Origin of the sequence: Rhodococcus sp. NPDC079359 (genome assembly GCF_040702585.1) — a bacterium.
In the GTDB taxonomy this organism is placed as follows: Bacteria; Actinomycetota; Actinomycetes; order Mycobacteriales; family Mycobacteriaceae; genus Rhodococcoides.
This window is the reverse complement of sequence record NZ_JBFBLH010000004.1, coordinates 230,686-344,832: the sequence shown is the minus strand read 5'-3', so window position 1 is coordinate 344,832 and position 114,147 is coordinate 230,686. Positions and strand designations below refer to the sequence as shown.

The 114,147-nt window shown below is 65.1% G+C and carries 118 protein-coding genes, 1 pseudogene and 1 riboswitch (1 of these 120 only partly in view); of the genes and pseudogenes, 42 read left to right on the top strand and 77 right to left on the bottom strand.

Going from position 1 to position 114,147, the window contains the following annotated elements:
* The first annotated feature begins 17 nt into the window (after nt 1–17).
* Nucleotides 18–140: riboswitch (SAM riboswitch) on the top strand.
* Nucleotides 141–312: 172 nt separating this feature from the next.
* Nucleotides 313–1,662 (top strand): bifunctional o-acetylhomoserine/o-acetylserine sulfhydrylase, encoded by a 1,350-nt coding sequence (locus AB0362_RS12680; RefSeq protein ID WP_082323496.1) that lies wholly within the window; start codon nt 313–315, stop codon nt 1,660–1,662.
* Nucleotides 1,659–2,804, top strand: coding sequence for a homoserine O-acetyltransferase (locus AB0362_RS12675; protein WP_317532273.1), 1,146 nt, complete (start codon nt 1,659–1,661; stop codon nt 2,802–2,804). Before AB0362_RS12680 ends, AB0362_RS12675 begins: the two co-directional genes overlap by 4 nt.
* 36 nt (nt 2,805–2,840) lie before the next feature.
* Here AB0362_RS12675 and AB0362_RS12670 read toward each other — a convergent pair whose 3' ends face one another.
* From AB0362_RS12670 to AB0362_RS12660, 3 genes are read right to left on the bottom strand one after another with little or no spacing between them, the layout of a single operon-like run.
* The gene (locus AB0362_RS12670; protein WP_068051743.1) at nt 2,841–3,158 is read right to left on the bottom strand and encodes a DUF3017 domain-containing protein; all 318 of its coding nucleotides are present in this window, start codon (nt 3,156–3,158) and stop codon (nt 2,841–2,843) included.
* Between the two features lie 11 nt (nt 3,159–3,169).
* Entirely contained in the window at nt 3,170–4,027 is an 858-nt protein-coding gene (locus AB0362_RS12665) for a bifunctional methylenetetrahydrofolate dehydrogenase/methenyltetrahydrofolate cyclohydrolase (protein WP_317532272.1), read from the bottom strand.
* 56 nt (nt 4,028–4,083) lie between these two features.
* Nucleotides 4,084–4,692, bottom strand: a complete 609-nt coding sequence (locus tag AB0362_RS12660; RefSeq protein WP_317532271.1) for a pentapeptide repeat-containing protein — start codon at nt 4,690–4,692, stop codon at nt 4,084–4,086.
* 33 nt (nt 4,693–4,725) lie between these two features.
* Between AB0362_RS12660 and AB0362_RS12655 the strand changes: the two genes are divergently transcribed.
* Nucleotides 4,726–5,190, top strand: a complete 465-nt coding sequence (locus tag AB0362_RS12655) for a tRNA (cytidine(34)-2'-O)-methyltransferase (protein WP_317532270.1) — start codon at nt 4,726–4,728, stop codon at nt 5,188–5,190.
* 103 nt (nt 5,191–5,293) lie between these two features.
* Here the strand turns inward: AB0362_RS12655 and AB0362_RS12650 are convergent, their stop codons facing one another.
* Nucleotides 5,294–5,578: a DUF4349 domain-containing protein gene (locus AB0362_RS12650; protein ID WP_317808744.1), complete on the bottom strand. Its 285-nt coding sequence runs from the start codon at nt 5,576–5,578 to the stop codon at nt 5,294–5,296.
* A gap of 275 nt (nt 5,579–5,853) precedes the next feature.
* Here AB0362_RS12650 and AB0362_RS12645 point away from each other — a divergent pair, with 275 nt between their 5' ends.
* The 3 genes from AB0362_RS12645 (at nt 5,854) to AB0362_RS12635 (ending at nt 10,231) form a co-directional block, all read left to right on the top strand.
* Nucleotides 5,854–6,408 carry a DUF6764 family protein gene (locus AB0362_RS12645; protein ID WP_317532268.1) on the top strand — a complete coding sequence of 185 codons (555 nt, stop codon included), beginning with the start codon at nt 5,854–5,856 and terminating at the stop codon, nt 6,406–6,408.
* 396 nt (nt 6,409–6,804) lie between these two features.
* Nucleotides 6,805–9,099 (top strand): DUF222 domain-containing protein, encoded by a 2,295-nt coding sequence (locus AB0362_RS12640; RefSeq protein WP_317532267.1) that lies wholly within the window; start codon nt 6,805–6,807, stop codon nt 9,097–9,099.
* A 178-nt stretch (nt 9,100–9,277) separates the two neighbouring features.
* Entirely contained in the window at nt 9,278–10,231 is a 954-nt protein-coding gene (locus tag AB0362_RS12635; RefSeq protein WP_149405376.1) for a HAMP domain-containing protein, read from the top strand.
* A 13-nt stretch (nt 10,232–10,244) separates the two neighbouring features.
* Here AB0362_RS12635 and AB0362_RS12630 read toward each other — a convergent pair whose 3' ends face one another.
* Together AB0362_RS12630 and AB0362_RS12625 are read right to left on the bottom strand one after the other, a co-directional pair.
* Nucleotides 10,245–11,174 carry an SDR family oxidoreductase gene (locus AB0362_RS12630; RefSeq protein ID WP_317532266.1) on the bottom strand — a complete coding sequence of 310 codons (930 nt, stop codon included), beginning with the start codon at nt 11,172–11,174 and terminating at the stop codon, nt 10,245–10,247.
* Between the two features lie 120 nt (nt 11,175–11,294).
* Complete coding sequence (locus AB0362_RS12625) at nt 11,295–12,134, bottom strand: helix-turn-helix transcriptional regulator (RefSeq protein WP_317784064.1); 840 nt, start codon at nt 12,132–12,134, stop codon at nt 11,295–11,297.
* Between the two features lie 78 nt (nt 12,135–12,212).
* On the opposite strand from AB0362_RS12625, the gene AB0362_RS12620 reads away from it, so the two are divergent.
* Complete coding sequence (locus AB0362_RS12620) at nt 12,213–12,938, top strand: SDR family oxidoreductase (RefSeq protein ID WP_317784063.1); 726 nt, start codon at nt 12,213–12,215, stop codon at nt 12,936–12,938.
* A gap of 14 nt (nt 12,939–12,952) precedes the next feature.
* Here the strand turns inward: AB0362_RS12620 and AB0362_RS12615 are convergent, their stop codons facing one another.
* Nucleotides 12,953–13,453 carry a metallophosphoesterase gene (locus AB0362_RS12615; protein ID WP_317784062.1) on the bottom strand — a complete coding sequence of 167 codons (501 nt, stop codon included), beginning with the start codon at nt 13,451–13,453 and terminating at the stop codon, nt 12,953–12,955.
* A gap of 23 nt (nt 13,454–13,476) precedes the next feature.
* Nucleotides 13,477–16,752 (bottom strand): error-prone DNA polymerase, encoded by a 3,276-nt coding sequence (locus AB0362_RS12610; RefSeq protein ID WP_317808743.1) that lies wholly within the window; start codon nt 16,750–16,752, stop codon nt 13,477–13,479.
* Nucleotides 16,753–16,876: 124 nt separating this feature from the next.
* On the opposite strand from AB0362_RS12610, the gene AB0362_RS12605 reads away from it, so the two are divergent.
* Both AB0362_RS12605 and AB0362_RS12600 read left to right on the top strand, forming a co-directional pair.
* Complete coding sequence (locus AB0362_RS12605) at nt 16,877–19,006, top strand: MMPL family transporter (protein ID WP_317808742.1); 2,130 nt, start codon at nt 16,877–16,879, stop codon at nt 19,004–19,006.
* 34 nt (nt 19,007–19,040) lie between these two features.
* A complete protein-coding gene (locus AB0362_RS12600; RefSeq protein ID WP_317808741.1) occupies nt 19,041–21,041 on the top strand; it encodes an SDR family oxidoreductase in 2,001 nt (666 codons plus the stop codon).
* Nucleotides 21,042–21,051: 10 nt separating this feature from the next.
* On the opposite strand, the gene AB0362_RS12595 is transcribed toward AB0362_RS12600, so the two are convergent.
* The 4 genes from AB0362_RS12595 to AB0362_RS12580 are packed head-to-tail and all read right to left on the bottom strand — an operon-like array spanning nt 21,052 to nt 24,758.
* Nucleotides 21,052–21,561, bottom strand: coding sequence for a hypothetical protein (locus tag AB0362_RS12595; RefSeq protein WP_317808740.1), 510 nt, complete (start codon nt 21,559–21,561; stop codon nt 21,052–21,054).
* Nucleotides 21,562–21,572: 11 nt separating this feature from the next.
* Nucleotides 21,573–22,331 carry an alpha/beta hydrolase gene (locus AB0362_RS12590; protein WP_317808812.1) on the bottom strand — a complete coding sequence of 253 codons (759 nt, stop codon included), beginning with the start codon at nt 22,329–22,331 and terminating at the stop codon, nt 21,573–21,575.
* A 28-nt stretch (nt 22,332–22,359) separates the two neighbouring features.
* Nucleotides 22,360–23,949 (bottom strand): DNA polymerase Y family protein, encoded by a 1,590-nt coding sequence (locus AB0362_RS12585; RefSeq protein WP_317808739.1) that lies wholly within the window; start codon nt 23,947–23,949, stop codon nt 22,360–22,362.
* Entirely contained in the window at nt 23,946–24,758 is an 813-nt protein-coding gene (locus tag AB0362_RS12580; protein WP_176460342.1) for a hypothetical protein, read from the bottom strand. The genes AB0362_RS12585 and AB0362_RS12580 overlap by 4 nt, the downstream gene beginning before the upstream one ends.
* A gap of 206 nt (nt 24,759–24,964) precedes the next feature.
* Between AB0362_RS12580 and AB0362_RS12575 the strand changes: the two genes are divergently transcribed.
* On the top strand, nt 24,965–26,188 hold the full coding sequence (locus AB0362_RS12575) for a serine/threonine-protein kinase (RefSeq protein ID WP_269594429.1): 1,224 nt from the start codon (nt 24,965–24,967) through the stop codon (nt 26,186–26,188).
* Nucleotides 26,189–26,323: 135 nt separating this feature from the next.
* Here the strand turns inward: AB0362_RS12575 and AB0362_RS12570 are convergent, their stop codons facing one another.
* Genes AB0362_RS12570 through AB0362_RS12560 form a run of 3 tightly spaced genes read right to left on the bottom strand, consistent with a single transcriptional unit; the run spans nt 26,324 to nt 29,380 of the window.
* The gene (locus AB0362_RS12570) at nt 26,324–27,331 is read right to left on the bottom strand and encodes a MerR family transcriptional regulator (protein WP_317808738.1); all 1,008 of its coding nucleotides are present in this window, start codon (nt 27,329–27,331) and stop codon (nt 26,324–26,326) included.
* Nucleotides 27,332–27,383: 52 nt separating this feature from the next.
* Nucleotides 27,384–28,031 carry a response regulator transcription factor gene (locus AB0362_RS12565; protein ID WP_068051262.1) on the bottom strand — a complete coding sequence of 216 codons (648 nt, stop codon included), beginning with the start codon at nt 28,029–28,031 and terminating at the stop codon, nt 27,384–27,386.
* The gene (locus tag AB0362_RS12560; protein WP_317808737.1) at nt 28,028–29,380 is read right to left on the bottom strand and encodes a PspC domain-containing protein; all 1,353 of its coding nucleotides are present in this window, start codon (nt 29,378–29,380) and stop codon (nt 28,028–28,030) included. The genes AB0362_RS12565 and AB0362_RS12560 overlap by 4 nt, the downstream gene beginning before the upstream one ends.
* 147 nt (nt 29,381–29,527) lie before the next feature.
* On the opposite strand from AB0362_RS12560, the gene AB0362_RS12555 reads away from it, so the two are divergent.
* Together AB0362_RS12555 and AB0362_RS12550 are read left to right on the top strand one after the other, a co-directional pair.
* Nucleotides 29,528–30,904: a PspC domain-containing protein gene (locus AB0362_RS12555; RefSeq protein WP_317808736.1), complete on the top strand. Its 1,377-nt coding sequence runs from the start codon at nt 29,528–29,530 to the stop codon at nt 30,902–30,904.
* Nucleotides 30,901–31,161, top strand: a complete 261-nt coding sequence (locus tag AB0362_RS12550) for a hypothetical protein (protein WP_317547365.1) — start codon at nt 30,901–30,903, stop codon at nt 31,159–31,161. The genes AB0362_RS12555 and AB0362_RS12550 overlap by 4 nt, the downstream gene beginning before the upstream one ends.
* A 5-nt stretch (nt 31,162–31,166) precedes the next feature.
* Here the strand turns inward: AB0362_RS12550 and guaA are convergent, their stop codons facing one another.
* The 4 genes from guaA to guaB all read right to left on the bottom strand — a co-directional run bounded on the left by guaA (nt 31,167) and on the right by guaB (nt 37,448).
* The gene (gene guaA, locus AB0362_RS12545; RefSeq protein WP_032397497.1) at nt 31,167–32,756 is read right to left on the bottom strand and encodes a glutamine-hydrolyzing GMP synthase; all 1,590 of its coding nucleotides are present in this window, start codon (nt 32,754–32,756) and stop codon (nt 31,167–31,169) included.
* 30 nt (nt 32,757–32,786) lie between these two features.
* Nucleotides 32,787–34,541, bottom strand: a complete 1,755-nt coding sequence (locus tag AB0362_RS12540; RefSeq protein WP_317808735.1) for a GMC family oxidoreductase — start codon at nt 34,539–34,541, stop codon at nt 32,787–32,789.
* Nucleotides 34,542–34,727: 186 nt separating this feature from the next.
* On the bottom strand, nt 34,728–35,867 hold the full coding sequence (locus AB0362_RS12535; protein ID WP_037188243.1) for a GuaB3 family IMP dehydrogenase-related protein: 1,140 nt from the start codon (nt 35,865–35,867) through the stop codon (nt 34,728–34,730).
* Nucleotides 35,868–35,924: 57 nt separating this feature from the next.
* Nucleotides 35,925–37,448 (bottom strand): IMP dehydrogenase, encoded by a 1,524-nt coding sequence (guaB, locus tag AB0362_RS12530; RefSeq protein WP_188078559.1) that lies wholly within the window; start codon nt 37,446–37,448, stop codon nt 35,925–35,927.
* Between the two features lie 299 nt (nt 37,449–37,747).
* Between guaB and AB0362_RS12525 the strand changes: the two genes are divergently transcribed.
* Nucleotides 37,748–38,152 carry a DUF5319 domain-containing protein gene (locus AB0362_RS12525; RefSeq protein WP_032378069.1) on the top strand — a complete coding sequence of 135 codons (405 nt, stop codon included), beginning with the start codon at nt 37,748–37,750 and terminating at the stop codon, nt 38,150–38,152.
* A gap of 80 nt (nt 38,153–38,232) precedes the next feature.
* On the opposite strand, the gene AB0362_RS12520 is transcribed toward AB0362_RS12525, so the two are convergent.
* From AB0362_RS12520 to AB0362_RS12510, 3 genes are all read right to left on the bottom strand, one after another.
* Nucleotides 38,233–39,249, bottom strand: coding sequence for an anti-sigma-D factor RsdA (locus AB0362_RS12520; protein WP_317808733.1), 1,017 nt, complete (start codon nt 39,247–39,249; stop codon nt 38,233–38,235).
* Complete coding sequence (locus tag AB0362_RS12515) at nt 39,242–39,820, bottom strand: sigma-70 family RNA polymerase sigma factor (protein WP_032397500.1); 579 nt, start codon at nt 39,818–39,820, stop codon at nt 39,242–39,244. Before AB0362_RS12515 ends, AB0362_RS12520 begins: the two co-directional genes overlap by 8 nt.
* A gap of 136 nt (nt 39,821–39,956) precedes the next feature.
* Complete coding sequence (locus tag AB0362_RS12510) at nt 39,957–40,784, bottom strand: hypothetical protein (RefSeq protein ID WP_317784053.1); 828 nt, start codon at nt 40,782–40,784, stop codon at nt 39,957–39,959.
* A gap of 719 nt (nt 40,785–41,503) precedes the next feature.
* Between AB0362_RS12510 and AB0362_RS12505 the strand changes: the two genes are divergently transcribed.
* A complete protein-coding gene (locus tag AB0362_RS12505) occupies nt 41,504–41,797 on the top strand; it encodes a WhiB family transcriptional regulator (RefSeq protein WP_027496361.1) in 294 nt (97 codons plus the stop codon).
* Nucleotides 41,798–41,862: 65 nt separating this feature from the next.
* Here the strand turns inward: AB0362_RS12505 and groL are convergent, their stop codons facing one another.
* Nucleotides 41,863–43,476: a chaperonin GroEL gene (gene groL / locus AB0362_RS12500; RefSeq protein WP_149405362.1), complete on the bottom strand. Its 1,614-nt coding sequence runs from the start codon at nt 43,474–43,476 to the stop codon at nt 41,863–41,865.
* A gap of 98 nt (nt 43,477–43,574) precedes the next feature.
* Nucleotides 43,575–43,874, bottom strand: coding sequence for a co-chaperone GroES (groES, locus tag AB0362_RS12495; RefSeq protein WP_008718149.1), 300 nt, complete (start codon nt 43,872–43,874; stop codon nt 43,575–43,577).
* A 521-nt stretch (nt 43,875–44,395) separates the two neighbouring features.
* On the opposite strand from groES, the gene AB0362_RS12490 reads away from it, so the two are divergent.
* Entirely contained in the window at nt 44,396–46,060 is a 1,665-nt protein-coding gene (locus AB0362_RS12490; protein WP_188078558.1) for an Hsp70 family protein, read from the top strand.
* Here AB0362_RS12490 and tsaD read toward each other — a convergent pair.
* From tsaD to glmS, 8 genes are all read right to left on the bottom strand, one after another.
* A complete protein-coding gene (gene tsaD / locus AB0362_RS12485) occupies nt 46,045–47,082 on the bottom strand; it encodes a tRNA (adenosine(37)-N6)-threonylcarbamoyltransferase complex transferase subunit TsaD (RefSeq protein WP_094669792.1) in 1,038 nt (345 codons plus the stop codon). The genes AB0362_RS12490 and tsaD overlap by 16 nt on opposite strands.
* Entirely contained in the window at nt 47,079–47,570 is a 492-nt protein-coding gene (rimI, locus tag AB0362_RS12480) for a ribosomal protein S18-alanine N-acetyltransferase (protein WP_068051289.1), read from the bottom strand. Before rimI ends, tsaD begins: the two co-directional genes overlap by 4 nt.
* The gene (tsaB, locus tag AB0362_RS12475) at nt 47,567–48,238 is read right to left on the bottom strand and encodes a tRNA (adenosine(37)-N6)-threonylcarbamoyltransferase complex dimerization subunit type 1 TsaB (RefSeq protein WP_317808727.1); all 672 of its coding nucleotides are present in this window, start codon (nt 48,236–48,238) and stop codon (nt 47,567–47,569) included. The genes rimI and tsaB overlap by 4 nt, the downstream gene beginning before the upstream one ends.
* 64 nt (nt 48,239–48,302) lie before the next feature.
* Complete coding sequence (gene tsaE / locus AB0362_RS12470; RefSeq protein ID WP_068051294.1) at nt 48,303–48,806, bottom strand: tRNA (adenosine(37)-N6)-threonylcarbamoyltransferase complex ATPase subunit type 1 TsaE; 504 nt, start codon at nt 48,804–48,806, stop codon at nt 48,303–48,305.
* Nucleotides 48,799–49,818, bottom strand: coding sequence for an alpha/beta hydrolase (locus AB0362_RS12465; RefSeq protein WP_068051296.1), 1,020 nt, complete (start codon nt 49,816–49,818; stop codon nt 48,799–48,801). Before AB0362_RS12465 ends, tsaE begins: the two co-directional genes overlap by 8 nt.
* A gap of 3 nt (nt 49,819–49,821) precedes the next feature.
* Complete coding sequence (alr, locus tag AB0362_RS12460) at nt 49,822–51,000, bottom strand: alanine racemase (protein ID WP_317808811.1); 1,179 nt, start codon at nt 50,998–51,000, stop codon at nt 49,822–49,824.
* Between the two features lie 104 nt (nt 51,001–51,104).
* Entirely contained in the window at nt 51,105–52,538 is a 1,434-nt protein-coding gene (locus AB0362_RS12455) for an NAD(P)H-hydrate dehydratase (RefSeq protein ID WP_317808725.1), read from the bottom strand.
* 8 nt (nt 52,539–52,546) lie between these two features.
* The gene (gene glmS, locus AB0362_RS12450; RefSeq protein ID WP_068051303.1) at nt 52,547–54,409 is read right to left on the bottom strand and encodes a glutamine--fructose-6-phosphate transaminase (isomerizing); all 1,863 of its coding nucleotides are present in this window, start codon (nt 54,407–54,409) and stop codon (nt 52,547–52,549) included.
* Between the two features lie 100 nt (nt 54,410–54,509).
* On the opposite strand from glmS, the gene AB0362_RS12445 reads away from it, so the two are divergent.
* The gene (locus AB0362_RS12445; RefSeq protein ID WP_317808723.1) at nt 54,510–55,370 is read left to right on the top strand and encodes a hypothetical protein; all 861 of its coding nucleotides are present in this window, start codon (nt 54,510–54,512) and stop codon (nt 55,368–55,370) included.
* A gap of 12 nt (nt 55,371–55,382) precedes the next feature.
* Here AB0362_RS12445 and AB0362_RS12440 read toward each other — a convergent pair whose 3' ends face one another.
* From AB0362_RS12440 to AB0362_RS12430, 3 genes are read right to left on the bottom strand one after another with little or no spacing between them, the layout of a single operon-like run.
* The gene (locus AB0362_RS12440) at nt 55,383–55,652 is read right to left on the bottom strand and encodes a hypothetical protein (protein WP_317547373.1); all 270 of its coding nucleotides are present in this window, start codon (nt 55,650–55,652) and stop codon (nt 55,383–55,385) included.
* Complete coding sequence (locus AB0362_RS12435) at nt 55,649–57,427, bottom strand: hypothetical protein (protein WP_317808721.1); 1,779 nt, start codon at nt 57,425–57,427, stop codon at nt 55,649–55,651. Before AB0362_RS12435 ends, AB0362_RS12440 begins: the two co-directional genes overlap by 4 nt.
* Entirely contained in the window at nt 57,424–57,729 is a 306-nt protein-coding gene (locus AB0362_RS12430; protein WP_094639145.1) for a type VII secretion target, read from the bottom strand. Before AB0362_RS12430 ends, AB0362_RS12435 begins: the two co-directional genes overlap by 4 nt.
* Before the next feature lie 151 nt (nt 57,730–57,880).
* Here AB0362_RS12430 and AB0362_RS12425 point away from each other — a divergent pair, with 151 nt between their 5' ends.
* Nucleotides 57,881–58,921, top strand: a complete 1,041-nt coding sequence (locus AB0362_RS12425; protein WP_037188278.1) for an LLM class F420-dependent oxidoreductase — start codon at nt 57,881–57,883, stop codon at nt 58,919–58,921.
* A gap of 6 nt (nt 58,922–58,927) precedes the next feature.
* Here AB0362_RS12425 and glmM read toward each other — a convergent pair whose 3' ends face one another.
* The 8 genes from glmM to eccCa form a co-directional block, all read right to left on the bottom strand.
* The gene (glmM, locus tag AB0362_RS12420; RefSeq protein WP_317808720.1) at nt 58,928–60,283 is read right to left on the bottom strand and encodes a phosphoglucosamine mutase; all 1,356 of its coding nucleotides are present in this window, start codon (nt 60,281–60,283) and stop codon (nt 58,928–58,930) included.
* A 106-nt stretch (nt 60,284–60,389) separates the two neighbouring features.
* The gene (gene rpsI / locus AB0362_RS12415) at nt 60,390–60,914 is read right to left on the bottom strand and encodes a 30S ribosomal protein S9 (RefSeq protein ID WP_032397516.1); all 525 of its coding nucleotides are present in this window, start codon (nt 60,912–60,914) and stop codon (nt 60,390–60,392) included.
* Nucleotides 60,911–61,354 (bottom strand): 50S ribosomal protein L13, encoded by a 444-nt coding sequence (gene rplM, locus AB0362_RS12410; protein ID WP_037188282.1) that lies wholly within the window; start codon nt 61,352–61,354, stop codon nt 60,911–60,913. The genes rpsI and rplM overlap by 4 nt, the downstream gene beginning before the upstream one ends.
* Before the next feature lie 174 nt (nt 61,355–61,528).
* Complete coding sequence (locus AB0362_RS12405; RefSeq protein WP_317532240.1) at nt 61,529–61,870, bottom strand: TraR/DksA C4-type zinc finger protein; 342 nt, start codon at nt 61,868–61,870, stop codon at nt 61,529–61,531.
* A 97-nt stretch (nt 61,871–61,967) separates the two neighbouring features.
* A complete protein-coding gene (locus AB0362_RS12400; RefSeq protein ID WP_068051312.1) occupies nt 61,968–62,249 on the bottom strand; it encodes a WXG100 family type VII secretion target in 282 nt (93 codons plus the stop codon).
* A 64-nt stretch (nt 62,250–62,313) separates the two neighbouring features.
* Nucleotides 62,314–62,679, bottom strand: a complete 366-nt coding sequence (locus AB0362_RS12395) for a WXG100 family type VII secretion target (RefSeq protein ID WP_269594400.1) — start codon at nt 62,677–62,679, stop codon at nt 62,314–62,316.
* Nucleotides 62,680–62,837: 158 nt separating this feature from the next.
* Complete coding sequence (locus tag AB0362_RS12390; protein WP_317808718.1) at nt 62,838–64,292, bottom strand: type VII secretion-associated protein; 1,455 nt, start codon at nt 64,290–64,292, stop codon at nt 62,838–62,840.
* Complete coding sequence (gene eccCa / locus AB0362_RS12385; RefSeq protein ID WP_317808717.1) at nt 64,289–68,287, bottom strand: type VII secretion protein EccCa; 3,999 nt, start codon at nt 68,285–68,287, stop codon at nt 64,289–64,291. Before eccCa ends, AB0362_RS12390 begins: the two co-directional genes overlap by 4 nt.
* A 232-nt stretch (nt 68,288–68,519) precedes the next feature.
* Between eccCa and AB0362_RS12380 the strand changes: the two genes are divergently transcribed.
* The 3 genes from AB0362_RS12380 (at nt 68,520) to mycP (ending at nt 72,589) form a co-directional block, all read left to right on the top strand.
* A complete protein-coding gene (locus tag AB0362_RS12380) occupies nt 68,520–69,509 on the top strand; it encodes an LLM class flavin-dependent oxidoreductase (protein ID WP_068283870.1) in 990 nt (329 codons plus the stop codon).
* Nucleotides 69,510–69,638: 129 nt separating this feature from the next.
* Nucleotides 69,639–71,201, top strand: coding sequence for a type VII secretion integral membrane protein EccD (gene eccD / locus AB0362_RS12375; protein ID WP_317808715.1), 1,563 nt, complete (start codon nt 69,639–69,641; stop codon nt 71,199–71,201).
* 50 nt (nt 71,202–71,251) lie between these two features.
* On the top strand, nt 71,252–72,589 hold the full coding sequence (gene mycP, locus AB0362_RS12370; protein ID WP_317808810.1) for a type VII secretion-associated serine protease mycosin: 1,338 nt from the start codon (nt 71,252–71,254) through the stop codon (nt 72,587–72,589).
* A gap of 8 nt (nt 72,590–72,597) precedes the next feature.
* On the opposite strand, the gene eccB is transcribed toward mycP, so the two are convergent.
* Nucleotides 72,598–74,052 carry a type VII secretion protein EccB gene (gene eccB / locus AB0362_RS12365; RefSeq protein ID WP_317808714.1) on the bottom strand — a complete coding sequence of 485 codons (1,455 nt, stop codon included), beginning with the start codon at nt 74,050–74,052 and terminating at the stop codon, nt 72,598–72,600.
* 132 nt (nt 74,053–74,184) lie between these two features.
* On the opposite strand from eccB, the gene eccE reads away from it, so the two are divergent.
* Nucleotides 74,185–75,873 carry a type VII secretion protein EccE gene (gene eccE / locus AB0362_RS12360; protein WP_317808713.1) on the top strand — a complete coding sequence of 563 codons (1,689 nt, stop codon included), beginning with the start codon at nt 74,185–74,187 and terminating at the stop codon, nt 75,871–75,873.
* 7 nt (nt 75,874–75,880) lie between these two features.
* On the opposite strand, the gene AB0362_RS12355 is transcribed toward eccE, so the two are convergent.
* The 9 genes from AB0362_RS12355 to infA all read right to left on the bottom strand — a co-directional run bounded on the left by AB0362_RS12355 (nt 75,881) and on the right by infA (nt 81,194).
* On the bottom strand, nt 75,881–76,438 hold the full coding sequence (locus tag AB0362_RS12355) for an NAD(P)H-dependent oxidoreductase (RefSeq protein ID WP_317808712.1): 558 nt from the start codon (nt 76,436–76,438) through the stop codon (nt 75,881–75,883).
* Between the two features lie 30 nt (nt 76,439–76,468).
* Nucleotides 76,469–77,359, bottom strand: a complete 891-nt coding sequence (gene truA / locus AB0362_RS12350) for a tRNA pseudouridine(38-40) synthase TruA (protein WP_317808711.1) — start codon at nt 77,357–77,359, stop codon at nt 76,469–76,471.
* Between the two features lie 5 nt (nt 77,360–77,364).
* Nucleotides 77,365–77,952: a 50S ribosomal protein L17 gene (rplQ, locus tag AB0362_RS12345; protein WP_068051325.1), complete on the bottom strand. Its 588-nt coding sequence runs from the start codon at nt 77,950–77,952 to the stop codon at nt 77,365–77,367.
* 34 nt (nt 77,953–77,986) lie between these two features.
* Nucleotides 77,987–79,051 carry a DNA-directed RNA polymerase subunit alpha gene (locus AB0362_RS12340; protein ID WP_008718222.1) on the bottom strand — a complete coding sequence of 355 codons (1,065 nt, stop codon included), beginning with the start codon at nt 79,049–79,051 and terminating at the stop codon, nt 77,987–77,989.
* Between the two features lie 99 nt (nt 79,052–79,150).
* Nucleotides 79,151–79,756: a 30S ribosomal protein S4 gene (gene rpsD, locus AB0362_RS12335; RefSeq protein ID WP_032397528.1), complete on the bottom strand. Its 606-nt coding sequence runs from the start codon at nt 79,754–79,756 to the stop codon at nt 79,151–79,153.
* A gap of 21 nt (nt 79,757–79,777) precedes the next feature.
* Nucleotides 79,778–80,191, bottom strand: a complete 414-nt coding sequence (rpsK, locus tag AB0362_RS12330; RefSeq protein ID WP_027496331.1) for a 30S ribosomal protein S11 — start codon at nt 80,189–80,191, stop codon at nt 79,778–79,780.
* On the bottom strand, nt 80,191–80,565 hold the full coding sequence (rpsM, locus tag AB0362_RS12325; protein ID WP_008718227.1) for a 30S ribosomal protein S13: 375 nt from the start codon (nt 80,563–80,565) through the stop codon (nt 80,191–80,193). Before rpsM ends, rpsK begins: the two co-directional genes overlap by 1 nt.
* Before the next feature lie 204 nt (nt 80,566–80,769).
* A complete protein-coding gene (gene rpmJ, locus AB0362_RS12320; protein ID WP_025347279.1) occupies nt 80,770–80,883 on the bottom strand; it encodes a 50S ribosomal protein L36 in 114 nt (37 codons plus the stop codon).
* An 89-nt stretch (nt 80,884–80,972) separates the two neighbouring features.
* Entirely contained in the window at nt 80,973–81,194 is a 222-nt protein-coding gene (infA, locus tag AB0362_RS12315) for a translation initiation factor IF-1 (RefSeq protein WP_005140011.1), read from the bottom strand.
* Nucleotides 81,195–81,542: 348 nt separating this feature from the next.
* On the opposite strand from infA, the pseudogene AB0362_RS12310 reads away from it, so the two are divergent.
* Both AB0362_RS12310 and AB0362_RS12305 read left to right on the top strand, forming a co-directional pair.
* A pseudogene (locus tag AB0362_RS12310) lies at nt 81,543–81,716 on the top strand (glycosyltransferase family A protein); the annotation flags it as partial.
* A gap of 35 nt (nt 81,717–81,751) precedes the next feature.
* The gene (locus AB0362_RS12305; RefSeq protein ID WP_366235704.1) at nt 81,752–82,435 is read left to right on the top strand and encodes a glycosyltransferase family A protein; all 684 of its coding nucleotides are present in this window, start codon (nt 81,752–81,754) and stop codon (nt 82,433–82,435) included.
* A gap of 18 nt (nt 82,436–82,453) precedes the next feature.
* Here AB0362_RS12305 and map read toward each other — a convergent pair whose 3' ends face one another.
* From map to rpsH, 9 genes are all read right to left on the bottom strand, one after another.
* The gene (map, locus tag AB0362_RS12300; RefSeq protein ID WP_269594390.1) at nt 82,454–83,251 is read right to left on the bottom strand and encodes a type I methionyl aminopeptidase; all 798 of its coding nucleotides are present in this window, start codon (nt 83,249–83,251) and stop codon (nt 82,454–82,456) included.
* Nucleotides 83,251–83,805, bottom strand: coding sequence for an adenylate kinase (locus AB0362_RS12295; RefSeq protein ID WP_094639134.1), 555 nt, complete (start codon nt 83,803–83,805; stop codon nt 83,251–83,253). The genes map and AB0362_RS12295 overlap by 1 nt, the downstream gene beginning before the upstream one ends.
* On the bottom strand, nt 83,802–85,124 hold the full coding sequence (gene secY / locus AB0362_RS12290) for a preprotein translocase subunit SecY (RefSeq protein WP_032397531.1): 1,323 nt from the start codon (nt 85,122–85,124) through the stop codon (nt 83,802–83,804). The genes AB0362_RS12295 and secY overlap by 4 nt, the downstream gene beginning before the upstream one ends.
* Before the next feature lie 316 nt (nt 85,125–85,440).
* Nucleotides 85,441–85,884, bottom strand: a complete 444-nt coding sequence (rplO, locus tag AB0362_RS12285) for a 50S ribosomal protein L15 (protein ID WP_317532230.1) — start codon at nt 85,882–85,884, stop codon at nt 85,441–85,443.
* A 2-nt stretch (nt 85,885–85,886) separates the two neighbouring features.
* Entirely contained in the window at nt 85,887–86,066 is a 180-nt protein-coding gene (gene rpmD / locus AB0362_RS12280; RefSeq protein ID WP_008718256.1) for a 50S ribosomal protein L30, read from the bottom strand.
* The gene (gene rpsE, locus AB0362_RS12275; protein ID WP_032397534.1) at nt 86,066–86,737 is read right to left on the bottom strand and encodes a 30S ribosomal protein S5; all 672 of its coding nucleotides are present in this window, start codon (nt 86,735–86,737) and stop codon (nt 86,066–86,068) included. The genes rpmD and rpsE overlap by 1 nt, the downstream gene beginning before the upstream one ends.
* Nucleotides 86,738–86,771: 34 nt before the next feature.
* Nucleotides 86,772–87,188, bottom strand: coding sequence for a 50S ribosomal protein L18 (gene rplR, locus AB0362_RS12270; RefSeq protein ID WP_032365631.1), 417 nt, complete (start codon nt 87,186–87,188; stop codon nt 86,772–86,774).
* A gap of 1 nt (nt 87,189) precedes the next feature.
* Nucleotides 87,190–87,729: a 50S ribosomal protein L6 gene (rplF, locus tag AB0362_RS12265; RefSeq protein WP_032397535.1), complete on the bottom strand. Its 540-nt coding sequence runs from the start codon at nt 87,727–87,729 to the stop codon at nt 87,190–87,192.
* A 14-nt stretch (nt 87,730–87,743) separates the two neighbouring features.
* Nucleotides 87,744–88,142: a 30S ribosomal protein S8 gene (rpsH, locus tag AB0362_RS12260; RefSeq protein ID WP_008718266.1), complete on the bottom strand. Its 399-nt coding sequence runs from the start codon at nt 88,140–88,142 to the stop codon at nt 87,744–87,746.
* A 481-nt stretch (nt 88,143–88,623) separates the two neighbouring features.
* Here rpsH and AB0362_RS12255 point away from each other — a divergent pair, with 481 nt between their 5' ends.
* The 7 genes from AB0362_RS12255 to AB0362_RS12225 all read left to right on the top strand — a co-directional run bounded on the left by AB0362_RS12255 (nt 88,624) and on the right by AB0362_RS12225 (nt 93,658).
* A complete protein-coding gene (locus AB0362_RS12255; protein ID WP_317532229.1) occupies nt 88,624–88,956 on the top strand; it encodes a WXG100 family type VII secretion target in 333 nt (110 codons plus the stop codon).
* On the top strand, nt 88,953–89,243 hold the full coding sequence (locus AB0362_RS12250; RefSeq protein WP_317532228.1) for a WXG100 family type VII secretion target: 291 nt from the start codon (nt 88,953–88,955) through the stop codon (nt 89,241–89,243). The genes AB0362_RS12255 and AB0362_RS12250 overlap by 4 nt, the downstream gene beginning before the upstream one ends.
* Nucleotides 89,243–90,448: a colicin E3/pyocin S6 family cytotoxin gene (locus tag AB0362_RS12245; RefSeq protein WP_317532227.1), complete on the top strand. Its 1,206-nt coding sequence runs from the start codon at nt 89,243–89,245 to the stop codon at nt 90,446–90,448. The genes AB0362_RS12250 and AB0362_RS12245 overlap by 1 nt, the downstream gene beginning before the upstream one ends.
* Before the next feature lie 2 nt (nt 90,449–90,450).
* Complete coding sequence (locus AB0362_RS12240) at nt 90,451–90,690, top strand: hypothetical protein (protein WP_300525308.1); 240 nt, start codon at nt 90,451–90,453, stop codon at nt 90,688–90,690.
* A gap of 15 nt (nt 90,691–90,705) precedes the next feature.
* Entirely contained in the window at nt 90,706–90,957 is a 252-nt protein-coding gene (locus tag AB0362_RS12235; RefSeq protein WP_317532226.1) for a hypothetical protein, read from the top strand.
* A 633-nt stretch (nt 90,958–91,590) separates the two neighbouring features.
* Nucleotides 91,591–92,958 carry a glutamine synthetase family protein gene (locus AB0362_RS12230; RefSeq protein WP_317532225.1) on the top strand — a complete coding sequence of 456 codons (1,368 nt, stop codon included), beginning with the start codon at nt 91,591–91,593 and terminating at the stop codon, nt 92,956–92,958.
* Between the two features lies 1 nt (nt 92,959).
* Nucleotides 92,960–93,658, top strand: coding sequence for a hypothetical protein (locus tag AB0362_RS12225; RefSeq protein ID WP_317532224.1), 699 nt, complete (start codon nt 92,960–92,962; stop codon nt 93,656–93,658).
* Between the two features lie 93 nt (nt 93,659–93,751).
* Here AB0362_RS12225 and AB0362_RS12220 read toward each other — a convergent pair whose 3' ends face one another.
* The 4 genes from AB0362_RS12220 to rplN are packed head-to-tail and all read right to left on the bottom strand — an operon-like array spanning nt 93,752 to nt 95,202.
* On the bottom strand, nt 93,752–93,937 hold the full coding sequence (locus AB0362_RS12220) for a type Z 30S ribosomal protein S14 (protein WP_008718273.1): 186 nt from the start codon (nt 93,935–93,937) through the stop codon (nt 93,752–93,754).
* A gap of 4 nt (nt 93,938–93,941) precedes the next feature.
* Entirely contained in the window at nt 93,942–94,514 is a 573-nt protein-coding gene (rplE, locus tag AB0362_RS12215) for a 50S ribosomal protein L5 (protein ID WP_300518520.1), read from the bottom strand.
* A gap of 1 nt (nt 94,515) precedes the next feature.
* Nucleotides 94,516–94,833, bottom strand: coding sequence for a 50S ribosomal protein L24 (gene rplX, locus AB0362_RS12210; RefSeq protein ID WP_317532223.1), 318 nt, complete (start codon nt 94,831–94,833; stop codon nt 94,516–94,518).
* The gene (gene rplN / locus AB0362_RS12205) at nt 94,834–95,202 is read right to left on the bottom strand and encodes a 50S ribosomal protein L14 (RefSeq protein WP_032397538.1); all 369 of its coding nucleotides are present in this window, start codon (nt 95,200–95,202) and stop codon (nt 94,834–94,836) included.
* A gap of 238 nt (nt 95,203–95,440) precedes the next feature.
* On the opposite strand from rplN, the gene AB0362_RS12200 reads away from it, so the two are divergent.
* From AB0362_RS12200 to AB0362_RS12185, 4 genes are read left to right on the top strand one after another with little or no spacing between them, the layout of a single operon-like run.
* Nucleotides 95,441–96,478, top strand: a complete 1,038-nt coding sequence (locus AB0362_RS12200) for a DUF559 domain-containing protein (protein ID WP_317532222.1) — start codon at nt 95,441–95,443, stop codon at nt 96,476–96,478.
* A complete protein-coding gene (locus AB0362_RS12195) occupies nt 96,475–97,140 on the top strand; it encodes a hypothetical protein (RefSeq protein ID WP_317532221.1) in 666 nt (221 codons plus the stop codon). The genes AB0362_RS12200 and AB0362_RS12195 overlap by 4 nt, the downstream gene beginning before the upstream one ends.
* Before the next feature lie 17 nt (nt 97,141–97,157).
* On the top strand, nt 97,158–100,283 hold the full coding sequence (locus AB0362_RS12190) for an ATP-binding protein (protein ID WP_317808809.1): 3,126 nt from the start codon (nt 97,158–97,160) through the stop codon (nt 100,281–100,283).
* Between the two features lie 28 nt (nt 100,284–100,311).
* Nucleotides 100,312–101,634, top strand: coding sequence for an AIM24 family protein (locus AB0362_RS12185; protein WP_317808708.1), 1,323 nt, complete (start codon nt 100,312–100,314; stop codon nt 101,632–101,634).
* A 64-nt stretch (nt 101,635–101,698) separates the two neighbouring features.
* On the opposite strand, the gene rpsQ is transcribed toward AB0362_RS12185, so the two are convergent.
* The 11 genes from rpsQ to rpsJ are packed head-to-tail and all read right to left on the bottom strand — an operon-like array spanning nt 101,699 to nt 106,999.
* Nucleotides 101,699–101,977: a 30S ribosomal protein S17 gene (gene rpsQ / locus AB0362_RS12180; protein ID WP_032376635.1), complete on the bottom strand. Its 279-nt coding sequence runs from the start codon at nt 101,975–101,977 to the stop codon at nt 101,699–101,701.
* A complete protein-coding gene (rpmC, locus tag AB0362_RS12175) occupies nt 101,974–102,219 on the bottom strand; it encodes a 50S ribosomal protein L29 (RefSeq protein ID WP_032376634.1) in 246 nt (81 codons plus the stop codon). The genes rpsQ and rpmC overlap by 4 nt, the downstream gene beginning before the upstream one ends.
* Entirely contained in the window at nt 102,219–102,635 is a 417-nt protein-coding gene (gene rplP, locus AB0362_RS12170; RefSeq protein ID WP_027496313.1) for a 50S ribosomal protein L16, read from the bottom strand. Before rplP ends, rpmC begins: the two co-directional genes overlap by 1 nt.
* A gap of 3 nt (nt 102,636–102,638) precedes the next feature.
* Nucleotides 102,639–103,448 (bottom strand): 30S ribosomal protein S3, encoded by an 810-nt coding sequence (gene rpsC, locus AB0362_RS12165; RefSeq protein WP_027496312.1) that lies wholly within the window; start codon nt 103,446–103,448, stop codon nt 102,639–102,641.
* Entirely contained in the window at nt 103,448–103,870 is a 423-nt protein-coding gene (gene rplV / locus AB0362_RS12160) for a 50S ribosomal protein L22 (protein WP_037188319.1), read from the bottom strand. Before rplV ends, rpsC begins: the two co-directional genes overlap by 1 nt.
* Entirely contained in the window at nt 103,867–104,148 is a 282-nt protein-coding gene (gene rpsS, locus AB0362_RS12155) for a 30S ribosomal protein S19 (RefSeq protein WP_008718309.1), read from the bottom strand. The genes rplV and rpsS overlap by 4 nt, the downstream gene beginning before the upstream one ends.
* A gap of 13 nt (nt 104,149–104,161) precedes the next feature.
* On the bottom strand, nt 104,162–104,998 hold the full coding sequence (gene rplB / locus AB0362_RS12150; RefSeq protein ID WP_008718311.1) for a 50S ribosomal protein L2: 837 nt from the start codon (nt 104,996–104,998) through the stop codon (nt 104,162–104,164).
* Between the two features lie 39 nt (nt 104,999–105,037).
* A complete protein-coding gene (gene rplW / locus AB0362_RS12145; RefSeq protein ID WP_027496310.1) occupies nt 105,038–105,343 on the bottom strand; it encodes a 50S ribosomal protein L23 in 306 nt (101 codons plus the stop codon).
* Entirely contained in the window at nt 105,340–106,017 is a 678-nt protein-coding gene (rplD, locus tag AB0362_RS12140) for a 50S ribosomal protein L4 (protein ID WP_008718317.1), read from the bottom strand. The genes rplW and rplD overlap by 4 nt, the downstream gene beginning before the upstream one ends.
* Nucleotides 106,014–106,679: a 50S ribosomal protein L3 gene (gene rplC, locus AB0362_RS12135; RefSeq protein ID WP_027496309.1), complete on the bottom strand. Its 666-nt coding sequence runs from the start codon at nt 106,677–106,679 to the stop codon at nt 106,014–106,016. The genes rplD and rplC overlap by 4 nt, the downstream gene beginning before the upstream one ends.
* A 14-nt stretch (nt 106,680–106,693) precedes the next feature.
* Nucleotides 106,694–106,999: a 30S ribosomal protein S10 gene (gene rpsJ, locus AB0362_RS12130; protein WP_003938093.1), complete on the bottom strand. Its 306-nt coding sequence runs from the start codon at nt 106,997–106,999 to the stop codon at nt 106,694–106,696.
* A gap of 489 nt (nt 107,000–107,488) precedes the next feature.
* On the opposite strand from rpsJ, the gene AB0362_RS12125 reads away from it, so the two are divergent.
* The 8 genes from AB0362_RS12125 to AB0362_RS12090 all read left to right on the top strand — a co-directional run.
* Nucleotides 107,489–107,983, top strand: a complete 495-nt coding sequence (locus AB0362_RS12125; RefSeq protein ID WP_317532219.1) for a hotdog fold domain-containing protein — start codon at nt 107,489–107,491, stop codon at nt 107,981–107,983.
* Between the two features lie 12 nt (nt 107,984–107,995).
* The gene (locus AB0362_RS12120; RefSeq protein ID WP_317532218.1) at nt 107,996–108,898 is read left to right on the top strand and encodes a prephenate dehydrogenase dimerization domain-containing protein; all 903 of its coding nucleotides are present in this window, start codon (nt 107,996–107,998) and stop codon (nt 108,896–108,898) included.
* A gap of 34 nt (nt 108,899–108,932) precedes the next feature.
* Entirely contained in the window at nt 108,933–109,886 is a 954-nt protein-coding gene (locus AB0362_RS12115; protein WP_317532217.1) for a diiron oxygenase, read from the top strand.
* A 122-nt stretch (nt 109,887–110,008) separates the two neighbouring features.
* Complete coding sequence (locus tag AB0362_RS12110; protein ID WP_068051396.1) at nt 110,009–110,980, top strand: daunorubicin/doxorubicin resistance ABC transporter ATP-binding protein DrrA; 972 nt, start codon at nt 110,009–110,011, stop codon at nt 110,978–110,980.
* A complete protein-coding gene (locus AB0362_RS12105; protein WP_317532216.1) occupies nt 110,977–111,834 on the top strand; it encodes an ABC transporter permease in 858 nt (285 codons plus the stop codon). Before AB0362_RS12110 ends, AB0362_RS12105 begins: the two co-directional genes overlap by 4 nt.
* A 10-nt stretch (nt 111,835–111,844) precedes the next feature.
* On the top strand, nt 111,845–112,699 hold the full coding sequence (locus tag AB0362_RS12100) for an ABC transporter permease (RefSeq protein WP_317532215.1): 855 nt from the start codon (nt 111,845–111,847) through the stop codon (nt 112,697–112,699).
* A gap of 339 nt (nt 112,700–113,038) precedes the next feature.
* Nucleotides 113,039–113,962: an alpha/beta fold hydrolase gene (locus tag AB0362_RS12095; protein WP_317532214.1), complete on the top strand. Its 924-nt coding sequence runs from the start codon at nt 113,039–113,041 to the stop codon at nt 113,960–113,962.
* Between the two features lie 39 nt (nt 113,963–114,001).
* Nucleotides 114,002–114,147 carry the beginning of a glycosyltransferase family 2 protein gene (locus tag AB0362_RS12090; RefSeq protein WP_317532213.1) on the top strand. Its footprint extends 709 nt past the window's final position, so only the first 146 of its 855 coding nucleotides appear in the window; its start codon is at nt 114,002–114,004; its stop codon lies off the right edge, out of view.

Below are 114,147 nucleotides of genomic sequence, written 5' to 3'. Positions count from 1 at the left end.
CGCTACGATGTTCGCCAGGTCATGAGTGCCAGCATCGAGCCCCGGCTTGCTGGCCGGCAACCCTCCAACCGCGGTGGGGTGCCCCGGGTGAACGACCAGGCCGATACGGCACGCGAGTGCCGTTTCGACAAGCGCGGGTCCGCAGGAAGCGGACCCACTGAACCTTCGGTCCCCAGGGGCCGAAGCCTGTCAGGAGGTTCTTCCATGTGTTGCTGTACCGATACGCCCCGTAGCGCTCGACTTCTCGAGCTTGATTCGACATTCGATTCGTCTCAGACACACTCGTCTCAATAAAACGGAGTATCACCAGCCATGACCGATTCCACCCCCGACGTCGTCGACGCCACCGGAGCACCCACCGAGGATCCGTTCACCGATCCCGCAGCCGACTGGAGCTTCGAGACCAAGCAGATCCATTCGGGTCAGACACCGGATGGCACCACCAGGGCTCGTGCGTTGCCCATCTACCAGACCACCTCGTACACGTTCGACAACACCGATCACGCCGCCGCCTTGTTCGGTCTGGCCGAGCCCGGCAACATCTACACCCGGATCATCAACCCGACACAGGATGTCGTCGAGCAGCGCATCGCGGCCCTCGAAGGTGGCGTCGCGGCATTGCTCCTCGCGTCGGGGCAGGCCGCCGAGACGTTCGCGATTCTCAACCTCGCCGAGGCGGGCGACCACATCGTGTCGAGTCCGCGGCTCTACGGCGGCACGTACAACCTGTTCCACTACACGCTCCCCAAGCTGGGTATCACCGTCTCGTTCGTCGACGATCCCGACGACCTCGAGCAATGGCGTGCCGCGATCACTCCGTCGACCAAGGCGTTCTACGGCGAGTCGATCTCGAACCCCAAGAACGACATCCTCGATATCCCGGGGATCTCGGCAGTGGCCCACGAGAACGGCATCCCGCTGATCGTGGACAACACCGTGGCGACGCCGTACCTGCTGCAGCCGTTGAAGCACGGTGCCGACATCGTGGTTCACTCGGCGACGAAGTACCTCGGCGGACACGGAACAGCAATCGCGGGCGTCATCGTCGACGGTGGCACGTTCGATTGGACGCAGGGCCGTCATCCCAACTTCACCACCGCGGATCCGAGCTACCACGGCGTCGTGTTCGCCGATCTGGGCGCGCCCGCGTTCGCATTGAAGGCACGCGTCCAGCTGCTGCGTGACATCGGTGCTGCAGTCTCGCCGTTCAACGCCTTCCTCATCAGTCAGGGTCTGGAGACGTTGAGCCTTCGGATCGAGCGGCATGTGGCGAATGCGCAGAAGGTCGCTGCCTTCCTCGCCGGTCGCGACGACGTCGTCTCGATCAACTACGCCGGACTCGAATCGTCGCCGTGGTACCAGCGTGGGCAGGAATTGTTGCCGAAGGGGCAGGGCGCGATCATCGCGTTCGAGCTGAAGGGCGGTGTGGACGCGGGCAAGAAGTTCGTCAACGCTCTCACTCTGCACAGCCACGTCGCTAACATCGGAGACGTGCGCTCACTCGTCATCCACCCCGCATCCACCACGCATTCCCAGCTGACTCCGGAGGAGCAGCTGGCATCGGGCGTCACTCCCGGCCTGGTCCGTCTCGCCGTGGGCATCGAGGGGATCGACGACATCATCGCCGATCTCGAGGTCGGATTCAGCGCGGCGGCATCTTGAGCAACAGCTGCGACACAGGCGTTCGTCCGGAGGCGGTTCTTCCGTCTCCGGACGGGCGGTTGGGCACCATCGACATCGGTGGTCTCGATCTCGAGAACGGCGAGCGAATCCCCCAGGTGACCGTCGCGGTGCAGCGGTGGGGTGAACTCGCCACCGACCGCAGCAACGTCGTACTCGTCGAACACGCCCTCACCGGGGACTCGCACGTGTCCGGTGCGCCGGACGCCGATCACGCTCTGCCCGGGTGGTGGAACGGAATGGTCGGTCCCGGCTGCCCCATCGACACCGACGAGTGGTGCGTCGTGGCGACGAACGTGCTCGGCGGGTGCGGCGGGACCACGGGCCCGAGCAGCGTCTCGCCCGACGGCACTCCCTACGGCTCTCGTTTCCCGGACATCTCCATCCGCGACCAGGTCGCTGCGGAAGCGGCCGTGGCCGACGTCCTCGGAATCGAGCGGTTCGCTGCTGTCGTCGGCGGCTCGATGGGCGGTATGCGCACCCTGGAATGGATCGTGGGACATCCCGACCGAGTGGCGGCGGCGTTGGTCCTCGCGGTCGGTGCCAGGGCGACTGCCGACCAGATCGGCACCCAGACAACACAGATCGCCGCGATCAAAGCCGATCCGGGATGGCTCGGCGGCAACTATCACGACACCGGCACCTCACCGTCGGCCGGACTCGGCATCGCGCGGCGCATCGCGCATCTGACGTACCGGACCGAGAGCGAACTCGACATCAGGTTCGGAAACTCACCGCAGAACGACGAAGACCCGTGGGCCGGTGGCAGGTACTCCGCGCAGAGCTACCTCGAGCATCAGGCTGCCAAGCTCGTCAACCGGTTCGACGCGGCGACGTACGTTCTGCTCAGCGAAGCGATGAACCGACACGACGTAGGCCGTGGCCGCGGCGGAGTGGCCGACGCTCTTGCGTCCACATCTGTCCCGACCATCGTCGGCGGAGTCGACTCCGATCGCCTGTATCCGCTTCGACTGCAGAAGGAGATCGCTCGCGAACTCCCCCAGTGCCGCGGACTCGAAGTGATCCAGTCGCGTGACGGACACGACGGCTTCCTCACCGAGGCCGATTCGGTGGCCAAACTGCTCGCCGAGACGATGGAGCTGGCCCGCCTCGGTCGGCGCTGACACCACACTCGTTCACCGGGCGCTCCAGATCCGAGGTCAGTCGGTTCCCAGCGGATCGATCGATAGCGACAGAAAGACAATGGCTCCGCCGACGCCACCCAGCGCCAACACATCGAACACGCGACTGCGCACTTGCAGTGTGCCGACACGTGTTTCGGGCAGACACAGCCGCAGGACGGCCGCCAGCAGCGCTGCGCATCCGAAGATGAACGCGCCGCGCCGCCAGCGATCGGCCAGCACCAGGATCAGCGCGGCGAGGACGACGACCGAGACTGCGACGATCGGTAGGTTGCGCGCGACTGCCGCGCGAAATCCCGGGTCGGGCTCGCTTCGCTCGTCCTCTGCATCGTTCACGTCGGGTCCGCTCAGCTCTCGGCGGCGACGCGTTCGGCGCGCTCGACGACATTGGTGAGCAGAAAGGCCCGCGTCAGCGGACCGACACCGCCGGGGTTGGGCGAGAGGAAACCTGCCACCTCCGCGACACCGTCGGCGACATCTCCGCGCAATCCGTCCTCGGTGCGGGTCACCCCGACATCGAGCACAGCAGCACCAGGCTTGACCATGTCCGCAGTGATCAATCCGGGTACTCCGGCAGCGGCGATGACGATGTCCGCACGTGAGACCTCGGCGGCCAGATCACGAGTTCCGGTGTGGCACAAAGTAACTGTCGAGTTCTCCGAACGCCTCGTGAGCAGCAGTCCGATGGGTCGCCCGACCGTCACACCGCGGCCGATGACCACCGCGTGCGCGCCGTCGAGAGCAACGTCGTAGCGGCGCAGCAGGTGCACGATCCCGCGAGGTGTGCACGGCAGTGCGGCGTCCTTGCCCAGCACCAGACGGCCGAGGTTGATCGGGTGCAGACCGTCGGCGTCCTTGTCCGGATCGATTCGCTCGAGCGCAGCGTTCTCGTCGAGATGCTTCGGCAACGGCAGTTGGACGATGTAGCCGGTGCATTCGGGGTTGGCATTGAGTTCGTCGATCACGGCCTCGAGATCTGCCTGGGTGATGTCCGCGGGTAGGTCGCGACGAATCGACGTGATGCCTACCTTGGCGCAGTCGTTGTGCTTGCCCCGGACGTACGCAGCCGAACCCGGATCGTCGCCCACCAATACGGTCGCCAGACCTGGGGTGATGCCCTTCTCACGCAGCGCTGCCACGCGGGCGGTGAGATCGACGAATATCTCGTCACGGGTCGCTTTGCCATCGAGAATCGTTGCAGTCACCCGGTCATTGTTCCAGGTTCTGCGTCAGCAGCGGCGCACCGGTCCGATCACCGCCGTCAGCCCTCGACCACGAGCCCGTGCGCTCCTGCATATGCGACGGCCTGCATCAGCTCGATCTTCGCGTTGCGCACGCTCGCGCTGACCCACAGCGATGCGTCGGCGACGGCTCCGCGCAGATCTGCCTCGTCGAACTTCGCGTCGACGGTGCGGGCACCGGTGAAATCGACCGATCGCACCGTGGCCTTGCGGAAGTCTGCGGATACCAGGTTGGCCTCCCGCATTCGGCACCCCGTCAGATCGAGACCACGAAGGTCGGCCCTACCCAAAGACGCGAGGGTGAAGTCGACCTCGTCGTACGTCGCGGGACGCATGCGACTGTCGACGAACATCGATCCCATCAGAGTCGAATGACGAAAAGTACTGTGCTGCAGATTGGTACGAGTGAAAGTGCACGATCGAAATGCGGAGTTCGTGTGAATCGATTCGGTGAGGTCCGTGCCGGTGAAGTCGCATTCGGTGAACACCACCGAGTCGGTTCGGACGCCGCTCATGTCCGCATCGCGAAAGGTGCACCGAACGAACTGCCTACCGGTCCACTCCTGCCCGTCCAGTCGCGTGTCGGAAAAGTCTTCACCGATCGTCTGTTCGTCGTCCACCTGCCCCATACTTCCCGGGCTCGAGATGGCAGAGTGAACCGGGTGTTTCGACTCATGTTCTTCGAGCCCCGCATCCCACAGAACACCGGCAACGCGATTCGCCTGGTCGCCGGGACCGGCTGCGAACTGCACCTGGTGGGTCCGCTCGGCTTCGACATGTCCGAGCCGAAGCTCAAGCGGGCAGGCTTGGACTACCACGACCTGGCGTCGGTGACGGTGCACGATGACCTACCCTCGGCGTGGGCCGCGCTGGCGCCGACTCGCGTGTTCGCCTACACCGCCCACGCGGACCGGTCCTACGCCGACGTCGCATACGAACCCGGCGACGTCCTCCTGTTCGGACCGGAACCCACTGGATTGCCCGACGACGTTCTGGACGACCCGCACGTGACCGATCGACTGCGAATCCCGATGATTCCCGGCCGCCGATCGTTGAACCTGGCGAACGCGGCAGCAGTGACGATGTACGAGGCATGGCGCCAGCACGGATACGAAGGCAGCGTCTGAAGGGTTGGCGTTCGAGCTCGCTCGAAGCCCTGGCTGTCGGAGCGCGCGCTGACCGAAGGTGCGTTGGCGGCAAGCGAAACTGTGGTCGCGTCGGATCGTGAGTTCAGGTCTTCGACCATCGACGCAGACGGCCAGCATCTTCGGTCTCGGAGGTGAAACTGATTGTGAGCGTCGACAAATCGATCCGGTACGCGAGGTAGTTCTTCTGTGACACCGACCTGTCGAGTTCGCCCTGTCGGCTCGACCGTGTCGATTCCACCTCGACGAGATCGGCAGTATTCGACGCGGCCGCGGTCGGATCGTCGGCGATCAGCGAGAGCCGTCCGGTAACGATTTCCTTGCATTCGATCGGCGCCGGGGCCCGCTGCCGGGCGGAGTCGACTGCCATCTCGTGCGCGAGCGCCGGCCCTGCCAGAGAAGTCGAACAGTCAAGTGGTGGAGGCACATTCGATGGATCGGGAGCGGAGCACAACAGCAACACGAACGCGCATCCGGGTACCGCGACCGCTGCAGTCAGGGTGCGGGGAACCGGACTTCTACGACGATTCATCCCCGGACGCCAGCGGCACCGTTACACAAACCTCACCGGCTTGCTGCCATGGACTCGCGGGGCGGGGTACCGTGTGCCGCACCGGCCCGTTTCGCTCGTGAAGGAGCTTTCTTTTGTTCTCTGTTTCCCTCCCCCGTCTCTCGTCCTCCAACTCCTCCTCCGCGCGCACGTCCAGTCGGTTCGGTAGTCGAATTGCCCGCACCGCAGCAATATTCGCCATGGGCTCGGGATTGACGGTTGCAGCCCTGTCGGGCACGGCCACTGCGTCGGCAGCCCCCGTCAACTGTGTGTCTCCGCCCTCGGCCAACGACATCCAGGTCGACGACACCGCGAGCTGCGAAGCAACCTCGAACGGAACCGGACGGGCCACCGCAGGTGCTGCCGACAGCGGCACCGCAGTCAGCGTCAACGACGGCCCGGGCTCGACGACCACCTATGCCAACGGATACGGCGTCGCCCTCGGAGCGAGCAAGAATGCAGGGACGGCGTACGCACTGGCACTCGGCGGCGGAATCGCTCACTCGTGGGCAGACGCCGGACAGACGACACTCGCTGTCGCCGGGTGGGGATCGGGCGCTACCTCCGAGGCTCAGGGCGTCGACTGCGTCGGCCCCCTGTCACTGGCACTGAACCTCACGAGCGGCCAGTTCTGCGTCCTCGGTAGCTGATCGTCCGGTTGCAGACACAAATCCGGTCTACGGAGCCGATTACCCCGACACGAACTCGTCGAGGTAATCGGCTCCTCCTACTTAGACGGTGTGACCGGACCTCCTGAACCGCTCGGCACATCCTTCGGGGAGCCGCGGAGCGGTCCGTTCGGTTTGCTCGAGGACTCCGACGAGCACCTATTGCCTCCCCGAGACTTGGCAATGATTTGGGGCCGGCCACTCGAACCAGTCTGGCGATGGGCGCAACGATGGAACGAGGGTGCCGGCCCCGATCACCAGCTCTGACCAGCAAGTTAGCCGCCCCGACCCGCCTTTCCGTTCTTGTCGGTGGGTCGAGATAGTCTTCTTTCAGTTCGAACGCACGTTCTGAAATGTTGCTCACCAGGGGGTGAAAAAATGGGTGCAATCCCGACCGTGTCACTGGAGGCGTTGACCGCTGCCGCGCATGAGGAAAATCGGCAGGCGGCCCGCAAGATCACCGCCTGCTATCGCGTGCACTGCGACTGGATCACCCGCGACATCAAGCACAAGCACTACAGCCGATACGGACGCACCGAAATGGCAGTGGCATTGGGCTGCTCCGCGACCGTCGCCGAAGCGTATGTCTCCGTCGGCGTCGCCCTGCACACGCGGATGCCGCTGCTGCGGGCAGCCTTCGAGACCGGCGATATCGACCTTCCCCGCGTGCGGACGGTGTGCCGGATCCTCGACAATCTTTCCGACGACATCGTCACCCGCGTCGAAGCCGAGGTGGTCGAGGCGGCGAGGAGGTCGTCCCCTGGTCCGCTCGAACAGGCGATCTGGGACATCCTGCTGCGCGTGGCACCCGAGGAAGCCGCGGCGTTGCGGGAGTTCGCGAAGAAGTTCCGGACCGTCACCTACAGTCCCGCCGGCGAACTCGCCCGCATCCGAGCCGAGCTGACCGCACCCGAGGCCGCCGCCGCATGGCAACTCCTCGAGGAGATGGCCGATACTCTCTGCCCGAAAGACCCGCGCGGGAAGAAAGAACGCCTGTGCGATGCGTTCATGGCCCGCATGCACGGCGAACCCCGACTGGCTTGCCTGTGCCAACGCGAGGATTGCCCGAAGAAAGACACAGCGTTGCCGGATCGGCGGGTGCCGCTCACGATGATCACCGTCGACATCGCCACCCTCATCGGACTACTCGCCAACCCCGCCTACCTCGCCGGGCACGGTTCCATCGACCCCGACCTCGCGCGAGAGTTGGCACGCAGCAGTCACTGGCAGATCCTGCTCACCGAAGCAGTGACGCTGGCGGAGAAACTCGGGCTCGCTGTGCAGAACCCGGACACCGGGGAATGGGAACGAACACCGAAAAACCCCACGCCGGAAACAGAAGAAGATACGGATCCGCCGACGAACACCGACCCGGCAGCATCAACGGCATCGGCAGCAAGCAGGACCGAGACTCGCACAGACACAGCATCGGCAACGGACTCCGAGACCGGATGCGGCACTTCCACCGATACCGATGCGACCACTGCACCGGAAACGGAACCGGCGAACGAATCCGCCGCAAGCAATGACCCCGCCACCGAATCAACCACCGCACCATCACCCACCCCAGCTTCTTCGCCGACAAGCGTGACGGCAACGACCACCTCGCCCTCGCCGACAAGCGTGACGGCAACGGCCACTGCGCCAGCACCGGCGACAGCAGCGGACTCGGCCTCCGGCCCGGGGACAAATCCCGGCCGTGGCTCCGATGCAGCACAAGCACCTGCGCCGATTGCGGAGACGGCACCCAACGTTGCGTCCGATACACGTTCAGCTGCAACACAACACGAACGGTCCGACACCACAACGGCGGCACCGACGGATGAAACTTCACCAGCAATGGAGGACGGACCATCGAGTCCGAGCGCTGACACATCCCCACACACAGCTGACAGCCGCGACAACCAGCGTCGCCCGCAATCGCTGACCTCCGCCGCAGCCCTGTTCTGCACCCACACACCCCTCGGCCGGGGCACACGGCACAGCTCTGCCCTCGACCTGGACGACATCAGACATCCCGCCCGCAACATGAGAGCACTCGACCTCCGCTCGGCAATCCGGCTGGACAACCCGACGATCCCCACTGCAGGCCACACACCCGCAAACCGCACGCCCTCAGGCATCTACCTCGGCAACGCATCGCTGGCCGCGGCTCTCGAAGCCGCCATCGCCGCCGACCCCACCCTCGGAAAATCCGTCCCCCGCGACCCACTCACCGACCGCGCCCTGATCTACCGACCCGACACCCTCACCACCGCAGCCGTCCGACTACGCGACAAACACTGCCGCTTCCCCGGCTGCCACCGACCCGCCACACGCTGCCAACTCGACCACATAGTGCCCTTCGACCACGCCAACCCTCGCGGCGGCGGCTGGACCACCCTCAACAACCTCCAATGCCTCTGCGACTACCACCACACCGTCAAAACCGCCGGCTACTGGACAGCCGTCATGCTCCCCGGCGGAGCCATCCTCTGGACCTCCACCTCGAAAACCACCCGAATCACCCTGCCCACCAATGGCACAGCCGTACCCATCCTCGGCAACGACCTCAGACCACACATCCCCACCACACCGAAACGATCCGGCCACATCGCCTACCCCAACCCACCCGACAACCAACAGCCCGAAACAGAACCCCCAGCCGAAGACACCGACACCCCGCCCTTCTGAAGATCGGAGTTTCACGGAAGTACGGCGAACCCATGCCGCGCGTGCACCAGGGTCGGGGAGCCGAACCCCGCTACACGAACCCGCTCGGCCCCGACCGTCGCCGACCGTCGCCGAACGTCGACGTCGGCCCACGCGGCCTGCAGAGTGGCCCTCGCTGATCGACCGGCATACTCGAGAAATGAGCAATCCACGTGCAACCGCTCGCCCCCGAGCACTGACGTTGCACGGCCGCATCAGAGTGTTGACGATGAGCGTGGCGGCCCTGGCAGTCGCCGTCAGTGCTCTCGCGATCTATCTCGTCGCGGAGCAGGCCCTCCGCTCACAGATCGCGGACCGCGTGGAACGCAACAGCGACGCCATTATTGCCAGCGCGGCAACGGGGGTTCCGGCCAATCTGCTCGGCTTCGCCATCGGAGACACCGAGGGCACCGCGGTGAAGGTCGCCTTCGCGACGACTGACGGCGCATTGGTGACGTCGACGAACGGCTCCGAGCCGTTCACCAATTCCGATGGCGTTCTGGACGCCGCGGAAAGATCGGTCATCGACGGCGACACCGATCAGTCCCTGCGCGAGGCGCGGGGCTATTACATTTCGGCCAAGCGCACCGACTCAGGCGAAACGATCCTGGTGGCCGAATCGCTCAGCGCGGCGTCACCGCTACTCGGCAAACTCACGCTCGCCCTGGTCCTGGTCGGTGCGTTTCTCGTCGCACTGGCAGGTGTCGCGGGTGCCGCCGTGGCACGCACCGGACTCCGCCCGGTCAGGCGACTGCGGGCCGGTACCGAACGTGTTGCCCGCACGGGAGACTTCGAGCCCATCGACGTCAACGGAGACGACGAACTGGCATCTCTGGCCAACAGCTTCAACGAGATGTTGGCTTCCCTGTCTCGTTCACGAGCACGGCAGGGTCAGCTGATCATCGATGCCGGCGCGGAACTGATGGAGCCGCTGACAGCGTTACGCACCAACATCGATCTACTGATGTCACTCGACCGGCCGGACACTCCGGACATGCCGGAGGACCAGCAGGACCGATTGCGCGTCGAAGTCATCGCTCAGATGGACGTCATCATCGGGCTGGTGCACGACCTGGTCGACCATGCCCGGGAGCCCTCGCCGACCCCTCGGTGACGGCCGAGAACTTTCAGGACGAGAGCCGCACGCCGGTCAGGTGTTCCGAGGCGTCCCAGAGGCGACGCGCATCGTCCATCCTGCGCATCGGCTTCCACATGCCGACCTCGGTCGGTGGCCCGCCGATGACTCGCTTGGGGCCGAAGAACTGATCCCCACCTGCGTCGCTACCAGCGGCCGCAACCAATCCCGGCTGAGCTGCGCTGTCCACAGTGCCGGCAATGCCGAGGCGGGCAAGAACGCCGATCAATCGTCGGCCGGCAGAATCCTTCGGTCGCCCCAATCCCGGTTGTGCCGCAAGCAGATTGGTCGGCGAAATCCCCGGGTGAGCGATATTGCTGGTGATTCCCCAGCCGCCTGCCCTACTACGAGCCTCGAGTTCACGTGCGAACAGAGCCACCGCGAGCTTGGATTGGCTGTAGGCCTTCATGACGTCGTAGGAACGCTCCCAATCGAGGTCGTCCCAATTGATGGTCGCCGATCGCGCCGCGATGCTCGTCTGATGGGTGACCCGCGCACTACCCTTCCGCAGCAGCGGCAGCAGACCGAGGGTGAGCGCGAAATGGCCGAGGTGATTGGTACCGAACTGCAGCTCGAACCCATCCCGGGTGACCTGACGCTCGGGCGGCTGCATGACGCCGGCGTTGTTGACGAGAATGTCGATCGACCGGCCTTCCGAGACGAGTTCGCTCGCCAACGCTGCCACCGAGTTCAGTGACGACAGATCCAACGTGCGGGTGCTGATCTGTGCGCCGGGTACTGCGGTCCGGATCGACTCGGCAGCACGCTCCCCCTTGGCGGCCGAGCGGACCGGCATGACGACCTCGGCACCGGAGCGGGCGAGTTGCGTGGCGATGACCGTTCCGATCCCGTCGCTTGCTCCCGTGACGACGGCAATCTTCCCCGTCAGATCGGGAAGTGAGGTGTGTGCTTCGCGGCCCATGACAATCTCCTGTGCTGGTGTCGATCTGCGGATTCGATCTGCAGAACCCATGTTCGACGATCACCACGAGCTCATCCAGGACTTCCCGATCCACTGATACGACCGAGACCGTGGATCACGTCAGGACAGAACCTGAGTTCCCACCACCGCGAGCAGCTCCAACTTGGCGTAGCTTTCGCTGCCGGGGACTGCCGTGTACACCAGCAGACGATGCGCTTGCTCGGGGTCCAGAAGGGTCTGACAGTTCAGCTCCAGCAGACCGACCGTCGGGTGCAGAAATCGCTTGAAATCGGGCGGGCGTACCCCCACTTCGCGTTTCGCCCACAGGGTTCGAAATTCCTCGCTGACCTCGAGTAGCTCTGCGGACAGGTGCGCAGCTGTCGAGTTGGGTCCGCGAAGAGTGACGATTTCGCGCAGACCCGACGCGTACACCCGAGACAGCGCTGCCCGCTCCTCGGGCGGATACGACTGCCGGGCCTCGGGGTCTGTGAACCAGCGATACCCCAGACTTCGCTCGGGGCCGGTGCGCTGCGAGGCACCGCCGGTCAGTGCCGCGCCCAGCGGCGTCTGACGGAGCGTTTCTCCGAGTTCGGACACGATCTCGGCGGGCGTGTCGTTCAGCCGATCCAGAATGCGTAGTAGTCCTGGGCTGATGTGGTCGCTCGACGACCCGCGCACGGGAGGATTGTGCCCGGCGAGCCGGAACACGTGATCACGCTCGCCGAGCGACAGATGCAATCCCTGCGCGATGGAGGCGATCATCTGAGTCGACGGGGCAGGTCCGCTGGCCCGTTCGAGTCGTGCGTAATAGTCGGTCGACATGTGGCTCAGCTCTGCGACCTCCTCACGGCGGAGGCCTTGCGTGCGTCTGCGCTGCCCCCGTGGCAGACCGACGTCCTCCGGCTGCAACGACTGCCGTCGCTGCCGGAGAAACGCTGCCAATTCCGGTCGATCGATCACGTCGGTTCCTTCTTTCCCGTGCGTGCGCATCGCGTCTGCAGTGCATTGTGCCTGCTGCGCGATGGTTATTGTCGAGAGATGAATGCTCCCTTGACCGTCGTCACCGGCGGTAGTCGCGGAATCGGCGCGGCGGTGTCCAGGCGGCTGGTGGCCGACGGGCACGATGTGGTGATCGGCTATCGCTCCGACGCCACTGCCGCGGAAGCGTTGGCCGCCGAATTGTCGACCGACGGCCGAACGGTGATTGCCGTGCAAGCCGATACCACCGACGAGCAGGCGGTGATCGATCTGTTCACCGCAGCCGCCGAGATCGGCGCAGTCACCGGTCTGGTGAACAACGCCGGTTCGGCGCGCGCCGTGGGCGCGCTGGTGGACAACGACATCGAGACCATCAGAGCGGATCTCGACGTCAACCTCGTCGGGGTTCTCACCTGCTGCAAGTACGCGATCGCGGCGATGGCCGAATCGGGTGGCTCTATCGTCAACATCTCCTCCGCCGCCGCGACCCTGGGCAGTCCGGGCATGTACGTCCACTACGCGGCAGCCAAGGCCGCGGTCGATACACTGACGGTCGGACTGTCGAAAGAAGTTGCCGCGCAGAACATCCGCGTCAACGCAGTGGCACCCGGGATCATCGAGACCGACTTCCACCGAGATCGAGATCGGCCACAGAAGATGGCGTCGAGCATTCCCCTCGGTCGCCCCGGTGTGCCGGACGAGATCGGCGGTGCGGTGTCGTGGTTGTTGTCCGAGGATGCGCGATACGCGACCGGAACCGTCATCAGGGTGGCCGGCGGAATGTGAGTACGTCGACTCCTCTATCGAGGGGCGATGCGGTGCAGCGCCACATCCGTCAGCGCACCACCTTCGGCCGTGGCCGTCATGTACGTACAGAACGGTTGCCGACGCCGATCCGTCGGTGATCCCGGGTTGAGCAGCCGTAGGCCGTTGTCCGCGACCGTGTCCCACGGTATGTGACTGTGGCCGAACACGAGCACGTCCGTCTCCGGGTACGCCGCTGCCATTCGTCGTTCACGTCCCGTCGCGGCACCGGTCTCGTGCACCACGCTGAATCGGACTCCGCCGAGCACGACGTCGGCGCGTTCGGGCATCAGAGCCCGCAACTCTTCGCCGTCGTTGTTGCCCCAGCATGCAACCAGTCGACGCGACCGCTGCGAGAGTTGCTCGAACGCAGCCAGGTTCACCCAGTCGCCTGCATGGATCACCACATCGGCGTCGTCCACAGCCGACCACACCTCGGCGGGGAGATCACGAGCGCGCTTCGGGAGATGAGTGTCGGCAATCAGCAGTAGCTTCACCCCTCGATTGTGCACGTCGCCGATCAACGGAAGTCCCTGGATCTGGATGCGACTCGAAGATCCATCAGTTGCAGATGATCGGCCACCACGGTCACCGCACCCTCGGCGTTCTGCACCTTTCCCCGAATCAGCAACGCCGGAGCCGTGATCGCCAGCTTGCGGTACTTGGCCCACAATCCGACCGAGCACACCACGTTGACCATCCCGGTCTCGTCCTCGAGGTTGATGAACGTGACGCCTCCGGCAGTTGCCGGCCGCTGGCGATGCGTCACCGCTCCGCCGACCAGCACTCGGTCTCCGTCCGGAATCTGCAGCAGCCGGTTCGCGGGAATCACGCCGAGCGAATCGAGCCGATCTCGAAAGAACTGCGTGGGATAGGAATTCGGTGACACACCTGTTGCCCAGACGTCGGCCGAGGCCAGATCGAGATCCGACATTCCCGGTAGCGCAGGCGCTTTCGTCGACGCTCCGATGCCGGGGAGCAGTCCCGGACGCTCCCCCGCCGCTGCACCCGCAGCCCACAGTGCCTCTCGGCGAGTGATGCCGAAGCACCCGAGTGCACCTGCCGTCGCCAGCGATTCCGCCTGCGCCACCGACAGTTCGACGCGTCCCGTCAGGTCCAGGAACGAGGTGTAGAGCCCGTGTGCGTCTCGTGCGTCGACGATCTTCTGGGCCACTGCGGTCCCGATGAACTTCACATCGGCCAACCCCATGCGAATCTCGAGGCCGTTCGCCTCGAGATTCGCATGGCCGAGACTGGCGTTCACGTCTGCACCGTGGACGAGCACACCGTGCCGCCTGGCGTCGGCGACCAGGGATTGCGGCGAGTAGAAACCCATCGGTTGAGCGCGCAGCAGGCCGGCACAGAATGCCGCCGGGTGGTGCAGCTTGAACCACGAGGAGTAGAACACCAGTGAGGCGAAACTCTGCGAATGGCTTTCGGGGAAGCCGAAATTGGCGAATGCGGACAGCTTTTCGTAGATTCGGTCTGCCGCCGCGCCGGTGATGCCGTGAAGATCGCGCATCCCGTCGTAGAACCGCCCACGCAGCAGTTCCATCTTCTCCGGTGATCGCTTCGACCCCATCGCACGGCGCAGTTGATCGGCGTCGGCGGCACTGAAGCCGGCGACGTCGATGGCCATCTGCATCAGCTGTTCCTGGAACAGCGGCACTCCGAGTGTTCGATCGAGTGCCTTCTTGAGCGACGGATGCTCGAAGATCACCGGCTCGAGTCCGTTGCGGCGCTTGATGTACGGGTGCACCGAACCACCCTGGATCGGACCGGGACGGATCAGCGCGACCTCGACCACCAGATCGTAGAAGTTGCGCGGCTTGAGCCGCGGCAGAGTGGCCATCTGCGCGCGGGACTCGACCTGGAACACCCCGACCGAATCGGCTCGCTGGAGCATCTCGTACACCGCGGGCTCGGACAGGTCGATCGAGGCGAGTTCGATATCGATGCCCTTGTGCTCGGCGATCAGGTCCATCATGTAGTGCAGCGCCGAGAGCATGCCGAGCCCGAGCATGTCGAACTTCACCAAACCCACTGCGGCACAGTCGTCCTTGTCCCACTGGAGCACACTGCGATTCTCCATCGTCGCCCATTCCACCGGGCAGACGTCCGCGATCGGCCGATCGCAGATCACCATGCCACCGGAGTGAATGCCGAGGTGCCGCGGGAAGCCCTCGATCTGCCGCGCGAGTTCGAGAACCGATTCGGGAATACCGTCGCCCTCCTGATCACCGATTCCGGACCAGCGGGTGATCTGCTTGCTCCATGCGTCCTGCTGCCCCTGCGAGAAGCCGAGCGCACGGGCCATGTCTCGCACGGACGACTTGCCGCGGTAGGTGATGACGTTGGCCACCTGAGCGGCATGAGTGCGGCCGTACTTGGCGTAGACGTGTTGGATCGCCTCTTCTCGACGATCGGATTCGATGTCGATGTCGATGTCCGGCGGCCCGTCGCGCTCGGGTGCGAGGAACCGCTCGAACAGCAGCTTGTTCGCCACCGGGTCGACGTTGGTGATGCCGATCGCGAAGCAGACAGCCGAGTTGGCCGCCGAACCTCTTCCCTGACAGAGGATGTCGTGTGTCTTGCAGAAGTGGACGATGTCGTGGACCACCAGGAAATAGCCGGGGAATTCGAGCCTCTCGATGATGTCGAGCTCGTACTCCAGCTGCGAATAGGCCGCCGGGTTCGCCGACTGCGAGCCGTACCGACGGGCGGCCCCCTCGAACGTGAGTCGACGCAGATAGCTGATCTCGGTGTACCCGTCGGGCACCTCGAAGGGCGGGAGGCGTGGCGCGATCAGCTTCAGATCGAACGAACACTCACGACCGAGCTCGACGGCACCGCGCACCGCGCCCGGATAGTGCTCGAACAGTTCCGCCATCTCCGCTCCGGACCGTAGATGTCCGCCGCCGGTCGGTGCCAACCAACCGGCAGCCTCGTCCAAACTGCTCCGAGCGCGCACAGCGGCCATCGCCATGGCCAATCTCCTGCTGCGCGGACCGGCGTAGTGCGCGGCCGTGGTGGCGATCGTCGGAAGACCGTACTTTCGAGCCAGCATCGCCAGCGCATCGTTGCGCTCGTCGTCGTCGGCAATTCCGTGCCGGGTGAGTTCGACGGTGACGCGATCGGCCCCGAAGCGATCGACGAGAGTGCGCAGCGCGGACTCGGCCGCCTCCGGGCCACCGCGCGAGAGTGCCTGCCGAACATGGCCCTTTCGGCAACCGGTGAGAATCTGCCAGTGCCCGCCCGCCGCTTCGGTGAGTTCGTCGATGTCGTACTGAGGCTTGCCTTTGACCCCGCCGGCCAGGTGTGCGGCCGCGATCCGACGCGAGAGCCGGCGATACCCCTCCTGGCCGCGAGCGAGCACCAGTAGATGAGTGCCGTCGGGATCGGTCTCCCCGGCTCGGGATCGATGTGTGTCCAGTGAGAGTTCGGCACCGAACACGGTTCCGATGCCGAGAGCTCTGGCCGCCTCGGCGAAGCGCACGACCCCGTAGAAACCGTCGTGATCGGTGATGGCGATGGACTCGAGGCCCAGGCTTACCGCCTCCTCGACCATCTCCTCGGGCTGCGAGGCACCGTCGAGAAAGCTGAACGCCGAGTGCGCATGCAATTCTGCATACGGCGTCGTGGACAGCGCGGGCTTGTCGATGGTGCGGTCGTAGACGTCCCGCTTTCGCGACCAAGCCGGGCTGTCGCCGCCGTCGCCCTCGGCCGCCGGCTTGGGACGTCCGGACAGGACGCGCTCCATCTCCGACCACGTGGGTGGTCCGTCGTTCCATCCCATCGAGCCCTCCCCTCACCACATCGCCGTTGCATCGAACACTTGTTCTAATGAGAGCACGAGGGTCCGACACGATCAACTACAGTCGAGTCGCCACTGACCCCTTCCACAGAGCCGGAGCACCGTCGTGACCCGTTGGGCCTCGTTCGTCGTATCGCACAAACGATGGGTACTGGCTGTCGTCGTCGCCGTCGTCACCGTCGGCGGGGTGTTGGGACTGAGCGTCTTCTCGAAACTGAGTGAGGGCGGCTACGCAGACGCCGGCAGCGAATCGTCCGAGGTGGCACGGCTCGTACAGGGCATCGGCCAACCGACTCCCGACATCGTGGCGATCTACACCGCACCCGAGGGCGAGACGATCGACGACATCGGCCCCCGAGTGCAAGCGACGATCGACGAGTTCACGGGTCGATACACCCTCGGCAACGTCAACTCGTACTGGACCGCAGACCCGGTCAGCAGAGAATTTCTGATCTCGAAAGACCGAACCAAGGCATTGGCGACGGTGTCCCTCGGGGCGAACTCGGGCGTCACGTTCAACACCTTCGGCGACCTGCCGCCCCAGCTCGAAGTACCCGGCATCGAATCGCAGTTCGCCGGCGCATCGGTGGTCGGGGTATCGCTCAGCGAAACCCTCGAACGCGACCTCGTCCGCTCCGAGATCATCGCTGTTCCCATCACATTGCTGCTGCTGATATTCATCTTCGGCGGCGTCGTCGCCGCAGCGGTCCCGGTGTTCGTCGGCATCCTCAGCGTGCTCAGTTCACTGGCCATCCTGCGGGTGCTCACCGAGTTCACCGAAGTCAGCTCGTTCTCCATCAATGTCGCGTCGCTACTGGGGCTCGGCCTTGCCATCGACTACGGACTGTTCATCGTCAGCAGATTCCGCGAGGAACTACGCGGCGGGTCGACGCCGTTCGACGCGACCGTCCGCACGGTGTCCACCGCAGGCAAGACCGTCGTCTTCTCCGGACTGCTGTTGATCTGCGCATTCGCGGGCATGCTCGTCTTCCCGCAGGCGGTGATCCGATCCCTCGGGTTCGGGGCCATGGCGGCGGTGGCGAGCGCGGCCGTCCTGTCCCTGACGGTGATTCCGGCACTGCTCGCGATTCTCGGCCCCCGCATCAACTCCTGGACGTGGTCGCGTACCGCGTCCGATCGCAGCGATGCACGGGCACACAAGTTCTGGGGCGGCGTCGTCACCCGCGTGATGAAGCATCCGGGAATCGTCGCGGCCGTCATCGTCGCCGGGTTGCTGATCATCGCCACCCCGATTCTCAAGGTCTCACTCGGCGAGGTCGACTACACGGCGCTGCCGAAAGACAATCCTGCGCGCATGGCGTTCGAGACGCTCGGCACCGACTTCGAATCCACCGGCGAGGGTGCCACCGTGGTTCTTCGCGGCCTGGACGGCGTCAAGCCTCAGGGCGCACCCATCGCAGCCCTCACCTCGGCTGTGGAATCCACACCGGGTATCGCTCGCGCCGAATTCCTGGGCTCCAAGAACGATTTCGTGACACTTCAGGCGTCCTACAGCGAGCCGACCGGCGGCCTGACCGAGGCCGAATCTCAATCCGAGGCAGTGTCTGCACTGCGCTCGATCGCCCCTCCCGACGGCACCGAGATCCTCGTCGGCGGCGGACGAGCCAACGTCGACGACGGCAATGCTGCCATCGCGAAGTGGCTACCGGTGATGATCGCCATCATGGTCGTCTCGACGCTGGTGTTGCTGTTCCTCGCGTTCGGCTCGATCGTGCTGCCCGTCAAGGCCGTACTGATGGCCGGACTGAGCCTGGGCGCAACCTTCGGCGCACTCACGTGGGTGTTCCAGGAAGGCCACGGAGCCTCCCTGCTCGGCGTCACCCCAGGACCGCTCGAATCGACGTTCGTCGTTCTCATCCTCGCGGTCATCTTCGGCTTGTCGACCGACTACGAGGTGTTCCTGATGTCGCGCATGGTCGAGGCTCGCGCGGCGGGAGCGACTACCGAGGAAGCGGTGATCTTCGGAGCCCAACGCACCGGACGCATCGTCACTGCGGCGGCGTTGATTCTGATCGTCGTCACCGGAGCCTTCACCATCTCGGGTCTGTCGATCATGAAGTTCCTCGGCGTCGGAGTCATTCTGGCCCTGATCATCGACGCGACGATCATCCGTATGTTGCTGGTTCCGTCCTTGGTCAAACTCATGGGCGAGGCCAATTGGTGGGCACCCGCCTGGATGAAGAAAGTGCACGAAAAAGCCGGTATCGGGCACTAGCACCGGAACTTACTTCGGAGTAGGGTCGGCTCGCATGGCGAACTTCATCGTAACCGGCGGTACCGGGTTTCTCGGGAAGAACGTGCTGCCCCGATTGCTCGACCGCGATGCACTCGCGGCAATCCACGTGCTGGTGCGTCCGAGTTCGGTGGCGCGGCTCGAGCGACTGGCACAGCACCTCGACGGCGGCGACCGAATTCACCCGCTGGTCGGCGACCTCACCGAGCCGGAGCTCGGACTCCGAGACGTGCCTTCCGACATCGACCACATCCTCCATCTCGGAGCCGTCTACGATCTGACCGCGGGCGACGAGCAGACCCCGACCAACGTCGCCGGAACGGCCTCGGTGATCCGTCTCGCCGAGAAGACGGGGGCTCGCCTGCACCACATCTCGTCGATCGCCGTCGCGGGCGACCACCGAGGAACGTTCTCGGAGAACGACTTCGACCTCGGTCAAGCCTTTCCGACGGCATATCACCGCACCAAATTCGAGTCCGAGAAGCTGGTGCGAGACAGCGCTGCGGACTGGCGGGTCTACCGGCCCGCCGCGATCATCGGCCACTCGGAGACCGGTGCGATCGACAAAGTGGACGGGCCGTACTACTTCTTCCCATTCTTCGCCGAACTTGCCAAGCTGCCTTCTGCCATACCGATCACGGTGCCGAAGATGGGCTCCACCAACCTCGTTCCGGTCGATTACGTCGCCGACGCCATCGTCGAGCTCGTACATCGAGACACCTCTTCCGGCAGCGTGTTCCATCTGGTGAACACGAGTCCGCAATCCATGGCCGAGGTGTATTCAGCATTCTCGTCGGCAGCCGGATCGCGAGCGAAGATCGTCGACGTGCCGGGTGCACTGGTCGCTCCGGTCGTCTCCCCCAAATACCGAGCCGTACGCAAGCAACGCGACGCCGCCCTCCGTGATCTCGGCGTACCTCCGGTGATGCTCGAGCACTTGACCCTGCCCACGGTGTTCGAGTCGGCAGCGACACAGAAAGCATTGCAGGGCAGCTCGATTGCACCGCCTCCACTGCGCACGTACGCCGATCGCGTGTGGACCTACTGGCGGGAGAACTTCGACCCCAAGCGCAATCGCCGAAACGATCCGCGCGGGCCACTGTTCGGTCGTCACATCATCATCACCGGCGGCTCCTCCGGCATCGGCCGGGCCAGTGCCGAGGCGGCCGCACGCAAGGGCGCAGTGGTCATTCTTCTCGCACGCGGGCAGGATCAACTCGACGACGTGGTCGAGAGAATTCGCGAATCAGGTGGCACCGCATACGGTTACCCGTGCGACGTGACCGACAGCGAGTCGGTCGAGCACACCGTGAAAACCGTTCTGAGCGAACACGGTCATGTCGACATGCTGGTCAACAATGCCGGGCGATCCATCCGCCGCTCGCTCTATCGGTCCACCGATCGGTTGCACGATTACGAGCGCACCATGGCTGTCAACTACTTCGGGGCAATTCGGTTGGTGCTGGCGCTGCTGCCACACATGCGCGAACGTCAGTTCGGGCACGTGGTCAACATCTCCAGCGCTGCAGTCCTGGCACACCCCCCTCGGTTCTCGGCCTATGTGGCCAGCAAGGCAGCACTCGACGGGTTCACCGATGTTGCTGCGGCAGAAACACTCTCGGACGGAATCACGTACACCACGATCCACATGCCGCTGGTGGACACTCCGATGATCACCCCGACGGGCGACAAGAACGTCGGCCCGGTGTTCTCACCGGAGAAGGCCGCGGCCATGGTGATCCGCGCATTGAGCGACAAGCCCAAACGCATCGATACGCCACTGGGAACGCTCGGACAGTTCGGAGCCATCTTCGCCCCCAAGGGCAAGGACCGCACGATGCACCAGCACTACCGCACGTTCGCCGAATCCGCGGCTGCCAAAGGAGAAGCGCAGGTACCCCTCGAGGACGGAAAGGTGCCCTACCGAGTCCGGCCCTACGATCCGAAAGCTCCGAGCGCACGCATCGGCAAAGTGATCCGTCGCGCCGGCAGATTGGTTCCCGGCACCAGCTGGTGACCGGCGACAGTCACCGCAGCAGTGCCTTGCCCCAGACACGCAGGAATCCCTGACTCAAGTACGCCAGTGAGCCGATAGCCAGCACCCATTTGACGGTGCTGACCACGGTGGTGGCGCGGACGACGGTGTCGGTGATCTGTTCACGGTTGTCGACCAGTATCAATCCGACGATGTTCTCGATGTAGTCGCCGGCAGCGGAGGCCACGGGCGCGACGGCCAATGCCGTCGTCGCCGCAGGGCTCAGCGGCGTCTTGTCCGCCAGGCTCCTCGCGCCGGCACGCAATGCAACGGCGTAGATCGCCGGATGGACGAAATCGGGCAGATAGTGGCTGCGGAACCGGGCGATCTCGGTCTCGTCCATGCTCGCCAGGATCTGCCGATAACGCTCGGCGGACCACGCCGTCTGCACGGCAAGCACTTTCGGAGCTGCTGGGCCGAGCAGTCGGGCGATGTTGGCCTGGGATACGACGAACAGTGCCGACCAGCCCAGCATCCTGCGATCGAGCGCACTCGGTGTCATGTCCGAAGACACTAGTGCGTCAGAAACGGGAGGACGGTGGCCTCGAACGCCGAGTAGCCGTCACGATGAATGCTGTGTCCGGTGCGAAACGCCTCGACGCGGCAGGTCGAGATCTCGGAGACCATCGCGTCCAGTCGTTCCGGATCGACCATGCCGCCGGGACCGCCGCGAAGCACCAACGTCGGAGCAGCGATGTCGACCAACGACTCCCACCACTGCGGATTAGGCCGACGGAACTGCTCGAGAGCAGTGGCGGTCATCGAGCGATCGAAGGCGAGTACCGCGCGGGGATGCAGAACGACGCTGCTCGCTGCGTGCCAGAGTTCGGTGATCGACGGCATCTTGCCGGTCAGGGTCGGCGGAGCGTCCCCCGGCCTGATCGGTATCGGGAGCTCTTCGAGTACCAGACGCCGAACGAGCTCCGGGCGACGTTGCGCGACGAGCGAGACCGCATATCCACCGAGGGAATGGCCGACGAGATCGACTTGGTTCAGCCCGAGGTGGTCGATCAGGGCCAGCAGGTCTGCCCCGAAGGAATCGAACTCGTACGTGGACGTGTGCGCACTCTTGCCGTGTCCGCGCAGATCGACGGTGATCACCCGGCGGCCCTGCGCGGTGAGCGCCCGGGTGAACCGATCCCAGGTTGTGCTGTCACCGCCCATACCGTGCACCAGCATCACCGGTGCCGAATCCGAGTTCGCATGCCCCAGCGGGGTGAACGACCGATACGCGATATCGACGCCATCGAGGTCGACCGTCTCCGACATCATCTGCATTCCCTCGACGGTAGCGGTGCCGCTATTCGTAGATTCCTTCCACCCGCCACCGACCCTCGTCGAACACCAGCAGCAGGGCCCTCTCGTCGTCGAGCACCACCTGGGCTCGCGCCGTCGGACCCGTCGCCGCGTGGCCACTGTCCCACCACCGCTCGTCCACCGGCCACGGTCCCGCCAGCCCCGTCAACTCCCATTCCTTGGTGCCCCAGCGCAACCGCGACGGGGGCGCATCGAACACACCACGATCGGTGACGCCGATTCCGGTTCCCGCTCGATTCATCAACGTCACTCTCGGACGTGTCTCGATCACTGCCGCCGGAGCAGGCTCGGGTAGCCGTCCCGGCCAAGGAGCCGACGGATCGGATATCGGCACCAATTCGTCGCCGAGCGGACGCAACGTGATCCGCTCGGCCGGCCCACGACCCCCACTGAGCACACCACCGAGAACCGATTCGCCACCGAGCAGACCCTGCACGCGCACCAACGCCCGACGCGCCCTCTCGTCCTCGTCGCCGACACTGCCCCACAACCCCAGTTGCAGCTCACCTGCGGCCACCACTTCGATCGGTTCGAGCCGCAGCACGGTGATCGCGGACGTCGGCTTGTTCTCGCTGCGCCCGGTGATCCAGCCGTCCAGTTGCCACCGCACACGATCGGCTGTCCCTTCCGGCGTCAACGGCTCCGCGCAGCGCCAGATCCGCGACAGGTTCTCACCGTTACCGGTACTGGCATGCACCAGCAGCCGAGTACACGCAACGGCAGCGGCGGCAAGCTTGGTGTGCAGCTGCTCGGCCAGGCCGCGCCCGGCGAACGCAGCGGCGTCGACTCGATCGATCGGCGGGTCGCACAGGTACTCCACATCCAGGTCGGGTGGAAGAGCCCTGGCCGACGGCGGACGCTCGGGCTCGCCTCGTGCACTGCGATGCGCCAGCACCGCGTCGGTACCGAACCGGGACGCCACATCCCCCGGAGACAGTGCAGCGAAGTCGCCGATGGTTCGTAGACCCAAGCGCCGCAACAGATCCACCAGCTCGCCGCGATCGGCAGCAGACATGCTCGGTTCCGCCGAGAGTTCCGCCACCGGCAACGGCGCGAGGAAGCCTGCACCCCCGCCGCGCGGCACCACCTGCGCATACCGCGCGGCGACGACCGCGGTGGACAGCTCGTCGGCGATACCGATCTGACATTCCACTCCGGCAGCCGACGCTTCGTCGATCAGCCGTTCCGCGGCCCGATGCTCGGTACCGAAATACCGTCCGACGCCGCGGGCAGAAAGAACAAGCAGGCCCGGTCGCAGTACTTCCACTCCCGGTGCGATGGCGGCGATCGCCGAGACCACGGGCTCGAACAGTCGCGCATCACGATCGGTATCGGCCAGAGCGACATGCACTTCCGGGCACCGCGCCTGCGCTTCCCGACGGCGTAGGCCGCGCTTGATGCCCGATGCCCGTGCCGTCGCCGAGCAGGCGACGACCCGATTGGCCGAGGTGACGACCACCGGATGCGTCGCAGGGAGATCGGCCTGGGCAGCTGCTGCAACGGCAGGCCAATCGGGGCACCACAGTGCCAGAACACGGTTGGCATGAACACGGCTGGAGCGGTCGATGCTCATGTCGAGACCGCGATCGACAACGGATTCTGTTCGCGCCCCTCGGCATGCCACTCGATGCGGCCGTTCTCCGAACGCAGGTCGAGTCGAACGGTGCGGGGCCGCATAGCCTTGCCGCGAGCGCACACCGACAAACGGACGCCGCGCAGTCGGCCGCGACCCAGCTCCCGGCCCGTGCCGAGGCCGTCGTATCCGTGGACCGATGCGTCCAGTCGTAACTCTGCCCCGTCCCAGTGCCCATCGGTCACCAGCAGCGTCGAGCCCTTGCTACGCGCTCTGGCCACCACGGCCCTGGCCCGAGTGGGCGATACCGACAGACCACCGAGACCGAGCACGACGAGGTCGACACCGTCGAGCAGAATTGCCGCCACTTCCACCGGATCGGGACCGGGATCGGGAATCAGGGCAAGCTTGCTCAACTGTGCACCCATCTCGACCGCGGCCAGAATCCCGAAACGGGGCTGCCCAATGACGGCGACATGCCCACCGGCACCGGTCACCGCAGCCACCAACCCGATCAGGAGCGAGCCTGCACCGGATACCGAGGCCACCGTTCCACGCACCAGGCCGCCGTGCGGTAGTACCTCGATCAGCGCGGACGGCACCGGTAGAACGGGCCGCTGACGGGTTGGACGCTGCGTCGACGGTTCCTGAATCACGGGCTCGACAGGGTCCGAATTCTCGATGCGCACCGATGCCGTTTCGCCCCGAGAAGGCACGGCAGCCATCCGGCTACGCAGCAACGCCACGCGCTCCGGCAGCGACAACCCGTCGAGCGCATCCGGCGTGACAGAAGCTCCCGATACAGTCATGTCACTCCCCTTCGCGGCGTAAGAAAATCGAGCCGAAACTTCGGTGTTCGACGGACGCGGGAAGTGGCGCATTCGAACACAATTTCGATCTGCACTCAGTAAAGCCGCTCGGACGGCAACTCGTCAAGGTGATGCCGAAGCCCCTGGTAGATGCCTCCGTTCCGTGGCTGCAGGCACGTCCCGCCATCGTCAACTAACCTGTGGACGTGACGGATCAGCAGCGTGTTCGACGGGGCGTCGGGCCCGACTACCTCCTGGCAGGCAGATACCGCCTGGCCGGCAAACTCGGCGGTGGAGGCATGGGCGCGGTATGGCTCGCCACCGACACACTTCTGCACCGTCAGGTGGCCGTCAAGCAGGTCACGTCCACCACTCGACTGACCCCTCAGCAGGCCGAGGAAGTACGCAACCGGGCCATGCGCGAGGGACGCATCGCTGCCCGACTCTCCAGCCCGCACGCCATCGCGATGCACGACGTCGCTCTCGTCGACGGTGAGCCGTGGTTGGTCATGGAATACCTGTCCTCGCGCAGTCTCGCGCAGGCCCTCGGCACCACCGATTCGCTACCACCGTTCGAGGTCGCTCAGATCGGCGCACAGATCGCCGATGCACTGACCGAGGCGCACGAGGCCGGAATCGTGCACCGCGACATCAAACCGGGCAACATTCTGATCGCCGATCGCGGCAAGGATCTGGGCATCGTCAAGATCAGCGACTTCGGTATCTCCCGCGCCAAGGGAGACGTCGAAGAAGCCGACGACAGCGTGATCACCGGCACCCCGGCGTATTTCGCACCCGAGGTCGCGCGCGGACAGGACCCCACCGCGGCCAGCGACGTGTTCTCCCTCGGCGCAACGCTGTACACGGCCATCGAAGGCAAACCGCCTTTCGACATCGATCACGATTCGATCGCACTGCTGCACCGAGTTGCCAAGGGGCAGATCATCGCTCCCACCCGCAGCGGCGATCTCACGGGACCGTTGCTGCACATGCTCGAGCCCGATCCTGCCCGACGCCCCACCATGGCGCAGGCGCGCGACGAGATCATCGTCGCCGCGATCAGCAAGCGCGGCACCATAGCTCAACTGCGCGGGGCACCGCTGACATCTGCGGACGGTGTGGTCCCGGCATGGGCCAGGCGCTCGACACCGGTCTCAGAATCTCGCCGCCCGTCGCGGGAGTTCGGAAGAACCATCGCGGGCCTACCGGCCGTGCAACCCGGTGAGAGCCAAGCCAATCCGGTCCCGTCCACGTATTCGCCACCACCGTTCGACCTGCCGAAAAAGAAGAAGAACCCGATCGACGACGTCCTGATGCGCATCGAGGACGTCATCGGTGATCGAACGTCGATTCCATCGACCGCAATCCTCGCAGCACTCGTGCTCGCCGTCGTGGTCGTTCTCGTTCTCGTGATCATGCTCGTGATCTGACCCTCGACACCGATCTCCGCATCGGATTTCCCCGCCCCGACAGCACCCGCAACCACGCGCCGACGATGGGGATCGGCAGGTACCCGCCATCGAAAGTCGATGTAGCCGACAACTTTCGGGCACGTCGCCCATCGATCAGCCGAGAACCGGCATCACCAGCGTCGTCAGAGCGCCGTCGACTGCCGACCGCACCAGCATCGGCTGATCCGGCGCGGCGATATCGAGCATCAGGTCCGGCCCGACGGCCAATGCGACGGCAGCCTGCAGGACGGCCGCGTCGAAGAACACCGTCATCTCGGAACCGGTGACCCGTGCGGGGACGGCAACTCCCTCGACCGTCAGGCCGTCCGGGCCTGCGTCGATCCGCAGCGTGCCGCTGTCGAGGGGAACGAAATCTCGTTGCACCACAACCCGCGTCGCAGTCGGAGCCAGACCGTCGACGATCGTCCGCCAGTCGGGGAAGTCGCCGTCGACGAGATCCACGGTGTGCTGGACGCCTTCGGACTCGAGCATCATCGCGTCGTCGGTTGCCGTCAACGCACAGTTCCCCGACGCGGGTAGAGACCCGAGGGAGCCGACCGCTGCGATACGCGACCAGGATGCACCGGGTGAGCTCTGCGCGACGAGGCTTCGAGTGGAGAGTCGGTACCGATCCGTCGCGGTGAGCGTGACAGTGCCACCGTCCACCTCGACCAACACGCCCCGCAGCACCGGAAACTCCTCGCTCGTTCCGGCCGCCGACGCGACCTGTTCAACCGCCGACGCGAAGTCGGCAGCAGATACCGTTGCTGTGCAGTACTTTTCGTCGAACAACCGGCGAATGGAGACCGCAGCCTCGGCTGCTGCCCGGGCGCGCGCGGCAAGCTCGTCGACGTGCCGATCCACCATCTCCACCGCTGCAGCTCCGTCGCCGTCGAGGGCGGAGGCCACGGTGTCGAGCGGCATCCCGATTTCGCGGAGTTGGCGGATGATGTTCGCTCGCTTCGCTTGTGCTCGGGTGTAGTAGCGATAGCCGGACTTGGCGTCGATGGATGCCGGCACGAGCAACCCACAGTCGTCGTAGAAGCGAAGGGCACTGGGGGTCAGCCCGCTCGCGCGAGCGAACACGCCGATGGTCAGGAATTCTTCGTCCGAATCAGTCATGGTGAAATCCTGAGGCTTCGGGTAGGTCGAAGGTCAAGCGAGATCCGGTCACCTAGTCGATTCGACGCTTGTGCGCCCATCTGGTGAGCGCATTCCTGTTGGACTGCTGAGTCTTTCGGAGAACGTTCGAGGCATGCGTCTCGACGGTCTTGACCGAGATGAACAGATCCTCGGCGATCTCACGATAGGTGTACCCGCGCGCCAACAACCGCAGCACCTCCAGTTCGCGGGGCGTCAGCGAATCCAGTTCCGGATCCAGCGGGGGCTCCGGGGCGGCACTGCGACCGGTGAACGAGTCGAGGACGAACCCGGCAAGGCGGGGGCTGAACACGGCATCTCCCCCGGCGACGCGTCGAACACCGTCGGCGAGCTCCGAGCCGGAGATCGTCTTGGTGACGTATCCCCTCGCCCCGGCACGGATGACGGCGATGACGTCCTCGGCGGCGTCGGACACACTCAGAGCGAGACACACCGGCCCCTCGGAGATGCGGTTCAACACGGCCACGCCACCGCCGTCGGGCATGTGCACGTCGAGCAACACCACGTCCGGCTTGGTCGATTCGATTCCCGAGACCGCCTCGGCGACGCCTCCCGCTTCCCCGACTACCTCGATGTCCGCCTCGCGGCCGAGTTCGGCTCGCACACCGGAACGGAACACCGCATGGTCGTCGACCAGGAAAACGCGGAAAGGTTCGGTCACGTCGGCTGCTCCTGCTGAGTGGATTCGGATGATTCGGTGGTCACGGAGGCACCGTTGCGGGGCATGAATATTCGCACTTCGGTTCCCTTGCCGACGGTCGACCGTACCTGCACGGTGCCGCCGCGGCGCTCGATCCGTCCCCGAATGGACTTCGCCAGGCCCTGTCGATCCTCGGGTACCGCCGACTCGTCGAATCCGGTACCGCGGTCGCGAACGAAAACACTGACCTGGTCCGGTTCGGTTTCGGCGTACAGGTCGATATTGGTCTCACCGGAGTGCTTGGCCGCGTTGACCAGTGCTTCTCGGGTTGCACCCAGCAGAGCGGTGAAACTTTCTCTGGACAAGCCGGATTCGACGTCGTCGGGCAGTAGTTGCACGTCACCGACCGTGATCGGTCTGACGGTGACACCGTGCTGATCCTCGACCTCACCGGAGATGGTCTCGAGCGCATCGGACAAGTTCGAGTTGTCGGTGTCGCCGCCGTCGAACAGCCATTTGCGTAGTTCACGCTCCTGGCCCCGCGCCAACCGCATCACCTCCTGTGGATGATCGGACTGCTTCTGGATCAGGGCCAGTGTCTGCAGCACCGAATCATGCAGGTGCGACGCTATTTCCTCGCGTTCGTCGTTGCGGATGCGCGCAGCCCGCTCGGCACCGAGCGCACGCCAGGTGCGCAACCAGATGGGAACCGTCAACAGGCCGACACCGACGAGAGTGACCACCACCGCCAGCAAGGACGAGCGCAGCGCCGCCAGGTCGACGCGGGCGAGCACCACCACGGCCAGACCGAGCACGATCAACGTCGCTCCGCCGACGACCCTCGCCCAACTCAACACGGTCGGATGCTTGGGGAGCCCCAGAGCGGTTCGCGGGCCCTCGGAGTCGAACTCGCGCCATACCAGGGCAGCACCGATCACCACGACGATGACCGGCACGATGACCGAAGCAGCGGTGCCGCTGAGCAGCCAGGCGAGCCCGACGGCGAGGCCGAGACCGATGGCAGCCAACCCGAGCGCACGCTGACGTTCGGCGGCACTCGGGTGCGCAGTGTCCTCGCCCGCGGGCGTGAACATCCAGATCAGTCCGTAGGCGGCAATTCCGGCACCGGCCGACGCCGCGAGCAGTGCGAAAGCGACCCGAACCTTGAACACATCGACGCCGAGATGGTCGGCGAGACCGCCTGCGACCCCGCCGACGATGCGTCCGCCGCCGCGTCGTTGATAGGGGGCAGGAGCAGAACGGGCTGGAGCGGCAGGAAAAAGAGGAACGGCATGGGTGACCGGCACGTCGCCGGCTTCGGAAGATGTGTTGCGGGCGGCGTCAACGGGTGGATTGTCGACAGGGTGCACGCCTCGATCCTGGCACGGACCGGGTCGGTGTCGCATCAGGGTTCGCCCTGATGTTTTCGCGCGTTCACCGACGTCCGATCACGCTCGGGGTGGATATCAGGGGTATCCCTGATGTGTTTCTCGACCGGCACCGCCACGATGATTGGCATGAGCAACGTGACCGTCTCGGATCAACTTCAGCAGATGTGGCGCACCCGTCCGCACCGCTTGCCGCAACGCGGGCATGTGGCGGGTGTTGCGGCCGGTATCGGCTACCGCTACGACGTCGACCCCGTTCTGATTCGGATCGCGTTCGTCGTCTCCACCTTGTTCGGCGGTACCGGCATCGTGCTGTATCTGGCGGGGTGGCTGGTGCTCAACCGCGCCGGTGATACGGCGTCGGGTGCGGAGTCGCTGGTCGGGCGTGGGAACAGCTCCGATTCGACGACCAAGATGGTGGTCGTGGCAGTGGCCTTGGTCATCGCGGTGTCGACCATCGGCCCGGTAGGTGTCGGACTCGGCGGTTCGGGGCTGATCTCACTGGTGGCGATGCTCGGTGGACTGTGGCTGCTGCACCAACGGTGCCCGGAGCCGCCGCCGTACATGCGGACGGCGGAGTTCTCCCGTAATCGCTACGCTCCGATGCCTTTCGGCTCGACCAGCACATCGGCCGAGCAGTGGACGGCCGCGCAGTATCGTCCGCCACAGTTCCAGCACGAGCGCTACACCCCGTACACGACCCTGCCGAAAAGCTACGTTCCGACGCCGAAGCCCATCGAGCACACCGGCATCGACGCCGACGCGCACACCGTGAACCTGAGCAAGTCGACCGCATCCGCCGAGAAGCCGGCCGACCTGCCCACCGACATGCCGACCGTGACTCCCCCGTCGTGGGATCCGCTCGGTGTGGCCCCGTTCGCCTGGGATCTTCCCGAACCGGCAGGCACCTTTCCGCCTGCGGCGATCGAACGCAAGCGCCGATCACGTTGGACGGCAAGCTTTCTCGGCCTGGCTCTGCTCGCTGCCGCAGTGACCGCGGCAGTCGGTTCGGCTACCGGCGGAGACTGGGCATCACCGGGCCGTGTCGGTGCCGTCGCTCTGGCAATCATCTCCGTGGGACTCGTATCGGGCGCGTTCCTACGCAAGGGCTACGGACTGCTGGTGGTCGCAGCACCATTGGCCGGCTTCGTCGTTCTGGCGTCGGCGGTCGGTCCGGTGGACCTGAACAACAGAGTGCCGGGGAATCAGACGATCGCCCCACTCACCGCCGCCGAGCTCGACCCCTCCTACGACGTCGGGGCCGGCGAGCTGAACCTCGACCTCACCGGCCTCGAACTCGCCGAAGACCACACCGTCGAGATCGATGTGGCGCTGGGCAGCGCGTCGGTCACCGTGCCCGCTTCGATGAACGTGATCGTGGAGTGCGAGGCGGCGATCGGTCAGTGCCCCACCGAGACACGCTTCGGTCCTGGCACCACCGATACTCCGGTTCTGACGATCGTGGGCGATCTGGCACTCGGCGAACTGAAGGTGGAGAACCCGTGAAGAAGAACAAGACCGACCGGATCGGACTCGACCACGGCAGCGCCGATTCCGACACCGAGGATCACACCTCCAGCCGACGCGGCCCCTCGGCACTGTTGCTCCTCGCCGGCCTCGCTGCCATGGTCGTCTCGGTCGCAGCACTCATCGGCCGAGATGCGATCGCGGCACTGGGCGACGTCCAGTTCCGCTGGGTGTTCGTCGTCGCCGCGGTGGTCGTGGGCTTCGCGCTTCTACTGGGCCCCAGCAGAAAGAACTGACGCCGTCACTCCCACTCGATGGTGCCCGGCGGCTTGCTGGTGACGTCGAGAACGACTCGGTTGACCTCCGGAACCTCGTTGGTCACCCGAGTCGAGATCGTTTCCAACACGTCGTACGGCAGCCTGGTCCAGTCCGCCGTCATCGCGTCCTCGCTCGACACCGGACGCAACACGATCGGGTGTCCATAGGTACGACCGTCGCCCTGCACTCCCACGCTACGCACATCGGCCAACAGCACCACCGGGCACTGCCAGATCTGCTGATCCAATCCCGCGACCGTAAGTTCTTCTCGGACAATCGAATCGGCATGACGGAGCGTGTTCAGACGGTCGCGGGTGATCTCACCGACGATGCGGATCGCCAGGCCGGGTCCAGGGAACGGCTGCCTGCCGACGATGTCCTCGGGCAATCCCAGTTCGCGTCCGACTGCACGCACCTCGTCCTTGAACAGCGCACGCAGCGGCTCGACCAGGGCGAACTGCAGATCGTCCGGCAGTCCGCCGACGTTGTGGTGACTCTTGATGTTCGCGGTACCGGACCCGCCGCCGGACTCGACGACATCCGGGTACAACGTGCCCTGCACCAGGAACTCGACGGCGTCGCCGTGCTCGGCGTTCTCGCCCAGCACCTCGGCCACAGCACCTTCGAAGCTCCGGATGAACTCGCGGCCGATGATCTTGCGCTTCTCCTCCGGGTCGGAGACGCCCTCGAGCGCGCCGAGGAAGGTGTCGACCGCATCGACCGTGACGAGTTTGGCTCCGGTCGCGGCCACGAAGTCCTGCTGCACCTGCTCACGCTCGCCGGCGCGCAGCAGTCCGTGGTCGACGAAGACACAGGTCAAACGGTCACCGATGGCCCGCTGCACCAGTGCCGCCGCCACCGCGGAGTCGACGCCGCCCGAGAGGCCACAGATGGCCTTGCCCGTGGGGCCCACCTGCTCCTGCACTGCGTCCACCAGAGCGTCGGCGATATTGGCCGCAGTCCAGTCCGGGGCGATGCCCGCCGTTTCGTGCAGGAATCGGCTGAGCACCTGCTGCCCGTGCGGGGAGTGCAGAACCTCGGGGTGATACTGCACGCCCGCCATGCGCTTGCCCTCGTTCTCGAAGGCAGCCACCGGCGCGCCTGCGCTGGTGGCCGTGACCGTGAAGCCTTCCGGGGCCGCGGTGACCGCGTCACCGTGACTCATCCAGACCGGCTGCGTTGCGGGCAGACCGTCGTGCAGACGACCGCCGTCCACGCTGAGTTGAGTGCGTCCGTACTCCCGCGTTCCCGTGTGTTCGACGGTTCCGCCGAGGGCCTGGGCCATGGCCTGGAATCCGTAGCAGATGCCGAACACGGGGATGCCGAGGTCGAGGAGAGCGGAGTCGAGCTCGGGCGCGCCCTCGGCGTAGACGCTGGAGGGTCCACCGGAAAGCACAAGCGCGACAGGGTCCTTCGCCGCGATCTCCTCGGCCGTCGCGGTATGCGAGATCACCTCGGAGTACACGTTGGCCTCGCGCACACGGCGGGCGATCAATTGCGCGTACTGGGCGCCGAAATCGACGACGAGAACCGGGCGTGCGTGTGCGGGATCGTGTGCAGAGGAGTCGGTCACCGGGTCAGTCTAGTGGGACTGTTTCAGCACTCATGCAACACCCGAATGCTCGACGGGCATCGCCGAGGAACCCGACCGAATCTCCACGATCGGCAGTCGCAGACCGCCCGGAGCATCCACCGGGACGACCGGAGAGTTCGGGGCAATCGGATCGAGACGCTGGTACGGCAGCCCCTGTGCCGGACGGAGATCCAGCTCGCCCTTGTTCGGCCACAGTGCCGCGGAACGCTCGGCCTGCGCGCTGATGGTCAGCGACGGGTTCACTCCGAGGTTGGCCGATACGGCGGCCCCGTCGACCACGCTGAGCGTCGGGTAGCCGTGGACGCGGTGGTACGGATCGATGACGCCGTGCTCGGAGTCCGTGGCGATGGCGCAGCCGCCGAGGAAGTGGGCCGTGAGTGGGATGTTGAACAGTTCACCCCAGGTACCGCCCGCGACGCCGCCGATCTTCTTTGCGATGCGGCGGGTGGCGTCGTTGCCCTCGGGGATCCAGGTCGGGTTGGGCTCACCGTGACCCTGTTTGCTCGAGATCTTGCGGCCGAACGGCCCGCGCTTGGTGAACGTGGTGATCGAGTTGTCGAGGTTCTGCATCACCAGCGCGATGATGGTGCGCTCGCTCCAGTGCCGGACGTTGACGACGCGGACGAACTGGATCGGATGCGCGATCAGCGCGAACACGAACTTGAGCCACCGTGGGATTTTTCCGCCGCCGTCGGTCATCAGCGTCTGCAGCATGCCCATAGCGTTCGAGCCCTTGCCGTAGCGGCACGGTTCGATGTGGGTGTTGGGGCTGGGATGGAACGAGGACGTGATCGCGACTCCGCGGGTGAGGTCCATGTTCGGATCGACCGCCAGCTTGGCCGCTCCGACGATCGACTCGGAGTTGGTACGCGTCAGCTCTCCGAGCGTGTCCGACAGACGGGGCAGCGCACCCGTGTCCTTCATCTTGTGCAGTAGGTTCTGCGTGCCCCAGGTGCCTGCGGCGAGAACGACATTGGCTGCGCTGTAGGTCTTGCGCCCCTTGCGCAGCCGAGCGCCGGTGCGTTCGGTGTCGACGTCCCAGGTGCCGTCGGATCGCGGAGCGAGACCGGTGACGGTCGTCATCGGCACGATCTCGGCTCCTGCGCGCTCGGCCAGGCCGAGGTAGTTCTTCAGCAGGGTGTTCTTGGCTCCGTGGCGGCAACCGGTCATGCACTCGCCGCACTCGATACATCCGGTGCGTTCGGGACCTGCGCCGCCGAAGTACGGGTCCGGGACGGTCTTGCCGGGCTCGTCTCCGAAGAACACGCCCACCGGGGTCTGAATGAAGGTGTCGGCCACGCCCATGTCCTCGGCAACCGACTTCATCACCTCGTCGGCGGGGGTCATGTGCGGGTTGCGCACGACGCCGAGCATGCGGGTGGCCTGGTCGTAGAACGGGGAGAGTTCACTGCTCCAGTCGGTGATGTGCGCCCACTGCTTGTCCTCGAAGAACGGCGCCTGAGGCTTGTAGAGGGTGTTCGCGTAGTTCAGCGAGCCGCCGCCGACTCCGGCCCCGGCGAGGATGAGGCAGTCGCGCAGCAGGTGCACGCGCTGGATGCCGTAGAGGCCGAGCTTCGGAGCCCACAGGAAACGCTTGAGGTCCCAGCTGTTCTTTGCGAAGTCCTTGTCCTCGAAGCGCTGCCCGGCTTCCAGGATGCCGACGCGGTATCCCTTCTCCACCAGGCGCAGCGCGGTGACACTTCCGCCGAAGCCCGAACCGACGATCAAGACGTCGTAATCCGTGGCGCGAACAGCTGAACCCATGGTGACCTCCGCTACATCCGATGCTGTCGAACAGTATGCACACCCCCATGTGACTACCGCCACAAGCGATTCTAGCTGTTACGAGAGGTATCACCAACCCAGGGTCGACTTACGTGGACGCCATGCAGCAGAAAGGGCGCGCACTCCCGTGTGAAAGGAGTACGCGCCCTGCTGGAACAGACGTCGTCAAGCCCTGACGTTCAGGCCCACCTTCTGGAATTCCTTGAGATCGGAGTATCCGGACTTCGCCATCGACCGACGCAGTCCGCCGACGAGGTTGATCGAGCCGTACGACTCACGCGACGGTCCGTTGAGCACCTGATCCAGGCTCGGACGGTCCCCCGCCGACATCGGCAGCAGCGCACCGCGCGGCATGGACGGGTGCGCCGCGGCGGACGGCCAGTACCAGCCTCCGCCGGGAGCCTCGGCAGCGACGGCCAGCGGAGCACCGAGAACCGCAGCATCGGCCCCGCAGGCGATGGCCTTGGCGAGTGCACCGGAGGTGGTGATGTCGCCGTCGGCGATGACGTGCACGTAGCGCCCGCCGGTTTCGTCGAGATAGTCCCGACGCGCCGCGGCCGCATCGGCGATGGCGGTGGCCATCGGGACGCCGATGCCGAGCACCTCACCGGTGGTCGTGCCACCTTCGACCGAGCCGTAACCGACGATGACGCCTGCCGCACCGGTACGCATCAGGTGCAGTGCGGTGCGGTGATCGCTCACGCCGCCGGCGATCACGGGAACGTCGAGCTCCGCGATGAAGGTCTTGAGGTTGAGCGGCTCGTCCTCGCCGTGAGCAACGTGCTCGGCGGAGATGATCGTGCCCTGGATGACCAGCAGATCCAGGCCCGATGCAACGAGGGCGGGGGTGAGCGAGCGAGCGTTCTGGGGGCTCACCCGAACGGCGACGGTCACCCCGGAGTCACGGACCTGACCGACCGCTGCGGCCAGCAGATCCGGCCGAAGCGGCGCGGCATGCAGTTCCTGCAGGAAGGCGATCGGCGCGTCGGGATCGAGATCGGTCTCGGCGATGTGGATCAGCTGATCGATCTTGGCCTGCACGTCCGAGTGGCGCGCCCACAGCCCTTCACCGTTGATGACCCCCAGCCCACCCTGTCGACCCAGCTCGATCGCGAACTCGGGCGAGACCAGAGCATCGGTCGGATGCGCGAGAAGGGGAATGTCGAAGCGGTACGCGTCGAGCTGCCATGCCGTCGACACCTCCTTCGACGACCTGGTACGACGGGACGGCACGATGTCGATGTCGTCCAGCTGGTAGGTGCGGCGAGCTTCTCTGCCCATGCCGATTTCAACGAGGTCGCGCACGCGCGCACCTTTCTACTTCGGGAGCGAATCGAATCGGCCCAGGACAGGCCGAAGCGACTATCGGGTGGTGTAGTTCGGGGCCTCTGCGGTCATCGTGATGTCGTGGGGGTGGCTCTCCTTGAGCCCGGCCGCCGTGATCTGCACGAACTGAGCCTTCTGCAGGTCCTCGATCGAGGTGGACCCGGTGTACCCCATCGCAGCGCGCAGACCACCGGTGAGCTGGTGGATGACCTGATTCAACGGTCCGCGGTACGGGACGCGACCTTCGATGCCCTCGGGCACCAACTTGTCCTCGGCCAACACGTCGTCCTGGAAGTAGCGGTCCTTGGAGAACGACTTCGCTCCCCCGCGTCCCTGCATTGCGCCGAGCGAACCCATTCCGCGGTAGCTCTTGAACTGCTTGCCGCCCACCAGGATCAGCTCACCCGGGGACTCGGCGGTTCCGGCCAGCAACGATCCGAGCATGGCGGTCGAGGCACCGGCAGCGAGAGCCTTGGCGATGTCACCGGAGAACTGCATACCGCCGTCGGCGATGACCGGCACACCGTGCGGCTTGCACGCGGCCACGGCTTCGAGGATGGCAGTGATCTGCGGAGCGCCGACACCTGCGACCACACGGGTGGTGCAGATCGATCCCGGTCCGACGCCCACCTTGACCGCATCCGCGCCTGCCTCGACGAGAGCGAGTGCGCCCGCGCGGGTGGCAACGTTGCCGCCGACGACCTGAACGCGGTCGCCCACCTCCGCCTTGAGCTTGCTGACCATCTCGAGCACCTGCGAATTGTGGCCGTGTGCGGTGTCGACGATGATGACGTCCACCCCGGCGTCGGTCAGCGCCATCGACCGAGCCCAGGCATCCTGCCCGACGCCCACAGCGGCACCGACCAGCAGTCGACCGTCACGGTCCTTGGTGGCGTCGGGGTGCTGCTCGGTCTTGACGAAGTCCTTCACGGTGATCAGGCCGGTCAACGCACCTTTGCCGTCCACGATCGGCAGCTTCTCGATCTTGTGACGGCGCAGCAGGCCGAGCGCCGCTTCCGCAGTCACGCCCTCCTGTGCGGTGATCAACGGGGCCTTGGTCATAACGTCGGCGACGCGGCGATTCTGATCGACCTCGAATCGCATGTCGCGGTTGGTGATGATGCCGACCAGTGCGCCGGTCTCGTCGGTGACGGGAAGACCGGAGATACGGAACCGCGCACACATGGCGTCGACCTCGGCCAACGAGTCGGTGGGCTTGCAGGTGACGGGGTCGGTGACCATCCCGGCCTCCGAACGCTTGACCGTCTCGACCTGGGACGCCTGATCCTGCAGCGACAGGTTGCGGTGCAGCACGCCCATACCGCCTGCGCGGGCCATGGCTATGGCCATCCGGGCCTCGGTGACGGTGTCCATGGCCGAGCTGACCAGCGGCACTCGCAAGCGGATCTCGCGGGTGATCTGGCTGGACGTATCGACCGAGCTGGGAATCAGATCCGAAGCGGCCGGCAGCAGCAGGACGTCGTCGAACGTGAGGCCGAGCATCGCGACCTTGTTGGGATCGTCGCCGCCTGTGCGGACGTGGGCTCCGGGACTACTCATGCGAATCTGGCCCTCCCTAGAGCCTGGTTGCACTTCGGCGCGGCGTGCGGCCGGTGAGAGCTCGCAGGCGCACCGCAGTGCGGGATTGGAGAACGGATGGAGTTTCGGCACTTGCACTCATCTGTTCAGCGCCGTGAACCATGGTATCGGCTAGGGCACAACCAGTGCGAACGCGTCTCGCTGTCAGTGGCGTGCGAGCCCCGAAACGACGGTCCTCGGCGTTGTCGGTGGCGGGTACGTCCGGCATGTCGCGTTCGAACGGCTGGCGCAGACCCACCAGTCCTGCGTACCGTGGAGGCGTGCGCGATCAACTGCCTCCCGGTCTACCCCCGGATCCGTTCGCCGGAGACCCAGCCGACCCGTCGGCCGCCCTCGACGCCATCGAGCCAGGCCAGCCCCTCGATCCTCAGGAGCGCCTGGCCGTCGAAGAGGACCTGGCGGACCTGGCTGTCTACGAGGCTCTCCTGGGCCACCGCGGCATCCGGGGACTCGTCGTGTGCTGTGAGGACTGCCAGCAGGACCACTACCACGACTGGGACATGCTGCGAGCCAACCTGCTGCAGCTCCTCGTCGACGGCACCGTGCGTCCGCACGAGCCGGCCTACGACCCTGTACCCGACGCCTACGTGACCTGGGACTACTGCCGAGGTTTCGCCGACGCTTCGATGAACGACGCGTTGCACGGCGACGGATTCGACAGCTGAACCCTGACTTTCGACACGAAGAAGCCCGACACGATGATCGTGTCGGGCTTCTTCGTTGCCGGTGAAGGATCGAGAACCTGTCAGCTGCCGCCGGATGGAACCGACATGCGGTCGCGGTTCTCCGAGGAGCTGCTGCCTCCGGCGGTTGCCGTCGGCTGACCGGGCTCTTGCAGCACCGTCGGCACGACGTCGGTGGTCGTTGTCGGGCTCGGCGTCGTCGTCGTGGGCGGGACCTCGGGCGTCGTCGTTGCCGGAGCCGGAGTGCTCGGCACGCCCGTGGTGTCGGGCGTGACCTGCTCCACCGGTGCCGGTGGCACGAAGACATCCGGACTGGGGACCGGAGCCGGGACGACCGGAACCGGGGGCGGAACAGGCGCAGGCAGCGTCAGAGCCTGCAACTCCTGCAGCAGACGTTCCAGCCACTGGTCCAGCTCGGCGCGCTGACCGTCGTCGAGAACAGCGGAACTGCTGTTCGACGCACCGTCGAGGAGTGCGCGAGCGGCAGTGGTGTCCCCCGAGGACAGGAGATTCTCCGCCTCTTGCAACTTCGACGTCGTATCGATCTGAGCGACAGTCGAATCCGCCTGCTCGGAGAAGACGACCGACTTGACGCTCCAGAGCGGATCGTCCGGTGTCGAGTTGTACGAGATGACCACCAGGCCACCCATCACGACGGCGATCGCGGCTGCGGCACCGGCGATGGGACGCAGCAGACGCATGCGTCCACCGCGGTTGGCCGAGCTCGAGCGCGCCATGTCGGCGGCGAGCTTCTCGCGTTCGACGGAGGCGACGACCACGTCGAGGGAGGGTCCGGCCGGCATCGCCGGCGTGATCACGTCTGCTCGCCAATTGGCCAACAGAAGGGCGAGTTGGTACTCGTCTGCGTCATCGGTGGCAATCGGTCCGTCGCCACTGATCGCGTCGATGAACGCATCGTCACGACGTACGGCGACGAGGTCCACAGGACCACCGTCTGCGCCGATGTCGGCATAGGGATCGTTCTGCTTCGGTCCAGTGGAGTTCACGTGCTCACCGATACGCGAGATTCCGCGACGCGGCGTCTCACCGGGGCCACCGTGACCATTGTCCCTAGCCATACATTTCACCTGCTCTCACAACTTCGTTCTTCAGTTTTGCGATAGCTCGGTGCTGAGCCACGCGGATAGCGCCTGCAGTGCTGCCGACGGCGGCTGCTGTTTCCTCGGCCGACAATCCGACGATGAGTCGGAGCACCAGAATTTCGCGGTGCTTGGCGGGCAAGGTGTCCAGCAGTGCAGTCATCTGTCGACTCGACTCGGATTCGAGAGCGCGTTGCTCCGGTCCGTGCTCCATCGACACGACATCTGGTACTTCGGCGGCCGGGTCCGATTTGTTACGCGAGGCGCTGCGATGGGCGTCGGCGACCTTGTGAGCCGCGATGCCGTACACGAATGCCATGAACGGACGACCTTGATCCTGGTATCGCGGCAAGGCGGTCATGACTGCCAAACAGACCTCCTGCGCCACGTCGTCGGCCGAAAGCTGACCGCGCTCAGCCGAACCGACCCGTGCCCGGCAGTACCGAACGACGAGTGGTCGGATGAATTCCAAGACCCGGGACAGAGCCAGTCGATCGCCTTGCGCTGCGGCAACGACGAAAGAGTCCAACTCCTCACCCGCACTGTTCATCGTCGACAAATTTCCCCGCGTTACAGGTACGCACCCGCATGGGAGCGCTTCCACGTGGTGGTGGAACGAGACCAAGGATAGCGACACCACCCGGCCACAACCGAACCAATCGGTCCGCCTTCGACCCAGGTCCTGGTCAACCGACCGTCGAACCACCCAGGCGATCGATGGCGGCGGCCAGGTCCGCGGACGAGGCCATCCCGGCGTCGACCCCGCCGGTTCCTTCGCAGAGCATCGTGGCGGCCCAGCGCAGGGGCAGCAGCCCGGCCATCTCCGCAGCGCAGGCCACCTGAACGGCCGACTCACGAGCAGGTCCGGTCTCACCGATACAGCTCAGCGCCGCCGCAGACACCAGGTCGGTCTTGACGATGTGGCGTAACGAATCGGCATCGTTGGCGAGAGCCCGAGCGTTCTCGGCGTGTCGGACCGCCCCTGGGCCGTCGCCGCGCATCATCGCCAGCTCGGCCGCTACCCAAGACGCCCGTAGTGCCGGACGCCACAGCCCTCGACCGGCGGGGTCCTGCCGCTGCTCCGCACTGCGGGCCAACAGGGTGTCCGCGAGGCCGAAACGTCCGATTCCCAACGCGTCTGCGGCCAGGCCGGTCAGCGCATCGCTCCGGGCCTCCACCGAGTCCGTCGATCTCGGCGGTCCCCCGAGTCCGACGAGAAGGACCGCGATGCCGTCCCAGTGGCGGGCTCGCTCGTGTTCGCCCACCTGACGCAACCACGACGCTGTGGTCGACGCGTGCAGCGACCGAAGCTCCGCGCTGCGGGGTCGATACCGCCGAAGCTCGACTCCGGCGGCGCTGTACCGGCCCTGCCCTGCCAACGCGACACTGCGAAACCAGCTCTCTCGCGGATCGGTGGCTGCGGGCAGCGGGAATCGGCCGGGGTTGCCGCCGAATGCGGCGTCGAAGAGTTCGGACTGCGTCGCGGTGAACAGCGAGCTCTGCTCTGAAGGCACGGAGGCAAGGGTAGGGCCATCGCCGATGACGAACGGCGTCCGAGTCCTACCGATACGACGCGACGCAATTGCGTGAGGCGAATTCACTGTCGGTCCGAAAAGGGACAACAGCGCGTCGTTTCGCGCGCACAGAATGCAGTTTTCAAGGAATTAACAATGTGAACGCAGCCGACTCGAAGACGAGAATCTGAACGCTGTGTGGCGAATAGGTTAATCGGCGCAGTCGGTCACACGATCGGCAACCGATGCGTCGCACGCCGTCCGTGCGCCCCTTCGGTCACCGGACGGCGATCCGCACAATCGCGTCGGACACCTCGCGCGGCCTCGACCGAATGGATCGACGCCTCACCCGACGCGAGCAACGGAGCTACCCGAAGCACCAACGAAACGCCTGTGATCAGGCGAAACACCAACTTGTGCCTGTCGGTCGCATCGAGCGATCACCCTGACGACCGATGCCGGACAACTGAACTCCGCGACTTCGCTTCGACAGCCGGAATGCCGATGCCCTTCCCATCGTCTCCCGTGTCGACGGATTCTTCAACAGGAAGGACACGCACGCGGGTGAGTCGAAGTAAATATCGCCCGTGTTAATTCTTTGCCCCATAACTATGCATTTGCACACGACAGAGAACTATTGACTCGATTTCGTCGATCCACATAACGTTGTCGGCATTCGGATCACGAATCCGAGAAGCCACACCACCCTAGGAGTTTCCATGCCGCAGCCGAATCACCTCCCTGGGCCGAACGCCGACATTTGGGATTGGCAGATGCACGGCCTGTGCCGTGGCGTCGATTCGTCCATGTTCTTCCACCCGGACGGCGAGCGGGGCCGGGCACGAGCACAGCGCGAGATGCGGGCGAAGGAAATGTGCCGTAGTTGCCCCGTCCTCGCCCAGTGCCGTACACACGCTCTCAACGTCAGCGAGCCCTACGGGATCTGGGGCGGAATGTCGGAGACCGAGCGAGAACTGCACGCTCGTCACAACCGCCGCCGCATTGCGGTGTAGTCACCCGACCACACGAGAAAGCCCCCAACCCGAAAGGGGTTGGGGGCTTTCTCGTGTCATGAACTTCAGTGAGCGTGTCCGTGCCCGGAAGAAGGCTCGGAGGCCTCTTCCGGCTTCTCCACGATCGCGCTCTCGGTCGTCAGGATCATGCGTGCAACCGACGCGGCATTGACCACAGCGGAGCGCGTCACCTTGACCGGATCGACGACGCCATCGGCCAGCAGGTCGCCGTACGTCAGGGTCGCGGCATTGAATCCGTGTCCCTTCGGCAGTTCTGCCACCTTGCTGACGACGACGGAACCGTCGATGCCCGCGTTGGAGGCGATCCAGAACAGCGGTGCGTTGAGTGCGTTGCGCACCACGGCCACACCGGTGGCTTCGTCGCCGGTCAGGCCGAGGTCGTCGGCCAGAGCCAACGCTGCCTGAGTCAGAGCCGAACCGCCGCCGGGGACGATTCCCTCTTCGACGGCGGCCTTGGCCGCAGCCACAGCGTCGTCGACGCGGAACTTGCGCTCCTTGAGCTCGGTCTCGGTGGCAGCGCCGACCTTGATGACCGCGATGCCGCCCGAGAGCTTCGCCAGACGCTCTTCGAGCTTCTCGCGATCCCACTCGGAGTCGGTGTTCTCGATTTCACGGCGGAGCTGACCGACGCGCGCGTCGATGTCGTCCTGCGTGCCCGCACCGTCGACGATGGTCGTGTCGTCCTTGGTGACGACGACGCGACGAGCGCGACCGAGCAGCTCGAGCCCGGCTTCCTTCAGGCTCAGACCCACATCTGCGGTGATGACCTGGCCGGCCGTCACGACCGCGAGATCGTCGAGGAACGCCTTGCGACGATCACCGAAGAACGGCGCCTTGACCGCCACGGCCTTGATCGTCTTGCGGATGGAGTTGACTACCAGCGTCGAGAGAACTTCACCTTCGGTGTCCTCGGCGATGATGAGCAACGGCTTGCCGCTCTCGGCAACCTTCTCCAGCAGAGGCAGAAAGTCCGGAAGCGAGGTGATCTTCTCGCGGTACAGCAGGACGTACGCGTCCTCGAGAACTGCTTCTTGCGCGTCGACGTCGGTGACGAAGTACGGCGAGAGGTAGCCCTTGTCGAACTGCACGCCTTCGGTGACCGAGAGCTCGGTGAGCAGCGTCGAGGACTCCTCGACGGTGACGACGCCGTCCGCGCCGACGCGGGTGAGCGCCTCGCCGACGAGTTCACCGATCTCGGGGTCACGCGAGGACACGGTGGCAACCTGAGCGATCGCCTGCTTGCCCTCGACCGGGGTTGCGGCGGCGAGCAGAGCCTCGGCAACCTTGTCGGCCGCCTTGGAGATGCCGGTGCCGAGCGCGATCGGGTTGGCACCTGCGGCGATGTTCTTCAGACCGCCACGCACGAGCGCCTGCGCGAGGACCGTCGCGGTGGTGGTTCCGTCGCCTGCGACGTCGTTGGTCTTGGTGGCGACGCTCTTGACCAGCTGCGCGCCGAGGTTCTCGAACGGATCTTCCAGGTCGATCTCACGAGCGATCGATACACCGTCGTTCGTGACGGTCGGACCGCCGAATGCCTTGGACAGGACGACGTGGCGTCCCCGCGGCCCGAGCGTCACCTTGACGGCGTCGGCCAGCTTGTCGACGCCGCGTTCGAGTGCGCGGCGCGCTTCCTCGTTGAATTGGATTTGCTTTGCCATGTTTCGGTGTTACTCCTTCGAGTAAAGAAACTCGATCGAACGCACACCGCCCCGGGACCGACACGAAAATCGGATACCGGGGCGGGATGCGTTGTGGCCTACTTGGCGATGACAGCCAGCACGTCGCGTGCCGACAGAATCAGGTACTCCTCGCCGGCGTACTTGATCTCGGTGCCGCCGTACTTGCTGTAGATGACGGTGTCACCTTCTTTGACGTCGACCGGGATGCGGTTGCCCTTCTCGGTGACACGGCCTTCGCCTACGGCGACGACGGTGCCCTCCTGGGGCTTCTCCTTGGCTGTGTCGGGGATGACCAGACCGGAGGCGGTCGTCGTCTCGGCCTCGTTGGCCTGGACGAGGATCTTGTCCTCGAGCGGCTTGATTTTCACGCTCGCCACGTTGAGCCCTCCAAAGTTATGGGGTACGCGTCCGGGGTCGGATCCCCGGACAGCTGTGTGTAAGTACTTCTCCTGCGGTTCTGACAATCACGGCCTGAACTCGTTCCCGTCGTCGCGGGTGCCGGGACTTCGCTCGGTGCCAACTAGCACTCTATACACGAGAGTGCCAGCACTCAAGGGCTGGGTTCGCCAGGTTCGTGACGCGTGGGTCGCGCGGGTACACACGCGCCCTCCCGCACCACCACAAAGATCCGAAAACGGGCGAATCAGGACCCGAAACGCCGAACACCGGAGTCGTTTCCCGCTGTTTTACCGGCGTCCGCGAAGCCATCGAACGACCAGGTAGGAGGCTATGAACTCTCACCGAAGAACCTACCGAGCGGCATATTACGCTCGCGATGAGGCACGAAGTAACGTTACGATAACGGAGCTGTCCGAGCGATAACGGTCGACAGCCGTGCCGCGACATGGCACACAGAGCAGTCGATTCCGGACAGGTACACAGGGGCGGGAGGTGCAGCATGCGAGTAGGCGTGGGTATATCCACCGGATCCGAGGTCGTGTGCGCAGCCCTCGTCACCGTCGACACCGACGGTAGTCGCACGGTCGAGTACCGCACCGTATCCACCGATCGCCAAGCGAACACCGACATCGGCGATCTGGTCACCTCGGCCATCGAACTGATGGCCTCTCTGATTCCCGGTCACCGGTCGCCCGACGCGATCGCCGTCACCTACCGCACCGAGGAGCACGCTGCGGGTATTCGCGCCGCGCTGGCCCACACCACCCGCGATGTTCGCCTGGTACCCGAGTCCGCTGCCGCGTCCGCGCATCTGGCGACCACCGGCCTGATCGATCGATACGACACGATCGCGCTGGTCGATCTCGGTGCCTCGGGCATGTCGGTCACCGTCACCGATCGGACCACCGACAAGGTACTGGCGCACGGCCGATCGGACGCCGTCGGCGGCGACGCACTCAACGTGCTCGTCAGGAACCTCGTGCAGGACATGACCCGTGACAACCTTCGGGACGACATCCGCGACGACCGCGGAATCGGGTCCGCGCGGTACCGATCGGTCAAGGAACAGCTGTCCCACTCGGACGAAGTCAGCATCGCGCGTTACAGCGGAATCCCGCTGACGGTCACCCGGGACGCATTCGACACCGCCGCGACCCCGATCTTCGGCACCGCCGCCGAGTTCGTACGAGGAGTGTTCGACGAGAGCACTCACGAACCCGAGGTCATCGTGCTGATCGGTGGAGGGGCGCACATCCCCCTGCTCGCCGCCACGCTCACCGACATGTTCCACGCCCCGGTCGTTCGAATGTCCGAGCCCGACGCCGTTCTTGCCGTCGGCGCTGCCTCCGTCGCCGCGTCTGCCGACGGCGGCGGCTACCAACTCGTCTCGGCCACGCGCAACACCGCGACCCGGATGAGCCGATACTCCGGTGCGATCGCGGCCGCCGTCGTCGCAGGTGGTCTCGTTCTCGCCTACGGCGTGCAGACGATGACGCCTGCCGACGATGCCAGCGTCTCTCCGGCCGGAAGTACCGCGCGATCCGCGACCGAATCCAGCGATACCGGTACGCCGGCCACCGGGGGGTACTCCCCCGACGAGGATCAGACGACAGCCGGACGCACCCCCGGGGATCGATCCGACCCCACGGCGACCTCGGTCGACGCCACCGGATCGTCGGCGCGGTTCACCACGACCGCTCCGCCGACCAGTACCCCGACACTGCGTCCCGCACCGGACCTCCCGCGGATCGACTGGCCGATCGACCCCACCACGAACCCGGCGTCCCCCGACGCCACCACCGGGATCCCGATCGAGCCGCCGACCTCGGTCACCACGACTCCGGTTCGACCCTCCGAACCGATCGAGTCCTCGGACCCGAGCGATACGACCGAGATCGTTCCCGGCCCGACGCCCGAGCCCACTACCGAGGTCACACCCGAGTTCACTCCGGTGCCGACCGAGTCGATCACCGTGCCGACCACCGATGTCAGCGGTTCGGAACCCACCCCGGAACTGACGGCACCACCGACGGTATGGTCGCCGCCGGTCGCAGCTCCCGCGGCGTCCGGATCCCCGACCGATCCACTGTCGGCAGCCGAGCCGTCGGCTCCACAATCGTCCGAGACCACCGTCGCAACGCAGGACGCTCAGCCGGGCACCTGACTGGTCGCGACCGAGAGGCCGGGGTCGGTCACAGCGGTCAACGCCGAAGGCTCGGCTCCGCCCGCAACGAGGTGGGCACCCAGTGCTGCGATCATCACGCCGTTGTCGGTGCACAGTCGGGGCTTCGGAATTCTCAGCGTCAAACCCTGCTCTGCACAACGACTTTCGATCAGCGAACGAATGCGAGAGTTGGCGGTGGCACCCCCACCCAGCACGATCGTGTCGACATCGACGTCGGTTGCCGCGCGAACGGCCTTCATCGTCAGGACATCGGCGACGGATTCCTGGAAGGACGCCGCGATGTCTGCGACAGGAATCGGATCTCCCGCACGTTGCCTGGCCTCGACGAATCGAGCGACGGCCGTCTTGACCCCGGAGAAGGAGAAATCGTAACGGGCATCGCGTGGGCCGGTCATGCCTCGGGGAAACGCGATCGCAGCCGGATCACCCTCGCGCGCAGCATCATCGAGTGCCGGACCGCCCGGGTACCCCAATCCGAGGAGCCGTGCAACCTTGTCGAAGGCCTCCCCCGCTGCGTCGTCGACCGTGGTCCCGAGCTCGGCGATCGGCCGGGACAGATCGTCGACGTGCAGCAGATGAGTGTGACCTCCGGAGACCAACAGCGCCACGCACGACGGCATCGGGCCGTGCTCGAGCGTATCGACCGCGACGTGGCCACCGAGATGGTTGACCGCATAGAAGGGCACGCCCCAGGCCGCGGCGTACGCCTTCGCAGCGGCAACCCCGACCAGCAACGCCCCGGCCAGCCCCGGCCCGATCGTCACCGCGACGGCGTCGGGACGCTCGATGTCCGCGGCCGCCAGAGCCCGCCGCATGGTCGGCACGATCGCTTCGAGATGTGCGCGCGACGCCACCTCGGGCACCACTCCGCCGTACCGCGCGTGTTCGTCGACGCTGGAGGCGACCTCGTCGGCCATCAGCTCGCACGTCCCCGCTCCGCCCCAGCGGACGATCCCGACTCCTGTTTCGTCGCAGGAACTTTCGATACCCATGACGATCATCGGGCTGATCCTTTCGTCTTCTGGGGCCGACGCATGGTGAAGGCGTCGGCACCGCTCGGCTGGTAGTACCCGGCCCTGGTGCCCACGATCTCGAACCCTTCGCGTCGGTACAGCTCGATGGCGGGCTCGTTGTCGGTGCGGACCTCGAGAAAGACCGGCCCACCGTGCTCGTCGGCCACGCGCAGCAGTTCGTCCAGCAAACGCCCGCCGATTCCTTTGCGGTGATGCGACGGATCGACTCCGATGGTGTGCACCTCGGACTCACCGACGACGAACGCTCCGCGGCTCGGCTGCCCCAGCAACGAGATGCCTGCGTAGCCGACGACCTCACCGTCTTCCCGCGCGGTGACGTAATGATTGTGTGGCGCGGCCAATTCCGCGATGAATGCATCCTCGGCCCACGGGTCGTCACCCGGGAACAGCACGGTCTCGAGGTACGCGCACCGAGCAGCATCCGCCGCCGTCATCGACTCGATCGACACGGTCACTTCAGAGCCTTCGCTGCGGCACGCTCGTCGAGCGTCTTGGCGTCGGGGCGGCGCAGATACAACGGGACGAGCGGGCCGGGGACGATCCCGCTGCCGATATCGGCGGCGGCCACCGCGACCAGTCCAGCCGGAGACGGTGCCTGCACATCATGAACCGGAAGCTCGAATGCCGCTGCATGCGGTGCCGATCCGGCGACCGCGTCGACTCCCACACGGTCCAGTTCGGCCGGGGCCACGACGTCGGGTCCCGCGACTCGCACTCCTGCTTCGTAACGTGCCCAATAGATTTCGCGTCGACGCGCATCGGTCACCACCAACAGCGACCCGGGTTCGGAGACATCCGAGGCAATGGCGTCGAGACTGCAGACGCCGAACACCGGAAGGCCGAGTGCGTCACCGAAGGCCGCTGCCGTCGCCATTCCCACCCGTAAGCCGGTGTAGGGCCCGGGACCGACGCCGACGACGACGGCACCGAGATCGGCGGCGGTGATCTGCGCCTCGGACAGGCACTCGAGGATGTTGGGGGTGAGAATTTCTGCATGCGATCGCGCGTCCACCCGAACCCGCGTGGCGAGCGTCGTGGCCACTGCACCGACGGCGGACTCGGTCAGACTCACCACACCTGCGGTGACGGCGGGGGTCGAGGTGTCGACGGCAAGTACAAGCACGATGTTTCAGATTACCCGCACGCTCGCATGCCGACTCACTGCCGTCGTGCACAGCCGACCGGGCTCAGTGCTGCGGCGTGACCACCGATTCCACGCGGCGTGCCGTCGCGCGTCGAACGTCGGAGTCCGGGTCACGCGTCAGACGGACCGACACATGGCCGTCCGACAGCTTCTCGACCAATCCCTCACCCCACTCGACCACGACCACGGCGTCCGTGAGGTCGGTATCGAGGTCGAGGGCGTCGAGTTCGTCGAGCGCCGACTGCCCCGTCATCCCCAGCCGATACGCATCGACGTGGACGAGCGCAACCGGCGGCAGACCATGGGGCCGCGAACCGGCCCGGTGCTCACGGGCGATCACGAACGTCGGCGAGGTGACGCGGCCCTGCACACCGAGTCCGGCCGCAATCCCCTTCGTCATGGCTGTCTTTCCGGCCCCGAGCGGGCCGTCGAGAATCACCAGATCGCCGGCGACCAGAACGTCCGCAAGCCGTGCACCGAACTCGGCAGTGTCTGCGGCAGTGGCCAATTCGACGTCCACCGGCAAGATCAGCGGCTCGTCAGACAACGCCCCACCGCCGCTTCTTGCCCGCGGCCTCCGTTGCCCGTGCCACGAGGCGCGCGATCGCACCGTTGACCTGTTCCGGAAATTCGAGTTGAACCAGGTGCCCGCCCTGGCGCACACGCACCATCTCCGAACGCGGCAGGGCCTGAGCCAGAGCCTCCGAGCTCGCGAACGGAATGATCCAATCCTCGTCGCCACACACGACCGATACCGGAATGTTCTCGAATTCCAGCAAGGCCTCGGACTCGTCGTGCAACTCGAGCGTCTCGAGGAAATTGACGATCGTGACGACGGACGTGTCGTCGATCATCGACTGGGAGAACGCCACCAGTCGTGGGGACACCCTGGTGCCGTAGGACGCCGCGCGCAGTACCGGTGAGATGAGTGCGCGCACAGCTCCGCGACCGAACTGCACGAAGCCGGGCGACGTCCGCACCGCGAGCCGGAACGCGTCGACCGCCGGATTCTGCAGACTACGACCTACCCCGGATTGCGCGAGACCGGCAGCTGTCGTCGAGATCAGGACTGCGCCGATCACTCGCTGACGCAGCACGTCCGCTCGTTGCCGCGCCATGGACAGGATCGACATTCCGCCCATCGAGTGCCCCACGAGAACGATGCGGCCCTTGGGTACGACAGAGCGAATCACCGCATCGAGATCGAGGCCGAGTTGACCGATGGTGCAACTCTCCGGGCTCGGTACTCCCGACCGCCCGTGACCGCGCTGGTCGTAGAAGACCATCCGGACCGTCGAACCCCATTGCTGTTCGAGCGCACGCCGTTGGAAATGCCACGACGACGTGCGAAGGCAGTAACCGTGTACGAATACGACGGTCAGTTCGGCATCCGACGGACCGACTTCGCGAACCGCAAGCGGCACGCCGTCGTCCGCGGTGACGATACTGCCTCGGTCGGCATCCATCAGGTCGAGATTCTCGGTGGCCAGCGGATCCTTGTTGGACCGGAACGCCGTCTCGCGCACCACAATTGCAATACTCTGCAGCAATCCGAGCATGATCTATTTCGTCGCCTCCCCTGAGTGCGCGGCGACGAACCGTCGTCGAACACGTCCACGAATGCCGGTGACGACCTCGTAGCTGATTGTGTCGAGCGCATCCGCCCAATCCTGAGCGTGCGCTTCTCCCCTGTCCCCTGGCCCGAACAGTAGCGCCTCGTCGCCGACCGCGACACCCGAGCCGCCGCCACCGAGGTCGACGACGAATTGATCCATGCACACGCGCCCCACCGAGGGGTAGCGGCGACCTCCGATGGTCACCTCGAACCGCCCGCTGAGGCGGCGAACGATACCGTCGGCGTAGCCGAGAGCGACGAGTGCGACCACGGTGTCTGCGGGAGCGGTCCAGGTGTAGCCGTAGGACACCGATTCACCTTCGCTCACCTTCTTGATGTTCGCCACCTGCGCCGAGAGCGTCAGGACCGGGCGTAGCCCGTACGTCCCCAGCTCGGGTACCGGCGACAAGCCGTACAGAGCAATACCCGGGCGGACCATGTCGAAACCGAGATCGGGTCTGGTCAACGTGGCAGCCGAGTTGGACAGATGCACGACGGCGGGAGGTGTTCCGCGGCGGGTGGAGCGCCGCACCGCGTCTCGAAGCCGCTCCGCCTGGGCATCGTTGGCCGGATGACCCGGCTCGTCGGCGCATGCCAAGTGCGAGAACATTCCGGTCAACCGAACGGTGCCCTCCGCGACGGCAACCGCCGTCGTGTCGAGGACGTCGTCGAGATCGGCTTCCGCGACCCCGTTGCGGTTGAGCCCGGTATCGATCTTGAGCGAGAGATCTGCGGTTCGGCCGACTCGACGCGCGGCGTCGACCACGGCATCGAGCTGGGCGGCCGTGGACACCGCGATCCCCACCTGCTGGGCGATTGCCGCAGCGAAGTCCGAATCCGTTCGATGCAACCACGCCAGCACCGGGACCGTGATCCCCGCTGCCCGGAGTTCGAGGGCCTCGCCGATGGTGGTGACGCCGAGCTCCTGCGCCCCCGCTGCCACTGCGGCGCGTGCGACCTCGACGGCACCGTGGTTGTATCCGTCGGCCTTGACGACCGCCATCACAGCGGCGTCCCCGGCGAACTGCTGCAACACGTGGACGTTGTGAGCCACTGCGTCGAGGTCGACGGACGCCACAGCGCCCGAACCCGTCCGAGGATCGGTCCTCTCGTCGTCGCAGCCGATAGTCACAACATTCGATAGTGCCATCCGGGCCGCCGATACGACGGATCAGGGTGCCACAACTCGTGACACACCTGGTGTCGGACGTGGGCCACGCACGACCACGGTCACAGAGTGAGTGAGCGCATTGTTCGGATCGCGTCGGGAATGGCCTCACACAGGGGGCTCGCAGAAATGGGTGCTGCGAACTCTCCGCCCGAACCGTGAGCCGCACGTGCCGCGGCCAGGGCGTGGACCTTCGCTCCGCAGGCAGCCGCGGTGGACGGTGCCATTCCCGACGCGAGCAGGGCCCCGAGAATGCCCGACAGTACGTCGCCCGAGCCGGCCGTCGACGCGGCCGATCCTCCGGCATCGCTGACGAACGTGGTGCCGTCCGCATCGGCGATGATCGTCGCCCGTCCCTTGAGCAGAACGGTGACGCCCCAACGCGCGGCGAGATCTCGAACCGATCCCACTCGGTCGGGTGCGGGGTCGGATCCGGTCAGGCGGGCGAATTCTCCGGCATGCGGGGTCAGCAGAGTCGGTGCGGCGCGTCCGGCAACCCAGCGTTCGTTCTGTGCGAGGACAGTGAGCGCATCCGCGTCGACGACCACCGGCAGGTCCGTGTCCAGAACTCGACGCACGATCTCCGCGGATTCCTCGTCGGTGCCGAAACCGGGACCGACCACCCACGCCTGCACCCTCCCAGCCGTGTCGAGATCCGGGGCGGCAACGACCTCCGGATAGTGCGACACGACCTCTGCGCCTGCGCTTCCCACGTAGCGGACCATCCCGGAGGTGGCCGCGACAGCCGCGCCCACGCAGAGCAGTGCGGCACCGGGGAACGTGGCGCTGCCGGCCAGGACACCCACCACGCCCTGCGAATACTTGTCGTCCGCGGCCGTGGGAATCGGCCACACCCGTCCTACGTCGGCCGGCTCGAGCGACGCCATCGCCGGCGCGGGCAGCTCGAGGCCGATGTCCACGAGTTCGATTCGGCCACAACGAGGTACGGCCAGTACATGCACAGGCTTGCGGGCTCCGAACGTCACCGTCACGTCGGCGGTCACGGCCGGCCCCAGTGCGGCACCGGTCTCCGCGTCCACTCCGCTGGGAATGTCCACGGCCACGATCGGTGAGGTGATCTGCTCGACCACCGCAGCCGCATCGGGCCGCAACGGACCCTTGCCGGAAATTCCCACAATGGCGTCGACCACGATGTCGGCAGGTCCGCGCCGAGTCACCACTCGTCCGCCCGACGCTCGCAGGGCTGCAAGACCTTCGGCGTGCACCCGCGTCGGGTCGAGCAGAAGAGCCGACACCGAGACACCGCGGCGACGCAGATATGTCCCCGCCCACAGACCGTCGCCGCCGTTGTCGCCCGTGCCCACCAGAATCGTCACGCGCCGCCCGGCGACGCCGCCCGTGCGCGCGGCCAGTTCGCCCGCCACGACGGTCGCCAAGCCGTACGCGGCGCGCCGCATGAGAACACCGTTGGGCAACGAGTTCAGCAGCGGCGCTTCCGCATTCCGAATCTGTTCGGGTGTGTAGTAACCGCGCATGCCGAGCGCTACTCGACGGTGACGGACTTGGCCAGGTTGCGCGGCTTGTCCACGTCGTAGCCGCGCGCCTGCGCGACCTCGGCGGCGAACACCTGCAGCGGAATCGTCGACAGAAGGGGCTGCAACAGCGTCGAGGCTGCCGGGATCTCGATGAGATCGTCGGCGAAAGGCCGTACGGCCTCGTCGCCTTCTTCGGCGATGACGACCGTTCGCGCACCACGAGCCTGAATCTCGCGAATGTTGCTCAGCATCTTCGAGTGCAACACCGCACGACCCTTCGGCGACGGCATCACGATGATCACCGGCACGCCGTCCTCGATCAGCGCGATCGGACCGTGCTTGAGCTCGCCCGCTGCGAATCCCTCCGCGTGCATGTACGCGAGTTCCTTGAGCTTGAGCGCGCCTTCGAGCGCAACCGGGTACCCGACGTGTCGGCCGAGGAACAGAATGGTCGTGGCCGTCGAGAGCTCTCGTGCGAGCGCCCGAACAGGTTCGACAGTCTCGAGCACCCGCTGCACCAACTCGGGCATCGCTTCGAGTTCGGCGAATTCACGCGCGACCTCGTCGGGATACTTGGTGCCGCGAGCCTGCGCCAACGCCAACCCGACCAGATAGTTCGCGGTCACCTGCGCGAGAAAGGCCTTGGTCGACGCGACGCCGATCTCCGGACCGGCACGCGTGTAGAGGACGGCGTCGGCCTCACGCGGAATCTGCGAGCCGTTGGTGTTGCACACCGCGAGAACCCGGGCCTTCTGATCCTTGGCGTGCCGAACCGCTTCGAGAGTGTCCGCAGTCTCGCCGGACTGCGAGATGGCGACGACCAGGGTCGATCGATCGAGTACCGGGTCGCGATAGCGGAATTCGCTGGCCAGTTCCACCTCGACCGGAAGCCGGGTCCAGTGCTCGATCGCGTACTTGGCGAGCAGGCCCGAGTGGTACGCGCTACCGCAGGCAACGACGAACACCTTGTCGACGTCGCGCAGTTCCTGATCGGACAGTCGCTGCTCGTCGAGCACGATTCGACCGTTGTCGAAGTGGCCGAGCAACGTGTCCGCCACTGCGGCGGGCTGCTCCTGGATCTCCTTGAGCATGAAGTAGTCGTGGCCGCCCTTCTCGGCGGCTGCCAGATCCCAATCGATTCGGAACGGACGCCCCTGCGCCTCGTTGCCCTCGAAATCGCTGATGTCGTAGCCGTCGGCGGTGATGACGACAACCTGGTCCTGGCCGAGTTCGACAGCGTTGCGAGTGTGCTCGATGAAGGCAGCGACGTCGGACCCGAGGAACATCTCGCCCTCGCCGACGCCGAGAACCAATGGCGTGGAGCGGCGCGCCGCGACGATCGTGTCCGCATGATCGGAATGGGTGAACACCAGGGTGAACGCACCTTCGAGACGACGCAGAACTGCTTTCGCGCTGGCCACGAAATCGCCCGCGGTCGGGCCATCGGCGTAAGCACGCGAGACCAGGTGCACCGCGACCTCGGTGTCGGTATCGGAGAGGAACTCGATCCCGACCGCTTCCAGTTCGGCACGCAGCGGTCCGAAGTTCTCGATGATGCCGTTGTGCACCACCGCGACCGTTCCGGACGCGTCCCGATGCGGATGGGCGTTGCGGTCGGTGGGACGGCCGTGTGTCGCCCACCGGGTATGACCCATTCCGGTGGTGCCGACGAACGTATCGGTACCGATGTCGTCCAGTTCGGCTTCGAGATTCGCCAGTCGACCCGCCTTGCGCTCGACGGCTGTCGCTCCCGCACCGTCGAGAATGGCGATGCCCGCGGAGTCGTAACCCCGATATTCCATACGCCGAAGCGCCTCGACCACCACACCCAGAGCTGGGCGGTGGCCGACGTAACCCACGATTCCGCACATGGACAATCAGGGTACTCGGCGGGGCGCGCACGACCCATTCGCTCAGGTTGACGTGTCCGGTGTCCCCCTGACGCGCCGCGGTTCGGTAGCGTCATCTCTCGTGGCGAAACCGAAGAAGCTGGCATCTGCTCTCTCCAAGCGCGGCCCGCACAAGGTGCTGCGAGGCGACCTGGCCCTCGCCGGGCAACCCGGTGTCGTCTACACCCCAGCCGAGGGTTACGGCCTGCCCGGCGTCGCCTTCGCACACGGCTGGATGCTGCGTCCCAGTCATTACACCGACACCCTGAAGCATCTCGCGTCCTGGGGCATCGTGGTTGCGGCACCGGACACCGCGCACGGTCTCGTACCGTCTCATCGCGGCCTCGCCACCGATCTGGGCACTGTGCTCGACATCATGACGGGCGTTCGACTGGGCCCAGGCAACATCAGCGTGCATCCGGACAAACTCGCCACGGCGGGCCACGCGATGGGTGCAGGCACCGCAGTGCTCGCCGCTTCCCGACGATCGGACATCAAGGCCGTCGCCGCGCTGTTCCCCGCACCGACTGCGCCCTCGTCCGAGGACGCCGCAGCCGGCCTTTCCGTGCCGGGACTCGTCGTCGGAGACAACTCGAACGCCGATTCGCTCACCGACAACTCGCTCGCGCTCGCCCAGGCCTGGAACGGGCCGTCCATCCTGCGACGAGTCGACGGCTCGACCGCGGACGGTTTCGTCGAGGGTCGCCGGATTCTCGGCGCACTCGGTATCAACAAGCCCGACCGCAAGACTCAGCAGCGCACCCGCGCCGTCCTGACGGCCTTCCTGCTGTTCCATCTGACCGGTGACTCCGACTACGAGGAACTGGCCGGATCGACCGGCGAGATCGACGGCACCAGAGCTGTCGATCCACACGCGCCTCTCGACGCGCAGCCCAAGCCCAAGGCGTCTGCGTCGATCAAGGCGCTGCTCGGACGGGGCTAGTCCCGGCTGTTGTCAGACCAGCCAGGACCTCGGCCGTTCGTCGGGTTCGGTCTCGACGTGCGGTGGGGGCTCTCGCTGGTCGAGATGAGCCGGTTGCAGCACCGAGCCCGACCCTGGCTCGACGTCGGAGTCCGCTCCGCTCACCTCTGCTGAAATCCGTCCGCCTCGGTCGACTGCCGGAGCCTGTGCCCGACTCAACGTCTCCGCCGCCCGCCCCATCGCGATGCGGTGCTCATCGCGTATTCGATGCAACTCCCGACGCCACCCACTGTCGGTGCTCACAGCTCCCCTGCTTCACTGAGGCCCGCGCCGCTACCGGTGTCTGCGGGTTGCGGATCGGTGACCGGTCGATCCGCAACCACCGGATGCTGCACAGCAGGCTGCTCGATGTCGGGTGACTCCGGCGTGCACTGCACCGATGCATCCGAGTCGAATTCGGACGTGGGTGCCGGTTCGGCAGCCGGCACCGGTTCCGCAGACGGCACCGGTTCCGCCGCCGCGACGGATTCTGCCGTGGGTTCCGGTTCGGACGGGGGTTCCGGTTCGGACGGGGGTTCCGGTTCGGACGGCACCGCTGCAGCCGGGGCCGGCGCGTCCACCGCGTCGACGACACCGGGGACCTCGACGATCTGGGGTAGGCCGAGCGGTCCGATTCCGAGCTCGAACGAGCGAGTTCCGAGTCCGGGAGTCTCGAGTTCGAGAGACACCGTGCCGTCGTGTTCGAGTGCGATGCGGGCGCGATGCCCGTCGAGTTCGGCCTCGAGATGGCCGCGTTCGTCGCCGGCCTCGGACCACGACTGCCCGGGCTGCGGCAACGGAACCGACTCGGGTGGCCGATCGCCGCTCACGTCCGGAGAAGTCTCCTCGGTGTTCTCGTCACCTGTCCGGCTGTCGACTGCGGTATCGCCTGAGCCCTGGAGATCTCCACTGTCGATCGTCTCGGTCAGCGCGTCGTCGACACGGTCGGCGATCTCGGCGACGACTCGATCCACGAGTCCGTCCAGAGAATCCCCCAATTGATCGACGACACGACCGTCGGCGATCAGGGATTCGGCCGGATCCACGCTGTCCGATCCGGCGAGTGCGTTGCCGCCGGGTGGCGAGACGGCCGGGCCGACAGCGGCGGGTCCGACAGCTGGTCCGGGTCCGGAACCGGCAGGCGTGGAACCGATCCCGGCAGGAGTCGGGTCTACCGAAGAGCTGTCGGGCCCCGTCCACGGCACTGCTGTACCGGGCTCGAGTGCCCAACTGCGCTCGTCGAGTCCGCCGAACGAAGGCTCGTGGACACTGCCCAGAATGTCCACCACCAACTTCAGACAGTCTCTGACGGCGGTGTCCGTGGCGGTACATGCTGCGAGGACGGCCTCGCACGTGCCCTGCACGCGCGGAACGAACTCGGTGTCGATCCAGCGCCCGCAGCGTTCGGTCACCTCGGCAGCGAACTCGTCGGAGAGATCGCCGCTGCGCACACCGTGGTTCAGATCCTCGAACGCAGACGCCAATCGTGGGAACACCGACTCTCGATCGACCGGCAGGCACTCGATTCCCGACGCAAGCAGAATCGCATCGATCTGGTCGACGTCTTTGCCGTCCACCAGGTCGATGTCGAGGCCGCCGACGAGTTCGGCCTTGTCGGTCACTGCGTCACGGAGAACGTCGACGGCCGCACACATCGTCTGGTGAGAATCCTCGATCGACGCGAGGAACTGGGAAGCCTTTTCCTGTTCGGCCGAAAGGTAGGTCTGCACGGCATCCCCCGCCTCACCGTGCCAACGCAACTGCAGGACCCGGCGAAGCTGAATCTGCTCCTCGAGCTGATCCGCGAGTACTGCGGACACCGTCCCCACGGCGTCTGCATCGTGTCCGAGCGCACCGAGGTTCAGCCCACGCTGCTCGTCGTACCTGGCGCACAGGTCCTGGTACTGCGGAACCTCGACGCCCGGCACACGGCCGACCAGTGGCAGAAAGCGCTCGAAGAACAGCAATCCTTCTGCGTTCGCATCGAGAATCTCGTCGATCGACGCCCTGTCACCGGACGAGGCCGAAGGAGGTGTCACCGGGGTGACTCGATCGCGTACGCGGTGGCGTCGTCCTGTTGCTCGTACTCGTTCATCGCGGTGGTGAGGGCATCGGCAATGTCGTCGACCGCGGACCGCCATGCCCCGACAGCACGCCCGAGCCCGAGGTACGCCTGGGAGTACGCAGCGCCCAGGTCACCGTAGTTCCGTCCGGCCCCGGCTGCGCCGAAGCCTGCGTCGGCGACGGAATCGGCGGCGTCACCGAGCACTTCCGCCGACGACACCAATGCATCTGCCACCCCGCGAACCCGGTCCGCGTCCACCCGAACTCCGTCGCTCATACGTTCCCGTTCCCCCTCCGAGTACCCCTTTCTCACTATGACGTGCGCCGACTCACATCGGTTCCCCAGGGAGCGGTAACGTCCCGATGTGAAATGTCCGTAACAGGTACCTGAAGTGGCTGCACCAGCTACTCACCGAACGAGGAGTCCCATGCACATCGGAACGATGCTGAACTACAGCGGTGGTTTCAACGAGACCGTTGCCGAGGTCGCCGAGCTCGAGAAGGCAGGTCTCGACATCATTTTCGTGCCCGAGGCCTACTCGTTCGACGCCGTCAGCCAACTCGGATTCCTCGCGGCCAAGACGAGCACGATCAAGATCGCGTCCGGCATCTTCCAGATCTACACCAGGACACCATCACTGACCGCCATGACCGCCGCCGGTCTCGACTACGTCTCCGAGGGCCGATTCGTGCTCGGGCTCGGCGCATCGGGACCGCAGGTCGTCGAGGGCTTCCACGGCGTCAAGTACGACGCACCGATCGCCAGAACCCGCGAGGTCATCGAGATCTGCCGCCAGGTCTGGCGTCGCGAGAAGGTGCAGTATCAGGGCAAGCACTATCAGATCCCGCTGCCGGCCGACCAGGGAACCGGTCTGGGCAAGCCGCTCAAGCTGATCAATCACCCTGTGCGCGATCGCATTCCGGTCGTCATTGCCGCACTGGGCCCCAAGAACGTCGAACTCACCGCCGAGATCGCCGAAGGCTGGCAGCCCATCTTCTACTTCCCGGAGAAGGCCGCCGACGTGTGGGGCGATTCCCTCGCAGCAGGCAAGGCCAAGCGTGACCCGTCACTCGGCGAACTCCAGGTCTTCGCAAGTCCGACGCTGGCCATCGGCGAGGACGCGGAGAAGTACCTCCCCTGGGTCAAGCCACATCTGGCGCTGTACATCGGCGGTATGGGAGCCAAGGGCAAGAACTTCTACAACTCCCTGGCCCAGCGATACGGATACGAGGCCGAGGCCGAGAAGATCCAAGACCTCTACCTGGCCGGCAAGAAGGAGGAGGCCGCCGCGGCAGTTCCCGACGAGCTCGCGCGCGCGGTCAACCTCATCGGCCCGGAAAGCTTCGTCAAGGAGCGGGTCGCAGCCTTCGCCGAAGCGGGTGTCACCACTCTCAATGTCGCGCCGCTCGCCGAGAACACCGCAGGCCGCGTCGCGCAGCTGACCGCACTGCGCGAACTGACCGCCTGAGAAACGTCAGACAGACGCGACCCGGCCCGCCAGCTCTTCGGCGAGCCGGGTCGCGACGTCGAGTTCGGACGCTTCCACCATCACGCGCACCAACTGTTCGGTACCGCTGGGGCGCAATAGAACTCGACCCGATTCCCCGAGTTCGCGCTCGGCCGACGCGACGGCGTCCGATACCGACGGTGCCGACGCCACCGCTGCTTTGTCCGACACGCGGACGTTGATCAGCACCTGCGGCAGTGTCCGCATCGCCGACGCCAGGTCCGCGAGGGACCGCCCGGTCTGCGCCATCCGCTCCATCAGTCGCAGGGCAGTGGCAATTCCGTCTCCGGTTGTTCCGACTGCGGGCAGCACGACGTGTCCACTCTGCTCACCCCCGAGCGCGAACCCGCCGCGGCGTAGCTCCTCGAGCACGTATCGATCTCCGACCGCGGTGGTACGCAACGTGATTCCGGCCTCACGCATCGCAATGTGCAGACCGAGGTTGCTCATCACCGTTGCGACCAACGTGTCGTCGGTCAGGTGGCCGGCGTCGTGCATCGCGATCGCCAACACCGTCATGATCGCGTCGCCGTCCACCACGGAACCCGACGCATCGACGGCGAGACAACGGTCTGCGTCTCCGTCGTGCGCGATACCGAGGTCGGCACCGTGCTCCACGACGGCCTTCTGCAATCCCTCCAGGTGCGTCGACCCGCACCCGTCGTTGATGTTGATGCCGTCGGGTTCTGCGTTGATCGCCACGACCGTCGCACCGGCCCGTCGGTAGATCTCGGGCCCGACGACAGAGGCGGCACCGTGCGAGCAATCCACCACGACGGTCACGCCGTCGAGTCGATGCGACACCGACGAAGCGAGATGCTCGGTGTAGCGGGCTGCCGCGTCGTGCGCGACGTCGATGCGGCCGATCGCGGCACCGGTGGCGTCGTAGGGCTGTGCGTCGTTCCGGGAGCGCCCCTCGGGATCGAGGGCAGCTTCTATCCGGTCTTCGACGTCGTCGTCGAGCTTGTGCCCACCCGCGGCGAAGATCTTGATTCCGTTGTCGGGCATCGCATTGTGCGACGCCGAGATCATCACGCCGAGCGCCGCGTCGTATTCGGCGGTGAGGTAGGCAACCGCAGGCGTGGGGAGAACTCCGACGTCGATCACATCGACCCCCGATGCGGTCAGTCCCGCGGACACGGCTGCGCTCAGCATCGCCCCACTGATACGCGGATCACGACCGACCACTGCCACACGTCTGACCCCGTCGACGTTCGGTGCCAACACGGCGGCTGCGGCTCGCGCGATTCTCAACGCCAGTTCTGCGGTCAGAACCCCGCCTGCCAGTCCGCGAACTCCGTCGGTGCCGAACAATCGCGCCATGAACCAAGAACCCTTCGAGCGGAGAGAATGTGGTGGGAAACGCCTCGAGGGCAGGCGTCCGATACTGCTGGATGCCTGCCCTCGAGGATGAAACGGGTAAGACGCGTCAGCGCTTGGAGTACTGCGACGCCTTACGGGCCTTCTTCAGGCCGTACTTCTTGCGCTCGACTGCACGCGCGTCACGCGTGAGGTAGCCCGCGGCCTTGAGCGGCGGGCGATCGTCGGGTGCGAGTTCGATCAGTGCGCGCGAGATGGCCAGACGCAGTGCGCCTGCCTGTCCCGACGGTCCGCCACCGTGCAGCAGTGCAACGATGTCGAAGGACTCCGCGCGGTCCACCAGAACGAGAGGAGCCTTGATCAGCTGCTGGTGCACCTTGTTCGGGAAGTAATCCTCGAGGGTGCGGCCGTTGAGCTTGAATCCGCCGGTGCCCGAGGACAACCGAACACGAGCGACGGCTTCCTTACGGCGACCGACGGTCTGGATCGGGCGATCGAACACGATCGGGGCCGGAGCGGCTGCGGCTTCGATGTCCGAAACGACCTCGGGATCTTCGACTGCCACGAACTCGTCGGCGGCGATCTCTTCGATGTTCTCCTGCGACGTCACGTCATTTCCCTCCGGCGCCGTCACTGGGACACCTGCTTGATCTCGAACGGAACGGGCTGCTGAGCGGCGTGCGGGTGGTTCGGTCCCGCGTAGACCTTCAGCTTGCTCGCGATGGCACTACCGAGCTTGTTCTTGGGGATCATGCCGACGACGGCCTTCTCCACGAGACGATCGGGGTTGCTCTCGAGGACCTGACGGGTCGAGCGCGACTTCAGACCGCCCGGATGGCCGGAGTGGTGGTGGTGGAACTTGCCGTCGAGCTTGTTGCCGCTGATGGCAACCTTCTCGGCGTTGATGATGACGACGAAGTCGCCGCCATCGACGTTGGGTGCGTAGGTGGGCTTGTGCTTACCGCGGAGCAGTGTCGCGGCCTGGACGGCGAGGCGTCCGAGCACGACGTCCGTGGCGTCGATCACATGCCACGTCCGGGTGGTGTCCCCGGCCTTCGGGGCGTAAGTAGACACAGAAAATTCCTGTCTTCATGATGTCGCTGCTGGCCAAGACGTGTGGATGCCCTCGGCGGCCAGTTGAGACCCGAGGACAAGAGCTCGATACGCACGTGAATACGCGGCGAGCCCATACACGCCAACGGGAAACAATACCGGGAGCGGACGCCCAGGTCAAAACGCCTCCGCTCGTCAGCGCAGGCGCACACACTGCACGCACCGACGGGCAGCGGGTAGCGCCTCGAGCCGGATCGCCGGAATCTCACCACCGCACCGCTCGCAGAAGCCGTACGTGCCGGCCGAGAGCCGTGAAACCGCCGCGTCGATCTCGCGTATCTCGGATTCGGTGTCGGTGATCAGCGCCGCAATCTTCGCCCGCTCGAACGCGATCGTCGATCCCTCGGGATCGTGCTCGTCGTCGTCGGTGGTGAGCCGCGATCCCTCGATCACCGACGCGAGTTCGCCACGAAGCGACTCGAGACGATGCAGGGAGCGCGACCGCTCCGTCCCGAGTGCTGCTGCGAAGTCCGTCACCACTCCAGTAGACACCGCGATGGACCGGCGTGCGACGAAACGACGTCTGCCCCGACCGATGTTCTCGGTCGGGGCAGATGCGTGGTGTCGAGACCGGTCAGCGAGCCATCCGCGCCTTGTTGGCCATCTCGACTCCGTGCATCGTCTCGCCACCGGTACGGGCGGCTGCGACGAGGCTCGACAGAATGAGGTTGAGCTCGTCGGATGCAGAATTCCACTGACGCTGCAGCTCGTAGTATGACGTCATCGCGTCGCCCTCCCACGACTGGTAGAGCCGCTTCGCGGTGCTGTCCACGTCCCCGAGGAGGTCCTTGGTCACGTTCGCCTGCTTGTTCATCGCCTCTGTCAGCGCCGCGATCTGCGCGAAGTCGTATTTCATATCGGATCGGTCTCCTTGGTCGAGCGTGGTCGTGTGAGTTGTCGTGTGGTCACCGGATGCGGCGTCACTTGAACGAGGACAGTCCCGAGTTCAGGGATCCGGCCACCTGGTTCACGGCCGACACGTTGTCGTCGTCGGCGTCCGAGTAGCCGTGGCCGTTGGTCTTGATGTCCGCGGAGATCTGTTCGAGCGCACTGCGCATCTTCTGCGCACTGGTGTCCCACTGGGCCATCACGTCCTGAAACGATTTGCCCGCCTTGCCGACCCACGCCTCGGCGGTCTGCTCGACGATCGAGCGAACGGCCGAATTGGACGCGTTGATCGACACGCTCAGGCCTTCGATCGTGGCTCCGGCAGCCATGAGCTCCTGCGGCGTGACCGTGACGCCGTTCGACGAACCCGTAGATTCCGGTCCCCCTGGATATCCCACTTCGACTCCTTGTCTTCGATACTCGATTCACCTGCACCCGCGGCGCACGTGCTGCTCGACCGAGAGGCCACTGTCGGCCCGCTCACTCCCCTACATCTCCTTGGACGCAACGACCCCTCGATTCGGTTCCGGCCGTGCGCGAAGAATGTGGGCCGCTCTCACGAGGCCGGAACGATGTCCAACGTCTGCGTCGCCTGCCCGCATTCGACGTCGATCACCGCCGCGTCGTCTCCCTCGAACTGACAACCGATGCTGACCTGCAGGTCGGATTCGACGAACACCCGCCACAGCACCGTCGAATCGTCGATCGGCCTCTCGGTGTAGGCGATTCCGACGCGGCCGCCGAAATCTCGTGTGGATTCGAGAGATCCGATGGTCGAATCCGGCCCACGGGCATCGATGGCCGACCGGAGCTCGGCAGCGACCTGCTCCTGCGTCGAGCCCGGCAACAGGTCCGCCACGGTGACGACGATCCGACGCTCGGGCGGGGTCGGTGGAATCAGCACCATGCGGTCGGGGTCGTCCAACTTCGTCCAGGTGCTCGGCAACTGCATCGACACCCGCCCGGACACGAAGGTGACCGTCTCGACCGGCGGTGGCGCATCCGCTGTCGTGGTCGGTAGCGGTGCGGCTACGGACGAGGATGTAGCACTCGGGACCACGACCGGCGAAAACGGTTGCGCTGCAGTCCCATCCGGCTCTATTGGAGACTGTCCGGCGAAATACACAGCTGCGCAGACGAATACGAGGATCGCCGCCACGGCACCCACGGCTGCGAACAAAGGGCGACGTCTTTTCTCCCGGGACCGCGGCGGCGCGGCGACGTCGTCGAGCCATGCCGCCGATCGCGTCGTCGCGGCACGTACCGACGGTGCCGGGACGAGATCCGCCCCGGCTCGCCGATACAGCGATCCGGCGACATCGAGACCGGTCAGCCATTGCGTGGGGTGATCGACGACGGGATCCGCTCCGATGGGCGCCCCCACCACGTACACCTCATCGGGGCAGCGCGTGATCGACGACCGAACGCATTCCCCGACCGCTCGTCGCCACGCATCGTCGTCACCGATGCCGAACGGAAGGATCGCGCCGGTGTCTCCGCCGTGCGCCCCCGACTCGTCGAGCACGACGACGGACGTATCGAGAGCTCCGACTTCGACGACCACCGCGGCCGACGGTGCCCGTTCACCCGACGACGCAACGGCGGCCTCGGCCGTCTCCACGAGCACCACCTCGTTTGCCGAGGTCGCGAACATTGCGCGCACGATGCCCATACGTTGCTCGCCCCAGGTCGACGGATACGCGATCTCGAGCACGTCGAGTCGGTCGTGTACGCCGGCACCGTGCAGGGCCGCCCACACGATTCCGTGGAACACCACCTCTCGATCCCACACCGTGGTCCCGACCGGGATCGACGCATCGTCGATGCAGAGCAGCGGCGGTATCTCGTCTCCGGCTGCGCCCCGGCCGAACACCAGTCGGCCACCCTCCTCGATGGCGAACGCCGATCCGACGCTCTCTCTCGGCCCCTCGAAGGCTGCGCCCGTGGCGACGACGGAAATTTCCGTGTAGCCCAGATGCACTGCGGCATACCGCCACGAGTGGCCCGTCAACTCGAATGTCCGAGCTGGACGAGCGACTGGCCGGAGCGGTCGACGAAGACCCCGCGTCCGGGTGGCATGGCACTGGGACGGACCGTCCCGAGCAGGTTCCCCTCGTCGCGGCTTCCGCTCATGACCAGTCCCGGAGTCACCAGATCGCGCAACCGTCCGATCACCGGGTCGAACAGCGCCCGGCCTGCCCCGCCCGAACGACGCGCCACGACGACGTGCAGCCCGATGTCCCGCGCATGAGGAAGGTGTTCCACCAACGGGGCCAACGGATTTCCCGACGACGTGGCAACCAGGTCGTAATCGTCGACGACGACGAACACCTCGGGGCCGTTCCACCACGACCGCTCGCGAAGCTGTTGCTGGGTCACGTCTGCTCCTGGCATGCGATCGGCCATGCGGCCGGCGAGGTCGACGAGCATGGCCGTCAGCGTCGCCTGCGAGGCCGCGTACCCGGCCAGATGCTCGGAATCGACGGTGCCGAGCAGAGTTCGGCGGTAGTCGGCGACGATGAGTTTGACGCTGTCGGGCGAGTTCGCCTCGACGAGCGATCGACAGATTCCACGCAACAAGGAAGTCTTGCCGCACTCACTGTCACCGAACACTACGAAATGTGGATTCTCCGCGAAATCGACCACCACCGGTGACAATTCGGCCTCGTCGATGCCGATGGGAACTGCGAGCTCCGGGATGCCGCCACGGGTTCGTGGCCACGCATCACCGAGCTGATCGAGCACCGCTGATCGTTCGAGCAGCTCCGGCAGCATCCGCACCGGCGGCGCTGGAGTTCCCGCAGATGCAGCCGCGATCGCGGCGACCGACTCACCGACTGCGCGGGACAGGTCGTCGACGGAACAGACGTCGTCCACTCGCGGAAGTGCGATCAGCAGATGCAGTCCGTCCCTGGTCATGCCCCGGCCCGGCCGCCCCTCGGGAACGCTCGCCGCCTTGGCGCGACCCATGTCCGAATCCGACGGGTCACCGAGTCGCAGTTCCAATCGGGTGCCGATCAGGTCCTTGGTCGCGGGCCGAACTTCGGCCCACCGCGAGGCGGTGAGGATCAGATGCAGACCGAAGGCGAGGCCCTGCGTCGTCAAAGTGGCGATCTGCTGTTCGAGACTCTCGAAATCGGACCTGATCGACGGCCAACCGTCGATGACGAGAAAGACGTCGCCGAAACGATCCTCCGGGTCGACGGGTTGCGTTGCACGTCGCCGACGGAACTCGGCCATCGAGTCGATCCCGCGATCCCGGAACGTCCTCTCTCGCTGCCGCACGACGCCGGCGACTTCGGCCACGGTCCGCCGAACCCGATCGACGTCGAGCCGGTTGGCCACCGATCCGACATGCGGCAGATCGGCCAACCCGGCCAGCGTTCCGCCGCCGAAATCCAAGCAGTAGAACTGGACCTGCGCGGGCGAGTGCGTCATCGCGAGCGCCAGGATCAACGACCGAAGCGCCGTCGACTTACCCGATTGCGGGGCACCGACGATGGCGACGTGGCCCGCAGCACCGGACAGATCGACGGTCAGTAGATCGCGGCGCTGATCGAAAGGCCGGTCGATGATCCCGATCGGGGCGCGGAGGGTGCTGAGCGGACCGATCCGCTCGGTCAGAACCGATGCGGGCAGCAACCGGTTCAATGTCGGTGCGGTGTCCAACGGCGGCAACCACACCTCGTGGGCCGGCACTCCCCGACCCCGAATTCGTCCGACGACAACGTCGAGCACCGTCGCACCGGTGCTCTCGGAGTCGACCGGATCCGGTTCGGCCGCCGGCGCAGTGGCAGCCTCGATCCGGCCGACATCGATGGAATCGAGTGGTACCGAGTAGGCGGTGAACGGCTTCGGCCTGATGTCACTGCCGAGCGAGGGCCGCGCGCCAGCACCGGAACGCGGAGGCGAGTAAGGACCGGAGACGTACGCCGCAGCGAACCTGACGATCTCGGCCGAATCGCACTTGAGATAGCCCGCACCCGGCTGAGCGGGAAGGTGATACGCGTCCGGAACCCCGAGCACCGAGCGAGATTCGTTCGCGGAGAACGTCTTCAAACCGATTCGGTACGACAGGTGACTGTCGAGACCGCGTAGTTTTCCTTCTTCGAGACGCTGACTGGCCAGCAGCAGGTGCATGTGCAGCGAACGTCCGAGCCGACCGATCGCGACGAACAACTCGGCGAATTCGGGTTGCTGACTGAGCAATTCCGAGAACTCGTCGACCACCACGAACAGGGCGGGCATCGGTGCCAGATCCGCTCCCCCGGCGCGCGCCCTCTCGTAGTCGGAGACGTTCGCGAAGTTGCCTGCCGAGCGCAGCGACTCCTGGCGCCGGTTCATTTCGCCGGCCAACGCGTCGCGCATTCGATCCACCAACGCCAAGTCCTCGGACAGGTTGGTGATGACCGCGGCCACGTGCGGTGCCGATTCGAGACCCGCGAACGTCGCGCCGCCCTTGAAGTCGACGAGCACCAGGTTCAGCTGTTCCGGCGAGTGAGTCGACACCAAGCCGAGCACCAGCGTACGGAGAAACTCGGATTTACCGGAACCCGTTGCCCCGATGCACAATCCGTGCGGCCCCATACCGTTCTCGGCAGATTCCTTCAGGTCGATCTCGACAGCACTGCCGTCGGGGGCGACACCTATCGGTACCCGCAGCCTCTCGCGTCCCCGGCGCATCGTCCACGCTCGGTCCGTGTCGAGTGCGCCCACATCGGCGATACCGACCAGGCTGTTCCACCCCGAAATCCGAACTCCGCCGTCGTCGACCACATCGACGACCGACGAGGACGACGGCGCGCGGTACGGCGACAGGCGTCTCGCAACGGCGTGTGCTTGCGTGGTGCTCATCGAATCCGCGACGGCAAACACCTCGACCGTGGTTCCGCTGACCGCTCCGATCGACCCGTTCTCGGCGAACAGCTGGATTCCACGCGATGCAGCCAGTCGTGGGCACAGGCCGGACAGATCGATGATCGTGACGGAATCGAGGCCCGTGTCGGTGAGATCGGTCGAACGGTTGTCGAGAAGCCCGCCGTCCACCACGATCACCAACTGCACGACGCCGGCAACCGGCACAGCTCCACGCGCAAATCGATTCCGCACACTCAGCACGTCGCCCAGCGCACCCTCGAGTTCGAGGAAACTACCGAAGATCATCCGAGCGGACCCGGCCCCGTCGCGCAGAACGTCGTGCTGTGTGTGCGGAAGCCACTTGGCCCACTCCCACTGCTGCACGGTGTCCGGACCACAGACGATCGCGACCGCGACGTGGTCGGGACCGTGAAAGGTGCACAGCGAGGCCAACATCGCGCGCACCATCGCGCGGGCACCGTCCCGGTCGCCCGCTACGGACAGCGCCGCGAACCCCCTCAGTGACACCGCGGTCGGCAGTGCGGCCACCACCGAATGCGCCCGCACGAATCGACGCAGGGACACCGCCGAAACCGGTTCGAGTTCCTCCACGGGCCCGGTCTCGGGCGGAACCAGTCGAGTGGCAAGCCGCTGATCCCCCAGGCCGACTCGGACATGAGCGAAATCCGGATCCGACAGTCGCCGTTCCCACATGCGCTCGGTTCCGGCGACCGACCACAACGTATCGGGGCCCGGGTGGCTCCATTCGAGGGCTCGACGCTGCGCGCGTTCGGTTTCTGCGACGTCGCGGCGGAGCTGATCGAGATAGCGGAGGTAATCCTTGCGGTCCTCGTTCGCCTCGGCGGTGCGCGCCCCGCCGGACTTCCCCCCGCCGGCCAACATCCCCACCATGGACATCAGCATCATGGCCGGGAACATCAACATCATCGGGTTCGCCGCTGCCCCGGAGGTGAACATCAGCGCGACCATCCCGACCATCGCGGCAACCATCACCAGCGGCATCAGCTTCATCAGCAGATTGCCCGGCACCGCGCGTGGGATCTCGGGCGGCGGCTGCAGGGTCACTTCTCCGCCAGGAGATCGAGGCACTTCCCGTCGGGCACCGCGAACGAAGCGCACGGTACTCATAGATCCGCCCCCACGGCCACGCCCCCAGAACTGCATCGCGGCAGCCTCCCCCCGAGGCTGCAGGACGACAGGCTAGCGCATCGAAGACCGGGCGGTCCACAGTCGGCGTCGCCACCCCGGACGGACATGACCACCGGTACGTCCGACGAGAAATAGAACGCTGCCCGACACCGTTGCAATTGAATGCGGCTCTTCGGCCGCGTGCTCGACGAACGAAAGGCTGGCCCCAACCGTGTCCGTACCTCTGTCCATCCTCGATCTCGCTCATGTGGGCGAGGGCGAAACAGTCCGCGACAGCTTCGATGCAAGCGTCACTCTCGCTCAGCATGCCGAGAACTGGGGATACCGACGCATCTGGTACGCCGAGCACCACAACATGAAGACGATCGCGTCGTCGGCCACGTCGGTTCTCATCGGGCACGTCGCTGCCCACACCGAGCGCATCCGGCTCGGATCCGGCGGGATCATGCTTCCCAATCACGCGCCGCTGACCATCGCCGAGCAGTTCGGTACCTTGGCGACGCTGTACCCGGGACGGATCGATCTGGGGCTGGGCCGCGCACCCGGCAGTGACCAGGTGACGATGCGGGCGATGCGACGCGATCCCGCGTCGGCCGATCGCTTCCCGCAGGATGTCCAGGAACTGCAGGGCTACCTGTCGGAAGAGTCTCTGATCCCCGGAGTGAGCGCGACTCCCGGCGCAGGTACCGAGGTACCGCTGTACATCCTGGGGTCGTCGCTTTTCGGCGCACAGCTCGCCGCTGCACTCGGCCTGCCCTATGCCTTTGCCTCGCACTTCGCACCCGACGCCCTCGAGCAGGCCGTCGAGATCTACCGACGTGACTTCCGGCCCTCCGCTCAATTGTCCGAGCCACACCTGATCGTGGGCGTCAACGTGATCGCGGCCGATTCTCTGGCCGACGCACAGGCCCAGTTCCTCCGCACCAAGCGCAGCCGCGTCAGCCTCCTGCTCGGCCGCGGCCGGACCTTCACCGACGAGGAAGCCGACATGGTCCTCGAAGCGCCTGCGGGCCAACAGATCACGAAGATGACCAAGTACTCGGCCGTCGGCACTCCGGACATGGTGAAGGACTACCTCGACCGTTTCGCCGAACGCACGGGAGCGGACGAGCTGATCGTCGCGTCCGGTGTGTCCGACCGCGCATCGTGGCTTCGCTCGTTCGAGTTGCTCGCACAGGTGAGTGACCTGGTTCCTGCCTGACGGCGGCGCTGCGTCACCGGCAGATCCCGACGGGCGATTGCTTGTCGCCGCGATGTCGTAAGGTTTGGACACCGATGCCCACTGGGGCGGGCATCGGAACGTGAATCGAACGTATCCGGGGGGATATCCATGACACGCGCCGACAGCCGTCCATCGGCCGGCATTGCGCCGTCACGCACGGCACCTGCCGATCCGACACAGTCACCCGCCGCGTCGGACGTGGGTCGGCGGGCAGCGGGCGCGCAGTCCGTCTTCGCGCAGGAAGTCTGTCGGGTGACGGTGTTGGCCAGGTCCACGCAGGTGGACATGGCGCTGCCGGTGGACGTTCCGGTCTCGCTTCTCGTACCGGGAATCGTCGACCTGATTGCGGCGGGAGTGGAGCCTGCGGGACGAGGAGAACCCCGCGACGGGGATCCCGCGTCTGAAGGGTTGCCCGTGGCGTGGACGCTCGCGCGGATCGGGTTCCCACCGTTGTCACCGACTACGACGTTGGCGGAGCTGTCGGTGCGTGACGGTGAGTTGCTCGTGTTGGGTGTGGCCGAGCGGCCTGCGCCGGTTCCACTGTTCGACGACCTCATGTATTCCGTTGCGCGATCGGGTACCGACGATGTTCCGCACTGGACTGCGCGTACCGCGCGCACGGTGGGTTCGGTTGTCACCGGTGCGCTGGTGTTGCTGGCGTGCGCGGTCCTGTTACCTGGGCCGATCCGGGCCGGAGCCGAGCACGTCGGCAGTCTCGTCGAGGGGCTGGCTGCCGTCACTGCGTCGATTCTCTTCGCGATAGCGGGGGTGATTCTGGGGCGGATGTATCACCAGCACTCCGTCGCCGTCCTCTTCGGTGGATGCGCCGTCGCGCTGATGTTCACCGGCGGAACTGTGCTGGTACCCGGGCAGTTCGGCGCGGCTCAGCTGATGCTGGGTTCGGCCATGGCCGGTGCGACGGCTCTGCTGTCCCTTCGTATCGGCGGGACCGGGTTCGCACTGTTCACCGCTGCGATATCGGTGGCGCTTCTGACGTTCGCTGCCGCGGTGTGCGCACTGTTCACCACGATGGCACCACCGGCGATCGGTACTGCCGCGGCCCTCACCGGCCTGGCTGGAATCGCGCTCTCTGCCCGCGTGTCGATGATGCAGGCCAAATTGCCGCTTCCACCGGTCCCCACCGCGGGAGCACCGCTGGACACCGTCGAGGAAGCAGAACTCGACGCGATCTCGTTCGACGATCTGCAGGTCGCCGCGGCCGAAGCGCGTAGTTACCTGACCGGTCTGCTGTCGGCGTTCAGCGTCGCCGTGGTGGCGGGCGTGCTTGTCGCGGCGGGAGCCGATTCGGGAGATGGCGTCCGTTGGCCTGCGGTCGCGCTGGCGGCGCTGTGTGCGCTCGTCCTGCTGCTGCGTGGACGCACCTATGCCGTTGTGACGCATGCCGTTCCGCTGGTCGCAGGCGGAGCGACGATTCTGCTGGCGCTCCTCGTCGGTGCGGTCGTCGCACTGCCGGATCTCGTCCTCGCTCTGTTCGGGGTGGCACTGGCCGGCGCGGTGGCCTCGTCGATCTTCGGGGCATTCGTGCCCACACGGACGTACTCGCCGGTGATGCGGAGAGCGGCCGAACTACTCGAATACGCCGCCATCGCCCTGGTCATTCCGATCGCAGTGTGGGTGTGCGGTCTGTACAGCGTCGTCCGCGGGCTGTGACGCCGCACCGACGGCGAACGGTCGTCATCGCGGCGTTCACTGCTCTGTCGCTGTCGTTCGACGCAGCCTTCGGCGGGTATCCCGCACGCGCCGAACGTCCGGTGATCGACCCCTTCCAGCTGCCTGCGCCGAGCGCTCCCGGCCCGCTCGAACCCACGGAACAGAAGAACGCCTGCGCGCTGCCGTCCGCGACTGCCGACGCCCAGGACGTGCCGACCGCACTGAAGGCGCTCGACTTCGCATCGGTCTGGCCCATCACCCGTGGGGCAGGTCAAGTGGTTGCCGTCATCGACACCGGCGTCACCGCACATCCGCGCCTGCCGGGTCTGATCGCCGGCGGCGACTATGTCAGCGCAGGCGACGGGCTGTTCGACTGCGATGCACACGGAACGATGGTCGCCGGCCTGATCGCCGCACAGACCGCACCGGGCAGCGGATTCGCTGGAGGCGCACCCGACGCCCGCATACTGTCGATTCGTCAGTCCAGCAGTGTCTTTCAGATCGTCGACAACCGGCCCGAGGAGGAGAAGACAGCAGAGCCGGAGAATGCCGCGGGCTACGGCAACGTGCGCACCATGGCCATGGCCATCCGAACTGCGGTGGACTCGGGTGCCTCGGTCATCAACATCTCCGAGGTCGCCTGCGTGCCCGCCGGAGGCGGTGTGGCCGACGGTCCGCTCGGCGCGGCCGTGCAGTATGCCGTCCGAGAAAGAAATGTCGTCGTCGTCGCAGCAGCTGGAAATCTCGGCAGCGCTGCCTGCCAGGCACAGAACCCGATGACCGATCCGCTCCGGCCTGGTGCCGACCCGTGGGCGTCCATCGTGACCATCGCGACTCCGGCGTGGTTCGAAGACGTGTTGACTGTCGGTTCGGTCGAGTCGGACGGCACACCGTCTCCGTTCAGCCTGGCCGGTCCGTGGGTCGACGTCGCCGCTCCGGGCTCGAATATGACGTCGCTGTCGCCGACGGGCAACGGACTGGCGAACGGCACCCGGGGCACCGATGGCGTGATTCCCATGACCGGAACGAGTTTTGCGGCACCGCTGGTTGCCGGGGTTGCGGCGCTGGTGCGCTCCCACCGGCCCGAACTGTCGGCGCTGGAGGTGGTGGACCGGATCGAACGAACGGCGCACGAGCCGGCCGAAGGGTGGAATCCCTTCGTCGGCCAAGGCGTCGTCGATCCGCTTGCAGCGGTCACCGATTCGGTGACGCCCATCCCCCGGTCGGTTCCCGCGGACAGCATTGCGATGAGTGCGCCGTTGCCGCCGCCCACTTCGGATCATCGACCGCGGACCGCAGCCGTCACCGGTTCGGTGCTGGTGGCAGTGATCCTGGCACTCGGACTCGCACTGTCGGTACCGCTGCGCCGACGCGGCAGAACCGACTGAGCCAGGCGCTACTTCGTCGGAAGTGCCGCGGCCTGCGGGTCGGGAGCAACACCGTCGTGCATCGTCAGGGCCTGGCCGCGGCCGAGAGTTGGCCCACTGCCGAGCAATTGGAGTATCTGCCAGGGCGCGGGTGCCGGCGGTCCGAACCCCAACGCCGACGCAGCCTCGGCACCGTCGACGCCGTAGCGCACTCCGGTATCGGCCACGAAGAAGACGCTGCCCTGACGTGTACTCGACGCGGAGATACCGGTACTGCGCACGAAACCGCCGCTACCGGGTGCCAGATAGACCTGGTCGACGGCGTCGCCGCCACCATCGGCCTGAGCCAGCGCAACCGGTTGTGCATCTGCCTCCAGCGGCAGCCCGCGACCGGCGGACTCGACCAGTCGAGCCGACGGCCCGCCGTCGGCAACTACGAGTGGCTCCCACGTCAAGCAACCCACCGGGCGCTCCCCGGTATCGACGATCGTGGGAGCGGTCTCCGGAAACGTCGAAACCTCCAGCCCGAAGGACGTTTTGGGAGCGTTCGCCAGCAGGTCGGGATTGACGGCTGCGATTTCGGGACTGCCCTGCGAATCGGTGAATTTCAGGAGCAGGGCCGCAGTCTCGTTGATCGCTTGTATTCCGTCCTCGAGAACCACGTAGTACTGGACGTCGCGACCGGCGACCTTGACGACCGAACCGATCGTCCGGCCGTCGAACGGAAACGCAGGAGCCTCACCCGCTCGAGGCACGAACGGTGCTGCGACGGGGGGCGATTCGGGTACGGAATTGAGCAGACCGGCACTGACCGGAGATGGTGTCGCGTCCTCGAGTCCGAGTGCCCGGACCACTGCCCTGTTGTTCAGGTCGACCGGCGATTTGGTGCCGTCGTGCACGAGATAGGCAGTGCCGTCCGATGTCCAGAGGAACGCCTCGGATCCGGCGAGCGCAGCCGTGCTTTCACCGAAGCGAGGATCACCCACCACAACCGTTGTCGAGGTCACTCCCGTGATCCGGTCGACGGTGTCGCAGACGGTCCACGTTTCTGCGCTGCCGTCACTGTCGTGCGGTAGCGCAGACGGAGCACCGGGAATACCCACCAGCGCCCCGCGGGGTCGTGCGGACAATTCGGATTCCTTGACCGTCAACGGGTCGTCGGGCTTGCCTACGATCAATCGAGCCGACGCGAGATTGAGCACCGGATGGAACACGTCGTCCACTTTCACGAACATCGCGGCCGAATCCTTGCCCACCACGATCGACGCGTCGCCGATCTTGTCCTGCGGCCGAAACAGCGCCAGCGCAGCGCATCCCGCCAAGCCGATGCAGGCGACGACGACGCCCACCAGCAGTGCCCGCGACTGCGACTTCATCGGATCGTGCAGCATCCGAACGTCGCGTCTGATCAGCGCATGTTCCATTCTGCGGACGAGAAAGCGGTAACCGCCAACCTGCCACTTCGTTGTCGGCGTCGACGCCACGCTTCCTCCCCAGGATTGTGCGGACCCGATCCCCATTCGGGTCACGCGACACAGTACAGTTCGTCCGCACACCTCGGCGACCGCGTTGGCGTTCGTCGATGGGGCACTGCGACCTTCGGGGGGAGGGTTTCGATGACGCGTACCGGTCGGGCAGGGCGTGGGCGAGCCGCCGTTCCTTTCGTCGCGCCAACGGTGCGGCGGGTGATCGTGGCCGAGACCGCAGCCGTGGCGATCGGCTCGGCTCTGTTCGCGGCACAGGTGAAACCAGGGCTGACTCTGCTCGCTGTTGCGACGGTAGCGCTCGTTCCGTTCGTCGCCGTTCGGCGCAGATCGGTCGTGGACTGGGTCCGGACAATCTGGCGGTTCCTCGCCGATCGTGCCCCCGATGTCGGTGTGAGCACGGACCACACCGACACGGCAGTCGGCCCGGTCGGGGTCCACTGGCAGCGCGACACCGTCACCTGCACCATCGAGATCGTCCCGCCCGGGCACGCCACCACAGTCCTCGGCAAGGCGAGCGCCGAGACGCAACACACGCTTCCTGTCGACGCGTTGGCGTCGTGTCTGCGACAGCACGACATCGAGGTCTGCTCCATCGACGTCGTTGCACTCGGATTCCGCAGCTCGGCAGGCTCGGTCGCCACCGAGGTGTACGAGTCACTCATCGGTCCGCTATCGGCAGTAGCGGTGCGAACAGTCTGGGTGGCAGTCACTCTCGACCTGCGTGCGAATGCTCGTGCGATCGGGGCCAGAGGCGGAGGCAGAGCCGGGGCAGCCCGCGCCGCTGTCGTCGCGACCACTCGCGTACATCGCGCTCTGAACGCCCATGGGCTGTCCTCACGACTGTTGACGAGCTCCGAAGTACGATCGGCTGTGTTGCACCTGTGCCGGGGCGTGAGTATCGACGACCTGACCCAGACGTGGTCGACAGCACCCCTGCCGGGTGCGTCTAGTACCGGCTTCGGAATCGATTGCAGCACAGTCACTGCCGAGGACGTCGCGACCCTGTGGGCAACTCCTTCCCTCGGAACGACGCTGTCCTTCCGCCTGCAACCGACCCACGACACCGGGAAGGTGCGCATCCATGGGTCGTGCAGATTCGCCACTCGAACACCGATCACGAAGCCTCGTGTACGCGCGCTGACCTCGATGAGCGGGAGTCAACGCGACGGCATCCTCGCCCAGCTCCCGCTGGCCCTACCCGCCCTGGATTCGTTGTCTCCCAGACGATTTCTCGACACAACGACGATGCACGAGCTGAAACTCCCGGTAAGCGGGTGCGGCCAGCTCTTGGGATCCGATGCTCACGGACACGGTGTCGCGGTGCGGCTGTTCGGACCGGGCCTGACGCGAGTTCGAATCGCCGGAGAGCTCTACCTCGCCCAGCAACTGATCTTCCGCGCCATCGCCACCGGTGCCAGGGTTCTCGTCCGCACGGATCGCCCGCACGCCTGGCGCGCGATCCTCGACGCCATCGGCGCACCCGATCGACTACTGGTCGACGGCACCACGACCCGATCCCGGCCGTCGTACGACGTGATCCTGATCGACTTCGCCGACGGTTCGGCACCGCCTGTGCAACAGGGACTTTCGGGCGTCACCGTGATCTCGTTGTCCGAGCACCTACCGCGGACCGGCCGCCCCGAACAGGAGCGAAGCGTGCCTGAGCCGGATCTGACGATCGTCCAGCCCCATGCGTCGGGAGATCGAATTCGAGTCCGATCCGGTCCACTCGAGGTCGAGCTGACACTGGTCACGATTCCGCAGGAAACGGCGTTCATCGGCCGCCCCAGGAGTCTGCGCCCCGCGGTTCGTGCATGACCGATTCTCAGCCGGGGTAGTCGGCGCGCCCACGAGCGCCGGCGACCGCGTCGGCCCACCACTCCAGCTGATCGAGAAGACGCCCGAGAGCGTCGACGGCTGCGGCATCGTCGATCCGTCCCGACTCGTCGAACCGCTTACGCACCCGGTGCAGCGACACGGCATCTCGGACCGAGACCATGTGCAATTCGGCAGTGATCTGCCGCAGCTGTTCGGTGGCTCGAATCCCACCGCCCAGCCCGCCGTAGGAGACGAATCCCACCGGCTTGCCACGCCATTCGTACTTCACCGTGTCGAGCGCAGTCTTCAACGCACCGGGTACGCCGTGGTTGTACTCAGGAGTGACGAACACGAAGGCGTCGGCCGCACCGATGATCCCGGTGAAGCGTTCGGAGTCCTCGCTCGGAACGAGGGAGTTCGGTAACTCGAAATCGGCCAGGTCGACGTCCACCACCTCGACGGTGGTGCGTTCGGCGGCAACACCTCGAACCCAGGCGGCGACGGTCGGTCCCACTCGACCGGCACGCACACTACCGACGACGATGGCGAGCTGTATCGGCTGCATCGCTCCGACACTAGACCCGGTGACGCTCGGTCAGCCCTCTCCCCCGCAGCAACCGTCACCGGTGATCGCCGAGCGCACTTCTCGGGTGGCCGCGTTCCGGGCAGCCAACTCGCCGGCCGGCGGGTAGTCGACTCGAACCAAGGACAGGCCGTGCGCCGGAGCCACCTCGCTCGCCCGATCGCGGCGAGTCAACAGCGACCGCGCCCAGTCGGGGGTTCGGCGTCCTTCGCCCACGGCCTGCATGGCACCGACGAGGCTACGGACCATCGACCAGCAGAATGCGTCGGCGCTGACGTATGCGGTGAGACGATCGCCGTCGCGCTCCCAGTCGAAGCGCTGCAGTTCCCGAACGGTGGTGGCACCGTCACGTCGCTTGCAGAACGCGGCGAAATCGTGCAGACCGATCAATCCCGCGGATGCCTCACGCATCGCAGCCAGATCGATGGGCCTGGGCCAGGAGACGACACCGGCTACGTCGAGGGGGTCGACACCGTATGGCGCAGTGCCGAAACGATATTCGTAGTGCCTGCGGTATGCCGAGAATCGCGCGTCGAAATCACGGGAGACGGCGGTGATGGCCCGCACTCGAACATCGGTGGGCAGGAACCGGGCCATTCGGCGGACCAGTCGGTCGTGATCGTCGGGAACGTCGACGGCGTCGAAGTGCGCCACCTGTCCTGTCGCATGGACTCCCGCGTCGGTTCGTCCCGCCACGGTCAGCTCTATCGATTGCCGCAGCACCGTGGAGAAGGCTTCTTCGAGCACTCCGCAGACGGTGCGGATACCCGGTTGGCGCGCCCACCCGGAGAAGCTCGTGCCGTCGTACGAGATGTCGAGCCGAAATCTGGTGGGGACCGACAAAGCGGGCCCGCCTTCCCCTGGGGGAATGGCGGGCCCGCTTCGATCGTGCGCGGAGCTCAAAAGGACTAGTCCTTCTTGGCTTCCTCGGCCTCGGGGGCGTCCGACGCGTGTGCGTCGTTGTCCTCGATGCCTTCGATGACTGCGTCGGCGTTGGCCACCTCGGCGTCGGTCGCGTCGGCTTCGACAGCCTCGACGACGTTCTCGTCGGTCGCGTCCTCGGCCGGAGCCTCGGTTGCGGCGGGAGCAGCCTGCGAGGCCTTCACGCGGCGAGCGCGATCGGCTTCGTTGGACACCGTCTGCTCGTTGACGAGCTCGATGATGGCCATCGGCGAGTTGTCACCCTTGCGGGGGACGGTCTTGATGATGCGCGTGTAGCCACCGTCGCGATCGGCGAAGAAAGGCCCGATCTCGGCGAACAGCTTGTGCACGACATCTTTGTTGTTGATCGTCTTGAGAACCTCACGACGATGCGCCAGATCACCCTTTTTGGCGTGGGTGACGAGCTTCTCGGCGTGGGGACGAAGGCGCTTGGCCTTCGACTCGGTGGTGGTGATGCGGCCGTGCTCGAAGAGTGACGTCGCCAGGTTGGCCAGGATGGCCTTCTGGTGCGACGCCGACCCGCCGAGACGGCGGCCCTTGGTGGGCTTGGGCATGATGAATCTCCTAGTAAGAGCTCCAGCGAGCTGATTACAGCTGTTCTGTCTCGGCGTAGTCCTGCTCGGCACCTTCGGTGTCGCTGAAGGAGCCGGCGTCGGTGTCACTCCACGTGCCCGTGGTGGCGTCGTAGCCAGGCACGGTGCTCGGATCGAACGACGCGGGGCTGTCCTTGAGGGAGAGGCCGAGCGAATGCAGCTTGACCTTCACCTCGTCGATGGACTTCTGCCCGAAGTTACGGATGTCGAGCAGATCGGACTCGGTACGACCAACCAACTCGCCGACGGTGTGAACACCCTCGCGCTTGAGGCAGTTGTAGGAACGGACGGTGAGGTCCAGATCCTCGATGGGGAGTCCGAAGGAAGCAATGTGATCGGCCTCGGCGGGCGAGGGTCCGATCTCGATGCCTTCTGCTTCGACGTTCAGCTCACGGGCGAGGCCGAAGAGCTCAACCAGGGTCTTGCCCGCCGAAGCGAGCGCGTCCCGCGCGGTGATGGAATTCTTGGTCTCCACGTCGAGAACGAGCCGATCGAAGTCGGTGCGCTGTTCGACGCGGGTGGCCTCCACCTTGTAGGTGACCTTGAGCACGGGTGAGTAGATCGAGTCGACCGGAATACGGCCGATCTCGGCACCCGAAGCCTTGTTCTGAACGGCGGGGACGTAGCCGCGACCGCGCTCGACCACGAGCTCGATCTCCAACTTGCCCTTGTCGTTCAGGGTCGCGATGTGCAGATCGGGGTTGTTCACCGTGACGCCGGCCGGAGGCACGATGTCGCCTGCGGTCACAGCGCCGGGGCCCTGCTTGCGGACGTACATGGTGACCGGTTCGTCTTCTTCGGAGCTCACCACGAGGCCCTTGAGGTTCAGGATGATGTCGGTGACATCTTCCTTGACTCCGGGGACGGTGGTGAATTCGTGGAGGACGCCGTCGATACGGATGCTGGTGACAGCAGCGCCGGGGATCGACGACAGCAGGGTGCGGCGGAGCGAGTTGCCGAGTGTGTAACCGAAGCCGGGCTCGAGCGGCTCGATGACGAATTTCGAGCGGTTGTCGGCGATGACCTCTTCGGTCAGCGTCGGGCGCTGTGAAATGAGCATTGTGTGTTCCTCCTGTACGGGCGTCCGCTATTTGACGCCCACGTGTGGAGGCGAAGACGCATGTGAGCCTCACGGGGAGACTCACATGCGTGCTGCGCCTTACTTCGAGTAGTACTCGACGATGAGCTGCTCCTGGAGCGGCACGTCGATCTGTGCGCGCTCCGGCAACCGGTGCACCAGGATGCGAAGACGGTTGGGGACGACCTGCAGCCACGGGGCGACGGGACGGTCGCCGTAGCTTTCGCGGGCGATCTGGATCGGCAGAGTCTGTGCCGACTTCTCACGCACGTCGATGATGTCGTACTGCGAGACGCGGTAGCTGGGGATGTCGACGCGCTTGTTGTTCACCAGGAAGTGACCGTGCGTGACCAGCTGACGGGCCTGACGACGCGTGCGTGCCAGTCCGGCGCGGTAGACGACGTTGTCGAGACGACTCTCGAGGATGGTCAGCAGGTTCTCGCCGGTCTTGCCGACCGTCCTGTTGGCTTCCTTGTAGTACAGACGGAACTGCTTCTCCATGACGCCGTAGGTGAAGCGAGCCTTCTGCTTCTCCTGCAGCTGGAGCAGGTACTCGCTCTCCTTGATCCGCGCGCGGCCGTGCTGGCCGGGCGGGTAGGGACGACGCTCGAACGCTTGGTCGCCTCCGACGAGGTCGACGCGCAGACGACGCGACTTGCGGGTGATAGGACCGGTATAACGTGCCATTTTCTAAACCTTTCCTTCCCGCTAGACCCGACGCCGCTTGGGCGGACGGCAGCCGTTGTGCGGCTGAGGGGTGACATCGGAGATGGTGCCGACCTCGAGGCCAGCGGCCTGAAGCGAGCGGATCGCGGTCTCACGGCCGGAGCCGGGACCCTTGACGAAGACGTCGACCTTCTTGACGCCGTGCTCCTGTGCCTTGCGCGCAGCGTTCTCGGCTGCGAGCTGTGCGGCGAACGGAGTCGACTTGCGCGAGCCCTTGAAGCCCACGTGTCCCGAGGACGCCCACGAGATGACGTTTCCGGCGGGGTCGGTGATCGACACGATCGTGTTGTTGAACGTGCTCTTGATGTGCGCAGATCCGTGCGGGACGTTCTTCTTGTCCCTGCGACGCGTCTTCTGCGCCTTCTTCGGACCGGTACCGCGTGCTTTGGGGGGCATTACTTCGCCTTCTTCTTGCCGGCAATGGTGCGCTTGGGTCCCTTACGGGTACGCGCATTGGTCTTGGTGCGCTGTCCACGGACGGGCAGACCACGACGGTGGCGAAGACCCTGGTAGCAGCCGATTTCGATCTTGCGACGGATGTCGGCCTGAACCTCGCGGCGCAGGTCGCCCTCGACCTTGAGGGACTCGTTGATGTAATCGCTGAGCTTGCGCAGATCGTCGTCGCCGAGATCCTTGCTTCGCAGGTCGGGGCTGACGCCCGTCGCTGTGAGGATTTCCTTGGAGCGGGTACGGCCGACGCCGTAGATGTAAGTCAGTGCGATCTCCATGCGCTTTTCGCGCGGCAGATCCACACCTGCGAGACGTGCCATGTGGCATTTCCTTTTCTTGTCCGGAGGTCTGCTCCCAGTCCGTCCCCTGTGTCCTTCTCACCGCTGGGGTGTGAAGCGTCTTTCAACTAACTCAGTGGGGCCCCGGCCTCCGTGCCGGGGGTCTGCCGCGACGCGTGTGTCGCGGTTGGTGCTGGGAGGTCATCTTCTAGCTGTTGCCAAGCCGACGTGCGAAATGCTCGGTGGTTATCCCTGACGCTGCTTGTGACGCAGGTTGTCGCAGATCACCATGACGCGTCCGTTACGACGAATCACCTTGCACTTTTCGCAGATCTTCTTGACGCTCGGCTGAACCTTCACGTCGTTGATCTCCTGTGTGTAGCTCGGCCCCGCTGCGTGCAGTGGCCCCGAGCATGGTTCTCCCCGACCGGACGTGGCCGGGGAAGCTCTTACTTGTAGCGGTAAACGATGCGTCCACGCGTGAGGTCGTAGGGCGAAAGCTCCACCACGACGCGATCCTCGGGAAGGATGCGGATGTAGTGCTGACGCATCTTTCCGCTGATGTGAGCGAGTACCTTGTGGCCGTTTTCGAGCTCAATGCGAAACATCGCATTGGGCAGCGGTTCGACAACTCGGCCCTCTACCTCGATAGCACCGTCTTTCTTGGCCATATCCTCCGCGATCCTGGCTCTCACACCTGGTTGATTGCATCTGTTTCCGTTACCGTGATGCCCACTGACCGACCCGAATCAACGGGTCGACGTATCGCCGGAACGGTTCGCAGCCCACCAGGGCACGCGAACATCCGGTACGCAGGGCGCACCGTCGATCCATGCTACCGGGTAATGCACGTCTGGCCAAATGCGTCCAGTGTCCATACTCCAGGTCAACGTTTGCCCCAGTTCGATTTCCTGAGCTAACGTTCCGCCGGGCTGCATCACAGCCGCACAACCACTGGCCGTACCGACTGCGTTCGCAGCGGCGGCCGTGTCCGCGAAGACGACTACGAGGCACCCCTCTTGAGATCAGACACGCGCGCCGGAGACCCGGTCGTATCCGTCATCATCCCAATTCACAACGCCAAGGACGTTCTCTACGATCAACTGCGAGCTCTCGCTCGACAGGACTACGAGCATCCGTTCACGGTGATCATCAGCGACAACGGCTCGACCGACGGCCTTCGCGAACACATCGACAGCCATCACCTTCGTGGCGCTCTGGACCTGAGATACGTCGATGCTGCGGGAACCCCGGGGCATCGTTCGCACGCAACCGGGGTGCAGACGCCGCCCGCAGCGAATTGCTTGCATTCTGCGACGCGGACGACGCGGTGCACCCGAGCTGGCTCCGACGCATCGTTGCGGGCCTCGACGAGTACGACCTCGTGGGTACCGGCCTGGAGACGGAGACACTGAACTCCGTTGCCACGCGAGCATCGACGCCTTTCGCACCGCCCACGGATCAGGGCAAGTCGACATTCCTGCCGTTCGTCATCGGTGCCAGCATGGCGTGCCGCAGATCGACCTACCGTCAGCTCGGCGGCATGCTCGAATACGTACACGCCAGCGAGGACATGGAATTCTCGTGGCGCGCACAGCACGCGGGCCGTCGGTTGCACTTCATCGCCGAACCACTGGTCTCGTACCGACTGCGCACCGGCCACCGGGAGAACTGGAAACAAGCGGGAGCTCTGGGATACGGATCGGCTCACGTGCGCGGCCTCTACCGAGTCCACGGCTGCCCGCCGTTCCGGGCCCGCTCGATCTCCGTCGCCCTGCTGATGCTGGGCGTACGGAACCCTCTGCTTCCGACTGCCGTGACAAGGACGCCCACTCGACTCTGGCTACGTCTGGTGGCTGCGCACCTCGGCCTGCTCCGTGGCGGGCGGCGCTACGGCTCGTTGGCCTGGTGACCCCGGCCGGGTCTGCCCCTAGCTGGGTCGTAGCGTCAGGATCCGCGGCCCGTCCTCGGTGACGGCAACGGTGTGTTCCCAGTGCGCGGATCGGGATCCGTCGGTGGTCACGACCGTCCACCCGTCGTCCAGAATGTCGGTCTCGTACGTTCCGAGGGTCAGCATGGGCTCGATCGCGAGGGTGGATCCGACCACCAACTCCGGCCCCTTGCCGGGCGCACCCTCGTTCGCAAGGAACGGGTCCATGTGCATTTCACGGCCGATGCCGTGACCGCCGTATCCGTCGACGATTCCGTACTTGCGGCCGTGTGCCTGCTCGGCCGCGTGGGTTCCGGATTCGATGGCGTGCGAGACGTCCGTGAGCCGGTTGCCGGGAAGCATCGCGGCGATACCGGCTTCCATCGACAGCCGCGTCGCCTCGCTCAGCATCGCATCGGCCTCGATGATGTCGCCGACACCGAACGTCCACGCAGAGTCTCCGTGCCAACCGTCGAGAACTGCCCCACAGTCGATGGACACCAGGTCGCCTGCGACCAGCAGCTCATCCGCCGACGGAATGCCGTGCACCACACGGTCGTTCACCGACGAGCAGATGCTGCCGGTGAAGCCGTGATACCCGAGGAACGACGGCACAGCGCCGGCGTCGCGAATGACCGCCTCGGCCACTCGGTCCAGCTCGAGAGTCGAGACACCGGGTACCGCCGCTGCCCGAACGGCAACCAGAGCAGCGCCGACGACCGCGCCGGCCGCAGCCATGGCGTCGAGTTCGCCTGCGCTGCGGAACGGCACGACCTTGCGTTTACGGCCGAACGCCATTACTTGCCGTGGTCCTCGATGGACTTCAGCGCGCGAGCGTTGACCTCGTCCACCTCACCGATCGCGTCGACCGTCACGAGTTGACCCTCGTAGTAGTCGAGCAGCGGCGCGGTCTCGTCCCGGTACACCTTGAGTCGGTTCCGGATGACGTCTTCCTTGTCGTCCTCGCGTCCACGCGAGAGCATGCGTTCGACGACGACGTCCTCGTCGACGGCGAAGGAGAGTACCGCGTCGAGCTCGGCGTTCAGATCCGCCAGGATGCCGACCAGCGCCTCGGCCTGACCCACCGAACGCGGGAAGCCGTCGAGCAGGAAGCCGTTCACCGCGTCGGGCTCGGCGAGGCGACTGCGGACCATGTCGATGGTCAGCTCACTGGGAACAAGGTCGCCTGCATCGAGGTACTTCTTCGCTTCGAGTCCGAGCGCCGTCTTCTCACCGATGTTCGCGCGAAACAGGTCGCCGGTGGAGATGTGCGGAACGCCCAGCTTCTCGGACAGGAGGACGGCCTGGGTGCCTTTGCCGGCACCGGGGGGACCGAGCAGAACAAGTCTCACTTGAGGAACCCTTCGTAGTTACGCTGCATCAGCTGGCTTTCGATTTGCTTCACGGTATCCAAGCCCACGCTGACCATGATCAGAACGGCGGTGCCGCCGAACGGCAGGTTCTGTCCTCCACCCGAACTTCCGATGTCGAGGAACAGGTTCGGCAGTACGGCAATGGTGCCCAGGTAGACCGCACCCGGCAACGTGATGCGACTGAGGACGTAGTTCAGATAGTCGGCGGTCGGCTTGCCCGGACGGATGCCCGGGATGAACCCGCCGAACTTCTTCATTTCGTCGGCGCGCTCTTCGGGGTTGAACGTGATCGCCACGTAGAAGTACGTGAAGAAGACGATCAGACCGAAGAAGATCGCGATGTACACCGGGTTTGCGGGGTTCACCAGGTACTCGTTGATGATGCGCTGCCACCAACTCGGATCGACCGCGGTGCTCGCCGAGGTGAGCTGGGCGATGAGGTTCGGCAGGTACAGCAGCGAGGACGCGAAGATCACCGGGATGACGCCGGCCTGGTTGACCTTGAGTGGAAGGTACGTGGACGAGCCGCCGTACATCTTTCGACCGACCATGCGCTTGGCGTACTGGACGGGAATTCGGCGCTGACCCTGCTCGACGAAGACCACGCCGGTGATGATCAGGAACGCTGCGAAACAGACGAATCCGAACACCAGCCCGCCGCGGCTCTCGAGGATCGAGTTGCCCTCGGACGGGATACGCGAGGCGATTCCGGCGAAGATGAGCAGCGACATGCCGTTGCCGACGCCGCGCTCGGTGATGACCTCGCCGAACCACATGACGACGGCTGCACCGGCGGTCATGACGAGCACGATGATGACGAGGCCGAAGATGGACTGGTCAGCGATGATGTCCTGCTGGCAGCCCTGAAGCAGCTGGCCGCGCGAAGCGAGTGCCACCAGGCCGGTCGCCTGCAGGATGGCCAAGGCGATCGACAGATAACGCGTGTACTGCGTCATCTTGGCCTGCCCGGACTGGCCCTCCTTGCGGAGTTCCTCGAACTTCGGGATGACGACGGTGAGCAGCTGCACGATGATGCTGGCGGTGATGTACGGCATGATGCCGATCGCGAACACCGAGAGCTGAAGGAGCGCTCCACCGGAGAACAGGTTGATCAACGAGTAGATGCCCGCCGAGTCTCCACCGGAGACCTGGTCGATGCATGCTCGGACATTGGCGTAGTCGACGCCCGGCGACGGCAGCGTGGCACCGAAGCGATACAGGGCGACCAGACCGAGCGTGAAGAGGATCTTCCGTCTCAGGTCAGGAGTCCTGAGGGCCGACACGAAGGCGGAAAGCAAAGATCCTCCTGGCACGACTGCATTGACGCTGCGAGTACTTCGTCGGGAGCGCAAACCGGTGCTCCCGTGAGCCTCACGAGCATGGACTGCAAGCGACATGCGTCGCCCGCATCGAAACGAACTTCTGTGAACTCTAGAACTCTAACAGTGCGTATCGAACCGCCCGACGGTCAGTGTTGGACCCCGTCCGTTCGGTCGACCACGGCACGTGGTGCCGAGGCAACGATGGCCGCAGCTCAGCTGCGAGAGCTGTGGCTGCGGCCATCGTCACGAACTGCTGGTCGATGCACTGCTACTCAGCACATCGAACCGATGCTCATACCTCGGTTGCAGAACCGCCGGCAGCGGCGATCTTTTCCTTGGCGGAGCCCGTGAACTTGTTGGCCGAGATCTCGACCTTCACGGACAGGTTTCCGTCGCCGAGAACCTTGACGGGCTCGTTCTTGCGAACGGCACCCTTGGCGATGAGCTCGGGGATACCGATCTGACCGCCCTCGGGGAACAAACGCTCGATGTCACGCAGGTTCACGACCTGGAACACGACACGGTTGCGATTGGTGAAGCCCTTGAGCTTCGGGAGCCGCATGTGGAGGGGCATCTGGCCACCCTCGAAGCGTGCCGGCACGTTCTTGCGTGCGCCGGTTCCCTTGGTACCGCGACCTGCGGTCTTGCCACGCTTGCCACCTTCACCACGGCCGACGCGAATCTTCGTCGACTTGGATCCGGCTGCGGGGCGCAGGTGGTGCAGTTTGATGGTCATGGTTAGACCTCCTCAACAGTTACGAGGTGGCGCACCGTGTTGACCAGTCCGCGGTTCTGCGGGTTGTCCTCGCGGACGACCGTCTGGCGGATGCCCTTGAGCCCGAGAGTACGCAGGCTGTCACGCTGGTTCGCCTTCTGGCCGATGGTGCTCTTGATCTGGGTGACCTTCAGCTGAGCCATTACTTCACCGCTCCTGCCTGTGCGCGTGCGCGCAGCATTCCGGCGGGTGCAACCTCTTCGAGGGTCAGGCCGCGGCGAGCCGCAACTTCCTCGGGACGCTGCAGACCCTTGAGGGCTGCGACGGTCGCGTGCACGACGTTGATGGCGTTGTCGCTACCGAGCGACTTCGACAGCACGTCGTGGACACCGGCGCACTCCAGCACGGCACGCACAGCGCCACCGGCGATGACGCCGGTACCGGCGCTGGCCGGACGCAACATGACGACGCCTGCTGCGGCTTCGCCCTGGATGGGGTGGGTGATGGTGCCGGCGATCATCGGGACGCGGAAGAAGCTCTTGCGAGCCTCCTCGACACCCTTCTGGATGGCCGCGGGAACTTCCTTGGCCTTGCCGTAGCCGACGCCGACCAGTCCGTTGCCGTCACCGACGATGACGAGGGCGGTGAAGCTGAAGCGTCGACCACCCTTGACCACCTTGGAGACGCGGTTGATCGTGACGACCTTCTCGATGAAGTTCGACTTGTCCGCAGCGTTGCCGCCACGGCCGTTGTCACGACGGTCACGACCGCCACCGCGGTTGTCGCCGCGCTGGTTGTTGTCGCCACCTGCGTTGGGGCCACTGTTCTGTCCGGCGGGGCCGCTTCCGCCGTCACGCCGTTGACGTCCCGGCATCAGGCTGTCCTTCCGTTGTCAGTCATTGTCATCATCAGAACGTCAACCCGCCTTCACGGGCTGCGTCTGCGAGTGCCGCGATGCGGCCGCTGTAGTTGTTGCCGCCGCGGTCGAACACGACTGCCTCGACGCCGGCTGCCTTCGCGCGGCTGGCGATGAGCTCGCCGACCTTCGCGCTGACGGCCTTCTTGTCGCCCTCGAGGGCGCGCACATCTGCTTCGATGCTCGACGCGCTGGCCAGCGTGTGGCCGGCGAGGTCGTCGATCAACTGCACGTGGATGTGACGCGAGGACCGGTTGACGACCAAGCGGGGACGCTCGGGCGTGCCGGAGATCTTCTTGCGAAGGCGGAAGTGACGACGTGCCTTCGACAGGCGACGCTTCGTCGAGACGTCGGTGCCACGCGGAGTGCGCTTGACGACGTTCGCCTTGTCTGCTGTTTGCTGGCTCATATCACTTACCCGTCTTTCCGACCTTGCGGCGGATCACTTCACCCTCGTAGCGGATGCCCTTGCCCTTGTACGGGTCCGGACGCCGCAGACGACGAATGTTGGCAGAGATCTGACCGACCTTCTGCTTGTCGATGCCGACAACGGTGAATCGCGTGGGCGACTCGACCGTGAACGTGATGCCCTCGGGTGCTTCGATCAGCACGGGATGGCTGTAACCGAGTGCGAACTCGAGGTCCTTGCCCTTGAGTACGACGCGGTAACCGACGCCGTGAATCTCCATCTTGTTGGTGTAACCGTTGGTGACACCGGTGATGAGGTTCGCGACGAGAGTGCGCGAAAGTCCGTGCAGTGCACGGCTCTTGCGCTCGTCATCGGGCCGGGTGACGGCGATGGTGCCGTCGTCGGCGCGAGCGATCTGGATGGGCTCGGCGACCGTCAGGCTCAGGGCACCCTTGGGGCCCTTGACCGCAACGTTCTGGCCGTCGATGGTGATATCGACTCCAGCGGGGACCGGTACCGGCAATTTTCCAATACGTGACATGGTGGTGGCCTCCCCTACCAGACGTAGGCGAGGACTTCTCCGCCCACACCCTGCTTGGCCGCCTGACGCTCCGTGAGCAGACCTGTGGACGTGGAGATGATCGCCACGCCCAGGCCGCCGAGAACCTTGGGCAGATTGGTGGATTTTGCGTACACCCGGAGACCGGGCTTGGAGACGCGTCGCACGCCGGCGAGGCTGCGCTCACGGCTCGGGCCGTACTTCAGATCGACGATGAGGGTCTTGCCCACCTCGGCGTCTTCCGTGCGGTAGTCGGAGATGTAGCCCTCGCGCTTGAGGATCTCGGCGATGTTCGCCTTGAGCTTCGAGTGGGGAAGCTTCACCTCGTCGTGGTACGCCGAATTGGCGTTGCGCAGACGGGTCAAGAAGTCTGCAATTGGATCGGTCATCGTCATGGTGTGACCTGTGCACCTTTCTCGCAGCGGTTCCCATACAGCACGCGCGAGCTGGTGCCCCTGGATTCTCGAGAACCCGGCGGGCCTGGCTCGTCACATCGTGGGCCTACAACGAAGTGAACATGTCCTGACCGACTGTTGCCGGTCAGGGGTTGCGCTCCAAGCAATGCATCGCTGCACTGCCAGGTGTTTCGAGCTTCCGCATTTCGATGCTGACGTACGGAGAACTCGAGGTTGCGTTTCCATTGCAAGGACTCGCGTGCAGGCACGACGAAGCCCGGGCAACCGCTCTAGTGTAGGGAACCGGGTGCCATTCTCAAAATCGGTCGTGGTAGAGCTCGAGCGGCACCACGCCAGTAGAACTCGCGAGACACAGCCGTGCTCGTCGGTTCGGTGCAGTATTCTTCCGGAATCATTTCATCGCTCCGGGGGGTTCGATGCGCACAACCGATTCCGTTGCCAGGACGGTCGACGTCCCACCATGGCCGGGTTCGTCCCGCACGACGCAGTGAAAGCCGATCCCGATCGGATCCGCCGTGCCTCTGCTCGGATGTCCGGCCTCGCCGACGTGTTGTGGGATGACATCGATCTCGTCCGTCTCGCCGTGGAGGAATTGCTGGAGACCTCCTGGACAGGCGCTGCGGCCGATTCCCATGCAGTTCTGTGGGCGGAGTGGGTCGATTCGGCTCGGAAGATATGCGGCGCGCTCACCGAGGACGCGTGGCTGCTCGATGGCTTTGCGACCGAATATGCCGCAACGGACAACGTGATCGATGAACACGTGGTGGATTCCGGCCTTCGGTTGGACCGTTGACGGCGCGCTACGTCGCCGACGTCGAGAAGATTTTCGCTCTTGTCGATCGCGCACACATAGTTGGAGCCACGATCGAATCGGCTATCGCCGATGTGGAGCGCGAGGTGAACGATCTCGGCATCGAATGGGAAGGCGAAGCGGCTGAGGCGCACCGCTCGAAGCACGAGCTGCTCCGGCAGGAATTGAACGATATGCGAACCGCACTCGCGCAACTCGGCACGCTGGCGCGAGGTGCCCATGATCGCTACCGCGCAGCCGTCGACCACAACAAGCGAATGTGGCCCTGATGGCCCCGATCAGCGTCGACCCGCACATCCTCGCCGATGCGGCCTCCCAGTACAGCAGCGCCAAGACCATCTCGAGCGGCGCGATAGCGGAACTCGCCGCGGAACTCCACCGGAACTGGGGCTGCGCAGGCACCGACAACGCCGGAAAGTCTTGGGCAGACAGCTACGACTCCGCGGCATTCGACGCAGTCACCGCGGGGACCGACATCGCGAATGCGTTCGGCAAGCTCCACGACCTGCTTGCAACAACCGGTGTCAACCACGCCAACGCAGAGAATGCGAACACCGTTCCGCCGACACCGCCGCTGCCCGCTCCCCCACAACTTCCTCATACGAATACACCGCGGTTCAACGGTTCCTACGGCGGCGATACCGACGCCCCGATGGGGTGGGGACTGATCACGCGTTGGCTACAGGGCCACATGTGGCCCAACGGTGACCCGGAGAAGTTGCGGGGACTCGGAAGCGCGTGGCGCACCGCCGCCGAAGAGCTGAGACGAGCGAGCGACGCCACGAACTCCGCGTGGACCGACATCGAAAAACTTGCCTCCGACGAATTGCCGCAGGTCCTCGCCCAGATGGACGGCGTCCACAGCGCTGCGCACAACGTCGCCGACCAATTCGACACTCTCGCGAGCGCTTGCGGCGAATGGGCGTCGACCATTCAGGACGCGCACCAGAGCGTCATCGATATCGTGGGAACCGCCATCGTTGCCGGCACGATCGCCGGTGCAGTTGCCGGCTTCTTCACCCTCGGCGTGGGAACAGTCGCCGTTACCGGCGCGACGGGCAGCGTCATCGCCGGAAGTGTCATCGCCGTCCTGACCGGAGTGGAAGCGGCGTCCGCAATTGCCGTCGGTGTCACCGTGGCAACCGGGGCGGCGGCCATTGGAATTGCATCGGACGTGCAACCGCTCCTACAAGCAAGTCCGACCACCTTCAACGCAAACACCGGCGGAGGAAATTGGCACTACAACCCTCCCCCGGCTGATCGACGGCTTCCTGGCTTTCCTGATGCCAAACAGACGAAGCCGTTGAATAATCGACCGCGTTGGACTGACAGCAGAGGAAATATTTTGGAGTGGGACTACCAGCACGGAGCTATCGAAAAATACACGAAAAACGGAAAACACCTAGGCGAGTTCGACCCAGTAACGGGCGACATGACCAAGGGGCCAGCGCCCGGCCGAACACCAGGGAGATGACAATGTGGTACTTGGACGCGTACGAGAACAAATCTGAACTTCTTGCAAAAAGCTATCCGCTTCAGGGTGCAACCAGCACGACTATAGAAGAATTGATCGGGACAAATGAAGAAAGCGGACCGATTGAAGCCGCAATGCACGAGGTTGCGCCCGCAGACTTACCTAGATTCGCCAGATATATTGATGGCGAGCTGCTGATCGACCTCGGCTGTACATACTTCGTAGGCCTTTTCGCAGACTGACTAAAGAAGAAGGGAATGTGGTACTTGCAAGAATTCGATGATGAAACCGAGTTGGGAACAGAAATACACCTTCTTCGCGACATGACTGTCGAATTCGTCAAACGCACGCTCCAGATCGATGACAGCGACTTCGACCTACCCGTTGCAGTCGGCCAGAACGACGTTCCGGCGGAGACGATACCCAACTTTGCTCGGTTCATGCAAATACCGTTCGAGGCGAAGGAGAATCATTCGCACGAAGTCTCGTTTCTTGCCGAACCGAAATAGACTTCACAATCCGCCACCATGGCCGGTAAGCAAGAAGTAGCGAGACGGCATGTGGTATTTGGAATCTTATAATAAACGAACCGATACGATCGCACACAGCTATCTCCTGACTGCTATCACCGGAGACGAAATCAGAGAACTGATTGACGTCGACGAAAGTGAACTTCCCCTAGAAATGGGATCATATCCAGTCGCATTGGCCGACGTGCCGAAGTTCGCGCGGTACATCGAGGGCGATTTCAGGATCAGCTCCGATAATGAGTACTTCATCGGCCTGTTCACCGACTGAGGAAAAGCAGTCTGGCACCTGGAGGCCAGCTGTAACGCGACTGAAAACCGGCCCGAAATTCACGTGCTCGGGAACATGACTGTCGACATTCAGAATCTGTCATTCGGCACCTGACATCACAACGCGCCCTGACACGGTCCGGAGGTTCAGATGCAGGCCTCGGGCACTCTTCAACCCTGTTCCAATGTCGTCCGTGAGACTCACGTCGCGGCGACTCCGCCCTGGGCTCAACCGCATAGACGATGAAGCGCGGCAATCGCTCAGTTCCCGCGCAGCCCAGCCATTTCGCAATCCGCACACCCGGTTGGACACCCGAACTCCCACTTCTTCGCTAACGTCGGACCATGACGGACTCGAAGGCAGTCGACATCGACCATCTCACCCACTCGCTGCGCGACCGCAACATCGCCGGGGTGACCATCGGCTGGGTCGACAACAACGGCATCGTCCGATCACGCACCGTGCCCACCGCAGAATTGACGGCAGTCGCACGTCGCGGAGTGGGAATCACCGCGGTCTTCGCCGTATTCGATTCGCACGACGGGATCACGTTCGCCCACGATGGACTGTCGACCCCGTCCGGCGATGTGCGGTTGATTCCGGTGATCGACAACGCGTCGAGCGTAGTAGCGCTCGCCGGCCAATCGGGGCTTGCCTGGGTACACGGCCGGCAGCTCTCAGCAGACGGCTCTCCCTGGCCCTACGATCAACGCGCGGTTCTCGAGCGTCAGGTGCAGAAGGCGTCCGATGCCGGATTCGAGGTGCGGGCCGGATTCGAGATCGAGTTCGCGCTTACTCGCGAATCGGACGGCCTGTCCGCTCATCGCGGACCTGCCTACTCCGCGAACGCAGTACGTGATGTCGACGAATTCGTCGTGCTGCTGCTCAACGCGCTTGCCGCGAACAGTCTGAATATCGGCCAGATTCACGCCGAGTACGGCGCTTCCCAGATCGAGATCGCGCTCAGTCCACTCGATCCACTCGCCGCGGCCGATGCGCAGATCCTCGCGCGGCAGACCATCCACTCAGCGGCACGTGCTCTGGGTCTGCGGGCCAGCTTCGCTCCCTTGCCGTCGTCGAGCAGTGCAGGCAATGGTTGGCATCTGCACACGTCGCTGGTCCGCGACGGCCGGAACGCTCTGACCGGAGACGGAGAGCACGGATTGTCCGAGACCGGGCGGTCCTACATCGCCGGCCTGGTTCGAGAACTGCCGGGACTCACTGCCATCACGGCACCGAGTTCGGGATCGCTGCTGCGTCGTCGACCCGGCTACTGGGCCGGTGCCTTCGGGTTCTGGGGCGTCGAGAACCGTGAGGCTGCAGTGCGGCTCGTACCGTCGTCGCCGCTGCTCGGTCCGAATCACACAAACGTCGAGTTGAAAGCGTGCGATGCGTCCGCCAACCCGTATCTGGCGCTGGCCGTCACGATTGCGGCCGGCCTGTCGGGAGTAGCGGATTCGGCCCAGTTGCCGCCACCCGTTCAAGAGGATGTGGGCGGCTGGGACGACGCACGTCGTGAGGCCGCGGGTATCTCCCCACTCGCGACGACCCATACTCAGCAGCGGGAGAACCTGCTGTCATCCGAACTGGTCGCGAACGTGTTGGGCGAGGATCTTCTGGGAGCGTTCGTTGCGTGCCGGGACGCCGATGCCGCGTGGGCGGAGAGTCACACCGAGGACGAACTGCTCGAGTCGTTGCGCTGGATCTACTGAGATGCTGCGACGGTTCCCCGGCGCAGGTGCAATCGTCTCGTCACTCGATCGTGTTCTGCCGCAACCGGATCAACTCTGCGGACCGTTCTCGGCATCGGTAGCGTTGACCGCTGTTCTCGACGAAGACGCACCGGATGTCACGGCACTCGCGGTCGCATCGGGATCCGCGATCTGGCCGATCGAGGTCGAGTCGGCGCGTCCCCCTGGATCGCCCCGGACCACCGACGGGTGGGATGTACTGCCGAGGGCTGCATCGATCGATGCAGCCGGGACCACAGCAGCAGGTCTCGCGTCGGGCATCGAGACGGCGACCGACCACCGCGTTTCCGTTGTTCCGATCAGGGGACCCGGTGCCGGGAGACTGCGTCTGTTTCTTTCCCGCCTCGCGGACGCGCAGTTCCGATTCAGCCTGCTGGCGAATGTACATACTGCAGAGTTGACCGAATTCGATTGGAACGTAGGGCATTTCGTGACCGTCTGGGGATTCGACCCAGCCGAGGACGGAGTAGCGATTGCCGACACCTATCGAGAACTCGGAGACCCAACTATGCCACCCGGATGTAGGACCGTCTCCGCCGATGCTTTCGCGTCGGCGATGTCCGAACGCGGCCTGCTCATGATCGTCGAGAGCGATGATCACGATGCCGCACTGGCTCTGACCCGATCGCTCGATCTGCGACACGACGTGTGGTCGGTATGAAGCTCCGGGCCTGAGAAACACGAAATGGGCGTGGGTTCCTCGAAAGGAACCCACGCCCATCAGCGTGGTGTGGTGAAGCCCGAGGGCTTCAGATCACCAGGAGCTCTTGCGAACTCCGGGAAGCTCTCCGGCGTGTGCCATCTCGCGCACGCAGATACGGCAGAGGCCGAACTTGCGGAACACGGAATGGGGACGGCCGCAGCGGTTGCAGCGAGTGTATGCACGCACCGCGAACTTCGGCTTCTTGTTGGCCTTGTTGACCAATGCCTTCTTCGCCATGGACTCAGTTCTCCTTGAACGGGAAGCCGAGGTGCTTGAGCAGCGCGCGGCCTTCTTCGTTGTTGGTTGCGGTGGTTACTACGGTGATGTCCATGCCGCGCGGACGGTCGATCTTGTCCACGTCGATCTCGTGGAACATCGACTGCTCGTTGAGGCCGAACGTGTAGTTTCCGTTGCCGTCGAACTGCGTGCCCGAGAGGCCGCGGAAGTCCCTGATTCGGGGAAGGGCAATGGAGACCAGACGGTCGAGGAACTCCCACATGCGGTCGCCACGGAGGGTGACGCGTGCGCCGATGGGCATTCCTTCGCGCAGCTTGAACTGTGCGATGGACTTGCGAGCCTTGCGGATCTCCGGCTTCTGGCCGGTGATGGCAGCGAGGTCGGCAACTGCACCGTTGATCAGCTTGGCGTCACGGGCGGCGTCGCCGACACCCATGTTGACGACGACCTTGACGATGCCGGGGATCTGCATGACGTTCTCGTATGCAAATTCGGTGTTCAGGGCGTCTTTGATCTCGGCGCGGTAGCGCGCCTTGAGGCGGGGCTGTGCGCCCGCGATGTTTTCGGTGGTAGTCATCTCAGATGTCCTTCCCGTTCTTCCGGGAAACACGAACGCGCTTGCCGGTTTCATCGTCGGTCCGGTAGCCCACGCGAGTGGGGTTTCCGTCCGAGTCGACCACTGCGACGTTCGATACGTGGATCGGGGCTTCCTGGGTGACGATGCCACCCGAGGATGCGCCGCGCTGGTTGGCGGAGACCGCGGTGTGCTTCTTGATGCGGTTCACACCCTCGACCAGAACCTTGGAGTCAGCGGGGTAGGCCTGAATGACCTTGCCCTTGGCACCCTTGTCCTTGCCTGCGATCACGAGAACGGTGTCGCCCTTGTGCACCTTCATTTACAGCACCTCCGGGGCGAGCGAGACGATCTTCATGAACTTCTTCTCACGCAGCTCACGGCCGACCGGGCCGAAGATACGAGTTCCACGGGGATCGTTGTCGGGCTTGATCAGCACCGCAGCGTTCTCGTCGAAACGGATGTACGAGCCATCCGGACGGCGACGCTCCTTGATGGTGCGGACGATGACGGCCTTGACGACCTCACCCTTCTTGATGTTTCCACCGGGAATGGCGTCCTTCACCGTAGCTACGATGATGTCGCCGATTCCGGCGTAGCGACGTGACGAACCACCGAGAACGCGGATGCAAAGGATTTCCTTCGCGCCCGTGTTATCAGCGACGCGTACTCGCGACTCCTGCTGAATCACTAACTTCTCCTTGACCTGGATGTACGTACGTGCCGGATTTCCGTCCCGACACGCGCGGTCGGCTGCCGGGAACGGGCGCACGAAGGCACACCGCTGCCACAGGCAACCGGTCAAGTGTAGGGGAACGGGCCCTCGGGATCCAAATCGCCATCGCGCGAGCACCGACCGCCGCCTGCCGACCCGGAACTCTCGGTACGGTTTCGGGGATGGGACATCTTCGGATCAGCGGGGCGCGGCGATGACGTCGACGGGCGACGGCGGCCACTGGTGGTCGAGTCTGCCACTGGATCGGGTCGTCCGACTGCACGGTGCCACCGAGCGTGAACTCGCCGAGTCCGTGAACCCTCTGCCGTCGGACGCGCCCTCGATCGTGTTCTTCGCGGTCGATCCAGCGACGGCGAATCGTGCCGTCGATCTCGTCGATGCGGTGGTGGCAGAACTCGAGAACGCTGCAGTCGACTCGGTTCCGCTGTTGCTCACGGAATTCGACCATCAGGAAGACTCGTCGACGTTGCATCGGCGCGCTGCACGCGCCGCCGCTGTGCGGCTCGCCGGCGACACAGCGCACTTCGGTCCGTACGTCGGGGCCCTCGCAGATGCCGCAGTCGCGGGGCGGTCGCCGCGTCGAACCGCATTCACCGTCGAGACCCGAGCAGCAGGGTCGGCCCGAGTACTTGCCTCCGCTCAGCACAGAAGCACTGTTGCCCTCGTGTTGGTCGTGCCCGTCGGAACGGACGCCGGAGTCGTCGCGGGAGCAGCGGAATGGTTGTGCGCCCACGCCGGGGCAGGGGTCTGGGTGACGGGCGACGGGGCGTCGAGCGTGAACCGATTCCCGTCGGTCTCGGTACGTGCGCCGGAAGTACCCGACGGCGTCAGCACGGTCCTCGATCGATTCCGGCCGCTCAGCTATCCCCCGATCGCGGGTCACCCCCACCCGGCGAGCGAACCCGAGAAGCGTCTGTGCCGCGCGCTGGACGCCCATGACTGGGCCACCGGGCGTGAGCACAACCGCTCGATCCGGCTCGACGAGCTCAGCCGACCGTTCACGGTCGACGTACTGTGGCGCACCGAGAAGGTCGTGGTGGAAATCGACGGAAACGAGCACCGGGCAGTCGATCGGTTCGCCGAGGACCGCGTCCGTGACAACCAGCTGCAGACACACGGCTACATGGTGTTGCGCTTCACCAATGCTCAGGTGATCGACGATCCGCAACGTGTGGTCGCTACCATCCGCGAGGCAGTATCGAGAAGACGATCGAAGGGGGATCCTCGATGAGCACCGAAGACCTGAACGGGACGGAAGCGGCAGTGCTGCTCGTCCTGATGGCCGAGGCAAGTCCGGTCAAGAACTCCGAACTCAGAGCGATGGGACCCGAGCTCGCGAAGCCGTCCCGGGACAGGCTGAAGAATGCCGGTCTGATCGAGGTGAATGCATCCGTCCGACCGATGACTCTCGAACTGACCGACAAGGGTTGGCGCACCTGCGGCGAACTCATCGGCGGGGAGCCACCGGCCCGGTCGACGGGAGCAGGAAAGGCCATGTTCACCGTCTTGGCCGGGTTGCGTCGGTGGCTCGACCGCACCGACAGCCGTCCGGCAGACGTGTTCTCGCCCCGCGGAGACGAGGCTGCACCCGACGAATCTGCAATCGACGAGAAGGCCGTCGATTCCGATACCGTCGACATCGAAGCCTCGATTCGCGCGGCGTATGCCCGGATCGCGCGCGAACCCGGCAGCACCGTGCGACTCTCGCGCCTGCGAAACGAGTTGCGCGACATACCCAGAACCGATCTGGACGACGCCCTCGCGCGCCTGCGTCGTGCGGCGGATGTCTCGCTGATACCCGAAGAAAATCAGAAGACTCTGACCGACGAGGAACGCGCCGCGGCCGTCGTCGTCGGTAATCAGCAGAACCACCTTCTTTCGATCGAACCATGATGGGCGTTGAGTCGACGATGACGGACAACGAGCAGATCAGAGCTCTCGAATCGGTGCGGTTGAGCTGGGCACCGACCCCCGACGACGTGTGGCGTTCGCAGTCCAACGTGCATGTGCCGGGGATGCACGAACGAGTGTTCCTCGAAGTGATGAACGCATACGACGACGCGGACGCCTCCGACGACGCGAGTCCGCTCGGGGTCGTCGTGCGCGGCCCGGCCGGTTCGGGCAAGACGCATCTGCTCGGCCAGGTGCGCGAAGACGTGCAGCTCAAGGGCGGTTACTTCTTCCTGATCAGGTTGCTCGACGCTGCCGGATTCTGGCGCTCTACGCTGATGGGGATGCTCGACGACCTGATGCGTCCATCCGGCCGCGGATCGGACAGCCAGCTCGGGCTGTTGCTCCGACGCCTGTGCGAGATCGGCGAGATTCCCGACGATCAACGCGCAAAGATCATGGGCGAGAACATGATCGACGCGGACACGTTGAACGACTTCGTCACCGCGGTGTACAAGGTTCACCCCCGCCACCGCCGGACGTCGCAGCACACGCTGCGCGCACTCGTGCTGTCCATCGCCCCCGACTCGGCAGTTCAGGACCTGGGTGACGCATACCTGCAATCGATCGACGATGTCGATCCGGACGAGTTCTCGGCCTGGGGCATCCGCCGGGCCGAACTCGGCCATCAGGGCATCGCCGAGAACATCTCGCGTCTGCTCGCTATCACCGGTCCGACGATTCTCGCGATCGACCAGATCGACACACTCGTGGCGCAGTCTCGTACCGGATCGGACCAGGAGTTCGCCGACGCTCAGGAAGACAAGGTCGTCGAGCAGCTCGCGCACGGCTTGATGTCGTTACGCGAGACCCTCCCCCGCACCGCCTCGGTACTTTCTGCGCTGTCGAGTGCCTGGGAACTGATCGCCGCGCGCGGAGTCGCGCCGATGCGTGACCGCTTCCGAGTCACTCAGTCGCTCAAGCCGATTCCATCGTCGGACATCGGACGCCTCCTTCTCGGACGACGTCTGGCAGCGTGCTTCCTCGAAGCCGGGTTCACTCCGCCGCACCCCACGTGGCCGGTCGCGCCCGACGCGTTCGAGCAGGCCCCCGATTTCACTCCGCGCCAGCTGCTCATCGCCGTCGATCGCCACATCAGGCACTGCCTCGACGCCGGCGTCGCGTCGGAGTTGGAGAGCTTCACCGACCGGTCGGGTCCGGCCGATGCGCCGGATCTACCCACTGCGCGGGTCAACGAACTCGACGCGCTCGACGATCGCTACAAGCAACTTCGCGAGCAGGTCGACGTCTCGATTCCGCTCCGACCCGACAGCGAGGACTCGATCGTTCCCGCACTGCTGTCCGCGGGCCTGACCGCGTGGATTCACGAGCATCAGTCGTCCGACGACAGCCTGGCCCAGGATCCGCCGCCGAGCGGCAAGCCTGCGCTGCACGCTCGCCTGCGCCACACCGTCGACACCGATACCGACGACGAAGAGCACTGGTGCTTCCGCGCGGTCACGTCCGGTAATGCCCGCGCCGCGCTGGCCCGAGTGGAACGGGCAGTGACGACGGCTGGCCTGCGGATAGACATGCCGAGGCGTCGGCTGATCCTGATCAGAAACGATCCGTGGCCGAACGGCGCGAAAACCGAGCAGACAATCGCGGCCCTGCGCCGCGCCGGCGGCATCGTGGTGCCCTTCGGCGACGAGGACCGCAGGGCTCTGGCGGCGTTGTCGATCCTGTTGACCGAGAACTCCCCCGCACTCACGTCCTGGCTGCTCGCACGCAAGCCGGCGCACGATGTGGAATTGTTCCGGGCGGTGCTGCCCGCTGTCAGTGTCGTCGACGACGACACAGCCCTCATCGAACCCGAGACGCCGAGCGTCGCAGCGCAGCCCGCGGCGCCGCGGCGGCCGTCCATCGTGGTCGGTGCCGAACTCAGCACAGGTGCGGACGTCGCCGTTCCACTCGAAGCGTTGCGCAAGCACACTGCGATCTTCGCGGGCTCCGGTTCGGGCAAGACGGTGCTGATCCGTCGCCTGGTGGAAGAGTGTGCGCTGCAGGGAGTTTCGGCGATCGTACTCGACGTCAACAACGACCTGGCTCGGCTCGGCACCGCCTGGCCCGAGGACGAGAGGACGTGGCCACCGGGGGACGAAGCGAAGGCGACCGCGTATCTGCGCGACACCGACGTCGTGGTCTGGACGCCGCGCAAGTCCTCCGGTCGGCCGCTGAGCTTCCAGCCACTTCCGGACTTCGTCAGCGTCCTCGGCGACGCCGATGAGTTCGAGGCCTCCGTCGAGTCGGCACTGGCCTCACTCGAACCGGCTGCGGGAGTTCTGGGCACGTCACAGAAGGCCAAACACGGTCGGGCCGTGTTGAAGTCAGCGCTCGATCTGTTCGGTCGACGGCCGCAGGGCGGGGACCTGACCGCCTTCATCGACCTGTTGGAAGAGTTCCCCGAGGACGCCAGCGAGATGCGCGATGCGGTGCGCATCGCGGCCGGACTGGCCGAGAATCTCAAGGCCGCCGCCGCGAACGATCCGATGTTCGCGGGAGCGGGTACCCCGGTCGATCCGGCCGTTCTGCTCACTCCTGCCGAGGGCAAGAAGGCCAGGGTCTCGGTGATCAACCTCGCCGGCCTGACCACCGACGAGCAGAAGCAGAGCTTCGTCAACCAGCTGCAGATGGGTTTGTTCGCCTGGATCAAGAAGAACCCTGCGGGCGACCGGCCGCTGGGTGGGCTGTTCGTGATGGACGAGGCGCAGAACTTCGCGCCCTCGGACAGGACGACCGCTGCAACACACAGCACTCTCGCTCTGGCCTCGCAGGCACGCAAGTACGGACTCGGCCTGGTGTTCGCCACCCAGGCCCCGAAAGGTCTGCACAATCGAATCGCCGGCAATGCGTCCACTCAGTTCTACGGCCTGCTCAACAGTCCCTCGCAGGTCGAGGCAGCCAAAGAGATGGCGCGCGTGAAGGGTGGCTCGGTTCCCGACGTCGGACGCCTGCCCGCCGGTCAGTTCTACGCGGCCGTGGAGGGCGCAGAATTCCGTCGTACGGCCACTCCGCTGTGCCTGTCCTACCATCCGAAGAGTCCGCCGACCGAGGAAGAGGTCATCGAGCTGGCGCGCCAGTCCTGACGCCCTCGACAGTGGCACACTGGATTCGATGAAAACCCTCGCACGCGGGGAGAACTGCCCCGCTCCTGCCGGTCCCCTGACGGTGACACTCGCAGCGTCGACCTCGGTCGACGTCTCCGCGCTGCTTCTGGGGCCGGACGGGCGGGTCCGTTCGGACGCGGACCTGGTGTTCTACAACCAGCCATCCGCCCCCGGTGTCGAGTATCGCCGTGCATCGACCGGGCACCTGCTGATGTTCGACGCCACCGCCGTCCCCGCCGGCGTCGATACCGTGGCCGTTGCGGCGTCCCTCGACGGAACGGGGCCGGCCACGTTCGCGGCTGCGGGTCCGACGGCGGTGACGGTGTCCGATGCGTCGGACACAGCCCTGGTGGCATTCACTGCCGATGCACTCGGAGACGAGAGCGCGCTGGTGTGTCTCGAGTTCTACCGCCGCGGCGAGCAGTGGAAGATCCGTGCCGTCGGCCAGGGCTTTGCCGATGGTCTGGCGGGGTTGGCCACGGCGTTCGGGATCAGTGTCGAAGACGACGAGCCGACGCCCGACACCCCCGACGAGCCATCAGCAGACGCCGCCGCGCCACCCGTGAATTCACCCGTCCCTAGAGGAGTCCTGGCCATGAGAAGTGAACTGTTCACGCCCGCCCACGCCGAGGTTCCCGGCTCGGGCATTCAGAAGCAGGGCAGCAAGATGTGCCGAATCGGGATGAACGGTGACGTGATGGCCCGGGCCGGTTCGATGGTCGCGTACCAGGGCGATCTACGGTTCGAGGCGAAGGGCTCGGGTGGTATCGGCCGGGCGCTCAAGCAGGCGCTCTCGGGCGAGGGTGTCCCTCTGATGAAAGTCACGGGCCGGGGCGATCTCTTTCTCGCCAACGCAGCTCAGGACGTCCATCTGATCGACCTGGACGGGTCCGACGGTCTGACCATCAACGGTGCCAACGTGCTGGCTTTCGAGTCCACGCTGAGCTACGACGTCAAGCGTGTGCAGGGTGCTGCGGCAGGCGGTAACGCGGGCTTCTTCAACTGTGTGTTCACCGGGCGCGGACGGATCGCCATCACCACGGACGGGATTCCGGTGGTGCTGAACGTCGATCAGCCCACCTTCGCCGATCCGCAGGCTGCGGTTGCGTGGTCGTCCTCGTTGCAGACGAGAGTCAAGAAGAACGATTCGTTCGGTCTCGGCACGCTGATCGGGCGGTCGACCGGTGAGCGGTTCACCCTCGAGTTCGCCGGCCAAGGGTTTGTCGTCGTACAGCCGTCGGAGCAGCCGCCGGGCGGGATGATCGGTGGCAGTGGCAGTGGTGAGCAGGCCGGTGTGGGCGGCGCGCTCGGCGGCTTGTTGGGCAGATAGGCCGCGCGGCCGGAACACAGAAATGCCCGCTCCCAGGAAGGGAGCGGGCATTTGTGTGCAGGTACTACTTGGCCTTTTCGAGAACCTCGACCAGTCGCCAGTGCTTCGTGGCGGACAGCGGACGGGTCTCCATAAGCTGAACGCGATCGCCTACGCCGGCGTCGCCCTTCTCGTCATGTGCCTTGACCTTGGTGGTGCGACGGATGATCTTGCTGTATAGGGGGTGCTTGACCCTGTCCTCGAGCTCGACCACGATCGTCTTTTCCATCTTGTCGGATACGACGTAGCCGATCCGAACCTTACGGTTGTTGCGCTCTTCAGTCACAGTGTTTTCCTCGCTCATGCTGCGTCACCTGCTGTGTCCTCGGAAGGACCAGAGGCCAAGCCGAGCTCACGTTCACGAAGCACCGTGTAGATACGCGCGATTTCGTGGCGCACCACGCGCAGTCGACGGTTGTTGTCCAACTGGCCGGTAGCCATCTGGAAACGAAGGTTGAACAGCTCTTCCTTCGACTCACGCAGCTTGGTGACCAGCTCTTCACCGGTGAGCTCGCGGAGCTCTGCGGCTGGGGTTCCGGTAGCCATCAGAACTGCTCCTCCCTGGTGATGATGCGTGCCTTGATGGGCAGCTTGTGGATGGCGCGAGTCAGTGCCTCACGCGCGATGGTCTCGTCGGGGTACGACAGCTCGAAGAGCACACGACCCGGCTTGACGTTGGCGATCCACCACTCGGGCGAACCCTTACCGGAACCCATGCGGGTCTCGGCAGGCTTCTTGGTGAGCGGGCGGTCCGGGAAGATGTTGATCCAGACCTTGCCGCCACGCTTGATGTGGCGAGTGATCGCGATACGAGCGGACTCGATCTGACGGTTGGTGATGTAGGCGGGCTCGAGAGCCTGGATGCCGTAGTCACCGAATGTCACCTGAGTTCCGCCCTTGGCGGCACCCGAACGCTTCGGGTGGTGCTGCTTGCGGTGCTTGACCCGGCGGGGGATCAACATGCGTCAGCCCTCCTGAGTGGGCTCGGTCGAGGCCGGAGCCTCGGTTGCGGATGCCGCGCGGCCGGCCTCGGTGCTGGTCGCCGTGGTGCCCGAGGCACCGCTGCGACGCGGACGAGTGGGACGCTCACGACGGGGACGGTCTGCACCGGCGGCCGGAGCCGCAGCGGCAGCGAGTTCACGCCGTCCGCCGACGATGTCGCCCTTGTAGATCCAGACCTTCACGCCGATGCGGCCGAAGGTGGTCTTGGCCTCGTACAGTCCGTAGTCGATGTCGGCACGGAGCGTGTGCAGGGGAACGCGTCCCTCGCGGTAGAACTCCGAGCGCGACATTTCGGCGCCACCGAGACGGCCGGAGCACTGAACACGAATGCCCTTGACGTTCGGCTGACGCATGGCCGACTGGATGGCCTTACGCATTGCGCGACGGAATGCGACGCGGTTGCTGAGCTGCTCGGCAACACCCTGGGCCACGAGCTGAGCCTCGGACTCGGCGTTCTTGACCTCGAGGATGTTGAGCTGAACCTGCTTGCCGGTCAGCTTCTCGAGAGCTCCGCGGATGCGGTCGGCCTCGGCGCCACGACGACCGATGACGATGCCCGGACGTGCCGTGTGGATGTCCACGCGAACACGGTCACGGGTGCGCTCGATCTCGACCTTCGCGATGCCTGCGCGCTCCATGCCGGTGGCAAGAAGCTTGCGGATCTCGACGTCTTCCTTGACGTACTCCGAGTACTGCTTGTCTGCGTACCAGCGCGACTTCCAGTCAGTGGTGATACCCAAGCGGAAGCCGTGCGGGTTGATTTTCTGACCCACTACTGAGCCCCTTCCTTGGACGCCTGGCCCTTACGACGGTTGCGAGACGTTCCGCCGGTCTTGGGCAGGCTTTCGACGATCACCGTGATGTGGCTGGTGCGCTTGCGGATCCGGAATGCCCGGCCCTGAGCGCGCGGCTGGAATCGCTTGAGGGTTGCACCCTCGTCGACGAATGCAGTGGCGACGATCAGTGTGCTGGGATCGAGATCCAGGTTGTTCTCGGCGTTGGCCGCTGCGGAGGCGATCACCTTGGCGACCGGCTCGCTCGCTGCCTGCGGCGCGAACTTGAGGATGTTGAGCGCGTCCTCGACGGAGCGCCCGCGAACCAGATCCACGACGCGACGTGCCTTCATCGGCGTGACGCGAACGTGCTTCGCTACGGCCTTGGCAGTCGGATTGGCGGTGGGGGTGAAGTTGGTCATCGCCTCTTCGCCTTCCGGTCGTCCTTGATGTGACCCTTGAACGTGCGGGTCGGTGCGAATTCCCCGAGCTTGTGGCCGACCATGGAGTCGGACACGAACACCGGCACGTGCTTGCGACCGTCGTGGACGGCGAAAGTGTGACCGATGAAGTCGGGCAGGATTGTCGATCGACGGGACCAGGTCTTGATGACCTGCTTGGTTCCCTTGTCGTTCTGGACGTCAACCTTCGCGAGGAGGTGATCGTCTACGAACGGGCCTTTCTTCAGGCTGCGTGGCATTCTGAACTCCCTCCTAGCGCTTGTTCTTGCCGGTACGACGACGACGGACAATCAGCTTGTCGCTCGCCTTGTTCTTGCGGGTACGGCCTTCCGGCTGTCCCCAGGGGCTGACCGGGTGGCGTCCACCGGAGGTCTTGCCCTCGCCGCCACCGTGCGGGTGGTCGACCGGGTTCATCACGACACCACGAACGGTCGGGCGCTTGCCCTTCCAGCGCATGCGGCCGGCCTTGCCCCAGTTGATGTTCGACTGCTCGGCGTTGCCGACCTCGCCGACGGTTGCGCGGCAGCGCACGTCGACGCGACGGATTTCACCGGACGGCATACGCAGCGTGGCGTAGGGGCCTTCCTTACCGAGGAGCTGGATGCTCGCTCCGGCGGAGCGGGCCATCTTGGCGCCACCACCCGGACGGAGCTCGACCGCGTGGATGGTCGTACCCGTCGGGATGTTGCGCAGGGGCAGGTTGTTGCCGGGCTTGATGTCGGCATTGGCACCCTGCTCGATCGGCGAGCCCTGGGCGATGCCCTTGGGTGCGACGATGTAGCGCTTCTCGCCGTCTGCGAAGTGCAGCAGTGCGATGTTCGCGGTGCGGTTGGGGTCGTACTCGATGTGAGCGACCTTGGCCGGCACGCCGTCCTTGTCGTTACGACGGAAATCGATGAGACGGTACGCACGCTTGTGACCGCCACCCTTGTGCCGGGTGGTGATACGACCGTGTGCGTTACGTCCACCGCGACCGTGCAGCGGGCGGATCAGCGACTTCTCGGGGGTCGAACGCGTGATCTCAGCGAAATCGGAAACGCTGGAGCCACGACGGCCCGGGGTTGTCGGCTTGTATTTACGGATTGCCATGAGTCTTCTCGTCCTCTATATCCGAAGAGTCCCAGTCGCTTACGCGACCGGACCTCCGAAGATCTCGATGGGCTTGCTGTCGGCGGAGAGCGTTACGAGCGCGCGCTTGGTGTCCTTGCGCTTGCCGTAACCGAACCGGGTCCGCTTACGCTTGCCCTGACGGTTCATCGTGTTGACGCTGGTCACGGTGACGTCGAAGATCTTCTCGACGGCAATCTTGATCTGCGTCTTGTTCGAGTCCGGGTGCACCAGGAACGTGTAGGTGCCTTCTTCGATCAGTCCGTAGGACTTCTCGGAGATGACCGGTGCCAGCAAGATGTCGCGGGGATCGGCGATCGTGGTCACTTGCTTGCCTCCTCGTTCTTTGCAGGCCCAGCGATGAAGGTGTTCAGCGCTTCCACGCTGAAAACGACATCATCGGCGTTGAGCACGTCGTAGGTGTTGAGCTGGTCGGGTGCGATGGGATGCACGCCGTCCAGGTTCTGAACGCTCTTCCAGGCTGCGATGTCCTCGCGGCCGACGACGAGCAGGACCTTCTTGCGGTCCGAGATCTCGGCGAGGAACGTCTTCGCACCCTTGGTGGACGGAACCTGTCCGGCAACCAGTTCGGTGATGACGTGCAGACGCTCGCTGCGGGCCCGATCCGAGAGGGCTCCGCGCAATGCGGCGGCCTTCATCTTCTTGGGGGTCCGCTGGCTGTAGTCGCGCGGCTGCGGTCCGTGGACCGTGCCACCGCCGACGAACTGAGGAGCGCGGGTCGAGCCCTGACGGGCGCGGCCGGTGCCCTTCTGCCGGTACGGCTTCTTGCCGCCGCCGCGAACCTCGCCACGAGTCTTCGTGGAGTGGGTTCCCTGACGAGCAGCTGCCAGCTGTGCGATGACGACCTGGTGCAGCAGCGCGATGTTCGCCGGAGCGTCGAAGATCTCCGCGGGGAGATCGACGGTGCCGTTGGTCTTGCCGCCGGCTTCCTTGACATCGAGCGTCAGCTTGGTCTCGGTGTTCTTCTCGAGGCTGGTCATGCCCGTGCACCACCCTTCAATGCAGACTTGACGATCACGACGTTGCCGCGACGGCCCGGGATCGCTCCCTTGATCAGCAGCAGACCGTTCTCGCTGTCCACCTTGTGGACCGAGAGGTTCTGCGTCGTGACGCGGTCGCCACCCATACGTCCGGACATGCGCATTCCCTTGAAGACGCGACCGGGCGTTGCGCAGCCACCGATGGATCCGGGACGACGGTGCACGGCCTGTGCGCCGTGGCTCGCGCCCTGACCCTTGAAGCCGTGACGCTTCATGGTTCCGGCGAAGCCCTTGCCCTTGCTGGTGCCGGTGACGTCGACGTATGCGCCGTCCTCGAACACTGCAGCGGTGAGCTCCTGGCCGACCTCGAACTGCGAGGCGTCGGCAACGCGAATCTCCACGATGTGGCGACGCGGCGTGACACCTGCCTTCTCGAACTGGCCGGTGGTGGGCTTGTTCACCTTGCGCGGGTCGATCGCACCGAATGCGACCTGGACGGCGCTGTAGCCGTCACGTTCCTGGGTGCGGATCTGGGTGACCACGTTGGGGCCTGCCTTGATCACGGTCACCGGAACGACGCGGTTGTTCTCGTCGAAGACCTGGGTCATTCCGAGCTTGGTGCCCAGAATTCCTGTTGCAGGCCGGTTCTTGTTATCAGTCATCGTTGTCTCCGCGCTCACTGGATGTTGACGTCGACACTGGCCGGGAGGTCGATGCGCATGAGCGCGTCCACCGTCTTCGGTGTCGGGTCGAGGATGTCAATGAGCCGCTTGTGAGTACGCATCTCGAAGTGTTCGCGCGAGTCCTTGTACTTGTGCGGCGAACGGATGACGCAGTACACGTTCTTCTCTGTCGGCAACGGCACCGGTCCGACGACGCGGGCACCCGTACGGGTGACCGTTTCGACGATCTTGCGCGCTGACGCGTCGATCGCCTCATGGTCGTAGGCCTTGAGCCTGATGCGGATCTTTTGTCCCGCCACGCTTAGTGTCCTTTTCTTGCCGCTTGGTCGTAGAACGGGCCGTTCGGCCTGCTCCACCTCGTCTGCACAGTCCCCGAGCCGTGGGAAACCCACCGACTCGAACTGCCTTCGTGCACACACGACAGTGAAAAACGTTGACGACCAGGCGTGACCTGATTCCGTTGCCGCTCTTCATCTGTCATGGTTCTCCGGTCCACGCGGTCGGGCGTGTCGCGATTCCGCTCATTCTTCTGGTCTGAAACTTTCGCTTCAACCATCCGAATCCAACGAAATCCGCACCGATCGAGCTGGTGTTCCGGACGCGCTCACGTGGAGCGCTGGTCTCATGTTCTTGCTCAGTCGGCTTTTCGGCCGACTCACCTGTGCCAGGCCGCACGCATGCGCGTCCCGTGTCCAGGCAACCCGACCAGTATGCCGCAGACCGGGCATCAGATCAACTCGGGGCCGATCGATCGTCACCGCGCTACCTTACCGAGCAGTAAGGTAGCCATGACCGCCGTCGAGAACACCACCGGCGCGACCTATCGCGCCTGGTCGAAGCTACCCAACAACGGTATCGGCTCCACCCTCTTCTCTGTCGGCATGTGCCTACGGGTTCCGTACTTCGCATCCGTACTGCCCCGTGTCGTCGCGCTCGAGCCGGGGCGCTGCGAGGTCACTGCCCCCAAGTGGTTCGGCATTCGAAACCACCTGGGCACCTTCCACGCCGTCGCGGCCTGCAACCTCGCCGAGGTCGCGATGGGCATGCTCGCCGAGGCAACCGTCCCCACCTCGCACCGATGGATCCCCAAATCGATGACGGTCCAGTATCTGACGAAGGCCACCACATCACTGCGCGCGGTCGCCGCACTCGACGAGCTCCCCGACTTCGGGACGGTCACCGATGGCATCGACATCGTCGTGCCGGTCGCGATCCGAGACACAGCCGGCGTGGAGGTGGTGCACGCGGACATCACCATCTGGGTCTCTGCCGCATCTCGTTGACATACTCGACCGATGAACTCGGTGACGCGGTCGGAGCCCGACAACTCCGTGATTGTGGTCGGAGGTTCGGGAGCTGTCGGACGTCTGATGGTCGACCTGCTGCGCGGAGACGGCGCTTCGGTCACCGTCGTCGACATCCACGACGGTCCCGACGCCTTTCCCGTCACGGTCGGTAACATCACTGCGCCCGACGAACAGCTCGCAGCGGTGCTGGCACGTGCGGCGACGGTCATTCTGGCGGTGCCCGAATCCGTGGCGCTGGCGGCGGACCTGTCTGCTCTGCGGCCCGACGCTCTGCTGGTGGAGACCCTGTCGGTCAAGTCCGGCTTCTCGCGCCATGTGCAGGGCGCACGTCCGATCGGTGCCGCGGTGGGAATCAATCCCATGTTCGCCCCGTCGCTCGGAATGACCGGACGCCCCGTCGCCGCCGTCGTGCACCGACCCGGCCCGCCGGTGGATCTCTTCATCGAGGGAATTTCGCGGTGGGGCGGTCGAGTAGTGCTCCTCGACGCTGCACGCCATGATCGCCTCGCCGCCGCGACGCAGGCGCTGACACACGCCAGTGTGCTGGCGTTCGGCTTGGCTCTGGCCGAACTGGACCTTCCGTTCGTCGACATCGACGCCGTTGCGCCTCCCCCACACGCAACGATGCTCGCGGTGCTGGCGCGCATCACCGGCGGTGAACCCGAGGTCTACTGGGACGTACAGGCAGGCAATCCGCACGCCGCCGATGCCAGGGCGGCGCTGCATCGAGCGACGCAGACGGTGAGCGAGACCGTCGATTCCGGCTCCGAGACCGACTTCGCTCGCCTGTTGACGCAGGCCGAAGCCGCTCTGGGCGGGAACGGCAATCGGTATCGAGCATTGTGTGCGGAGATGTTCGGTATCGTTCGAGGCAGCGGCGGTAACCGATAGCCGCAGTCGGACGAGCGGAAAGCGCAGGCACGCGATGTTGGAGCAACCGTCGTTGCCGGAATTCGACTCCGCCGATGTCGTGGAGAGTGCCGTCGTCGCCCGGTTGGCGAAGAACTGGTCACAACGCGCGACGGTCAAGAAGCCCGAACCCGAGCTGGACGATCTGTTCGACATCGCCAAGCAGGATTTCCCCGACGCTCTGATCCCGTTCGGTGAGCACGACACCTTCACCGGTGCCACTCCCGAGCAACAGAATCGACTTCGGGCGTGGGGCTGGATCGCGTTCAACAAGAACGTGATGGACGTCGAGCAGCATGTCGTTCATCCCGGTTTCGCCCTGCTGGCGCAAGACGTGTTCGAGACCGGGATGGGTGACACCCTCGCAGTTGCGGTGACCCAGGCCATGGTGGACGAGCAGTACCACACCCTCATGCACCTCAACGCGAGCGCAGCCACCAGACGCGGACGCGGTTGGGCCCTGTCGGAACGCTCGCTGCCGTTCAGCTCCACCGTGCGCCGGCAACGCGCGGCACAGGCGAACAGTGACGACCCCTGGTCGGCCGCGATCAGCTCCCTCGCGTTCATGACGGTTGCAGAGATCTCCATCACGTCGTACCTGGACCTGATCGAGGACGACGACGTCATTCAGCCCATCAATCGGGCAACGGTCAAGCTGCACAACCGCGACGAGTACTGCCATGCGTCCATCGCCGACGACATGGCCGCGATCGTCTTCGAGCGACTCGGTCCCGACGACCGGCAGAAGTTCCTGGACGGCCTCGTCGATGGCATGGACGCGTTCTCGAGCAGCGATTTCTCCACCTGGGGACGCATTCTCGAACTCGAAGGCGTGCTGGGAGCCGAGGCGATGCTCGCCGATGTCGAGCAGGACAAGAGCCGGCGCGCGTTGGTTCAGGACTACAGCGGGTTGCGGTCTCTGTGCCGAAAACTCGACGTCGAGAACAGTATCGATATCGACTGGGGCTGACTGCGGAACTCACGCAACGACGCCCCTCCACGTAACATCCACGGCGAATTTCGCTATCAAGTAGTGGCCCTCGACTCCACGGGGTCCGATCCCACCACTCCCCCCGACAGCTCGGAGATTCGATGTCGTCAGCTCAACACGCAGCCGTACACGTGGAGGACGTACACAAGTCCTTCGGCGATGTGCAAGCGTTGCGCGGCATCAGCTTCTCCGCGGAGCGGGGAACAGTTCTGGGCATTCTCGGCCCGAACGGTGCAGGCAAGACGACGACCGTGAAGGTGCTCTCCACCCTGATCGCACCCGACAGCGGCAGAGCCTTCGTGGCGGGTCACGATGTCGCAACCGACGCTCCGGCAGTACGCCGCTCGATCATGATGACCGGGCAGTACGCGGCCCTCGACGACACACTGTCCGGCCGCGAGAACATCGAGCTCTTCGGTCGTCTGATGGGTCTGGACAAGAAGGCCGCGAAGGCCCGCGCCAAGGCGCTGCTCGACGAGTTCGACCTCTCCGATACCGGCAAGCGCCCCGTGCGCGGCTACTCGGGTGGTATGCGTCGCCGCATCGACATCGCCTGTGGCCTCGTCGTGCGGCCGGAGGTCGTGTTCCTGGACGAGCCGACCACCGGACTCGACCCACGCAGCCGGCAGGGCGTCTGGTCGCTGGTCGAGGCACTCAAGGCACAGGGCATCACCGTGCTGTTGACGACGCAGTACCTCGAAGAAGCAGACGTTCTGAGCGACAACATCATCGTCATCGACAAGGGCACGGTCATCGCAGAGGGCACGTCGGACCATCTCAAGGCAATGACCGGCGGAAGCTACTGCGAGGTCGTTCCTCTCGATCCCGGCCAACTCCGTGCGGCCGCCGAAGCCCTGGGCGACATGGTCCCCGCTGCAGTTCACGCCGAGATCACCGCTGCCTCGGACCGGCTCTCCGTTCCCGCACCCGACGGCGCGGCAACGCTGTCGGAGATTCTGCGGCGTATCGATGCGAGGGGAATCGTGCTCGCCGACATTGCTCTGCGCCGCCCGTCGCTCGATGACGTGTTCCTCACGCTCACCGGGCACTCGCAGACGAGCACCACACCGTGACGGCCACTACGCGAGGCGTCGCCGATTCGAAGGCCAGAACCGTCCAACGGGCCGATGCCGGTTCGACGGCTCAGCAGCCGAAACGACGGTCGAGGACGAAGCCGTCGGGGTTCGTGCAGTGGCAGGCCCTCACCGGCCGCGCACTGTGGACCATGCTGACCAAGGGCGAGTTGCTGATCGCGGTCATCGCCCCGTTGATCTTCACCATCGGCTTCTACCTGCCGTTGAAATTCGTGATGGGCCTACAGGGCATCGACTACGCGCAGTTCCTGATGCCGATCATCGTGTTGCAGGCCATGGCGTTCACCGCCATCTCCGCCGCGCAGAGGGCATCGACGGAGGCGATGAGTGGACTGAACTCTCGCTTGAAGACGATGCCCGTCGTACGCGGTGTCCCACTGGTGTCGCGAATCTCAAGCGGAGTAGTTCGCTCGTTGGTGTCGCTGGTATCCGCCCTCGGTTTCGGTTATGTCATCGGTTTTCGCTTCACGGCAGGGTTCGGTCAGGCCCTGTTGTTCTGCGCACTCGCGATGCTGATCAGCACCACGTTGTCGATCGGGGCCGATGCGATCGGAACTCTGTCGAAGAGTCCCGAAGCAACCAGCCAGGTGTTGACTCTCCCCCAGCTCATTCTCGGGATGGCGTCGTGCGGCTTCGTTCCGGAAAGTGGATTCCCGGAACTCATCCGACCGTTCGTACGCAACCAGCCGATCTCGCAGTTCTCCTTCGCGATGCGCGATATGGCCGAAGGCGGAGTCACTTTCCAGGTGTTGTGGCCGTCGCTCGCGTGGGTGACCGGCCTGATCCTGTTCTTCGTACCGCTCGCCATCTGGGCGAGCTCCAGGCCAGAGTGACGAGTCGGAGATGACGATGTCCGAAGCGTCGGTGAACACGACCCGCGTGTCCAGCTTGACCTTCCCCGAACCCAACATGGTGCTGGGCGAAAGGTCTGTCCGAGCTCTCTGGACCCACAGTCTGATCCAGGCCAAACGACTGTTGATGCGTTGGATGCGAGATCCGTCGACGATGATCCAGGCGTTGTTGTACCCCGCCTTGATGCTGGTCATGTTCCGTGTCGTACTCGGGAACTCGATTTCGGCGGCCACCGGTGCGCCGGCGATCTACGGCCAGGTGCCGATGATCGCTCTCGTCGGAGCCATGTTCGGATCGATCGTGAGTGCTGTCGGTCTCAAAGGCGAACGCAAATCGGGTTTGCTGTCACGGTTCTGGACGACACCGACGCACCGTGCCGCCGGTCTGCTGGGCAGAATGATTGCCGAAGCAGTTCGAGTGCTGGTCACCACGCTCGTGATCACCTGTGCCGGTGTGGCAATGGGGTTCAGATTCACCCAGGGAATCCCGGCCGGCATCCTGTTGATGTTGATACCGGTTGTATTCGGTATCGGTTTCGCCGTGATGATCACATTCCTGGCCACCGTCGCCGGCGACGCACCCCTGGTCGAGGTCGTGTCGATCTTTGCCACACTGCTCATGTTCTTCAACGCCGGCTTCGTACCCGTGCTCGCCTACCCGCCATGGCTTCAACCGGTCGTCGCGGCGCAGCCGATGTCGGTGGCGGTCGATGCAATGCGAAACCTGGCAATGGGTGGTCCGGTCCTGACGCCGGTGTTGCAAACTCTTGCGTGGTCACTCGGAATGGCAGTTGTGTTTCTGATCCCCGCAATCCGCGGCTACAAGAAGGCATCTTCGGACGGCTGACAGGGGTCCACACCCGGGTGCTTTCGGACCAATACGTAGCCCGAGCGGGGAGGGGTCCGGATCTGTTCCTCAGTCGAAGACCATTTCCCAGCCAGTAAGGACGTAAGGGTCAGCCGGCACCTGTGAATGGCAGACCGAAGTGTCGAACACCCGATATTCAGATGGTTGACAAATTGACCAATGAAGTGAGCATTATCACATTGCAGCGGGTACACAACTCGCCCACCAGTAGTTCTGCAATTGTCCAAAAGGACGCTCGCAGTAAAAATGTTACGGTTCTGTCAACCCCATGCTAAAGCTGACGTCGTCCGACGCGGCGAGCTGAATCGGAAAGAGGCCATGGCGATTACACCCCGAGCCGCGCGAATTCTCTGTGCGCTCGCAGCAGCGTTTGCCATGATCATCTCCGGACAAGCCATCGCGTCCGCCGATCCTGCCGCTACCCCTGCACAGTTCCCGACCGTCGAGGGGACCAACGACTTCGGCTGCGTCCCCAGCCCCGAGCATCCTCGACCCGTCGTGCTCATTCACGGCACCAAAATGGACGCCACGACGTGGACGATCCTGGCCCCTCAGCTCATCGAACAGGGCTACTGCGTGTTCGCGCCCAACTACGGCGCGGTCGGACTGCTTTTCGAACCCGGCAAGATTGTCTGGGGATCGGGTGACATACCCGAATCGGCACGCGAGATCGGCGGCTTCATCGATCGAGTTCTGACCGAAACAGGAGCCTCACAGGTCGACATCGTCGGACACTCGCAGGGCGGAATCGTAGCCAGGCAGTACATGAAGTTCGACGGAGGAACAGATCCCGCCGACCCCGCTCGCAACAAAGTCCACAGCCTTGTCACCTTGGGCGCGACAAACCACGGAACAACTTTCGGTGGATTGCAGGAGTTGGCAAAGCTCGTCACCTCACTCGGACTGCCCGGTGACGCCATCACACCCTTGACGTGGAACATGGCCGGTGCCCAGCAACTCGTCGGCTCTCCGGTTCTGGTCAATCTCAATGCCGGTGGTGATGTGCTGCCCGGAGTCGACTACACGGTGATCGCCACTCGTGACGACACGATCTCTACCCCGCCCGAGCTGACCTTCCTACGCACGGGTGATACGGAGTCGGTTCACAACGTGTGGGTGCAGGATGTCTGTCCCGCCGCTACCACTACCCACGTCGGGCTCGTCACCGATCCAGTACCGAACCACATGGTGCTCTCCGCACTCGACCCGGAGTACGCCGCAACCCACACTGCAGCTTGCTGATCATTCGCGATTACCGCTCCCAGCAGGAGAGGTCAGCTTTTGCATGATTCCGTAGCCGTCTCGATCGTGGTGCCCGCCCACAATGCCGGGGAACTACTGGCAGTCCAGTTGACCGCACTGTTGCAGCAGGATTACGACGGCCGATTCGAGATCGTGGTGGTCGACAACAATTCGACAGACGGCTC

Excerpts from the sequence above, each read along its gene's own strand:
- rpsS (WP_008718309.1), bottom strand. The coding sequence starts at position 104,148 with ATGCCACGCAGCCTGAAGAAAGGCCCGTTCGTAGACGATCACCTCCTC.
- AB0362_RS12255 (WP_317532229.1), top strand. The coding sequence starts at position 88,624 with ATGGCCGGGTTCGTCCCGCACGACGCAGTGAAAGCCGATCCCGATCGG.
- AB0362_RS12110 (WP_068051396.1), top strand. The coding sequence starts at position 110,009 with ATGTCGTCAGCTCAACACGCAGCCGTACACGTGGAGGACGTACACAAG.
- AB0362_RS12585 (WP_317808739.1), bottom strand. The coding sequence starts at position 23,949 with ATGAGCATCGACCGCTCCAGCCGTGTTCATGCCAACCGTGTTCTGGCA.
- AB0362_RS12515 (WP_032397500.1), bottom strand. The coding sequence starts at position 39,820 with ATGAACAGTGCGGGTGAGGAGTTGGACTCTTTCGTCGTTGCCGCAGCG.
- groL (WP_149405362.1), bottom strand. The coding sequence starts at position 43,476 with ATGGCAAAGCAAATCCAATTCAACGAGGAAGCGCGCCGCGCACTCGAA.
- AB0362_RS12430 (WP_094639145.1), bottom strand. The coding sequence starts at position 57,729 with ATGAGCGACGGAGTTCGGGTGGACGCGGACCGGGTTCGCGGGGTGGCA.
- rpsH (WP_008718266.1), bottom strand. The coding sequence starts at position 88,142 with ATGACGATGACCGATCCAATTGCAGACTTCTTGACCCGTCTGCGCAAC.
- AB0362_RS12505 (WP_027496361.1), top strand. The coding sequence starts at position 41,504 with ATGCCGCAGCCGAATCACCTCCCTGGGCCGAACGCCGACATTTGGGAT.
- rplR (WP_032365631.1), bottom strand. The coding sequence starts at position 87,188 with ATGAGCCAGCAAACAGCAGACAAGGCGAACGTCGTCAAGCGCACTCCG.
- AB0362_RS12465 (WP_068051296.1), bottom strand. The coding sequence starts at position 49,818 with ATGCTCGGATTGCTGCAGAGTATTGCAATTGTGGTGCGCGAGACGGCG.
- AB0362_RS12230 (WP_317532225.1), top strand. The coding sequence starts at position 91,591 with ATGACGGACTCGAAGGCAGTCGACATCGACCATCTCACCCACTCGCTG.
- glmS (WP_068051303.1), bottom strand. The coding sequence starts at position 54,409 with ATGTGCGGAATCGTGGGTTACGTCGGCCACCGCCCAGCTCTGGGTGTG.
- AB0362_RS12660 (WP_317532271.1), bottom strand. The coding sequence starts at position 4,692 with ATGGGGCAGGTGGACGACGAACAGACGATCGGTGAAGACTTTTCCGAC.
- AB0362_RS12225 (WP_317532224.1), top strand. The coding sequence starts at position 92,960 with ATGCTGCGACGGTTCCCCGGCGCAGGTGCAATCGTCTCGTCACTCGAT.
- map (WP_269594390.1), bottom strand. The coding sequence starts at position 83,251 with ATGGCGTTCGGCCGTAAACGCAAGGTCGTGCCGTTCCGCAGCGCAGGC.
- AB0362_RS12490 (WP_188078558.1), top strand. The coding sequence starts at position 44,396 with ATGCGAGTAGGCGTGGGTATATCCACCGGATCCGAGGTCGTGTGCGCA.
- AB0362_RS12555 (WP_317808736.1), top strand. The coding sequence starts at position 29,528 with ATGAGCAACGTGACCGTCTCGGATCAACTTCAGCAGATGTGGCGCACC.
- AB0362_RS12580 (WP_176460342.1), bottom strand. The coding sequence starts at position 24,758 with ATGACTGTATCGGGAGCTTCTGTCACGCCGGATGCGCTCGACGGGTTG.
- AB0362_RS12220 (WP_008718273.1), bottom strand. The coding sequence starts at position 93,937 with ATGGCGAAGAAGGCATTGGTCAACAAGGCCAACAAGAAGCCGAAGTTC.
- AB0362_RS12115 (WP_317532217.1), top strand. The coding sequence starts at position 108,933 with ATGTTGGAGCAACCGTCGTTGCCGGAATTCGACTCCGCCGATGTCGTG.
- AB0362_RS12240 (WP_300525308.1), top strand. The coding sequence starts at position 90,451 with ATGTGGTACTTGGACGCGTACGAGAACAAATCTGAACTTCTTGCAAAA.
- AB0362_RS12355 (WP_317808712.1), bottom strand. The coding sequence starts at position 76,438 with ATGCAGCCGATACAGCTCGCCATCGTCGTCGGTAGTGTGCGTGCCGGT.
- rplE (WP_300518520.1), bottom strand. The coding sequence starts at position 94,514 with ATGACTACCACCGAAAACATCGCGGGCGCACAGCCCCGCCTCAAGGCG.
- AB0362_RS12340 (WP_008718222.1), bottom strand. The coding sequence starts at position 79,051 with ATGCTCATTTCACAGCGCCCGACGCTGACCGAAGAGGTCATCGCCGAC.
- AB0362_RS12610 (WP_317808743.1), bottom strand. The coding sequence starts at position 16,752 with ATGGGATGGAACGACGGACCACCCACGTGGTCGGAGATGGAGCGCGTC.
- rpsQ (WP_032376635.1), bottom strand. The coding sequence starts at position 101,977 with ATGAGCGAGGAAAACACTGTGACTGAAGAGCGCAACAACCGTAAGGTT.
- AB0362_RS12590 (WP_317808812.1), bottom strand. The coding sequence starts at position 22,331 with ATGATGTCGGAGACGGTCGACCTCGATGGCGTCGATATCGCGTATCGG.
- AB0362_RS12540 (WP_317808735.1), bottom strand. The coding sequence starts at position 34,541 with ATGGGTTCAGCTGTTCGCGCCACGGATTACGACGTCTTGATCGTCGGT.
- AB0362_RS12600 (WP_317808741.1), top strand. The coding sequence starts at position 19,041 with ATGGCGAACTTCATCGTAACCGGCGGTACCGGGTTTCTCGGGAAGAAC.
- AB0362_RS12680 (WP_082323496.1), top strand. The coding sequence starts at position 313 with ATGACCGATTCCACCCCCGACGTCGTCGACGCCACCGGAGCACCCACC.
- AB0362_RS12640 (WP_317532267.1), top strand. The coding sequence starts at position 6,805 with ATGGGTGCAATCCCGACCGTGTCACTGGAGGCGTTGACCGCTGCCGCG.
- AB0362_RS12095 (WP_317532214.1), top strand. The coding sequence starts at position 113,039 with ATGGCGATTACACCCCGAGCCGCGCGAATTCTCTGTGCGCTCGCAGCA.
- guaB (WP_188078559.1), bottom strand. The coding sequence starts at position 37,448 with ATGAGTAGTCCCGGAGCCCACGTCCGCACAGGCGGCGACGATCCCAAC.
- AB0362_RS12520 (WP_317808733.1), bottom strand. The coding sequence starts at position 39,249 with ATGGCTAGGGACAATGGTCACGGTGGCCCCGGTGAGACGCCGCGTCGC.
- AB0362_RS12120 (WP_317532218.1), top strand. The coding sequence starts at position 107,996 with ATGAACTCGGTGACGCGGTCGGAGCCCGACAACTCCGTGATTGTGGTC.
- AB0362_RS12650 (WP_317808744.1), bottom strand. The coding sequence starts at position 5,578 with ATGGCAGTCGACTCCGCCCGGCAGCGGGCCCCGGCGCCGATCGAATGC.
- rpsD (WP_032397528.1), bottom strand. The coding sequence starts at position 79,756 with ATGGCACGTTATACCGGTCCTATCACCCGCAAGTCGCGTCGTCTGCGC.
- AB0362_RS12400 (WP_068051312.1), bottom strand. The coding sequence starts at position 62,249 with ATGAAATACGACTTCGCGCAGATCGCGGCGCTGACAGAGGCGATGAAC.
- AB0362_RS12595 (WP_317808740.1), bottom strand. The coding sequence starts at position 21,561 with ATGACACCGAGTGCGCTCGATCGCAGGATGCTGGGCTGGTCGGCACTG.
- AB0362_RS12635 (WP_149405376.1), top strand. The coding sequence starts at position 9,278 with ATGAGCAATCCACGTGCAACCGCTCGCCCCCGAGCACTGACGTTGCAC.
- tsaD (WP_094669792.1), bottom strand. The coding sequence starts at position 47,082 with ATGATCGTCATGGGTATCGAAAGTTCCTGCGACGAAACAGGAGTCGGG.
- AB0362_RS12620 (WP_317784063.1), top strand. The coding sequence starts at position 12,213 with ATGAATGCTCCCTTGACCGTCGTCACCGGCGGTAGTCGCGGAATCGGC.
- infA (WP_005140011.1), bottom strand. The coding sequence starts at position 81,194 with ATGGCCAAGAAAGACGGTGCTATCGAGGTAGAGGGCCGAGTTGTCGAA.
- rpmC (WP_032376634.1), bottom strand. The coding sequence starts at position 102,219 with ATGGCTACCGGAACCCCAGCCGCAGAGCTCCGCGAGCTCACCGGTGAA.
- AB0362_RS12185 (WP_317808708.1), top strand. The coding sequence starts at position 100,312 with ATGAAAACCCTCGCACGCGGGGAGAACTGCCCCGCTCCTGCCGGTCCC.
- rpsM (WP_008718227.1), bottom strand. The coding sequence starts at position 80,565 with ATGGCACGTCTCGCAGGTGTGGATCTGCCGCGCGAAAAGCGCATGGAG.
- AB0362_RS12425 (WP_037188278.1), top strand. The coding sequence starts at position 57,881 with ATGCACATCGGAACGATGCTGAACTACAGCGGTGGTTTCAACGAGACC.
- AB0362_RS12195 (WP_317532221.1), top strand. The coding sequence starts at position 96,475 with ATGAGCACCGAAGACCTGAACGGGACGGAAGCGGCAGTGCTGCTCGTC.
- AB0362_RS12190 (WP_317808809.1), top strand. The coding sequence starts at position 97,158 with ATGACGGACAACGAGCAGATCAGAGCTCTCGAATCGGTGCGGTTGAGC.
- rplV (WP_037188319.1), bottom strand. The coding sequence starts at position 103,870 with ATGACCAACTTCACCCCCACCGCCAATCCGACTGCCAAGGCCGTAGCG.
- eccCa (WP_317808717.1), bottom strand. The coding sequence starts at position 68,287 with ATGAGTACCGTGCGCTTCGTTCGCGGTGCCCGACGGGAAGTGCCTCGA.
- rplC (WP_027496309.1), bottom strand. The coding sequence starts at position 106,679 with ATGACTGATAACAAGAACCGGCCTGCAACAGGAATTCTGGGCACCAAG.
- AB0362_RS12200 (WP_317532222.1), top strand. The coding sequence starts at position 95,441 with ATGACGTCGACGGGCGACGGCGGCCACTGGTGGTCGAGTCTGCCACTG.
- rplF (WP_032397535.1), bottom strand. The coding sequence starts at position 87,729 with ATGTCACGTATTGGAAAATTGCCGGTACCGGTCCCCGCTGGAGTCGAT.
- eccD (WP_317808715.1), top strand. The coding sequence starts at position 69,639 with ATGACACGCGCCGACAGCCGTCCATCGGCCGGCATTGCGCCGTCACGC.
- AB0362_RS12125 (WP_317532219.1), top strand. The coding sequence starts at position 107,489 with ATGACCGCCGTCGAGAACACCACCGGCGCGACCTATCGCGCCTGGTCG.
- rpmD (WP_008718256.1), bottom strand. The coding sequence starts at position 86,066 with ATGGCTCAGCTGAAGGTCACCCAGATCAAGAGCACCATCGGCCAGAAG.
- rplD (WP_008718317.1), bottom strand. The coding sequence starts at position 106,017 with ATGACCAGCCTCGAGAAGAACACCGAGACCAAGCTGACGCTCGATGTC.
- rplX (WP_317532223.1), bottom strand. The coding sequence starts at position 94,833 with ATGAAGGTGCACAAGGGCGACACCGTTCTCGTGATCGCAGGCAAGGAC.
- AB0362_RS12235 (WP_317532226.1), top strand. The coding sequence starts at position 90,706 with ATGTGGTACTTGCAAGAATTCGATGATGAAACCGAGTTGGGAACAGAA.
- AB0362_RS12570 (WP_317808738.1), bottom strand. The coding sequence starts at position 27,331 with ATGACTGATTCGGACGAAGAATTCCTGACCATCGGCGTGTTCGCTCGC.
- rpsK (WP_027496331.1), bottom strand. The coding sequence starts at position 80,191 with ATGCCCCCCAAAGCACGCGGTACCGGTCCGAAGAAGGCGCAGAAGACG.
- rplQ (WP_068051325.1), bottom strand. The coding sequence starts at position 77,952 with ATGCCCAAGCCCACCAAGGGCCGCCGTCTCGGCGGGTCGGCGTCGCAC.
- AB0362_RS12630 (WP_317532266.1), bottom strand. The coding sequence starts at position 11,174 with ATGGGCCGCGAAGCACACACCTCACTTCCCGATCTGACGGGGAAGATT.
- eccE (WP_317808713.1), top strand. The coding sequence starts at position 74,185 with ATGACGCGTACCGGTCGGGCAGGGCGTGGGCGAGCCGCCGTTCCTTTC.
- rplP (WP_027496313.1), bottom strand. The coding sequence starts at position 102,635 with ATGTTGATCCCCCGCCGGGTCAAGCACCGCAAGCAGCACCACCCGAAG.
- AB0362_RS12245 (WP_317532227.1), top strand. The coding sequence starts at position 89,243 with ATGGCCCCGATCAGCGTCGACCCGCACATCCTCGCCGATGCGGCCTCC.
- rplO (WP_317532230.1), bottom strand. The coding sequence starts at position 85,884 with ATGACCATCAAACTGCACCACCTGCGCCCCGCAGCCGGATCCAAGTCG.
- glmM (WP_317808720.1), bottom strand. The coding sequence starts at position 60,283 with ATGGCGCGATTGTTCGGCACCGACGGAGTTCGCGGACTGGCAGGCGGG.
- AB0362_RS12100 (WP_317532215.1), top strand. The coding sequence starts at position 111,845 with ATGACGATGTCCGAAGCGTCGGTGAACACGACCCGCGTGTCCAGCTTG.
- AB0362_RS12455 (WP_317808725.1), bottom strand. The coding sequence starts at position 52,538 with ATGCGCGGTTACTACACACCCGAACAGATTCGGAATGCGGAAGCGCCG.
- rpsE (WP_032397534.1), bottom strand. The coding sequence starts at position 86,737 with ATGCCGGGACGTCAACGGCGTGACGGCGGAAGCGGCCCCGCCGGACAG.
- rplB (WP_008718311.1), bottom strand. The coding sequence starts at position 104,998 with ATGGCAATCCGTAAATACAAGCCGACAACCCCGGGCCGTCGTGGCTCC.